This is a genomic window from Paenibacillus polymyxa M1 (assembly GCF_000237325.1).
In the GTDB taxonomy this organism is placed as follows: domain Bacteria; phylum Bacillota; class Bacilli; order Paenibacillales; family Paenibacillaceae; genus Paenibacillus; species Paenibacillus polymyxa_C.
Window position 1 is genome coordinate 5,317,844 of record NC_017542.1, and the last position, 115,343, is coordinate 5,433,186.

Here is a 115,343-nt window from a genome sequence, read left to right on the forward strand (position 1 = left end):
CATTTCCATCGTTGAATCTGTTGAGCCAGTATCTAATATAATGATTTCATCGACTTTGTTTACAACACTACTTAAACATCTATCTAATACTTTCTCTTCATTTTTGACGATCATGCACAAAGAAATAGTTTTGTTCATGGTAAAACTCCTTTTGTAGTAAGTGCCTTATACAACTTTTATCGGCTGTATCTTAAGTATTGATTAGCTTTAAAAAAAGAGTTTTTGCTAACAAAAAAAGGAATCCCATAATTGGGATTCCTTTTTAACACTAGGGAAAAAATTAACGAAGCAATTGCAGAACACCTTGAGGCTGTTGATTGGCTTGAGCCAACATAGCTTGAGCAGCTTGTGCAAGAATGTTGTTCTTCGTTTGGTTCATCATTTCTTTTGCCATATCTACGTCGCGAATACGGGATTCAGCTGCAGATAGGTTTTCAGAAGAAGTATTCAGGTTGTTGATTGTGTGCTCCAGACGGTTTTGGTTCGCACCCAGTTTAGCACGCTCACCAGAAACTGTTTCGATTGCAGCGTTAATTGTGGAGATAGCTGCGTCGGCCGCAGTTTGAGTAGAGATATCGATACCGCTTGTGGCAGATTGTGCAACACCCAAAGTACTGGCATCCATAGAACCAATAGACAAGCTAATGTTTTGACCTGTGTTAGCACCAATGTGGAATACTACACCGGAAGCAGTACCATCCAACAATTTCTTAGTATTGAACTCAGTAGTGCTGGAGATTCTTGTGATCTCTTTGGAGAGTTCATCAACTTCTTTTTGAAGAGCGCCGCGGTCTACAGTAGTGTTAGTATCGTTAGCGGATTGAACAGACAATTCGCGCATACGTTGAAGGATACTGTGAGTTTCGTTCAATGCACCCTCAGCTGTTTGGATCAAGGAGATACCATCTTGAGCATTTTTGGAAGCCATATCCAAACCACGGATTTGACCGCGCATTTTTTCGGAAATTGCCAAACCAGCAGCATCGTCACCAGCACGGTTGATACGCAGACCGGAAGACAGCTTCTCGATAGCTTTGTTAGTGTTGCCTGTGTTGACAGCCAATTGACGGTGAGTGTTCATTGCAGCGATATTGTGATTGATAATCATTTTAAATTTCCTCCCTGAAGGTAAATGTCCCACATCCATGTGGTTTATTGTTGTTACAGCTATCCGTTGAAGTCGGCCGCCCCTCCGCAATAGCTTGTACTATATATATCGACATTCTCGTCGAACTTTTAATAGCATTTTAGGATTTTTTTTATTTTCCGTTGTTTTTATTTATCATCTTGCGCAAAGCATCCAAATTTAGCTGCGAATAGGCAGCAGATTCACGGTTGGACTCTTGAATGGATAAATAGATTTCTTTGCGAAAGATGTCCATCTGTTTGGGTGCTGAAATCCCTATACGGACGGTATCTCCTTCTACTCCGAGCACTGTGACCTCAATGTGATCCTGAATGATAATAGACTCGCCTTTTTTACGCGAAAGCACCAGCATGATTATTCACCTTCCTTTGAACGGATGGTTTCGTCTTCCTTAATAGGTTGCAGTGAATGCTTGGTCAGATAAGAAGACTGGTACAAAACAACCTGCTTGGCTTGCCTATTATCGGGATTGAATACCAAGGGTGCCAATAGATTGATCGTTGAGTTTTCCACCTGCTCCTGTAATGTTAGTATGCTGCGAACGACTAAATTAGATTCAATCTTCAGTTCTTCTGCTTCGCTATCAGGGAGCTCAAACTCATATTCAGGGTAAAAAATAAAAGGATCCACTACAACAAAAGAGAGTTCTTTTTGCTGAAGGGACTGGAGATAGTAAAAGGGTGCCTCATCTTGATCGAGCAACACAAATTCAGTCGTCTCCTCAAATCCCGGAATTCCTTTTTCAAAACGATATATTTCTTTGTCATTAACTTCAATGTCACCCCAAATAGATGTGGATATAATCACTAATATTCCTCCAATATTTAATCAGATCTATACGTTTTATTAAAAAAAGGCTATAGACGGCTTGAATAACCTCTATAACCTTAACTTATTTTACATCATGACATCAATTTCAGGCGGAATATAGGCCACAGATGGATACTGCTGCATATAAATCTCCAGTTTCCCCCGAGTATACTCAATCTCTGGACGATTAACGGTCACATGCATTTCCGATACAGCAGGTGTATATGTAATATCAGGTGCATGCGTTTCAACATGAATATCGACATTATCCATAGATGCCGGACCCCTAAATTCAGAAAGCACATGTGTTTCTGTATCCTCTCCATAAACATTGGCTACAGTATTACCAGGAATGTGAATCGCCGCCATTTGGTTGCCTTGCTCCACTTTATGCGCAATAGCTTGTAAAAAAATCTGCGGCAATCCGGAATAAATTCGATTATTCATCTCAAGGTAATTGCCACCATTATAGGCAGAGAAGGCCGCACTTTGATCTATGGTCAGCTGTGGCTGGTACTGGTGAATTTCCAGTTGAGCTCGTCGTGTCTTTAATTCCATATCAGCCGAGGGCTGTCGAATCGAATACTGCCCAGGGTCTGCGTCAATATGCAGGATAGCCGGAGTTTGCCGGATCTGAAGCATCGGAATAATGGGCATCTCTCCCCCTCCTTAGACTACCTTAAGAAATCAACTAATGATGCGGATATGATCTTCGCTCCCGCTGACAAAGAAGCATTGTAAATATTCTCTTGAATCTTGGAATTCATTAAAAGCTCAGCATAATCCGCATCTTCCGTTTTAGATTGCAAGTCCGTTAAGTTTACTTCCAAATCACTCAAGCGGTTCTGCATCAGCTCAACACGATTAGATTTAGCACCCATTTCTGACTGAACTTTCAGCATTTTATCCATACGTGAATCAATATTAGCAAGTTGATCCCCACTTGTTTTAATATCACCGCTTGCCAGAGATGAAGAGAGCTGATTAAAAATAGTAAACAAATTGTCGGCATCCGCACTCGTTCCTACGACTTCATTGCCAGTAACATTAATGGGTAAAGCTACATTTTCCCCTACTATAAAATTAACATTGCCTGTATCCGTAGCAATGGATGCTGCTCCAGACGTATCATGCGTATTATCAGCGTTCAAAGGAAGGTCATAAGGTTTTTTGTCATAGGTTTGCCCATTAAATATATATTTACCGTTCAATTGGCTGTTTACAACATCAATCATTTGTTCCTTAAGCTGACCAATTTCTTTGTTAATGCTGTCCAACGCAGATTGTGGATTAGTCCCCGTAGAGGCCTGTACTGTAAGTTCACGTACTCTTTGCATAATTTGGCCAGCCTGATCCATGACCGTATCATTAAAGTCAAGCCAAGACACTGCACTATCCACATTCCGTTGGTATTGTTCATTTGAAGACAGTTCAGATCGGTACCTTAAGGAATACGTAATGCCCACAGGATCATCAGAGGGTTTGTTCAACTTACGTCCAGTCGACATCTGGTTCTGCGTATTATTCATACGCTCAGAATTTCGATTTAAATTAAGCAAAAGCTGTGAGCTTAGCATATTGTTAGTAACGCGCATAGTTATATCCCTCCGTAATTAAATATCCAGCTGTATATAAACATCAGATATTTAATCCCAATTCTTATCTTCCTACTACACCTGTGGAGTTAATTAATTTATCTAATAATTGATCGAATGTGGTCATAAACCGAGCAGCGGCACTATAGGCATGCTGAAACTTGATCATATTGGACATTTCTTCATCCAGTGAAACACCGCTCACAGATTGACGCATAGTTTCTACCTGAGATACAAGAGCTGTCGAGTTTTGTGTCTGTCTTGTAGCCTCTTGAGCCTCTATCCCCAACTGACCAACCATAGAACTGAAGAAGCTATCAATAGTAGCTGTATTCCCTGTAGAAACCGAAGTGAAATTGCTTAATTTCAAATTGGACATCAAGGATGCCAATGTATTATTACCCTTAACCAACTCCTCAGTAGGAGCAGTGCCTGTTACCCGAAGGGATGCTGCAATAGCGTTAGGATTATCTACTATAGCAGTGTTTAACGTGATATTGCCTGCTGTTATTGTCCCACCATTATTTGAAGTTACAAAAAAAGGTTTACCTGCAACCATATTACCGTTAGCATCTTTATCTTCTTGGGTATAACCCAGTTGATGCAAACCATTAAGACCTTTAACTGTAACTGTTAAATCCGATTGAAGTGTTCGGTTGGTCCCTGTGTAAGTCACTCCATTCAGTACAGTACCTTCTGGCAAAACTGAGCCTTTAGGTAGCGTTACAGTAATATTACCTGTCGCCAATGTGTTGGCGAGGTTATCCATTTGGGCTGTGTAATCAGCTACAAATCGATCCCTTGAGAAAATCATTCCATGCACTTCGCCACCTTGTAAATCATTAGAGGCAAAAGCTGCTTGTAAAAAAGCGCCGTTAATTCCAGTAGTCGGTTCAAATCCAGTTACTAATGCTTGACCACCCATATTAACATTGTAGCCTTGATCGGTATCAGTCACCGTTACATTAACGATTTTTGAGATTTTATCGACAATCAAATCACGTTGGTCACGTAGATCGTTAGCATTATCGCCCAAACCTTCAATTTTAGTAATCGATTGGTTCAAATCAGCTATGGAGTTTACATAACTTTGTAACTCACTAGACTTAGCCTCCACATTAGAGGTTAAATCCGCAGATAAATTACTCAACTGTTTACTCATATGATTCATTGCATCAGTCAAGGCAAGTGCATTTTCTTTAACAATAGTTCGTGCAGTCACACTTTCTGGGTCTTTACTTAAGTCAGACCAAGATTTATAAAAGTTATCTAGAACCTTCCGAATCCCTGTATCAGACGGCTCATTCATAATCTGTTGTAGCTTATCAAGCGTATTACTACGGATTGTCCAACTACCCAGTTCAGTATTTTCTCCGCGATACTGGCTATCCAAGAACTTTTCACGAATACGTTCAATAGCGTCAAATTCAACACCTGTTCCCAATTGGCCAGGTACATTAGAACGGTTAATACCGTAAGCCTCCATGGGGATGGAAGCCTTCATTTTGACCGTCTGCCGTGTGTAGCCTTCCGTGTTAGCGTTAGCTATGTTGTGTCCTGTTGTATTTAAAGCTGCTGTTTGTGTAAAAAGACTTCTTTTAGCTGTTTCTATGGAATGAAATGTGGATGGCACTCTATTTTCCTCCTCGGCTCAAGCCTTAGTGTCGAACAATCCAGGTCGTGCGTGTTGATTACTCTTCTGATCAGGATGCATATAAGTCATTTCCTGATTAGGACGTCCTACAAGTAGATCCAAAGAGTAATCAATAAACACCAACGATTGCTCGATGAGTTTTTGATTGATTTCATTAATTTCCTTTAATTCTGAAAGAGTGTGGGATAAGCGGCTCTGGACACTGAGGAGTTTGTTCTTATCTTCTGGATCAAAGACAAGGCGCGCCAGCTCGGTTATAGTCAAATTAAGCTGAGACTTAATACCACGTTCACGAAGAAGCTCATACGAAACCTCCATACGAGCTTCTTCCAACTGTTCTACTTGTTTAAGGAGTCTGGATTCCTGGTTCAAATGCTGTACCAGACTATCCATATCATTTTCCATGACAATCTTTTTTTTGCTTTTCGCCAGTTCTAATAAAATAAGATGCTTTTGATCTAGCTGTTCCAGCACACCAATCAAACGCTCTAAAGGCATATCCTTCACCTAGCTTTCGGAAGACTGCTTAAAGAAAGGTAACAGCTTCTCTGCAATTTTATCAGCATCTACACGATAGGTTCCAGAAGCTACTTGCTGCTTAAGCTCCTGAATTTTCTTAACGCGGTCTGCATCACTGCTGCGGTTCAGCATTTCCATTGCTTCTGGAGAAATGGAAACCTCGTCCTTGCGGCGGGATTTCTTTTGCTCCTCCTGGCGTCCTGTTTCAATATTTCGCTGATATGGATTAATAGCTCCGATGCGGTTGGTCTCGTTAATTTTCATAACTTCCACCTTCCTTAGTTATTTGATATGGTCAGAATGTATCAGACGACATAGCGTCGAACATGGTTCGTATTATGCCTTACTTCTTTATTTTGTGCATGGTTGCTAAAATAAAAAAACCGATAAGCTCTATAAAGATTATCGGCGGTATTTGAAACTTTTTGAATAGCTGAATGCGTATTTAATTCCCCTGTACTAGTTTCCGCGAAGTTTATCCATCGCGCTGTAGGTACCTGAGCCCATATTATTACTTTGATCCTGATTACTACTTTCGCGTATGGCCTGATTCAGGTCTTTAGTCAGACGTGTTCGACAAGAATCGCACATATGCCCATCACGAATCGGTATCCCGCATACCTCGCAAGGATACGTCATATTGGGCGCATTAGCAATGGAAATACGTCCCTCACGTATAAATGTCGTGATTTGTTTAACAGAGACACCTGTAGCTTCCGAAAGCTCATGCATATGAACACCTTTATTTTCACGTATATGTTTGACACAGTGCTCGTATTCAACCTCAATTTCTTTAATACAGTTCTGGCAAATCCCTCTGACATTCTTAACAAACAACTTTCCACAGCGAGGACAGTTATCCAAATTCATCCTCTGTAGCGCCCCTTTCCAAGTTCCGGTCTTTAATTACTATTATCCTTACATTAACTTATAGTGAAGAGCCTCGTCTAGCAAATATTCCAAATTTTTTTTTAGTTTTAACACAATTCTACATTTCGTTCGTTATCATAGTAAAAGTTATAAGAGAGGAAGATTAAACGGGTAAAATCTTTCCCATCTCTATGCACATTAATATGCAACAACATAAAGTGTAGAGGCAAATAAGCCCTTCTAATCCAGCCTATTACATGTGAGTATTTATCGTCAAACATCCCTCCTTACTTTAGATAAAAAAATAAAATAAGCGCCATTCCTGTTATTCTCGGGAATAGCGCTTCATTATCATTAAATAGCTATATATGAATATGGTTAAAATGTAGAAATAAAATGAGGGGAAAACCGGGCGAAACAATCCTCAGAAGAATTCATGTTCACCTGTGCCCCGATGCATCAAGAAAATGCTATAAATCCGGGGGATCGGCGTCCATACGAATGCTCCGCACATGGAGTGTGGGTATTCATAAATCTCATACACCTAACATCATTTCAACTTATAACCTATCTGAAATTAAGCAAGATGTACCATTGGAAATTTGCAGCCCAAAAAAACAAGCGATTTTACAAATAATTATTCAAAAAAGCATTGTTTTAATAGAGGCCTTCCCGTATACTATAGTCAAACGCTTGGTTTAATAAATACATTTTATAAAACAGTTTATAATGTTAATTATTTATTTGTATTTGTTTGTGGTACTTGCAGTTCTTGACCAACTTTTACCAAGTTATTGATTTTAACCAGTTCTTCAACAGTTACACCGTATTTTTCAGCAATAGAAGCCAGTGTGTCGCCTTCTTGAACATTTACAGTGATAGTTTTTACAGTTGTTGCTGATTTTGTAGTTGTTGTTTGGTTGTTGTTCTCTGTTGTTGATTGAGTAGGTGTTGTAGTTGTTGCATTTTCAGTAGTTTCAGTTCCAAAAACTTTTGCTTCAAATGCTTTTTGTGCTGCTTCTTGTTGTTGAATCTTCTCCAATTGTTCAGCTCTATCTTTGTTACGTTCCTGCCCGGATGCAGCTAGTGCATCACCAGATGCAAGTGGACTCAACAAAGATACTGCACCTAAACTAACTGCCAACATGCCAGAAACTGCTACTTTTTTCATTACGTTTTTCATGATTTTGTTCTCTCCTCTTTTTAACTTTAAATTTTAATTAACTGCTTTACTACTGAGCGAGACACTCCCAATGTCCGCTCTTTTGTCGTTAGCTGATCACTTATTACCAATCATGTTAGCTATCAACAGATAGAAATTGTACTCCTCTTTTCCAAAAAAATCAACCTCTAAATTGAAATATTCTGATTTCATCCCTCACTTCCTAACTTTTTGTTCGTCTCTATATTTTTATTATATACCTCTCTCTAGCTTGTTGTCAAATTCTGCTGATTGTACGGTTTAAAAGGCTTCTGCTCTATCATTTGATCCTTCTTTCAAAAGAATTATAACCTTTTTTTCATAGTTTCAGGCACAAAATTATGGAATATAATAGAAATTCAGACTCATGATCTCGCGAAGGTTAGGCAAAAGATAGCCAAATGTACTCCTTGTTCTAATGCCATTTCTCTCAAAACGCGTGCACATGCCTGCAATGTACTCCCCGTCGTATAAATATCATCTACAAGCAAAATTGTAACGGAATGCCTATGCTCCGTAGCACGTTGAGATCCGGCTTTTAAAATAAAGGAATTCACCAAATTCACCATATTGGGGATAACGGAAAATGCATTATTCATTGTATTCATGCGTTCATTTTTTGATTTAAAGCTTTGTTTGCCTGTATCTTGCGGGCGAACAAGCAATGGTAGAAAGGGGAGCTTATTTCGCTTTGCAATCTCTTCTGCCAAAATTTCAGCCTGATTAAAGCCTCGCTCCGTCAGCCTCTTTTCACTTACCGGGACACAGGTCACTATATCTACATCCCACAAAGATCGCTTGAAACGATTACAATCATGCCCTGCAAACTCATGTCTCATCGCCTGATAGGCTCGGTTCATGATCTCGCCCAGCAGGGGACCAAACTTTTCATTGCCACGATATTTGAACTGCCCAATCCATTCTCTCACCATCGGCGTATAGCTGGTCGCACTCCGATTGCATATATAGTAACGCGCTAATCGGTCAGGCCTGACGCAATCCGGACAAAACGTCGGGCGTCCACAATGTACACAACGAATGTTGTAAATCCAAGGAATTTGAATCGAACAATGAGTACAAAGCCCAGTAAATTCGGAAAAATGACCTGCGAACTTGCCACAAGCAACACATGTTTGCGACTGACGATGGAATAACCAATTCAAAAACAGACGGGTTCTTGGAATCATCCCCATACCAAAATGCACCTTTCCTGGTAGTTTACGTACCAACATTGTTTCAGGTTTCACATTTCCAAAAAAACTTTTTTTATTTAATGCATTTAGTGCTTCATCACTTTCAGATATCCTTTTTTCCGAGCCAGTGCATTCATGCGTTTAATCTGCTTAATCGCTCTCTTTTGACCGCTAGTCCATTGAGGGGATATAAAAATAACACTACCACATGGATCATCCTTAGATCTTCCCGCGCGACCAGCCATTTGGACAAGGGATGCTTCATCAAAAAGACTGCTGTCCGCGTCTAGTATATACACATCACTTCGTGGAACAGTCACACCCCGCTCCAAAATAGTGGTTGTGACCAGCACACGTATTTCAGTACCTCGAAACAAACGCACCTTAGCGGTTCGTTCTTCATCCTGCGATGAAGTGCCGGCAATAGGTATATCAGGCAATTGTCTAATCAGCAATTCCACAAGACCTTGAATATGTGAGATTCGTGTCACAAACAGAAAGACCTGCGCGCCTCGTTGAATGGATATGTATAGGTGCTGAATAAATGAAGCAGGAAGCTGGCCTTTTTGCAGCCAATGATGCACTGAAGCAGTCCCCAAACGAATGGGGACAGGTAGGGGATGACGATGAAAACGAACGGGAACCTTGGCATGTGGCAGTTGACCACGTGCAGCCTCTTTCTGCAAAGGACGCGGCGGCGTCGCAGACAAAAAAATAAATTTCCCTTCCTGCTTGCATACTGCTTGGGCAGCAAAGGCAAGCATTGGATCATTGTGATAAGGAAATGCATCAATCTCGTCGATTACAACCAAATCAAAGGCCTGGCGATAACGCAACAGCTGATGTGTTGTTGCCAGTGTCAGTTGTCCCCTTTGCCACCGTTCTGCACTCCCTCCATAAAGTGTCACCATACTAACTTGAGGAAAGGCAACTGCCAAGCGAGGTACCAACTCCAATACCACATCTCGGCGTGGTGTTGCTACAAGCGCTGTCCCTCCGCGCTCCAACACATGCTGTAAAAGCGGAAACATCATTTCCGTCTTGCCTGCGCCAGTCACGGCCCAGAGCAGAAAACGTTTGGCCGCAGAATCAGGTAATTGCCGGCCAGCAATCCCCCAAGCACGCTCGCCAGATTTGGACGATGACTGCTCGTTGAGGGCAAGAGTGCTGCCATGCGCAGCGGCAGCACCTAATTCCTGGCGCACACGCATGCTGCGCCGGAATAATTCGCGCGCTCGTTGCCATTGGCCTTCCGAGCGGGAGCATTTTCGCACCCTGCGGGGTGGTGCAGCCAAAAAGCGCAGCGCTACTTCGGCGGCAGCACGTTGTGCAGGACTCAGCCCCCAGCGGTCGAGATTCGCCGCCGGCGTTACCTCTGCCACGCGCGGCATGGCAGGTTTCGCTGTACCGCGAAGCAGCAGCGAGCACTCACGGCTGCGCCCAAGTGTGAGACATGTCTCGCAGTAGGCGCAGGCCTTACGGCCGCACGATGCGCAGCTTGTGCGGTGCACCTTTCCACTGCCACAACGGTTGCAGCGGAGTTCATGTCTACGCGCGGCAGACCAGCGCGCGCGTGGTGCTGGAGCCAGACCAGCAGCAAAGCTGAGTCGGCCTTGCAGATATGCAAGTTGCGCAGCTGAACGCCAAGTATGCTCCAAATCCGGGGCTGCCTCTGCTAGCAGTGCTTCAGCTTCAGGTACGAGCAACTGGCGTCCTGCCAACAAATGAGTCAGCTCGTTCGCTTGTCCTGTTAAACCTTCCATATCCAATCCATCTACTCCCGTAGCGAGCTTCCTGTTTTGAATAGAACGTACAGTTCCTATTGTTTCCCGTCCCTCATTCCCATGTTTAGTGCGAGAAATCCACCCTTGTTGACGGTCCCAAATGCATATATTTTCTACTCCTCCAGATAAGATTCGTTCTCCATTAGAAGACTCAAGAACCAGTTCATTCTTTAGCTGTGAAAGAATATAAGCCCACCATTGCCGATCCCCCCACCGCTCCATTTCTGCTAATCCCTTAAATCTTCCACAAAGGCTTACTCCCCAAGACAAGGGAAGCTCGTCTCCTAGTAACACCCACCTTTCGACAGCATTCTCCTGGTCCTTAACTTTGCGCAACCACCATGTCATATCTACTCGAATATCCACAGATAATCGGAGATTCCATTTCCCTTTATACCTGACTGCATATACTGCAATTTTCATGTTCAATCTCTCCTTTCATTCATTTTTCCTAGTGCTTATCACCCCAGAAAACAGCAAAAAAGCACACTTCCATGGCTGTTAGCCTGAAGTGTGCTTCACATCAAACAGATTTCAACGAAATCCCTACTGTCTTGCATATGCAACTGTCTATAAATATTTATATCTGATTTTAACCACGATGTCCACAGATCCCTGTCACTAAGGAACAAGTGGGGCGCCCGCCAACGGGTTTGCTGTTCTAAGATCAATAACAACCTGTTTTTCACCGCCTGACTTCGGCAAAACCGGGTTCCCCGGTGAAAAACGACATGAGATGACTGAAACATCCATATGACTATAGCGCACCAGCCGGGTCAGAATCGGTAGCGTATCGTCTATAGATTCATCATCCAGTACCGTTACATGTAGCGGCCTCCGGTGTAGCCAGGCAAGGATACTCAATGAACGCATCACCCATTCCACACGATCTCCATCATTGGATGTAATCACAATGTAGCGAGTCGCACGATGATCCAGCGATGTCGTGTGTGCATCTTCGCCATTGTGATAAGCCTGAACCGCCTGTCGTATATACATGAGATGCACGACTGCAGCTCCCACACCGTATATAAGCAATATCCAAACCAAGTGAGCCGTCACGAGGGTTCCACCTCCTCCTATAGCGACAATATATGCCGTATAACAGGAAGAGGTGTCACGGTTATGTACTGGACTTCCATACGAGCGGATATCTCGCTCTAAAAGAAAGGCGGTACAGCATTCATATCTAGGCAGCTGCATCGTCTAATGCATGAAAAGACTACACTTTACAGTGTAACCCATCCGTATTTGATGGAGTTAATAACTGCTTGTGTACGATCATCAACTTCCATTTTTTGCAAAATGCTACTTACATGGTTTTTGACTGTTTTCTCACTAATGAATAAATATTCACCAATCATCTTATTGCTCTTGCCTTCAGCCATCAGACGCAACACTTCTGCTTCGCGGCGGGTCAGTGGATTATTTTCACCTGCGACAAACTTCACGCCTGCTTCCTTAGTATGACCTTCCGCCATAGCCCCTGTTTCATTCAGGTAAGTCATCCGACGGAGCTGCTGAATAAGCTTACCCGTTACCTTCGGATGAATGAATGCATATCCTTCATGTACTGAACGAATAGCATTAATGAGGGATTCGGCCTCCATATCTTTTAACAGATAGCCATTGGCCCCCTTGCGCAACGTCTCGAATACATAGCTTTCATCATCATGAATGGATAAAATGATCACTTTGACGTCCGGAAACATCTCACGTAGTTTTTCAGTTGCCTCTACACCATTTTCAATTGGCATATTAATGTCCATCAGAACAATATCCGGTTTCTCTACGTTGCAGAATTCCAACACTTGAATGCCATCGCCACATTCTCCGATGACCTCAATGTCGTCCTCCATATTCAAAATACGTTTAAGTCCTTCACGGAACAACTGATGGTCGTCCGCTAAGAGAACTTTAATGGGTGCATTACTCATTTCCTGATTTTCCATGTTGTTACTCCTTTCCCTTTTCCACGTTGGTTGGGATATGAATCACTATCTTGGTGCCTTGATTCTCAGCTGATTCGATCTCCATTCTCCCCTCGAGCAGTTCAACCCTTTCCCGCATACCAATCAGACCAAAGTGCCCATGGTCCTTGCTTTTTTGCTGAAAAAGCTCTGGCTTAAAGCCCAGACCATTATCCTGCACAACAATTTTCACAAGCTGTGCCTGGTAGGTAATCTCAACAAGCACATAGGTAGGGTAAGCATGCTTGGCAGCGTTAGTCAAAGCTTCCTGGATCAGACGGTAAATGGCTGCTTCCATCGCGGAAGAGAGACGGTGTTCCTTGCCCCTTGTTTCAAAAAGCGCTCTAATCTTCGTTTTTTCTTCAAAATCCTGCACATATTTCCGGAGCGTCGGAATAAGCCCCAGGTCATCCAGAGCCATGGGACGCAAGTTGAAAATGACCTTTCGCATTTCCTCAAGACTGGAGCGAACTTGTTTCTTCAAGTCTACTATTTCGTCCTGAACCATCTTAAATTCCTGCTTGGCGATCATTCTTTCCACAATTTCCGTCCTAAGCACTAGATGCGCAAGGAGTTGCGCAGGTCCATCGTGAATTTCACGGGATATGCGCTTACGCTCCTCTTCCTGAGCCAAAATAATTTTCAGACCAATAAACTGCCGATTTTTGGCCGATTCAATGATCCGCGTCACTTGTCCCAATTCACCCGATAAATATTCCAGCACGACTCCCATCTGCGAACCGATAGTTTCGGCCCGCTCGACAGAAGCCTCGACACTTTTGGCCCGCTTTTGAAGATCATCTCTTCTGGCTTTGAGATACATTTCCTTCTCGCGAAAAATCATCACATCGAGTTGAAGCTGTGTTGCCTTCTCATAAGCCTGCTTGATATCCTCTTCCGAGTAGCGGACGAAATCACGACTGACCTCAGTCAACCGAATTCGGGACCGCCGATAGTTCATTTCCAGCTGGTCCACTTTTTCGATCGTTTCTGCCGTTTCCTTCAATACGCTCTGGAGCTCTTGATTTAACGTGACCAGCTCGGTCCGGGCCGTGTCCAATATTTCGAACATCTGATATTTGCTGTTCTCCATCACCTGGATGGCATTTTTAATGACTCGGTCTATGATATCGGCTTGAAAGTCCACAAATGTTCTACTCCAATCCTAGCATTTCAAGTATATATCATACCATATCATGACTGGAGGGTGATGGTCTTCGTTTCTTGTTCCCATTTTACAGTCATTCCTAACTGTTCAGACACAAGTCTTAATGGGACTAAAGTCCTTCCTCCTAGTACAATAGGTGCAACTTCAGAGCTCTTACGCTTTCCGTTTAGAATCAATTCTTTTTTTCCTACAGTCAAATCCATCAGCACACCACCGCGCATAATGGTGATCCGTTGATCGCCCGCATTCCATTTGGCTTGCCCGCCAAATGCGTCCAACACATACTTGATTGGAACATACGTCGACCCATTGCGATTCATCGGAGCTGCATCAATCGTTGTTGGCGTTCCATTTACCGTCATCGATTTTTGACCGATCGTCATCTGAGCTGTTCCCTTTTTAAGTCCTTCTGTGCCGACTGTTCCTGGTGTATTAAAAGAGATATTATCAAAAGCGACCTTACCTGTCTTAGCACGCTCATCCTGACCTTCGGCTACATTGACCACATAGAGACGTTTCAGCTTCGCCGGATACGAAATATTCAAACCGCTCATATCTGCGTTAATCGTTTTCCAGCCGTTCCAGTCGATCACTTTGGCAAGATCAATATATGCAGTTTTGCCTTGGGCATCTTCCAGCTCTGCACGCAGCCAGTTCAGACTCTTATCTCCTTTGACATCAATCGAGATGGATGTAGCTGCCTGTTCCAGCGTCTTGCCGGATGTGCCGTTTAATTGAGCGTAAGCATACATTTTACCACTGCCGTTCGTCATGTCGTAGCTTAGCTCCAGCACTTTGGAATTGGCATGGTCTCCATCCCCTTGTACAACTGCCGCTGTACCGGTAACACCTTCCGCATTTGAAGTAAAATCAACCGGATACGAAACATTTTCGAAGTTTTCCCAGTTATTTGTACTTGCCCCGCCAGCAGACAGGAAGACAACCGCACTGAAACCATCGTAGCGACCAATGGCATAGCCTGTTTTCACACCCGCATCCACTGTATTTACCGTAAGCTGATTGTCCTTAACGCTTCCCTTAAAGCCGATGAACTCCCATTTGAGCGCATCTGATGTAATGCTGACACTCTGTCCATCTTTCGTCTTGGCCGTTATCGGTACTGCGATTTTTGCTCCTGCAGTAAGCGAGCCTGTCCCACTTCCTGCGGTAAGTGATGAAATTTCATCTGCCCCAAGCACGGTGACCTTGGTTGTCGCACTGGCTGAACCACTGGATGCTGTTAAGGTAGCAGTTCCCGGTTTGGCCCCCTTCACAACACCGCCGCTCACGGACACAACAGCAGGGTTGCCGGACTTCCACGTCACTTGTACTTTCGAAGTATCAAATGGATTGTAGTAGTTGTCGTAGCCTTTGAAGGAGTAGCTTCCGGTCTGACCAATCAGCAGCGTTTTATTGCCCTTGATGGTAAAGCCTTTGAGCGTTCCTTTAGGAGCAGTGGTATATACTCCCACTCCATTTACGATGCTACGTTGCTCTGTACCATATTCTGTATTGAATGTAAGCCCCGCTGTCGTATCTCCCAAATCACGAGTTACCATAGTGGTAGAGCCGCCACCATCAAGGTTCATCCCCTTCCAGACACCGATATCTTTCATCAGTGTTTGCAGCTCGCTCAGGGATACACCAACGCTATTCCCATTCTTCTCAACGGCAATGACATATGCGTATCGTTTGTCACGGGAATATCCCAAAGCCGTACGCGCACGTGTCCCGCCAATACTTGTTGTACTTCGGGAGAACGAGGTCTTCTGTCCGTCATTTACTAATATGGTATGTCCACCGATCATCATCTGAAGGTTGGAAGGATCTACTTCACTCCCTGTCGATTTGACGCGAAGGTGATAGTTCGTTTCTACGGTCTGTCCCACAGTCAGATGCGCTTTGGCATATTCAGCTGCTTTACCGTGTGTACGTAAAATATAGCCATCCTGCGGAACAGTCATATTCAATGTAGCATTTTCGGAGACTTGCGTAACCACGCCATTTTGTACCAGTATTTCTGTAGGCGTTGTCGAACTGTTTTTAGGTCGCTCAATCGCTTTCCAAGCAGATGTATAAATATACATAGCATTGGAGTGACTGTAGCTGCTCCCACTCGTCTCTGGCGAGTACGAAGCCTTGTTCATCCCTGCCAAGGAGAAGGAAGACCCATCCCCAGCTTTTACTGTACCTTCGAAAGTAAATTGCTCAACCATCGGCGAGCCATCCTTCGTAACAGCAAAGGCATACATCCCTGTTAAATCAGAGGGTGTAGACATCAGCACGCCCTTGGATACCTGTCCACCGATCGGTGCTCCCTCACTAGAGGTATTAAAATAATCCCCGTTCACTCCAGCAACCGCACCGGTCTCTTTTGCCATACCGCCTGTGCTCTGACGGGTCGTAAACTGTCCGTTCTTCCCTGTCATAACATCCAGCTTTACGTACGGATTTTGCAGGTCTACTCGAATGATATCAGCCAGCGCTGTTCCTTTAGACCCTTTAAAGCGATATTTCAATAATGTTGCGCCCGAAGTAATAATCTCTTCACCCAATTTTACCGTTGAACCGGAGGCAGCACTCGCGATTGGAGCAGATATCCAATTGTTTAACGGGATTAGAACCCCAGTTCCAGCAACCGGACCGACCCATAATACTCCTGCCAGCGTTAATACAGCCCATCTTTTAGCGATTCCTTTGCCATCTACTTTCACTTTGCTGTGTTTTCTATTACTTAAAAACATTTGGATAATAGCTCCCATCTTCTTTGTATTCAAACGGATTAATCCGCACATGTACTCTACCAATAAACAAAAAAATCCTCTTATGTTAATAGACTTATTATAAAGGCAAAAGTTCCGAAATCCCGCCAACTAATTCATAAAATCCAAAACAGTGAATTGACGAATACAATATTGACGCACTATAATACAACATGAACTTATGAGTTCAATTTAAACCAGTAAGTTTAAACAGAAACTTATGACCCTATCGGAAGGATGGATAATCATGAATAAACAACGGGCCATCATCATACTCACCTTATCACTGAGCCTCGCCATCACCGGATGCTCTACCGGAAAAAAAGATGCAGCTTCAGGTTCATCCGCACAGCCGACCGTTGTGCGCACTACAGTCGTCAAAAACACACCACTCCATACCGCCTATGACTTGTCAGGTACCCTTCAGGCCTATGAGGAACGTACACTAGCCTTTCAAAACGGAGGTACCGTCGCTAGCGCAGAAATCACGACTGGAACTCTTGTCCAAAAAGGTACAACCATTGCCCGTCTCGATGACGCCGACTACAGGCTACAGGTTGCACAGGCTACAGCCTCGATCCAAGAAGCTCTAGCCGGTATAGATAACGCACAGGCTAACTTACAGGCAGCTACCTCTGCGATTCAATCTGCCGATGCTGGTATTGCGAATGCTCGTGCAAATGTTAGCAAGGTCAACAAGGGTGCGCGCGCTCAGGAAAAACAGCAAGCTCAAACCACTGTCGATAAGGCACAAAGCGCCTATAACAAGGCCAAGACGGATAGCGAGCGGACACAAAAGCTGTTTGAGGCGGGGGCAGCTACCGCGTCGGATAACGAGAACGCCCGCTTGAATACTACCACTGCTCTCCAAAATCTGGAGCAAGCGAAAGCTTCCTTATCTCTTTTGCTGGAAGGAGCCACAGCCGAAGAGCATCAATCTGTCCAAGCTTCCTTTCAGAATGCGATAGCAGGTAAAACTAAAGCTCTTGCAGCCAGCGAACAGGCTGAGGCTTCCCAAAAACAAGCGCGTGCCAACTACGAAAAAGCACTTGTTGCCAAAGACCAGGCAGAGCTGGCACTGTCACGCACCCGTTTAGCTTCTCCTGTGAACGGCGTAATCCTAGACAAAATCGTGAATACAGGTGATTTGGTCGCGTCGGGCCAAGCCGTCTATCGCATAGGCTCCATCGACCGTCTTAAAGTGCTCCTTCCCGTACCAGACAGTGAAATTAAGGATTGGAAAAAGGGACAACAGGTAAAGGTGGCGCTCTATGAAGAAACTCGTCAGGGTACGGTGTCCAACGTCTATCCTTCAACCAGCACCGATACAGGGAGGGTTAACGTAGAGATTGTCATTGCCAATCCACAGCGAGACTGGTTACCCGGCCAGGTCATCAAAGCTGCGCATCAGGTGACAGACAAGAATGGTATTCTTGTGCCTGCTGAAGCAGTCATCAATACGGGAAGCAAGCCTTTTATTTTCAAAGATGTTCAAGGAAAAGCGGTTAGAACCCCTGTGGAGCTTGGCAATCAGGTTGTAGATAATCAATTGCAAATTGTATCCGGGCTTCGTGAAGGAGAACGTATTGTCATTAAAGGGGCAGAATCCCTATTTGATGGAAATGCGATTCAGTCGGAGGAAGGCGGACGTCCATGATTGAGTACATCGTAAAAAAACGAAAAATTACGTTGCTGTTTTTTGTCATGCTGATTGTAGTTGGAACTTTTGGTTTTTTCCAGTTACCACAGCAGGAAATGCCCGATGTGACCATACAGAATGCTACGGTCACAACCGTCTATCCCGGCGCTTCACCACAAAAAGTAGAACAAACCGTAACTAAAGAGCTGGAGAAACGCATCAAGGAGGTTGAAGGTGTTAAAACGATTAATTCGACTTCTGGGAACGGATTCTCCTCTATTTTAATCGAATCCAAAAATGGAGTAGATCCTCAAACGGTTTGGGATAATATGCGTAAAAAAGTGCAGGATGCACAAGCTGATCTTCCTCAAGGCGCTGAAGTGCCTGTTATAAATGACAAGCTAACCAGCTCGTTTATCGGCTCTTATGCCCTGACCGCCGACTCATCTGCCCCACTGTATAAACTAAATGATTTGACCACCACCTGGAAAGATCAACTTAATACAATTTCCGGCGTATCCAGTGTCAAATTCAATGGTCTTCCCGATCAGGAAGTACGTATCCATATCGACAACCAAAAGCTTCAGCAATATCAATTGTCGTGGGGACAAGTGGCACAAGCGATCCAGTCTCAGATTGATCGGGTTCCTACTGGTAATATTGAATACAACGGACGAACCTATCAACTCGTTGTTCGTGAGACCGAAAAAGCTGACGAATTAAATCAGGTCATCTTGACACGTACAAAAGAAGGTAACCCTGTTTATTTAAGAGATATCGGCACAACTGAGCTGGCACATCCTGAGGCAGAATATTTCGCTTACGTAGAGGGTAAACCGGCCATTACACTAAGTATTGGGGCGGAAACAGGCACAGACATCCCTTCTATGAGCGCAAAGGTCAATAGCAAGCTCAAAGAGCTGGAGAAAACACTCCCTGCGGGTGTTCACTTACAGACTCTCTTTGCACAAAAGGATCAGGTAAGCCATATCTTTGACGACTTAAAGCGTGAAACGATTCTGGCCATTGCAGCGGTTATTCTTGTTTGTATGTTGGGCTTGAATTTACTCACCTCAGCTTTTGTCGCGCTGGCAATCCCTATTTCGGTTTCGATTGCCGTTATCTTTTTACCTATGTTCGGCATTACTCTAAATCAGATTTCCGTTGTCGGTCTGATCATTGTACTCGGCATACTCGTGGATGACGCTGTAGTGGTAAACGATAATATTGAGCGCAGACTTACGGAATTAGGAGAGCCACCCTCCGTTGCAGCTATAAAAGGTACCAAAGAGGTCATGCTATCTATTTTGATTGCAACATTGGCCACGATCTCTGCCTTTGCTCCATTGTTGTTTCTGCCCGGAAATGTAGGTGCCTTTATTAGACCCATTCCCACCATTGTTTCTCTGGCCATGTTAGCTTCTATGATCATGTCTCTCACGATCATCCCTATTTTTCGAGAGTGGTATGAGAAACGCAGACAGACTCTTCATCCTCAGAGGAAATCTAAACCAGTAGGCTTGCTCGGTCAGCAGATCCACTCTTTAAACAAGCTTTATTCACAAAAGCTGATGCCTAAAGTCATTCAGCGTCCCTTGCTGACGGCTATGGTTGGACTCATGCTTGGCACAGCCGCTTATGGATTAGTTCCCTTTACATCGGTTGAGCTTTTCCCTGAATCTGAAGATCCTCATGTTGCATTAAATGTAAAAATGCCTGTAGGCACTTCCATTGCGGAAACCGACCAGGTCGTTAAAGATCTTGCAGGCTGGATTAAAAAGCAACCCGAAACTTCCAATGTCGTTTACAGTGCCGGTGGGACCGCCCCCCAACTGTTTAGTGACATTAATAGTGCGGGTGGAACTATCAGTTATAACGAAACCGTAGGTCAGATTGCTGTTGTCGGAAAAGAGAACGTATTTGATCTCAATTCGACAGTTGATGCTTGGGAACAACATGTTAAGAAATCCTACCCTGGCGTTACGGTTACCATGTATGTTCCCCGTCTTGGGATTCCAGTAGGTAAACCCGTTTCTATTCGTATCTCAGGTCAGGATCTGAATGAACTGCAAACCCTTGCCCAAAAAGCAAAGGAGCAGATCGCGACAGTTGAGGGCACAACGGGCATCGTAGATGACATAGGAATTGAACGATATGCCCTCGAGCTTGAGGTTAACAAACAAGCCATGGATCAGTATCTAGTAAGCTACACAGATTTGACTCGTACCCTTCTTCTGTTAAAAGAAGGAGCTCAAGTCAGTCAATTTGATACGGGAAACAGTCTGGTAGATATCAAGATGTATTTGAATCACAGTAACGAGGAGCCAAGTAAGCTTTTCCAACAATTAAGTGTAGTGAATGCAGCTGGCAAGCAAATTCCATTAAACCAGCTTGTACAGATTAAACCGTCATTTGCTATTCAGCAAATCAAGCATTACAATATGGAGCGGACGATAACGGTCGAAGCGGACTTGAATGGAAGAACTGCAAGTGAAGCCATGGTAGATGTGGAAGGCAAACTGGCACAAATGAGGTTCCCTGAAGGCTATAAATGGGAGGTAGGCGGTGAAACATCCGATCAGTCCACCATATTCGGAGATTTAGGGAAGCTGGCGATTGTTGTAGTCTTACTCATTTTACTCTTGATCACGATGCAGTTTTATTCACTCTCCATTCCTATTATTATTATGACGACCGTGTACCTAGCAGCTGCCGGCGGGATTATTGGTATTTTTCTAACTGGTATGCCCATCGGTTTTATGAGTATCATGGGTATTATCGCACTTGCGGGTATTGTGGTACGGAACGGGATTGTCTTAATAGAATTTATCGAGGATGCAAGACATGAAGGAGTGGAGTTAAGGGAAGCCGTAATACAAGCCGCCGCTGCTCGCTTCAGACCGATTTTGTTGACTTCCCTGGCTGCCATTGTAGGTATGATTCCATTAGCACTATTAGGGAGCCTGCTCTTTAAGCCACTGGCGTTCACCGTCATTTTCGGTTTGTTATTTTCAACCTTGTTAACTTTGTTTGTGGTGCCGTCCTTGTATATGATCATGGCCAAGTACAAGATGCACCGGCAACTCAAAAAACAGCAGCACACAGTTATTACACGTGACCAACCTTTGTAATGTATGAAGTATCGAATTCCGCATGCTGTCGAGTTGGTTCCTGGAGGGAGTATGTATGGAAAGTAAAAAAAATGATATTTTACAGGCGGCCATTCGGCTGTTCTCCAGAAAAGGCTATTATTCAACATCTGTTGAAGAAATCGCTAAAGAAAGTGGAATGGCAAAAGCATCCTTCTATAAATATTTCCAAGGGAAAGAAGAATTGCCTTTGGAAATGTGTATCATTTTGGAAAACAATATTGAACAAGACATCCGAGCTCTCTACAGTAAACCTGACCTATCTAAACACGATAAGCTGCACGGTTTTATTGTACTCTACTTGAAAAATCTTGTTGAAAACAAAGTGTATCTCATGATGGATCTTCCTGAGCCTTCCATGCTTATTTTTCAAAATGAACAACTCAATGGTGTGTTTGAACAGCATGAATACAAATTATACAAATGGGTTCGCGACTGCCTGATTGATATTTTTGGACCAGGCATTGAAGATCATGCATGGGATATAACCTTTGTGCTGAAAAGTATTGTGTTTGAATATATTCGCTTCTTTGCCGATCGGATGAATGATGAAACGATTGAGCATCTAACACAGTTTATCATCTTCTTATCCAGTTCCTTGGCAACCAGCCTGAGCAGTGCTGATCCCGCTCCACATTTGTTTTGGAGCAAGAAAGGCTGGTTACCCGAGAGCGCTTTAAGTAATCCCTTTGACCAAGGTCGTCAAATTAACGGCCTTCTCCACTCCCTGGAAGACAGTATACTGCTGTCTTCGTGGAGCTCAGAGGAGAAACAGGAGTGTCAGCAAATTTACGCTCAATTAAAGGAAGAGGCTCTGAAATCGAACCCTCAGAAAGGTCTCTTAAAAGCTCTTTTTGCGTATTTGGAGCAATATAAGGAAGTACAGAAGGTATGTCATTTACTCAGAAATTTATTGGGTCTCGCACCGATATCCGAATAGTGGAGCGAAATTAAGTACACCGTGGCAAGTTCATAGTTAATAGCAAAGTATATCAAAAAAAGACTGTCTCATGCATAGCATGAACAGTCTTTTTAGGTTAATGCGTTATTCTGATGACCTACGAGGATTATAACCCCGCTTGCTCTCTCAGAATTTCCGCTTTATCTACACTCTCCCACGGTACATCCAGATCTGTGCGTCCAAAGTGGCCGTAGGCAGCTGTTTGCTTGTAGATTGGACGACGCAGATCCAACATGCGAATGATGCCTGCTGGGCGAAGATCGAAGTTATTTCGGATCAATTCAACGAGTTTTTCATCACTGACTTTCCCTGTGCCGTATGTATCGACGTTAATCGAAACAGGCGTAGCTACACCGATGGCATAAGCAAGCTGTATTTCAACCTTGTCAGCCAATCCAGCTGCCACAAGGTTTTTCGCTACATAACGAGCAGCATAAGCAGCAGAACGGTCTACTTTAGTTGGATCTTTACCTGAGAATGCTCCCCCGCCATGACGTGCATAACCACCATACGTATCTACAATAATTTTACGGCCTGTCAGACCTGCATCCCCTTGAGGACCACCGATAACAAAGCGCCCTGTCGGATTAATGTAGTACTTGGTTTGCTCGTCCAGCAATTCAGCAGGAACCACTGGCAAAATGACCTTCTCTTTGATATCTGCTTGAATTTGCCCCAAAGTAGTATCTTCTGCATGCTGCGTGGAAACCACAATGGCATCGATACGGACAGGTTTGCCGTTTTCATATTCTACCGTTACTTGAGTTTTACCATCTGGACGAAGGTAATTCAGTGTTCCATCCTTACGCACTTCAGACAAGCGTCGTGCAATACGGTGAGACATAGCGATAGGGAGAGGCATTAGCTCAGGTGTTTCGTTCGTAGCAAAACCGAACATTAATCCTTGGTCCCCAGCCCCAATGTTTTCTGTTTCCTTATCTACTTCAGCAGGATCACGGCTTTCAAGGGCAGCGTTAACCCCTTGAGCAATGTCTGGCGACTGTTCATTCAAAGAAGTCAATACAGCGCAAGTATTATAGTCGAAACCGTATTTTGCACGTGTATAACCAATTTCCTTAATCGTATTACGAACAATGGATGGAATATCCACGTATTCCGATTTGGAGCTGATTTCACCAATGACGAGAACAAGACCGGTAGCTACCGATACTTCACATGCTACCCGTGCATTAGGGTCATTAGCCAAAAAGGCGTCCAATACAGCATCGGATATCTGATCACAAATTTTATCCGGATGGCCTTCTGTTACAGACTCGGACGTGAACAAATGACGACCTTTTACAGACATGAATTTCAACCTCCCACAATTAAAATACATGAGGATTTTTAATAAATCCTAACATGGCATGGCATTATTCAGTTACCTTCAACCCAACAAATGACGGAAGATATCTTTTACACCTGATTAACAAAAAATGAACCTTTTCCGGTAGGAAAAGGTTGCGTACAAGCCTCAAATGCCATGATATCCTATTTAAAACAAGGTGTCAATTCATGTCATCCAAATAACAAAATTCGAAAATGAAGTGAGTTTACATGCGAACCATTTTGATCCACATGTAAATAGCTCCAGTTTAAACCTACTATTTGTTTAAAATCTGTACAAATAATTGCAATTTATAATGTACCAAATCCAGATAAGCTACGTTCAGCGGATTGTATCAATCGTTTAGTAATCTCTCCACCAACGGAGCCATTTTGTCTTGAAGTTAAATCGCGCCACGCTACATTTTGACTCCTCGTAAACTCTCCCAATTCTGCAGCAAATTCACTGTCAGCATTCGGATGTATATGTGCATATTGAGGATTATAAACAGGCAACCCAAACTCGGCAGCAATTTCATACTTCAAATCATCTAATCTGGCACGACTTTCAGGAATTAATCGTCTTTGACCTCTCGACGCCATTATATGCACCCTCCACTCAATGAATTAGTTTTCATGAAGTTAGTGTGCAGTGTTTAAAGTCAACTTAGCCAAGAACAATTTGCTATCCCAAGCAGGATTTAAGAAAAAGAGTACCTTAAAAAGAGATAGACCCCAGTTATTGAACAGTATAGCCGCCACGTACCATAACGACTAAGCCATACTTTTGGTCTTCTTTTACTTGAATACCTCTTCCTTCTCTAGGAAACGATAATAAATGATTTTTTTCGACAGCCTGGTTATGAACAATTTCAGTTCCAGAAGTAATATCAATAGCACCACTGGCATCCATGCTATACACAACAGCATTTCCATTACGTAAAATAAATTCTGCTCCAGCTTTAGCAATTAGTTTCTGACCAGGCTTTACATCAACAACCTTCAAAGCCTCTGTTTGCTCCACCGTTGAACTTTTAGTTGCATTAGAGGTTCCTGAAGACGTTGTTGTATTAGAAGTAGTGGTGTTTGTTGCTGGAGCAGTCGAGCTAGTTGTCTTACTACTAGTACTACTTGCACTTCCCCCACCTTTGATCGCTTGAGCAATTTTTTGATCAACATAGCTTTTGGTTACGACTGGATCATCAGCTGTTCCAGGTTGTCCAGAACTGGAGGCTCCATTGACTGAATTGTTCATCAAAGAGCCAGCCACAATTCCTCCTCCGAGTAAAACAGCAGCCAACGATACTTTATAGCGTGATTTCATGAAGACCTCCTACTGCAGGTTATAACAAGTATAAGTTAGGCTTAAATTATTGCGCACCTGCTCCAGAAGCAGCACCTTGTAATACCCAAGGTTTTTCATAAGCCATTTTCAATGTATCAATACTCGCAACGATATCTTCGGCCTGTTGCTCAGCAGTAGTCACTTTCAAATTAGCTTCGTAAACCTGAAGTTCTGTAGCCAATCCAACATCAAATTGCTTCTTAGCCATATCAGCCGCACTTCTTGCACTCACCAAACCAGCTTGAATCTGTGAGTACTGGCTCTCCAAGCCTTTAATAGTGTTATAGGCATTTCTTACTGCCTCTTCGAGTTGTCTCTTCGTTCCTTCTGTAGCAAGTTGAGCTTTCTCTACATTGAGCTGCTCAGCTTCATAAGGCGTATTTCCAGGAGAGCTAAAGTTGTAAAGCTTTAAGCTTAATTCAGCCAAATCTACCTTTTGCTCACTTAACCAAACGGCAGTACTACTAGTAAGTACTTGGCTTACTGTAGTCTCTACATTACTTTTAAATTCTGAATAAACAGGCTTATCTTTCAATTCATAACGTCGCTCTGGCTTATAACCGATTAGTTGGTTCAAAGCTAAAAAAGCACTATCCAAGTCCTTTTTTGCTTTGTCTAAAGCTGCTTGGTTTTGAGTTACCAGATTTGTTGCTTGGGTGACTTCGTAATCACTCGACATTTGGTTATCTCTCTTAATTTGTGCAACTTTAAGCTTGCGCTCTGCATCTTCAATATTCAAAGCAGCCAACTTAACAGCATTTTGCTTTTGAAGAAGCTTGTTATAAAGATCCTTCACATTATATTCAATACCTTCTTTGGTCATTCCCAGGTTCTTCTTGGCAGCCTCATAGTTAAGATTCGTTTGAGCATAACCTTTGAAAGCTTTATCAGAAGCCTCAACACCTGCCTCCAAAGGTACGTAGTCAATGTTCTTGCCTGTTTCTTGCATAATTCTCCTAGTCTGATCAATATTCGTTTCTACTGTTTTAATTGTGGTGCTATCAGCAATAGCCAGCTTAACTGCATCATCATAGGTCAAGGAGTCTTTATAGTAGGTATCATAAGTAACTTTGGTCACAGGAGCAGCGAGTGGCTTACTAGACAAGCTATAGGTGTCAGTAGCACTACCACTACCTTGATTCGAAATGGTCACTGTTCGTGTAGTCTGATCCCAATTTACTTTGGCGCCTAATGATTGGCTCACAAAACGTAAAGGAACGAGCACTTGACCCTTTTGAATTTGAGTTGCTGCATCAAGCTGTACCGGCTTACTGTTTTTATAAGCAAGTTTGGAGCCAATATTTAAAGTTAATGTATCGTCATTTTTAGATGCTGTTACTTTTTTAGCCTTGCTGTCCCACTCCACTTGCGCTCCCAAGCTTTCAAAAACACCACGAAGAGGCACCAAGGTTGTATTTTGACTGACTATCGGAGACTGTGTATATTGCTGAGTCACACCGTTAATAATAACCTTTATATCACCTGACTGAGCTCCTGCAAGATTAGCAAACGCAGAACTAAGAACCAATGTGGATAGTAATGCCACTCCAAAACGTTTCATAATTTCTCTCCTTTGTCAATAAGACTAATAAAAGAAAAGGGCTCCAAAAGGAACCCTCTTCTCATCTAATTCAGTTAACTCAAAAGAGTTGCTCTTAAATTAGTTGTTGTTTTCAACAGTTACTGTTTTAGCAGTTGCATCATAGTTGATGGATGCATCCAGCGCTCTGCTCACCCAGAAGATAGGCAGTACAGTACGGTTTTTGTTAGTTACAGCTTTAACGTCCATACGAATCACAGAACCGTTAACAGTCAACAGGTTAGTGTTCAGTTTGATTTGAGCAACGCGGTCACCTTTAATCAGGGTAACTGTGGAAGTTGCTTTGTCAAACAGGATGTTTTGTGGGGATACACCCAAAGCTTCAGCTGCATAACGTACTGGCAAGTAAGTGCGTCCGTTTTCAGCATAAGCAGCTACATCAGCAGTTTTAGTTTGGCCATTCACAGTATAAGAAGTGCTTCCCAGTGTGAAGACAGCTTTAGTACTAGTAGCACCTGGGGCTGGAGTACCGACAGTTGCGATAGCTACTTCATCAGCAGCTGTGTTGTTGTCTCTCCAGTTACGAGTAACATCACTGTTACCTTCGTAAGCTGTATAAGAAGCTGCTTCACCTTTCAGTTTAGCAACAATATCACCTTGTGCCACAGTACGGTCTACAACCAGCTTAGGAGCAGAGATTGTGATTGTACTTGGTGTTGCACTCTCGCTATCTACATAGAAGCTTAGACGACCTTTATTTGTATCGCCATAAGTGTCAGTAGATACGCTCTTAATTTTCACATCACCAGAAGTAACTTTAACTTCTGGAGTAGAAGCAAAACGTACGCCTGTTGGCAATTCCAAAATCACTTGACCATTACTATTTTTAGATTTAGTCAGAGCCTCACGTGCTGCTTCAGTAATTGTGATGTCACCGATTTGTTGATCACCCAAACCAATTGTCAAGGTAGGTTTTGTCGCAGCAGCCAAAGTTACTGCTTTTTTAACTGTTGCAACTTTAACATTACCAGTCAAACCTTGGCTACCAGCAACTTCTACATTCAAATCACCGGAGAAACCAGGTTGAGTAGCAACTTCAACATTTTTCAATGTCAATGTGCCTGGATCAGAAGAATTTTGACTTCCGTTGTTATTGAATTTCAATTTCAATGTACGTTTGTCGGAATCGCTATAACTAATGTCTACATTGCTCAGACCATTAGTATACTCACGGGAACCAACAAATTCGTTTGAACCAGTTTTGCCTTCAAAAGCAGACTGCCAACGAGCACCTTCAGGAAGACGAAGAGTTACTGTACGATCTCCAACAAAGGAGCCTGCAACTGTTTCTTTAATAGAAATATCACCGATTTTTTGTTCATCGTGTCCAGCGATAATATCAGTAGGTTTAGCAACAGACACTCCACCACCGATTTCGCCATAAGTACCTACTACCAAAGTACTTACATCAGTAGTTGTATTTCCAGTAACATTAACTACTACATCGCCAGTTTTTGCGCTATTCTCATCGTCAACTTCAAAGTTCAACGGAAGATCAAAAGAGCTTTGTTGTGTTGTCTTTTTCTTCAAAGAGATTGTGAGAGTATCATTGTTATTATCATAACCAGTTACTGAAACATCTCCAGCTTTCAGATCACCAAACAGAACAGCAGCATCGCCTTTACCTGACCATTTAAAACCGCTTGGCAGTTTCAGCTTAATGTTGTTGTTGGTATCCAAAGCACCTGCTGTTTGCTCTTTAACTTTTAGTCTAAATTTGAAGCTATCTGTTTTAGACTCAGTATCAACAGCTGACAGACCTACTTGACCAGAAGAAACTACATTACCAACAGTTACTTCACTACTAGTCAAACCACTGTTCGCTGCAGCGTCAAAAGCAACTTTTATAGGACCATTACTTGGGCCAGTAGCATCAATAACGTTGAAGTTAAAGTAAACGTCAAGATCATCAGCACTGTTAGAACCAGTGAAAACTACTTTAAAAGTATTGTCAGACGACCCCACTTTTTCCACATTATACTCAACAGGTGTATGTCCTGCTTTACCATCACCATTATCATTTTGTTCAACATAAACTGTTGTACCATAAGTGTCAGCAGTTACATCACTTACAGATTCATTTTTGAGTGATTTCCCAACTGTATCTTTCAAATTTACATTTTTGAAAGATTTCGAAAATTTAAAACCTTTAGGCAAAGAAACAGTCAGGCTACCTCCAGAGTTAAGAGAAGCTTTATCAATACCTACATGTACTCTGCCCAATTGAATACCATTTTGAGCGCCACCGCTGATACTAGGAGTATTCAGAACTTGGTAGCTAGAAGCTGCATGGATTGCAGTTGGTGCAGTCAATGCTGCGATTGGAGCTGCTACACCAGCAACCAATGTTGCTGTTGCCAGCACGTTGATCATTTTTTTGTTAAACTTTGTCATAACCTTTTTTTCTCCTCCTTGAATATAAACAGAAATATTATTTTTGTCTTTTTGTCGGATCTTGTCACTCATCAGTCGTTACACCTCCTTTCCGAGCTTTATGAGAACCCTTATAAAATGATATCTGTGACAATATCACAGAAGCTTGGAATCTAGTTGAAAGAAAGCGTCCATTTATGACGTACTCCAGTATTATACAATGTGATAACAATGCAGTAAAGATTTTTTTTAGCGAATTTTGTCTTTACGCTTTTGTACCCCTTTGTTTCATACTCACCCAATTAGACGTAGCATGGGTCCAAAAAGTTGCGTCTGTTTCAAAAAAAAAATTTTTTTTTTTGATTATGTATTCCGCTTTCCACAGTCATAATTATACTATTGAACCTGTTCCTCCGTCATCCTACAACTTTTACCTTCTCAACCTTAAATGTACAAGGGTATTTTCTGTACATTAATTAGGTCTTTAATGGAGTATATTCGTAACGAATAATCCATAGAATACATAAAGTACATAAAGACTATAGATTCCTTAGAAATCTAATACTCTAATACACTTTAAATAGTAGAAATGACGGAGAACAGCAATATAATGTAAATATAACGAAACAAATTATTTTACTACATTAATCTTCGCGCCATCTGAAAGCAAACTTACGCCCTTAACGACGACATTTTGTCCCTCAGCGAGCCCCTTGGTGACCTCAACCTGTTTGGCACTTTCCTGGCCTGTCTGCACTTCTACCCTCTTAGCAACAGTACCTTCCACTACATATGCATACTTCTTCCCTGCCTGCTCTGTAACGGCATCCTGCGATACTAAAATGTTTTTAGGAGCCTCTGTCTTCATATATACAGTTACAACCATCCCTGATTTTAATTCGCCAGAACCATTAGGAACCGAAATCTCGACAGGATATGCCTTGAGGTCATTATCCATTACCGGATTGACGGCCGACACTCTGGCTTCAATGCGCTTGTCTAATGAGTCCACACCTACAGTTACAGATGAACCCACCTGCATCTTCAGAAGCTCTGATTCAGAAACGTTGACTTTAGCAATGATAGGATTGGTATTTGCAATTGTAACAACTGCAGATTGCGCACTAACCATCTGTCCTTGGACTCCTGTTACTACCGATATCGTGCCGGAAATCGGAGCTTTGACTACAGCATCCACCAATTGGCTACGTGCTGTGTCTAAACTCGCTTTGGCTTGATTTACAGAAGCACGTGCTACGTCTATGCCCGTTTTTTGTTGTGCAAGACGCAATGATTTCTGGGCATTATTATATGTGGTTTGCGCACTTTCCTTAGATGTTTGTGCATTGTGCAGTGCAACCTGTGCATTCTCCACAGCAGTTTGAGCCTTTCTATACGCTATTTGGGACTGTTCTAACTCGGATTGAGATAGAGCGCCCGCACTAAACAACTGTTGGTTGCGATTAAGCGTATTTTGAGCATCACGCACGGAATTCTGAGCATCGATCAGACTGGTCTGAGCTTGTGTAATGGAGTTATCTTGCTGTACAAGCGCACTTTTGGCTTGATCCACACTGGACTCGGCCTGTTGCACAGATTGTGCTGCGCCTGACTCAGCCTGTTTTAAGTTGGCCAAGGCAACCTGGTACGATTCCTGAGATTGCTTAATCGAGTCCTGAATATCCTTTTGGTCTATAGTAAACAATGTGTCGCCTTTGTTTACTTTTTGCCCCACTGTAAGATTGATACTTTGAATTTTTCCGCTAATTTTCGGAGATACTTGAGCCGTCTCTTTCGGAGCAAAGCTTCCAATAATACCTGTTGAGTCGTTAATACTGCCTTTAGCCGCTTTTGCCACTTGGACTGGGATCGCCTTCTGCACTGAAGCTGGCGCAGCGGGGGCCTCCCCCCCACCACAGCCGGCTAATGCAACTGATAAAAGCAAAGTTGTGGCAATCAGAGCACTTTTTTTATTCATTATGTTTCTCCACCTCACCTTATATATGAACACTTTTTTGCAGTTTCGCTTCTTTTTTCAGTTGTCTCTTTTCTTGTCTTTTCAGTTTGCGATTTTTACGTTTTTGAATGATATTGTCCAAAATAACATAAACAACCGGAATAAGAATCAGCGTGACCAAAGCTGCGAAGGATAACCCGAATACAACAACAACCGCCATAGGAGCTTGCGTCTCATTACCGTCACCTTTAGCAAATGCCATAGGGATCAAAGCAAGCACGGTAGCCAACGTTGTCATCAAAATCGGACGCAACCGCTCAGATGCGCCATGAATAATAGCTTCATCTCGATCTTCGCCTTCTTTTCGAAGCTGAATAATGAAATCAATCATGACAATTGCATTATTTACAACCAAGCCAACGAGCATGATGTAACCGGTAAAAGCCGAAACACTGAGGCTCGCTCCCGTTACCACTAGGCCGATAAGTACACCAATTAACGTAGGCGGAATCGAAAACATAATAACAAACGGTGTGAGCAGAGATTCAAACTGTCCTGCCATAACCATATAAATCAGAACTACAGATAGCAGAATAGCTATCCCTAAGTTTATAAAAGACTCCATCATTTGTTCAGATTGCCCGCCACCCGTATCTGCACTATAGCCTTCTGGGAAGTGAGTACTCTTCAAAAGAGCATCTATTTTCTGTTTGACGGTTAGAATGTCCCCTGATCCATCAATGTCAGCAGAAATCTGTACTTGACGTGTCTGATCTTCACGGGTGACACTATCCGGTACAGCGCGTTTATCAATACTTGCTACCGAAGATAAAGGCACATCAATCCCTTGTGAAGTGGTAATACGTAATGCTTTCAAATAGGACCAGTCATGTCGATCCTGCTCAGGCAGAGATATTTTCACATCGATTTGATCATCACCTGTGCGATAGCTTGTTGCAACAGATCCATTAAAGGAAGTATTTACAGCAGATAAAATTTGGGTTGCTGATAAGCCATATTGACTAGCAAGTTCTCGATTAACGGTAATCTCATATTCTTCGCGAACCGCATTCAAAGAACTTTTTACATTGACCGTTCCCGGTATGCTCTTTACGCCGGCAACGAGATTGTCGGAAAGTTCCCTCAAGACGTCCATATCATCGCCTTTTAGGTTAATATTAACCGCCGCTCCAGTCGAAAGGCCTGTTGCAGACTCCAGTGTAATCTCTGCATCCGGAATACTATCGAATTTCTTGCGAAGGCCTTCAACTACAGCGTCTGTTGGCTGATGCCCATCCTTCAGCGCAACACTTAGTTGTGCCGAATTGGATGGAGTTGCCCCTGAATAACCAGAAAGACCACCAGCACCAACAGTCACTGTCATTTTGTCCAGATCAGGAACTTTCAGAATTTCTTTTTCTATACCTTGAACAACTCTTTCAGTCTCCTCTAAAACTGTTCCGTTAGGAAGTTTCAGTTTCACTGAGAATTCCCCAGTGTCGGATTCAGGAATAAATTCAGCCTTAACCATAGAAATCAGAGACCCAGCTGCCACAAACATTAATACAGTAATGATTAAAACAGATTTTCTATGATTAATTCCCCACTTCAGTACACGGCGATAGCCACCCTTAAATTTCTCAAATCCGATATTAAACCACACAATAGGGTTAATACCTTTATAGGTACCTGAAGAATATATGGATTCATCTGGTACAGTAGGCATCCAACGCGAGCCTAGCATTGGCACAATCATAAGGGATACCAGCAAGGCTGCTATATGGGAGAAAATAACAGTTAATGCCAACGGTTTAAACATAACTCCTGCAATTCCGTCAACAAAAACAACCGGTAAAAATACTACAATCTGTGCAAGTGCAGATGCCATAACCGCATTGCCCACTTGCTTGGAGCCATCAATTGCCCCTTGTAGCATACTTTTCCCTTCATGTCGCTGCCTAAAAATATTTTCAATGATAACAACGGCAAAGTCGACAAATGATCCTAACCCTAGAAGCAAACCGCTCAATGAAATAACATTAATGGTTTGTCCAGTGAAATACATCATCATAAACGTTGCTACGAAGGAAATTGGAATAACGATCGCAGCAATAATAGTAGAACGTATACTGTTCAAAAATAATAGCAACACAATAGCTGCGATAATAAGCCCCAATATAGCATGTTCTATTAGTGAGTGTACGGAGTCTCTAATAGGCTTGGAAGCATCAGTTACCATCTCCAATTGTGTTCCAGGAGGCAGGTCCTTCCGTATCGAATCCAAACTTTCCTTCACAGAATTAGCGATTGAAAGAGTATTTCCACCAGTAGCCTTAGTAACAGAAATATTAATACTTGGCTTCCCATTATAGGTAGAAATAGTGGTGACTTCTTCTACGGAGTCTTCAACTGTCGCGATATCCTTCAATTTCACGCTTCCCTTACCTACAGGGATTGGCGTTTCGCCCATTTCTGAAACAGCTTTATATTCACCTTGAACGCGAAGTTGAATTTGTGTATTACCACGATATACAGAACCCGCAGAGCCAGCAACATTATTAGCCGATAGGGCCTGGCGAATTTGATCCAGCGTAATGCCATAGCTTTGAAGCTTGGCCTGATCTACAGTGATCTTTACGAGTCGTTCTTGACCACCTGACATGTTGGCTGCAGCTACTCCCGCAATCCTTTCAAGCCGCGGCTCGATAATATCTTCAGCAATAGGCTTCAGCTTGTTAATATCCTGGTCTCCTGTAAAAGCGAGGGTAATAACTGGCGTTGCATTGAGGTCCACTTTTAGAACACGCGGCGAATTTGCCGTGTCTGGAAGAGATCCTCTAACGGTATCAACTTTATCCCTCATGTCGAGGGTTGCTTGGTTCATATCTACTCCCCAGTTAAATTGAATCATGACCATAGATGATCCTTCTGAAGACTCGGACGTGATTGTATCCACGTTCTCAATAGAAGCCAAACTCTTTTCAATAGGTTTAGTAACCAATTCCTCAACCTCAGTAGGCGTTGCATTTGGAATACTGGTCACCACTGCAGCGTAAGGCAGCTTCATATCTGGCATATACTCGACAGGAAGCCTTAACGCAAAAATACCGCCCCCGATTAACAAAGCAACAATTAACATAAATACTGTTACAGGACGGCGTATTGAAAACTGAGACATCTCATCACTCCCCACTCACTTCTCTATGTAATATTTAAGCACACACATCCTCTACTACGATGAAATAGGCGTAAAGTTTCAGATAAATGCGCAAAAAAACATATAGAAAAATAATAAACACATTTTGAGATAATATCTTAAAAAAAAAGCAATTAATAACAGTCATTAAAGGCAAATCTAAAACGAAAAAAACCATAGTGCTTATCCAAAGTTTTCATCTCTTTGATATTATGGCATAAGCCCTTAATTCCAGTCAAATAGCTGATTTATAAAAAACATCCCTCTCATGTATATGAAAGGGAATTTCCATTTCTCATGGAGGGATGTTTAATAATTTCAGGTTGTTGAAGGATTAAATTTTAGGAAGCAGTTTTTTATCAGCCATAACTTTAGCTACAATAATTGCTGCATCTCCGCGCAAGGTCAAGGATGTAGGGTTAAACATATATCCTTTTTTTAGATCACTTGCGTCTACAGGAGACCCTGTGATAAAGCCTTTCTTAGCAATAGCCAATACAGATGCTTGTGCGTAGTAGTCAATCTTGTCCGCATCTTTAAAGGTCTTGGACAGATTTTTCATGATCTTGTCATGATCTGTTTCCAGCTTCAAATTCAATGCCTTGGCGATAATGACCGCTGCATCTTGACGTGTGATTACATCTTCCGGCATAAAGATTCTTGGTTGCGAACCTTTTACAATACCAGCACGTGCAGCTGTTTCAATATAACGATAATCGTAGAGCGCATCTGCGGATATCGTATTTGGAATAGACACGTCGTCGAAATGCTTCGCTCCGCTGAAATTAAGCGGGATTTGCAGACCTTTGACAATCATCGACGTGAATTCGCCTCTTTTAATGTAGCTGTCAGGTCCAAAGCTATTAATTGGATCCATCGGGTTCATAACACCCTTAGCCAAGATAGCTTCGATATAATCTCTAGCGTATTTGTGCTTAATGACATCACTATACGTTTCCCCAACCTTGGCGACTACATAGTAGCCGAAACGGTCAAACGGTACTTTAATGGTATGTTTCTTCGGATCCACCACACCACCAATGTTCTGCCAATCCTTCAAATCAGAATCAAAATAGAACACTGTCATTTGTTTCCCTGCATCCTGAGCAATACTGCTATCATACGTCAGCGTCAATGTAGCACGCTTGGAAGGTACTAGCTCGTTAGACGGGTCACGCCAGTAAAAGTTTTTGATCTTGCTGCTATCATTTTGTGATTTGTTAGCCAATTGATAAGGATCGGCACCATACGTTACCGGATCGTAAGCATCTGTTTTGATATCATCTGCTGTACCTGGGTCAATCCAGAATACTGGACTGGACTTGGTAAAGCGACTTGGGAAATCTCTGTTGAAGTATTTACTTCCATCTGCAATCAAGCTCCGCATGTCGGACAATGCTTTTTCAGTTTCAAATTCATGACGGTCTACCACACCATCTTCGCTATTCGCGATCGCAAAGTACAAAGTATGGCCAGAGAAAACCTGGTTTTTGAATTGCTGTGGTTGATCGTAATCCCGACGAATCAGGCTCGTTCCCTTCGCGAACGCAAGTGTAAGATTACCATCGAACACTTTGTGCGATGTTTTCATCGCTTCCATGTACTGCTCGCCAGGAATATTAGTAGGCACATATTTAACAGTAATGGTCTGTTTTAATTTTTCCTTGCCTACTGTAACCACTACATCAATTTTATTATCTTTGTTGGCTTTTAGACCTGTAACGATGGCTTTGTAGGTTGATGGGTAATCAACAGTACCATCATAATCAGAATCAAAACCTTCTTGAACTGCTTTTTCCTTACCTACCATAACACTATCTGCATTACCTACGTTCACAACAACTTGCACAAAGTTTTGATTCACGATTCTTTTTTCAGGAAGCGGACGCAAGATATCAAAAGATGTGGATTGACCGGATACTTGCAGTCGGAAAGTAGCAAACGGTCCGCTCTTGCCGCTGTTGTACAAGGTAATGTTATAAGCTACTGGCGTTCCATCTTGCGAAATAGTTTGGTTTTTCAATACAAAACTGAAATACTTTTTGTCCGGATGGTAGTATACTAGCAGGTCTTTTAAATCTTTGCTTGTAAACTTATCCGTAGTAGCACCAGAGTTGTATGCAGTTTTGGCATCTTCCGCTGAGAAGAACTCGTTATTCAGCGTCCAGTTTACCTCACTGTCGTCCGAACCTTTAATTTCTAAAATGTATTGATCTTTATTGGCAATATCACTTAACGAACCACTCACCTGATCCGCTTTACCCAAATCAGCAATACTAAAAGTACCAAAGATATTGATATTTTTCAGCGATGTATTGTAGTTAGTATCATCTACTTTAGTGAAGTTTGCATCTTTTGATTTCGGTGCAATTTCGCTATATTTCGGCGTATTGCTCAGACCGCTAACGGGTGTAAAAGGAATAATTCCTTGTGTGTTTGGAACAGGAATTACTGGAATATTCGTTTGTGTAAAGTTTACTTTCACCGTATTGCTGTACTCGATGCCTGGCTTGAACACAAACTTGATTTCATTATTTCCGTTTGCCAGTGCATTGGCAGCCGCATCATAGGAGGAAGCAGCCAGCTTAAAGTTCGCTCCTGAGCCATCAAGATCAACTAATACGTTGTTCACATACAAGAATACATTTCGGTTACTGCCAGTGTAGTGAATATCAGCTGCATTACTCACATCCAGCAATTTACCTTTAAAATAACCCAATTGATCCAGTTTGTACGTATTTAAGTTTGCATTCGATGTATTCAACGGAATTTGTTGACCATCATAAATCGTATCGTATTTCATGAATGGCCCCTGCAATAAGTTTACAGTTGCCTTAATCAATTTGCTTGAGTCATTCAGGTAGAAATTCAGGACGTTTTGTCCTTCTTTAGGCAAAGTATCTACATAAGCGACAACTTTCTTCACTTGTGTTGACTTACCATTGATTGTTCGAATCACATCTTGGGCTGGACCCACGGGATTAACGGATACACCAGAAAGCTCGTTAATTGAACCAGGTGTACCATTAACAATGATAAATTCCATACCTACAGGTACAGATGGGGCATCAGTAGTCTTGTTCTTCATAGAACTTCCTGTTAATTTCATGGCTTCATCTAGGGCAGCCGCTTGATCAGACCCGCTACCCTTGATTCTATTCAACAACTGATTATTAAAATCAGGGAGAAAGTTCACGTCATCAATATAAGGCTGAGTGCTGCTGCGCAATGTAAATTGAACCGCAGATGCATTGGAACTCGTTCCATTTGCAAAACCTACACTCAGAGATGCACGAATCAAGTGGTCGGTTACGATGCCATCAGGTACAGTTACCTGGAACGGATATAATTTGTAACCAGTAGATGTAACAACATTTGCTGTATCAATCGTAGCATCAATTCCATTGGTATCACCAATTGCGCTACCGTTATTACTTACATCCGTAAATCTAGCATTAATTTTACTTACTACTGGATCAGTTGCTCCGGAAGGAACCAGAACATTACCTTTCAAAACCACACCGCTCGTAGACGATACAGTAAAGTCAGGCGAAGTCGTCAGATCAGCAGACACATTTCCGTCCTTGTTCAAAGTCAGATCAGAAAATTCAGGTTTACCCGTATAAATCGTGATTTCACGCGTAACCGTAAGAGCCTGAGTTCCGTTACCCACTTTAATCGTCACTATATTTTTACCCGGGCTGAGTACAACACTTCCTGTTAGCTTATAGCTGGTATAGGAGTTAACAGTATACGTATTGCTACTTTTTGTAGAAGTAAGCGTTACACTGTCAGCATTAGGCGCCGTACCTTGAATGACTACTTTCACATCATCCGTACCGCTATTTCGTGCGTCTGTCAGTACCGCCGTTTGATTCTCAACTAACTGCTGGGTTTCACCATTCAGTGTGGCAGACAGATCATACAGCTTGGGTCCATCCTGATACTCAATGTAAATGGAGTCCTTCATTTCAGCCGAATTTTGACTACTTTGGAATGTAATTCGGTTCAAACCAGGAAACAGTTTAATGTCTGAAATTTGAATCGTAGAGCCATTGACCGTAATTCCGCCCTTTTGACTCTCATTTTTATTAACTACGTTAAGGTTTGTTCCATTTTTAGAGAGTTGGAATACACTATACGATATAGTACTTCCATTCACTCCGTTAATCGTACCGTTAACTGTAACACGGTCGGTATTTACCATTCTGGCCGAATCCGCATCATATTTTTCATTTGGAAAAATGAAATAAGTTCCTGTCGCAGCATGAGCCGTACCTACCAGGGCCGCCGGCACCAAGCCAATGATGAGACCAACCGTCAGCAACATGGATAGCAATCGTTTCAAATCATTGTCCTCCTTTGATTCTGTCGCACCTTGGGGTACGTAATCATTCATTACTTTTTTTATCGGTAGCAAACATACAAAAAATTAGTAAATTCTCAAAAAAGGAGGGAGTTTTTTTACAGCAAACATCAAAAAAGCCTTCAAACCTGCGGTATACCGCTAAGCTTGAAGGCTTACATTTAAATTAAAATTATAATTTCGATCGCGTCTGGGAATCTGGTTTAGCCAACAACCGAATTAGTGTGTTAAGAACAGGACGTTTGGTTTTGCCAACGAGACCAATAACTTCTGCTCCGATCTGTAGGAAGAACATCATGATACATATCACGACAAAGGTGACCCAGTTTGCTTCATTAAGCGCAGCCGACGATTGGATAACGGCTAATATACCGAAAAATACAGCAATACCGTAGATAATCAACACCGTCTGTCTGTGACTGAAGCCTAGTTCGCGCAAGCAGTGATGCAAATGGCCTTTATCCGGTGAGAATATCGGTTTTTTCTGCAACTTGCGACGAATAATAGCAAAAAATGTATCTGACAAAGGCACACCGATAATAATCAATGGCGTAATAAATGATACGATAGCAATTTGCTTGAAACCAAGCATTGAAAGCATAGCTAGAGAGAAACCTAAAAATAAGGACCCTGTATCACCCATAAATATTTTTGCAGGATGAAAGTTAAAAAATAAAAATCCGATAATACTACCTAACAGCACAAGGCAAAGCATCGCCACCATGTAATTGCCCATTAGTAGTGACATCACAGCGATCGTTCCAATCGCAATTCCTGAGACACCTGCAGCTAGTCCATCCAGACCGTCAATCAAATTGATAGCATTGGTCACACCTACGATCCAAAATATCGTAAGCGGAATGGAAATCCAGCTTTCTAAAGAAGAGTATGCATCCTGAAAAGGTACATTTACAAAATCCACACGAATATCAAAAGCAAACACGACCATACATGCCACGGCAATTTGAGCCAAAAATTTCAATTTTGCATTAAGATCAAAACGATCATCGAGAGCACCAATCAATGTAATCAGCGTACCGCCAATCAGAAAGGCTGCAATAAAGTTAATATCCCGCGAGGACAGCATTCCGTCAGGCACAAAAGGTAACATCGCCAATAAGGACAACAGAAATGCCAAGAAAATCCCCAGACCGCCAAGACGCGGCATAATTCGGGTATGTACTTTTCGGGCATTCGGCACATCGACGGCTCCAACCTTCACAGCGAACTTCTTGACAAGCGGCGTAAGTAACAGCGCAAGTCCCAGTGCCATGATGAAACCAATAATATAGATCAATAACATTTGATCATTCGACCCCCAATTTTAAAGCAATGCCTTTTCAGATGTAACCGCATTGAATTATACTCTGATCAAAAATAAATACCAAGCCTCATATTCTGGCAAATTAGCGGGTTTTAAAGGCAGATTCAAGCTATTTATCACACTTTTGTGACGTTTTCTTTTTCACGCATCACTTTCACTGCGAATTTCGGCAACGCAAGCATTCTTCTGTAACGACTAGGCTCTTTTAGGAGTCTATATAACCACTCAGCTCGTAGCTTTTGAAACAGTTTAGGTGCGCGTTTTGTTTTTCCTGATATAACATCGAAACTACCGCCGACCCCCATCATCACCGGCACGCCCAGTTGTTCCTTATATTTACCAATCCAAGGTTCCTGCGTATCCGCTCCACGCGCTACAAACAACAAATCAGGATTCGCTTCACGAATAGCCCTAATCACCGCTTCATCCTCGTTAGGACCAAAAAAACCATCGCGCTTGCCACAAACCGTAATTCCAGGATAAAGCTCATGTACCCGCTGAGCGGTCGCTTGAATCACTTCAGGCGTTGATCCAAGTAAATAAACTTTCCAATGATAGTTTTCTCCAGCTGCGAGCAATTCATGTAACAAGTCAAAACCTGCCACCCTCTCGGGTACAGGATGTCCAACATAGTTTGCAGCCCAGACCACACCAGTTCCATCTGGAACAATCAACTCTGCCTGCTTCATCACATTCATATACACTGGATCTTCCAATGCAGCCATGACCATAATCGGATTGGCAGTGATCACTTGATGGGGGCGGCGAGACTTCACCGCCTGAATTAATACATTTAATGTATCTTTCATATTAAGCCTTGATACCTGAACACCGAAAATCGGGACGGTAGGCACACTCGTAACCTTATCAACTGTCACTGTATCCATCATCCTTTGCGACACAAGTAATTAACGATATGCTGTGCTGGTAAGCGAGCCTCACTTTTTAACAAAGCAATTGCTGCCCCTTGGCTCTCGATCCATTGACTACGCTGATCCAGCAGCCGCATAGACTCGTTAGCCAGCTTTTGCGCATCCAGTGCATCTGTAGTACCAACAGGCTGGCTACCAACACGGCTGAGGAAATGATCAATTTTGGGATCGTAGGATATACCCAACGGGGGCACTTGATGGGACGCTGCATAGATTAAGCTGTGCAGCCTCATCCCGATCATCAAACTGCATCTGCTGACCTCCAAAAGCATCTGTTGAGGATCGGTAACTTGGTCACACATACTGACAAGGCTTCCCGTCCCACTAATATCCCCCAACAAATCCATTACCATCCTTGAAGCCTGTTCATCGTCAGGTAAATGGAATGGTAAGAAACGCAAGTGAACACGGCGTTCCGCAGCTAATCTTTTTAAGCCGTCTGCAATAGCCGTTAAATCGCGTTGTTCCTTATCCCAGTAGCGTACAGAAATGCCGACGACTGGGAGTTCATCCTCATCAGTCTCAGTTGCAGCATCATGCAGCTCGGAACCGGAGGGCAAAGGAAGCCCCATTACAGGATCAGGAACAACCTCGACAACCGGACGTTTCAGTTTCATGGTACTCAGCAAAGCAGCAGATTGCTCATCTCTGACGGAAACATATTCACAGCGTTGAAATACAGATCGGATCATAGGATAAAATATTTTCCGTTGTACTGGGCCCATGCCCTGAGCGTATACAAACGTTGGCTTTCCAGCCCATTGAGCCAGTTTCAGAATCGCCAGATAATACGGAATGCTTTTAGGGCTTGTAGCATCCTGGAGCAGACTCCCGCCGCCACTAATGAGCCCGTCACTGTTTTTAATCGCTCTCCGCACTTCTCCCAGGCTCATACGCGGAACAGCTTCTACTCCGTACATTTTCTGTGTCCAAGCAGGGTCAGAAGATAGAACAACAGGCTTGATCGTAATCCCCGCCTGACGGCTTTCCTCTTCTAAAGCAGTCAATATCGACTTGAGCACCGCTTCATCCCCACTATTGTGAAACCCGTAATAACCCGAGATTATTATCGTTTTAGCTGTGGTGACCATTTCTTCCAACATCCTTCCAGCACTTGCCACACGACAATTGCGATGATTCCCAGCACCAATCCAAATCCCAATCCCAACAGCCCACGACTAAACGAGAGTGCTGCTGGAGAGTGAATGTGAGCAAAGGTATCGACCATCGAGGCTTGACCAATAGCAGCTATGATCAGCAAATAGATTGCTTTGCGATATTTCAAAGCCAGGAATGCCCCTGCAATAAACAGTGGGTGAGCCATTAAGAATTCCTTATTGCGCGGACGTACACCAAACGCATTCTCCAGGAAGTTACGGAAAACCAGCTCGGTGTTCGACACCGTACCTGCGTTTCCAGTACGAGTCAAATAGTAGTAGCCAGCCGCTGCGATAACAGCCAGTGCGATAACCCATAATACAGTAATCGGCGTACGTAGCAGTTTGGTGATTTCCTCCCGTATAGAAACGCCACGATAAAAGAAAATATAAATCGCCGCCAAGAAGATCGGCAGAATGTGAAGCAAGCTTACACCTCTAAATTGGTTTAACACCAGGCTGTAGGCAATGCTGTTCAACAGCGCAATAACAAAAGGCACTGCAGCCAGCGACAAGATCGCTGTCTGTACGTACAGTATAAGCGTGCGAGTCAATCGTTGACCTACAGAAAGTTCAGGCCCCTGTTCACGTTTAATTCTGATCGTACGCACTGCAATGATCATCGCAACCGTAGGTCCGCTAATCGCTGCAAGCAGCGCCAAACCTTGTTCCATCAAGCTGGAGTTCAAAACATAAAGCCCAGCAGAACCAACCAAACCGAGTGCAAATGCCAGCAAAGTCAATGCCGGAACGAAATAGGACACCATAATGGAGAAGAAGGCTAGTGCACCCAGTACGACGATCATTTTGAGATAGCGCTGAATGGAGGAATCGACCACTTGGAACGGTTCAGCTTGTCCCAGTTCAAACCCTTTTTTCTCCATTCGTTGTACAGCGTTGCCCGGTTTGTCTAAGCTGTGGATCAGGTTATCAACCGAGTCTTTCACCTTGGCCTCAGCAACACTGCGGCTAGGCGCGGTATTCAGATACAACATGCGAATATTCCGATCCTTGGTGGCGAGTGCAAAACGATCGGCCAACGTTTCCACATCGAGTGTTGAATCTTTATCACTTAGTGAGTATAGACGCACAACATTATAGTGGATATCGTAAGCGAGCTTATTGAAGCCTGCCTGCGGTTTCTTTAAGTTTTCGATAGCAGCTAGGCCGATATCGTATTTGTTCAGCAATTTAGCAAATGCCGCTAAGCTATGCTCTTTCTCGTTATCAGTAAAGCCTTTGACTGAATCCCCTTCAAACAAAATGCGCTTTACACCATTTTGCTGAAAGGAAGCCAGCATCTCTTCCGTCAACTCCTGGTTATAGGGAAGGCTGTCACTCATGCGTGGAACAATAAAAAAACCTTTACTCCGGAGCTGCTTCATAGCAATCGGGTCAGGCTGCATAGGCTTGAGATACGCATCCTCTGGGGATGTTTCCACAACAAGCCCTTCCTGTCCCTGATAACTCCACGGCTTTACGTTGATGCCCAGACTTGTAAACGTACGTAAAATTAACGGCTTTAGTGCTTCAGCATTTTCTTTGTCAGCGAAAACAACGTACGTATAATTCTCATTTGCAGGTGAAAGACGTTTTTCCAGATCCGCAACATTCTGAGTCGTATAAGTTACAATGCGGCCCGCTTTACGGAAATCATCCAACGTACTTTCATACATCGCCATGCTGTTCACACCAGCCTGTTGTAAGCGGTCAAGCTGCTCATTCAGATAGTCCTGCGGATGAGCCTGATACGAAGCCGCCTCCGTCAAATCCCGATAATCGAATACAATCTCTACTTTTTTACTCGAGGATTCTGTCTTTACACGATCGGCGATAACTGGAATGGAAGCCAGCAAGCCAACCGCAACCAGAATCCACAACCATTTTCGAGAAGCTGTATTCCAATACTGCCATTTCTGATACACCAAAGAACCTCCTTAATATTCGGGATTTTGCAAAATTCAATGCTGCCCACCTTGCCATTCTACTCTTGAGTAGGCCACTCATTGAATTTTGCAAAATCCTCCGTTGCCGGAATAAGCCTATTTTTCCAAAGCCTCTTCCAGGTTATTCTGCAATACAGAGAAATGACCTCCACGGCGTACTGCCCTTTGCCGTGAGAGGTCACCGATTACTTATTCCATATCTAATTACCTTAACCTATTCTATTATAAAGGGAATTTTCTCAAGCGTCTACGCGGGCCATAACAGCATCGACCAGCTGACCGATTCTTTGCTCCGCGTCTGACAGCGAGGAACCACGTACTGCAAAGTATACTTTGATTTTAGGCTCTGTGCCCGAAGGACGCAGGCAGAACCAAGAACCGTCCTCCAATAAAAACTTGAGTACGTTTTCCTGCGGAAGCCCGTCCAAGCCTTGCGAGTAGTCCAGTACTTTGTCTACCTTTACACCTGCAATCTCTTGAGGTGCGTTGCTGCGCCAATCCGTCATTTTGCTCTGGATTTGCTCCACTCCATCCTTACCCTTGAGTGTACGAGACTCCAGCTTCTCAAGGAAGTAGCCAAACTGCTGGTACAGCTCTTGTAAAACATCATAGAGCGTCTTGCCTTGCGTGCTGTAATAAGCAGCAGCTTCGGCGATCAGCATGGCCGCCAAGACAGCATCCTTGTCACGTGCGTAATTTCCTGCCAGATAGCCGTAGCTCTCTTCATAGCCAAACAGGTAGGTATACTCGCCAGTTTGCTCAAACTGGTTCATTTTCTCGCCAATATACTTGAAGCCGGTTAGCGTGTTAAACACTGTTGCTCCAAAATGTTCGGCAATGACTGCACCCATTTCGCTAGTTACGATAGTTTTGATAACTGCACCATTATTCGGAAGCTTGCCAGTTTCTTTCAGTTGATTCAGCAAGTAGTAAACCATAATTGCGCCGGACTGATTACCGGACAATACCACATATTCGCCATCACGGTTTTTCACAACTGCCCCCATACGGTCAGCATCAGGGTCTGTTCCGATCAATAGATCTGCACCAATTTTCTCACCCAGCGCAATGGCCAGCTTGAACGCATCACGTTCTTCCGGATTAGGCGACTTAACGGTCGAAAATTCTGCATCTGGCTGCTCTTGCTCAGGCACAATATGCACCTGTTCAAAACCGATTTTCTCCAGTACACGACGAACAGGTATATTTCCAGTGCCATGAAGAGGTGTAAACACAACTTTAAAGTTCTTGCCCGGTCCAGCTGCAATCAGTTCTCGGTTCACACTCACACCGGCTACCGTATCCACAAACGCTTCATCTTCCTCTTCTCCAAGCCAAATCAACAATCCCTGTGCCTCTGCTTCTTCACGTGTCAGACTTTTGATGTCAGCAAAAGAAGGAACCTCACGAATATAGCCAATCACCTTTTCAGCCTGATCTGGAACAAGCTGACCACCTTCATTATTGTATACCTTGTAACCATTATACTCGGGAGGATTGTGACTCGCCGTGACAACAATTCCTCCACTGGCTCCCAAATGACGTACACTAAACGAAAGCTGTGGCGTTGGACGCAAGGAAGGGAACAACTTAGCTACGATACCATTGCCCGCCAGCACCAAAGCTGCATCCAAAGCAAACTCTGGCGAAAAATGACGCGAATCATGTGCAATGACAACCGAAGGTTTTCCTTCTTTGCCAGCATGCTGCTCTAAAATATAGCGAGCGAGCCCTTGAGTCGCACGTCCGATCACATAACGATTCATCCGGTTACTGCCTGCCCCAATCACTCCACGTAGACCGCCTGTACCGAATTCCAGTTCTTTGTAAAAGCGATCCTCTAGTTCCTGGTCGTTGCCTTGCAATGCGCGCAACTCCTGTTTGGTTTCTTCATCAATATAAGGGTCTTGCAGCCAGCTCTCAATGCCTTCTAATGCTTTTTTACTCAACTGCGTCATACGGAATTTCCCCTCTCCATTTTTGGGTTGTCAAAACAGGATCTCTATGTACACATGCACTCGGTTCAGACGTCGTGCTTATGTCGGCAGCGCTTGTCTATTGGGGTGGGTCTGATAAGGCAAACATAATCTCGCCTTCAGCTACTACTGTGTCGCCCACTTTCGCCGTAGCTTTCCCTTTACCAAAAGCACCTTTAGAACGAGTGATTTCCACTTCAAGTGTCAGCGTATCCCCAGGGACTACCTGTCCACGGAAACGGAAACCGTCCAACCCTGCCAAAAAGCCGATTTTGCCGCGATTGCTCTCTAGGTGCAGTAATGCGACTGCTCCGACTTGAGCCAACGCTTCAGTGATCAACACACCAGGCATAACGGGATAACCCGGAAAATGTCCAATGAAATGGGGCTCAGTCATCGTTACATTTTTAATGCCTACTGCTCTTTTACCTTCCTCCAGTTCAATAATACGGTCCACCAACAAAAATGGCGGTCGATGCGGAATAATCTCCTGAATTTGATTAACATCCAATTGCAATTTGTCCATTTACCTTAATAACTCCTCTCGCTTGCAGATTTGACTCTGTTCAGCCAGAGTTACTGCAAGCATAATATTACCCCGCTAACGCTGTATAAAAACAGCTCATCACGGCAACAATGTTAGATATCCTTCACCTACTGCAGAAGTGAAGGTTGAGATAAGGGGCTTTTTCCGCCGGTTACGCAACCAGAGGCGAGAAGAAGCCCTTTTGCTCGTGCTTGGTTTTACCCCGTAGTGTTATAAACTCCCCATCATTATACATTCATCAGATGCAAAAAGAAAATTATGCGGAAGTACCATATTTGTTGCTCCTATTATGGGGGTGAAGCGAAGTTTCCTTTGAGCCAAGGGGGACAGGCTGCGCGATTTATTTGATCTTCCGATCGCTGTTGCCCCTTAATTTTCTCATTCTACAAAAGCCTGTAAGGTTAAAATTTAGGGGCAAAGGCGAACGCTACCGCTTCTCCAGATTCAAATAAACCTCTCCGCCTAGTTACTTTTGCTCAAAAAGAAGACTCGCTTCAATAATACTCGCTTGTCGCGAAGAGCAAACAAAACTAACGAAGGCCTCTGAACGGCCTCAATTGGTTGCAATCCATACTCGCTACACTGGAGGGTTCTGCGGTGAAAACATAATAAAACCCTGCGCCACTGGCACAGGGTTTGTTTTTTTATTTACTACCCACAAAATAGCGGGTTGATTTACCTTTACAAAAGTGGACAATGGCGGGTAGCAGCGGAACGAAGGATTTGAATCTGGAGAAGCGTAAGTGTTCGCCTTTGCAACGGGATTTTTACATCTAAATAACTTAATAATATGAAAATTCCGTTGCAACAGCGATCGTAAGATCAAATCATTCGCGGAGCGACCTTCTCCCACCATAATCACTTTTTAAAAAATAAATCAAGGCGCAAATATAAGATCAATGACATGCTGCCAGGTTTTCCATTCAAATACGCCTGCCAGCCCTTGCTTACCTACAATTACATATCCTGCAATTAAGCCGCCTAACAGCGAGAACAGGAGCAGCAACGGAACTACGAAATAACGAGCAGTACGCCAGCGGGATTTAGTCTTTTCAGGCACCGGACGGGAATCAGATTGTTCTTCCTTCATCACCAAATCCTTAAGCCCTCAAATTATTGGCCAGGTTCATCATCGTATCGCTAGAGGTTAATGCCCGTGCCGCCATTTGATACATCCGCTGGACTTGCATCATATCCGTCATTTCGCCCGCTAAATCCACATTAGACTCCTCAAGATAACCGGAACGCACAGATACGTCCGTTGGAACAGCACCTGCCACCCCTGCTGCCCCGAATACATCGGCTTCTGTCACACCATTTGCTAACACAAACAGGTTATCATCCCGCTGTTGCAATCCTTCTGGACGCTGTACATCCATTAGCTTAATTCGCTGACCAACTGTCGGAGCGCCAGTTCCATTAGCACGAATCAGCAATTCGCCATCGGAGTTAATAGCTACTTTGGAACCCGCTGGCGCAGTCACAGGAATATCGTTATTATCCAGCACAGAATAACCTTCCGCAGTGGTCAACATCATCGTCTCATTATCATTCGGATCAGGAATAAAATGGAAGCTGCCGTCACGCGTCCAAGCTTTTTGCCCATTTCCCTGGATTTCAAACAAGGCATTCCCCTGGATCGCCAGATCCGTAGGAAGTCCTGTCTCCTTGAGTGGGCCTTGCTCCATATTTTTCATAATTGCGGTCGTTTTGACTCCGTAGCCCAAATTATAGCCGAGCGGCATCGCCCGTCCATTTTGGAGATACGTTGAAGGCTGTTGCTGCACATTAGCCAATACATCTTCAAAGGAACCTTGTTTACTCTTATAACCAACCGTATTGACATTGGCGATATTATCGGCAATTAAATCCAAACGCTGCTGCACACTGGCCATAGACACCATTGCGCCAATCATGGAGTTGTTCATCACTTACCCCCTGTTATACACGGCCTACTTCGTTAACGGCCTTGTCCAAGCTTTTATCATAAAATTGAATAACCTTCTGATTCGCTTCATACGCTCTTAACGCAGCCATCATGTCCACCATCGACTGAGCAGCATCTACATTAGATACTTCCAGATAGCCCTGGCGAACAGATACAGTATCATTAGCGGTCATCATTCTAGCCGTAGCACCATCCGTATCATTCAGGCGGAAATTACCGTTGCCCTCACGAACGAGCTGGTACGGCCGATCAATAACACTAATTCCAAGCGTCGTTCCGAGCAACTGGTTGGATTGGCTGTCCACCAATTGACCCCGTTCATTTACTTTAAGCGCTGAGACAGACCCCGTCAATTGAATTGGGTTTCCATTCGTATCCAACACTGCTGAACCAGTCGACGAAAGCAATGCTCCCGTTCCATTTACTTGGAAATGCCCATCACGTGTATAGCGGACATTACCATTATTGTCCCGTACCGTAAAAAACGCTTCTGGACGATAGGTGACTTCACCGTTAGCATTGATGAATTTTCCAGCCTGATCAAAAGCCATAGGTCGACCAGTAGCCGGGTCGTTCACATTAATATTGGACTGTAACGCAAAATCCGTAGTTTGTCCACTATCCTTCAACGCTCCCTGAATGTAAGGAGAGAGGCTTTCCTCAGCAAAAACGCCAGTATTGAGCTTGCCGACCGTACGGTCCGGGTTATCAGGGTTTCCCCCCGTCATGGAAATAAGCATTTCGGGGAATGAGCGTTGAACGCTATTCTCCTGTTTATATCCCGTGGTATTCATATTAGCAATATTTTGCGTCACAGTGTCATGACGTCGTTGTTGTGTCATCATTCCGGCGGCCGCAGTATATAAACCTCTCAACATGTATCGTGCACCCCAATCCTATACTCTGCTCATCAATTATATGCTCGCATGGAGGCACTAAAGCCAAAATGCTAGGCAACCTGCCTGACCGCACACGAGTCTCTTATAGTCACTATCGGCAGATTAGAACTTTTTCTTAACCACATGATCCAAATTATCCAGCATAATTCCTGTACCTTTAACGACACAATGCATCGGATCTTCAGCAACCAGCACTGGAACACGCAATTCTTCAGCAAGCAGCTCGTCCAAACCGCTAAGCAACGCACCACCGCCAGTCAAAATGACACCACGGTCAATAATATCGGCTGATAGCTCCGGTGGGGTCTGCTCCAGTACAAACTTAGCTGCAGCTACAATCGCTGACACGGGATCTCTCAGCGCATCCTGCACTTCTTCCGCGGAAATACTTAACGTCTTGGGCAATCCGGATACCATATCCCGTCCACGGATGTCCATCTCAGCACGTCGTCCGCTCGGATGCACGGTTCCGATAGCAATCTTGATATCCTCAGCCGTACGTTCCCCGATGAGAAGCTTGTACTTCGTTTTTACATATTTCATGATGGCTGTATCAAATTTGTCCCCTGCCATTTTAATAGAAGAAGCTGTTACAACATCTCCCATAGAGAGGACTGCAACGTCTGTTGTTCCGCCACCGATATCTACGACCATGTTGCCGCTAGGCTCAAAGATATCCATTCCTGCCCCGATGGCAGCCGCCTTTGGCTCTTCCTCCAAAAATACTTCTTTCGCCCCGCTACGCTCCGCCGCTTCACGAATCGCTTTTTGCTCCACTGAGGTAATGTTCGTCGGCGCACAAATCAAAATACGAGGGTGACTGTACCAGCTTTTTCCCCCTACCCGATTAATAAAATATTTCAACATCGCTTCTGTTACTTCAAAATCGGCGATGACACCATCACGCAATGGACGGATGGCTATGATATTACCAGGAGTACGTCCTACCATACGGCGCGCTTCTTCTCCGACAGCCAGAACTCTTTTTGTATCGCTTTCTATCGCAACAACGGAAGGTTCGTCAAGAACAACCCCCTTACCTTTGACGTGGATAAGCACGTTGGCCGTACCGAGGTCGATACCGATATCATTACTGAACATATTAAAAAGGCCCCCAAAGTGATATTTTAAAAAGCTAAGATTCGACAAGAAGCGGCAAATATATGTATAAACCTACGGTTACATGTCATTTTTCGTCTTGTACCATCTTTTAACATATCATACTTCAGGGGGTTGATTCAATGGCTTTGCCAGCCAATTCACTATATATTTTTAGGACTTGCCGGAAACAAGAATTCCCCTTCTTTTCCCACTCGTTTTTTTGTACTTAATTTTCGTCGCTTCCCCCCCCCGCAGATGGCGGATGGATTTATGGTATTCGAGAATGTGCTTCACCTGATCGGCAAGATCCGGGTTAATTTCAGGCAGCCGTTCGGTCAGATCTTTATGCACCGTGCTCTTGGAGACACCAAATTCCTTGGCAATCGTACGGACCGTATTCCTTGTTTCCACGATACAGCGACCGATTTTGATGGTCCGTTCCTTGATGTAATCGTGCACGCTCCCGCCTCCCTACTGTGGATAGTTTGGTACATTATATGAGGAGCGTGCCTATATATTCGCGGTTTGGTGGGAAGACATGCTTCGGAAGGCCTATTTATTTGGCAAAAGCAGCTTATGTTTACCTCATGCGCTAAAACTACACAAGAAAAAAGCAGGGAATTTGAATTCCCCGCTTTGCATGCAAAGCTATGATCCATTTATTTTTTAGGAAGCAGACCTGCTGGATTCACCGGCTTGTCATCCTGGTACACTTCAAAATGCAGATGTGTTTTCAAATCCTTTTCAAGCTCGTTGCGACCTGCTGAAGCAATCACATCATTTTGTTTCACTTGATCGCCTTCTTTTACTTTCAGATCGCTCAAGCTTTGGTACACTGTTTTGAGATTATTATCATGCGTGATTTCTACGACGTTACCTACCAGCGGATGTTGTTCCACACGAGATACTTTTCCACTCAGAGCGGCTCTCACTTCAAACGCCTGATCGTCGGACCGAGAAAGGTCAATCCCCGTATTAGCGGTAAATGTTTTATCGTACTCTACCATAGCTGCCGCTTGCTCATCAGCTGTCGCGTTTTCGTCAAAGAAAGGCTTTACGACCTGCACTGCGCTAGCATCTGCCACCGGCCATGCGATATTTTCTGACTGAGCAACAACCTCCACACTTTCTGGTTGTTGTTCGTTAACATCGGTACTCACTGCGCTTGTGCTTTGTAACGATGGACTAGCTGGGTCAGGTTTGAAAGACTTCTGGCTAGCATCCTGATAGACCCACACTAAGGTTAGTATAATGGCTGCTGCGGCAATGTAGGCTGCCGGGTATGCCCACCTTTTGGACAACAGCTTTTTCCACGAAGACGGCCGTGAAGCTCTTCCACCCTGAAAGGTTTTGGGTGTATCTTCATGATTTTGGTTCTGGTTTTTATTTTGTTCACTCATTTGCTCATCACCTCAGTAACCAGTGTTACCGGGCGCAACTCTTTTATACTTCAAAGTTACGAAAAATTTACTAACTTAGAATACGAGAGGCATTCGCAAAAGAAATGCCAGTATAATAGTGAAGAAGAATCTGAGTGGCGGTATGACCTTCCTTGGCCATTCCATTGGCTCCCCACTGGCTCATACCGACGCCATGGCCATACCCGTAGGTTGTTATTGCAATCCGGTCCCCTTCGGTCTTCCACGTAAATTCAGCCGATCGCAGCCCTAGTTTGTTACGAATCTCCGGCCCCGTAAAGACCAAGCCTCCCACCTCAATCTTCTTGATGCGATGCCCTTCTGTCTTGGAGAGTATACGAATCTCTGGCATACTCCCACCTCCAGTAGAAGCAGTGACCGCAGCACGACTCAATCCCAATCTATCGAACACGCTCTGACGGCTCAGTGTGACGGTTTCTGTAAAACGGGGGGCCAGCTGCTTGTCCCATGGACTAGACACACTTCGTAAATAGGGCACGGCCTTCGCCCATACATCCTCTGAATTTTCAGTATAGCCGTTGCTGGTAGAAAAAAAAGAAGCTGTAATGGGTTTACCCTCATATACCATGATTGTATCCTTAGTCTCGCGCACAGCCTGGCGAATTTTTGCCAGATCTGCGGATTTACCAGAACGCTCCCATTCTCTAGTAAGTTTAGCTTTGGAGATGTAAGCCTGGTGTTTAACGGTATCTGTCACATCTGCGCCCGCCGGGGCGCCGCTGGTGTCATCAGCCAACAAACGCCGGGTAATGAACGTACGCGCGGCGATAGCCTGTGCTTTCAATGCCTCTTCCTCAAAGCTGGGCGGCATTTCAGCTGCTACTACGCCGACAATGTATTGCTCCAAAGGTAATGTCTCCGTCCGGCCAGTAGACGTGACGTACACCCGCACGTCCGGCTCTGCCACGACCGGAACGCTACGCGCTGGAGCAGCGGGTACGGCCGGTATCGGTGGGACACCCGGCAGGCGCGTGACGGGTGCCTCGCTCTTTGCCGTCGTATTAGACTGCGCGGGTGCGGCTGTGCGGCTCCCAGTCGGCAAAGGCTGCGCCGCCTGGCGAGGCCATGCCATGAGTGCGGGCACAGCCATGGCAAGCACCAGCACCCCTGCCATGGCGGCAAATGGCAGCCATGGGCGGCGGCTGCCCCAACGCGGAGCTCGCCCGGCTGCAGGTCGCAGATGCGGCTGCGGTCCCCGCCGCCTGCTTGCGTCGTATGTGTTACCGGGCGATGTTCCAGCCTCAGGAAGCATCGTACCGACAGTGTGAGTAGTGGAAGTCAACGCTGTGGTACGCCGATTGGTCTTGGCGATAGTCGGAAATGCACCTGTTGATTCTGCATGCTGCTGCATAAGTTTATTTTTCTGCAACGAAGTTGCTATAGAGCCAGAGCTTTCCTCCGCAAGTGAGGCCTGGCGATGTTCCTGAGGATGATGAATTGGTATACGGATGCGAACCTGTGAATCTTTCATAGGCTGAAACCTCCATCAAAGGGCTAAGTGTCCGGCTGAAAGTACAGATATACTCCAGCAGATATTTTCAATCATATGAGGTCGTCCACTTTGATAGAACCGTTTTAAGAGAACTGAAAGAATGAAAAAGACAAGCAGCAAAAACACAAAAAAACCAAGCCCTTTCGGACTTGGTTCTAATTGTTCAAGTTTATACCTATGCCAATAAGTTAAAGGTTAGGCGAGGGAAGGCTGAATCTTCTTGAACAGATTCCCCGGCGTTTCTTCTGCCACAACACGCTCTGTGCTAGCCGAATGATCCAGTTTGGATTCATCTACAGTCACTCTGTAAATATCCGCTCCCAATCCAGTCAGTTTCTCAGCCAAATGAACGTAACCACGATCGATGTGATGAACGCCAGATACCTCCGTTGTACCTTCTGCAATAAGTCCAGTCAGAATTAACGCCGCACCTGCACGCAAATCTGTCGAGGTTACTTTCGCACCCGTCAGCTTAGCATTGCCAGTTACAATCGCCGAACGACCTTCGACTTTAATTTCTGCATTCATGAGATGAAACTCATCCACATGCATGAAACGATTTTCAAACACAGTTTCCGTAATGATGCTCGTTCCTTCAGCGGCAAGTTGAAGTGCCATCATCTGAGACTGCATATCGGTTGGAAACCCAGGATAAGGCAGCGTTTTAACATCAACGGCCTTTAGCGGCTTATCCGCAATGACACGAATACCATTTTCATCGGGTTGAATCGTTACACCCATTTCTTCCATCTTGGATATAACCGGTCCCAAATGATCGGATATTGCGCCTTCTACATATACGTTCCCGCCTGTGATCGCAGCAGCAACCATATAAGTACCTGCTTCTACCCGGTCGGGAATGACCGTATGTTTTACACCATGCAGCTTCTCGACGCCTTCTATACGAATTACGCCTGTGCCTGCACCGCGTACTTTGGCTCCCATGCCATTCAGGAAGTTGGCGAGATCAACGATCTCAGGTTCCTTAGCAGCATTCTCAATGGTAGTTACGCCCTCAGCAAGAGTAGCGGCCATCATAATATTCTCGGTTGCTCCTACGCTGGCCACATCCAAATAAACTTTAGCTCCGCGCAGACGACCGTTACTTTTAGCTTCAATAAAGCCCTGGCCCAAGCTTATCTCGGCGCCCAACGCTTCGAACCCCTTCAAATGCTGATCAATAGGTCTTGTTCCAATTGCGCATCCGCCTGGAAGCGAGATTCTTGTACGTCCCAAACGTGTAAGCAATGGCCCCATAACCAAAAATGATGCGCGCATTTTCCTAACCCACTCGTAAGGGGCTTCACAGGAAATTATCTTCCGCGCGTCAACACGAATGACCTCGTCTTGGTATGTAACGCCTGCTCCTAAGGACTCCAGCACTTTGTTAATGGTCATCACATCGTCTAGAGGAGGTGCATCCATAATAACACTTTCTCCTTCTTCTCCTAACAGAGAAGCGGCGATGATCGGCAGAACTGAGTTTTTGGCTCCGCTGACTTTGACACTCCCGGTCAATCTGTTGCCACCGCGGACGATAAATTTGCTCATCTATGGTTCCCTCCGCGCGTCATTTCCCTTTTCCATTCTGGAAAAAAGAACATATTCCGCTATTTTCATGCCTTGCTTTTTCATTACATAAAAAAACAAGATTTTATTAATACCCTAACTGCCATCATACCACTGATTAAAACAAGTATACAAGCGTTTTTTACACTTGACGACCACCTGCGTTCTAACGGATTCAGGCTGTTATACATGTACGGTGCTTTTGTTTACCATTGTTAACAATATGGCATGATGTTATTCGACAATTCCTGCACATACAGAGTCATAAAGTCATATAACCCGCTTACTTCATGTTAAAACAAATTCTACAGCATCTGGCTCCAAGAGATGTAGCTCAATAAGAAACCAGAAACCAACTGTCCCAAAATAATAGCAAGAAACAAGTGCAGCAATCTGCCCTGCGGTCCTTTGGGTTGCCGAATTAGTAAATCCAGCTTTAAGCTTTGCAAAGCCCACCAAGCTAACGCTATACAGATGAGCGATACGATCATAGAGATCAGCGCGGTCATACTCGCCGATTGACTTAACTGTTCAGCCAACTGCTGCTTCCCGTTCATTCGTAATTCCTCCCATCTGCGTCACAGACTTCTTTATAATACTCGGCAAGCGCCTAATATGCTAGTGCTATTTCTGTTTCCAGTACATTTATTTCGACAAAATGTGAATAATCACTTCTGTTTCGCGAATTTAAAAGGTACTAAATACCTAGCTATCAACCTAGAAATAGGACTATACTTTTGGAAAAGACAGCTAAAAAAGGGCTCGATCACAGTGATCGAAGGAAGCAAAGGCGTCACTTTACCTTCTGCAGGCATTCTTGGGCAGAAGTTATGAAGTGGTCTCTTTGTCATTCCATCCGTATACTATGCCGAACCCTTTTTAAATTCCACTCAAAATCCAATATTAATTCTTATTGGTTCTGATACTTGTGGCATTCAATCGGTTAAGCGCCCGTTGCAGAGCGACTTCTGCCCGATGATGGTCTATCTGTTCCTGCTTGCTCTGGAGCCGCAGTTCTGCCCGCTCCCTTGCCGCACGGGCACGTTCCACATCAATATCTTCGGAACGTTCCGCACTCTCAGCCAAAATGACCACTTTGTCTTTGCGGACCTCAATAAAGCCCCCATTGACCGCAATCACTTCGGTTTGACCACCGATTTTAATGCGAACCGGTGCAATCTTCAAGGGAGTGACCAAGGGAAGGTGTCCTGGTAAAATCCCAAGATCGCCTTCCGAGCCGCGAACACTGATGCTGTTTACCTGTTCTGCATAGACCAGGCGCTCCGGCGTCACAATCTCTAGTAAATAGGTGCTCACTTGAATCCCTCCTGGAAGCTGTCCACAGACAGCTCACTTCGTAAGGCTCGGCTATTCTCTGCCTGTATGTTTACAACGTTTTAGCTTTTTCAACTGCTTCTTCAATGGCTCCTACAAAAAGGAAGGCCGCTTCTGGAAGGTTGTCATGCTTGCCTTCCAAAATTTCTTTGAAGCTACGCACCGTTTCTTTAACCGGTACATATTTACCCGGGAAGCCGTTAAATGCCTCAGCAACGTGGAAAGGTTGTGAAAGGAAACGCTGGATTTTACGGGCACGTGCTACCAGCATTTTATCTTCTTCACTCAACTCGTCCATACCCAGAATCGCAATAATATCCTGAAGCTCATTGTAGCGGGCCAAAATTTGTTTTACCCCTTGCGCTACATTGTAATGCTCTTCACCCACAACGTCTGGAGACAAAATACGGGAGCTCGATGCGAGTGGATCAACCGCCGGGTAAATACCCATTTCGGAAATTTTACGTTCCAGATTCGTTGTAGCATCCAAGTGAGCGAACGTTGTAGCAGGAGCCGGGTCAGTATAGTCATCCGCAGGCACGTAGATCGCCTGAATGGAAGTAACGGAACCTTTTTTAGTAGAAGTGATCCGTTCTTGCAATTGACCCATCTCAGTTGCCAGCGTAGGCTGGTAACCTACTGCAGAAGGCATACGTCCCAACAGGGCAGAAACCTCAGAGCCTGCTTGGGTAAAGCGGAAAATGTTATCAATAAAGAGCAACACATCACGGCCTTCTTGGTCACGGAAATATTCCGCCATCGTTAGACCTGTGAGGGCAACACGCAAACGTGCACCTGGGGGCTCGTTCATTTGTCCGAACACCATCGCTGTTTTGTTGATAACGCCGGAATCTCTCATTTCATGGTACAAGTCATTTCCTTCACGTGTGCGTTCACCAACACCCGCAAATACAGAAATACCACCATGCTCCTGAGCGATATTGTTAATCAGTTCTTGAATGGTTACGGTTTTACCTACACCAGCACCACCAAACAATCCGACTTTACCGCCCTTGGCATAAGGAGCCAGCAAGTCGATAACTTTAATACCAGTTTCGAGCATCTCTGCTTGAGTTGTCAGTTCTTCGAAAGAAGGCGCTTGACGGTGAATCGGATTTCTAGCCGCTTCACTCATATCAGCACCATTGTCAATTGGCGTTCCAAGCACGTTAAATACACGTCCAAGAGTAGCTTCGCCGACAGGTACAGAGATAGGCGCTCCCAGATCTATTGCTTCAGCTCCACGAACCAAACCATCTGTGGAAGACATGGCAATACAACGCACACGGTTGTCACCTAGATGTTTTGAAGCTTCGAGCGTCAGATCAATTTTGACTCCGCTCTCCAGCACAGTCCCAATATGAATAGCATTCAGAATTTCCGGAAGCTGTCCACGTTCAAACTCAACGTCGACAACCGGACCCATGATGCTCACTACGCGTCCTTTGTTCATCTTTTGGTTTCCCTCCTACAAGCTTGCACAGCCGCAAATCTGAACCATTCTGATTTGTTTTGCGCCCGCAGTTTATCATAATAGTGTAGACCCTGTTATCAAATAGTCGCAAGCCAGTCGTATTAAGACTGAGCGTTAGCCCCTGCGACAATTTCCGTAATTTCCTGGGTAATAGCCGCTTGACGAGCACGGTTATAGGTCAAGGAAAGCTCTCCAATCAACTTGGTAGCATTCTTCGTAGCAGCTCCCATCGCCGTCATTTTCGCTCCCAGTTCACTTGCTTTACCATCCAGTAAAGCGCCGTAAATGAGCGTTTCCGCATAACGGGGCAGCAATACTTCCAGCACTCCCTCTGGTGAAGGTTCATACTCATAATTAATTGAGGATGAAGCTGTAGCTGAATCCGGTGTTGCCATCGGCAACAACCGATCAACTGTTGGAATTTGAGTCAATGCGTTAACAAAGCGGTTATAGCATAGATAAAGCTCATCAAATTCTTTAAGTTCAAAGCCTTGTACGGCTTTGCTAGCAATCGTTTTGATATCTGAAAATGCAGGTGTATCTGATAGATCTGTTACCGATTCTGCAATAGGGAATTCACGACGTCTGAAATAATCCCGTCCTTTTCGCCCAATGATGAAAATCACGAATTCATCCTGTGAACGGTGACGTTCAGCAATCGTCTGCGTAACCTGTCGCAGAATATTAGCGTTATAACCACCAGCCAGACCACGATCAGATGTAATGATGAGATAAGCCGTCTTTTTAACCGGACGACTCTCCAGCATTGGATGCTTGATGTTATTCGCTCCAGAGGCAATACTACTCACAACTTCTTTGAGCTTTTCCGAGTAAGGTCGAGCCGACTCTGCTTTCTCTTGAGCTCTTCTCAGTTTGGAGGCAGCGACCATTTCCATCGCTTTCGTAATCTGCTTCGAACTCTGCACACTTTTAATCTGACGTTTAATGTCGCGCATACCTTTTGCCATGATTTCACCACCTTCAAGCTTTGGCCAAACCAAAGCTAACTTCATAAGATTAAAATCCAGCCGCACATATGTTAAAGGGCCTGTTATTGAGAGTAAAACATGCCAAGGAAGCCACAACCCAGAGGGTACGCTTCCTTAGGACATCTTTCATCATAAACAGGCAAATTCCAATATAATTAAACCGACGTGGCGAATGATTTTTTGAATTTCTCGATAGCTGCCTTCAAAGCTGCTTCATTATCAGCAACCAAGTCTTTCGTGTCGCGGATAGATTGAAGCACATCCTGATGATCGGACTCCATGAAAGACAGGAAGTCTTTTTCAAAACGTTTTACATCCGATACAGGGATATCATCGAGGAAGCCTTTTACAGCAGTATACAAGCTCACTACTTGTTGCTCTACAGCAAGCGGTTGGTTAACACCTTGTTTCAAAATTTCCATCATACGTGCACCGCGATCGAGACGGGCCTTAGTGGATTTATCCAAATCGGACCCGAATTGGGAGAACGCTTGAAGCTCGCGATATTGAGCAAGATCCAGACGCAGGGAACCTGCAACCTTTTTCATCGCTTTAATCTGAGCGGAGCCACCTACACGAGATACGGAAATACCTACGTTGATCGCCGGACGTTGCCCTGCATAGAACAAGTCAGCTTCCAGGAAGATCTGTCCATCCGTGATGGAGATAACGTTAGTTGGAATATATGCAGAAACGTCGGAAGCCTGTGTCTCGATGAATGGCAATGCGGTAAGTGATCCGCCACCCAACTCATCATTCAGCTTCGCTGCACGTTCCAGCAAGCGAGAGTGCAGGTAGAAAACGTCACCCGGATATGCTTCACGACCCGGTGGACGGCGCAGCAACAGGGAAAGTTCCCGGTAAGCAGACGCTTGTTTAGTCAAGTCATCATAAACAACGAGGACGTGCTCGCCTTTGTACATAAAGTACTCACCCATGGCACAGCCAGAGTAAGGAGCAATGTACAGCAATGGTGATGGTTCGGAAGCAGATGCCGTAACGACAATCGTGTATTCCAGCGCACCATGACGACGCAATGTTTCAACAACTTGAGCAACCGTGGATTGTTTTTGACCAATAGCAACATAAATACATTTCATGCCGTTGCCTTTTTGGTTCAAAATAGCATCGATTGCGATAGAAGTTTTACCTGTTTGACGGTCACCGATAATCAACTCACGTTGACCACGACCAATCGGTACCATCGCATCAATAGCTTTAATTCCTGTCTGCATAGGCTCATGTACCGATTTACGGGCCATAACGCCTGGAGCCTGACTTTCAACCGGACGGAATTCTGTTGTAGCAATCGGTCCTTTACCGTCTACTGGTTGCCCCAGCGGGTTAACTACACGCCCGATCATTGCTTCGCCTACAGGGACTTGCATGATCTGGCCTGTACGTTTTACTTGACCACCTTCACGAATGTCGGAGAATTGACCCAAAATAACAACACCGACATTGCTTTCTTCCACGTTGAGCGCCAAGCCCAATACGCCAGTGTCGAATTCGACCAATTCACCGGCCATAACTTTTTCCAGTCCGTAGACGCGGGCAATACCGTCGCCGACTTCAACAACAGTGCCGACTTCAACGACCTCGATATCATTTTTATATTGTTCAATCTGACTTTTAATCAATGAACTGATTTCCTCAGGTTTGATACTCAAGTGTGTTCACCCCTATCTTCTATACTCGTCTGTTAAAGGATTTCTCGAGACGATCCAGCTTGCCGGCCAGACTGCCGTCGTACAGTGTATCGCCGATAACCACTTTCAATCCGCCCAGCAGACTCGGGTCCACTATATTTTCCACACGGATTGTTTTATGTTCACGGGTTCCGAATTCCTCGGCTACCGCTGTTTTTTCCTGCTCACTTAAAGCATAAGTCGAATACACCTTAGCATGGGCAATTCCCAGCTTGTATTCCTGAATATCGAGATATCCGGCCAAGAGAGATTCGAACAAATCTGCTCTACTGCGCTGAATCAGCAGCTTAATCGTGTTAATCAGCGACGCAGACAACTTGCCTTCAAAATTGCTAGCCAGAACCTGAAGCTTGACTGCTTCCGTAATGTTAGGAGAATTAATGAATTTACGGATTTCAGCATCCCCCGATACAGCTTCTACAAAAGCACGTAGCTCCTGTTCGGTTTCCATAATGGTTTGCTCCTGCTCTGCTACTTCATACAAAGCTTTCGCATACCGTTTGGCAACTACCGTATCTCGGCTCATGCTTTGCCTCCTACCTCTTTAAGGTATTGGTCGACAAGCTCTCCCTGGACTTGGTCTTCCTTGATTTCCTTTTGAATCAGTTTGGAAGCAATTTGTACCGAAGCTTTACCCACTTCGCTGCGTAGTTCGGCAACTGCCTTATTACGCTCGCTTGTGATTTCACGAACAGCTTCGTCTTTCAGGCGGACAGCTTCGTCTTTAGCCTGAATAATAATTTGTTCCGCTTGCTTGTTACCTGTTTGTTTTGACTGTTCTATAATATCGTAGGCTTCCTTACGCGCCTGTTGGAGAGCCTGCTTTTGCTCCTCAACATAAGCAACAGCCTGTTCACGCGTTTGTGCCGCCTCATTCATTTGCTGTAACACGAGTTGACGCCGCTTTTCCATAACGGAAAAGAGAGGGCCAAATGCATAGCGCGTCAGTAACCAGTACAAGATCAAAAATGCAATGATAGTGAAAACGATACTTGTCCAATTTAAACTCAATTGAAGTCACTCCTTTCCGGTGAACGTCGGTTCTGGATCTTTCATGTTCCAACGAACAAAGAAGGCGCGGATGGCTGTGCCTTCCCCGCCAAACCTTGCTTAGTTCAATTCATTAAGCCTTAGCGTAAAAAATAAATGCCAGAACGACACCGATAATAGGTAGGGCTTCGACCAGACCTACACCGATAAACATAATAGTTTGTAAGGTGGACTTCGCCTCTGGCTGACGAGCGATACCTTCAACTGTTTTACTTACGATCAGACCGTTACCAATACCTGCGCCAAGCGCACCCAAACCTACTGCGATAGCTGCTGCTATTAATGCCCAAGCTCCCATTTTAAAAATCCTCCTTAGAGATGTGTATTTGTATTGTACATGTATTTGCAGTTAAGCGCGAAGCGTACTCCTGAACTTAACTAAAAACCTGAAACATAATTCACCTAATGTTCTTCTTCATGTGTGTCAATTGCCTGTGATATATATACGAACGTCAAAATGGTGAAGACGAACGCCTGAATGCTACCGACAAAAATACTGAATCCCTGCCAAACTACGAGCCCCAATACGGAAGCAACCATACCTCCCACACCAAGTGCTGTCATTTTCAGCAGAACACTAATCAAAACTTCGCCAGCAAAAATATTACCGAATAGACGCATACCGTGTGTCAATAGTTTTGAAAACTGTTCAATCAAGTTAATTGGCAAAAAGAACGGAAATGGCTGAACGTAATGCTTGAAGTAAGCTTTGGTATTACGGAAGATTCCCAGGAAATGAACCAGGACAAAGATCATCAATGCCAGTCCAATGGACACCCCTGCATCTGCGGTAGGTGATTTCCACCAGCTGATACCTACATGGGCAGCTTCGCCCGGGTGAGACGCCTGTGCTTGTTCCAGTGCTTCTTTGACTGGAATGATTTCATGTCCAAATACTTGGGCACTTTGCACATTATCGAATTCAGTCACAATTCCGAACGGTAAACCCAGCATATTGCCCACGAAAATGAACATGATCAGCGTCATCCCCAAGGAGAGGAAGGGCTTCCCTTTTTTCAAATCCATTGTGCTGGAAATCAGTCCTTGAACGAATTCTACGACCCATTCCATAAAATTTTGCAGTTTGCTCGGATTGTCCACAGACAAATTGCGTGTTGCAGCAAATGCTAGTCCAAATACAATCGCGCAAGTCACAAAAAGCATAATAATGACGGACAAGTCAATGTTAAACCCGCCCAATTCGATAATCGGTGATTCATGCAACATGTTTTCTCACCCCTTTCTCAGTTGAGCCATTATTTTTCCTGTAGCGTGAATATGATGCCTATAATTAAAAGAAGAAATTGTCCAGTTACCAGGCTTGCCATTACAGCGATCTCATGGAAATAGGCTGGGAACTCCATAGCCAGCACCACTGCCAAAATAGAGGTCGCCAATCGAACGCCAAAGCCAATCCCCACCTTTTTCTTCTTTCCTTCACCGGCAGCCGCACTCGCAACCTGTCGAATCTTGTAGGCCATATATAGCACATTTAGACAGCTTACTCCCGTTCCCAGAATGATTCCGTGAGCAATGTCACGATGTTGGGGCATGAAGGCGGAGACCAGGAAACACAGAGCCATAATCATAAGCGCTACGATCCATAACATCTTTTGCATTCGGGTCATCTCATTCATTTGTCCCTCAGTACCTTTCCGATCACAAGGGCAATACTCAATGCGCCTACAACCAAGCCTGCGAGAACGCTTACGCCAGTCCAGATTCCAGATCCACCAAGTTTGGCATCAAGCCATTTCCCGGCATAGAAACCACCCAGTGTGCATATCGTCAAATCAATGCCGATCGCGCTCACCAGTCCTATAGCCTTAAAGGCATTTCCGGTGTTGTTTCGGTTGTTGTTTTGCTTGGAAGGTTTGACCACTTTTCTCATGTCACCCCTGCAATTCCAGTCCATTTTACTTAAATATAAGATGCTTTGTCAATTGAGATATTTTAGCGCCCTAAAGTATAAAAATCAGTCGACAAAGCATCTAAAAATGCTGTATCCCTTGGTAACCGTACAGTTTAACTGTATGCTTACCTTGTAAAGATTAATGATTACGAACGAACGCCTTTTGTGAACATTGTGTGAAATTCTTCAGGACGTTCTGTTTGAATACCATAATGGTGCAAAATCGCATTGACAATTCTTACAGATGCCTGTCCATCACCGTAAGGATTCGCAGCCTGACTCATAGACTCATACAACGCGGAATCTGTCAAAAGAGCCTTGGTCCGGTTGTACACGTTCTCTTCACTTGTACCCACCAGTTCCAAGGTACCCGCTTCAATCCCTTCCGGTCTTTCGGTCGTATCACGCAGCACCAGCACAGGTACTCCGAACGAAGGCGCTTCTTCCTGAAGACCACCGGAATCCGTAAGAATCAGATGCGTGTGCGGATAAAAATTGTGCAGATCCACTACATCCAGCGGATCAATCAGCTTAATACGCGGATGGTTGCCCAAAATTTCAAATGCAGGTTCCTTCACAGCCGGGCTCGGATGAACCGGGTAAACAATAGCAATATCCTCAAACTCGTCTGCGATCCGCTTAACCGCGTTAAAAATCTGACGGTGCGGTTCCCCTTGGGACTCCCGACGATGTGCTGTCATGAGAATTAGGCGTTTGCCCTGAGCCCAGTCCAGTACAGGGTGCTCGTAGTCCTGGCGAACTGTATACTGAAACACATCCGTAACTGTATTGCCTGTTACATATATTCGCGATTCAGGCTTATTTTCCTTCCGCAAATTTCCAGCTGACAAAGAAGTAGGCGAGAAATGCAGATCGGACAGCACACCTGTGAGCTGACGATTCATTTCCTCAGGATATGGAGAAAGCTTGTTCCATGTCCGCAAACCTGCTTCCACATGTCCTACTTCAATTTGTTGCATAAAGGCTGCATAGCTAGCCAGGAAAGTCGTCAGCGTATCGCCGTGAACCAACACAATATCAGGCTTCGCCTCACGCAATACGGGCTCCAGACCTTGAAGTACACGTATGGAGATTTCATTGAGTGTCTGGCGATCCTTCATTACATCCAAATCATAGTCAGGGTGAATATTAAAAACTTCCAGAACCTGATCAAGCATCTGGCGATGTTGAGCTGTAACGCATACCACGGACTCGATATGCTCCGGATGGCGCTGAAGCTCTAAAATGAGAGGAGCCATCTTAATCGCTTCCGGACGCACACCGAAAATTGTCATCACTTTGATTTTAGACATTTTCTGTTGAACCCCTTTTCATAATAAACATCTGCTTCCCAGATCATTCCGTTCTTCAGATAGATGATCTGTATTAGCGTCCATAGATTGTGCCAAACCGCTAAAAGCAGTCTACTTGGTTCCGTACAAGCGGTCTCCTGCATCTCCAAGACCCGGAATGATGTAACCATGATCATCCAAACGCTCGTCCAGTGCAGCGACATAAATGTCTACATCAGGATGTGCATCCTGCACAGCTTTCACTCCTTCAGGAGCGGCAATCAGATTCATCATTTTAATTTGAGTACAGCCTCTCTTTTTCAACACATCAATCGCTGCGATCGCCGACCCGCCTGTTGCAAGCATTGGATCAATTACGATCAATTCACGTTCAGTTACATCCGTAGGCAGCTTCGTATAATATTCTACAGGTTGTAATGTCTCAGGATCACGGAACAACCCCACATGTCCTACTTTTGCTGCCGGCAAAAGCTTTACGACACCATCCAGCATACCCAGGCCTGCACGTAGAATCGGAATAAGCCCCAGCATACGACCAGAAATCACTTTACCTTCGGTTTCTGCAACTGGAGTCTGCACTGTAATGCTCTCCAGCGGGATATCCCTTGTAATTTCATAAGCCATCAAAGTTGCTACTTCATCAACCAATTCACGGAAATCTTTCGTGTTGGTCCGCACATCGCGAATAAATGTAAGTTTGTGTTGGATCAAAGGGTGATCGCAAACCACCAGTTTTGCCATAATATATTCCCTCCGGTATTATCGTCACGTTCTTCCGCACCAGCATATCGAACATCCTGATTCGAAAGGATCTATGTAACCTATTTGTACAAACCAAATAAGCACAGATGCAATGCGTGCCTGTAAATCCTGTTTATTATAACATTCCCTTGGTTGATTTAACACCTGCCACCGCAACCTTTTGTCAAGGGAAAGATATGACAAGTAAAATGCTTGGCAAGGCCTATTTACGTGTGACTTTTGTCATATGAAATCATATCAAAAAGGCTTTGACGGCCCTTGACCGTCAAAGCCTACCAGCTCTAATCTTCCTGCCTGAGATATAGCCTCTGCCACCCCATGCTATTTCTTTATCTATACTTCAGATTGTCCCACGCTCCCTGAAATTGCTGAAGCATTTCGTCCTTCGTAATAACCCCTGCAATATAGGCTTGCATACTACTGCTTAAATCCTGATTCAGTCCCTTCGGAAAGCGCTGGAAGTTCCAGCTCCATATCTTGCCTTCCTTCACGTGCCGAGATATTTCCGCACCCAAATCACCTGTGGTCTCGTCACTGGACGTGATACTTTTGAAGGCAGGAACGAACTTAAACTCCTTGGTGATATAATGTTTGCCTGTTTCTGATGTAACCAGCCAATTGAGAAATTCCTTTGCCTCCTGCTTCACAGGAGAATTTTTATTGACCACCCAGTTTGAGGCCACTCCCACAGCCAGTTTATCTCCAGTAGAGGAATCATTGTCTATGGGGCTTGGAAGAATACCCAAATTCAAGTTAGGATTAATTCCATCTATTTGCGGCTGCGTCCAGTTCCCCTGGTGCATCATAGCAGCCTTGCCTGTCGAAAACAGTGTCACTTGTGTGTTGTAGTCCGTTGTGAGCGGATTGGGGTTTCCATATTTTAAAGTCAGGTCAAGCAACTTCACCCACTGATCGAACACGGGATTACCAGGGATGCGAGCAGTTCCTTTGTTTAAATCCGCAACGTAACTCTCCGGGTTCGACTGTCTGGCAAAGGGGATATTGATAAAGTGATTTCCCAGAACCCACCACTCTGCATAGCCGTTAGCAAAAGGGATAATCCCTGCTGCTTTCAGTCGCTTGGCTGCTTCCTCCAATTCATCTAACGTCTGAGGTAGTTTGGTTATACCCGCTTTTTTGAACAAATCCTTGTTGTAGACAAAACCGAATCCCTCCAGGTTCATAGGCTGTCCATAAATCTTACCGTTAACCGTCATCGGCTTACGGGCGAAATCGTCCAAGTCCTTCACCCATGGCTGATCCGACAAATCCTCCAGGTACTCAAACCACGTATCGCGATCTTGATAACCCTCATTTGTGAAAATGTCCGGCTGATCGCCTGATGCGAACTTAGCCTTCAACGAAGCACCGTAATCTGTACCCCCACCGACAGATTGGATATCCAGCTTGATGCCAGGGTGCGTTTTTTCATATTCGGCCTTCAGCTTGTTCAACGGTTCCGAAATCTCCACTTTGAATTGATAAATGTGTATCGTTTTGGTCCCACTCTGTTGAGCCTTCGTATTACCACAACCTGCAAGCATACATGTAAGCAGCAACATCAGGGAGATGACAAGCAGCACTGTCTTTTTCATCCGATATCCCTCCCATCAGCCTTTAACCGCTCCGGCCGCAATGCCGGAAACGATGTATTTTTGCATCACCAGAAAAAACACAACGATTGGCGTGATTCCAAGTACCAGTGCGGGCAACGCCAAGTCCCATTGCTTGGTATATTGACCAAACAGCATATAGGTCGCAATAGGAATCGTACGCAGCTCAGGATCATTCAAAATGAGCGAAGGCAGCAAGTAATCATTCCAGATCCATAACGTATTCAAAATAAGTACGGTCACGAACATAGGGAGCAGCAGTGGACAAACGATGCGAAAAAACACCCCGTAACGAGAGGACCCGTCCACTCTCGCCGCCTGCTCAACCTCAATAGGTACCGTTTTAATAAAGCCATGAAACAGAAAAACTGATAAAGGCGCTCCAAAACCCAGATAGCACAAAATTAGTCCTGGTATGCTGTTGTTCAGACTCAATACGTTGGACACTTCCATAAGCGGCAACATAATCGATTGAAAAGGCACGACCATCGCAGCCACAAGCAGTCCGAACAGGAACCGATTAAAAAGAGTGTCATGCCGAACCATTTGGTAGGCGGCCATCGAGCTGATCAACAGCAAAAGCGCATTGCTGACGATGGTGACGATCAGTGAATTCCCGAGTGCTGTGGGAAAGTTTATTTTATTCCAGGCGTTAGCATAGTTTTCAAAACGGAAGGTTGTCGGCCACGAAGCGGAATGGGCCAAAATGTCTCCAAAAGATTTAACGGAGTTCACGAGCAAAAAATAGAACGGAACTAGAAAGATCAACCCAACCACAATAAGCAATATTTCGGCTACCCATGTGCTTAAACGATAGTTCGATGTTTTTTCCATTACATTTCGACCTCCTTTTTCTTCGTGAGACGCACCTGAATGCTGGTAATGATCGCAACGACCACAAAGAAAATCATAGCCTTGGCAGTTCCCAATCCAAGTCGATTATTTGTAAACGCTTCATTATATATGTCCAATGCTACAGACTCAGTCGCCTTGAATGGCCCACCCTTTGTTAAAGCCAAATTCAACTCAAATACTTTAAAGGACCAGGATATCGCTAGGAACAAGCAGACGGTCACTGCTGGCATAATAAGCGGCACCACGATATGACGCAAAATCTGTCTTCGACTCGCACCGTCAATTTGGGCCGATTCAATAAGGGCGTGCGGAACATTATTTAGAGAGGATATGTAAATAACCATGAGATAACCTGCGTATTGCCAAACAAACACAATGACAGTTCCCCAAAAAGCAGTAGGCCCATCACCCAACCACGGTAGTTTGAAAAAAGATAGTCCTGTCGCCTCTCCCACCGCCGAAAAACCGCGTACAAATATAAATTGCCAGATGAAGCCGAGCAGTAAGCCGCCGATCATATTAGGCATAAAAAATACAGTTCGCAGTGCATTGCGGGTACGCAACGGCTTTGTAAGCGCATAGGCCAGGAAAAAGCCCACCAGGTTCGTTAGAATGACACCACATACGGTAAAACGGACCGTAAACCAAAATGCATTACGGAAATCCGGATCATCTTTAAAAATATGAACGTAATTCCCTAGCCCGAGCCATCGGACATGTTCAGATACGCCATCCCAGTTCGTCATGGAATAATACAGCCCCAGCAGGAACGGAATGACCATAATTAAGACGAAAAACAACGCCATCGGTCCCACAAATACGAGCTGCTGCAATAATTGCGCGGATTTTCTTTGGCTCATTGCAATCACTCCTTTGTCGTAGATCATGAAGGAAAACGCGCATAATCCTTACGTAATCGCTTATTACCCAAAAACGTAAGTTTCGAGTCGTCTGAAATTAAAAAAAGGCTTTCTCCCCACCACTAACGGAAGAGAAAAAGCCTTGTAACATAAAGAATATAGATGACGATGAATTAGTATTGCGTTCCTGGATAAATCGGGAACTTGTCTGTCAACTCGCCAACCGCTTGGCTTGCTTTGGACAATACAGTATCATCTTTTGGATTTTTAAGAGTATCAGCAATGATTTTACCGATTTTAACCATAGCCTCTTCATCCATACCACGAGAAGTTGCAGCAGGTGTACCAATACGGATCCCGCTAGTAACAAACGGACTCGTTGGGTCAAAAGGAATGGCGTTTTTGTTGACCGTGATACCCACGGAATCCAATACATGCTCCGCTTCTTTACCTGTGATATTCAAATTGCGTGTGTCCAACAGCATCAGGTGATTATCCGTACCCCCGGATACAATATTAATCCCCTCTGCCAGCAGTGTTTCAGCCAGCACCTGCGCATTGCGGACTACGTTTTGCGCATAGGTTTTGAATGATGGCTGGAGCGCTTCACCCAAAGCAACTGCTTTGGATGCGATCACGTGCATCAATGGTCCACCTTGAGTACCAGGGAAGATAGCTTTATCAATCGCTTGCGCCCACGCTTTGCGAGTCAGAATTAGACCCCCACGCGGACCACGTAGCGTTTTGTGTGTCGTTGTTGTCACAAATTGGGCATGAGGAACTGGACTAGGGTGAATCCCTGCTGCCACGAGACCTGCGATATGTGCCATATCCACCATGAATAAAGCACCTACATCATTAGCAATGGAAGCAAAAGCTTCAAAATCAATAGTACGCGGATATGCACTTGCACCAGCTACGATCAAACGAGGGCGGTGCTTGAAGGCCGCTTTGCGCACTTCATCGTAGTCGATACGGAAGTTGTCTTCACGTACACCGTAAGCAGCAAAGTTATACAACAAACCGGAGGCATTAACCGGGCTTCCGTGTGTTAAGTGGCCGCCATGCGCCAGATTCATACCCAGCACAGTATCTCCAGGTTGAAGAGCTGCCAGATATACCGCCATGTTAGCTTGTGCTCCAGAGTGAGGCTGCACGTTCGCATGCTCGGCGCCGAATAATTCTTTCGCGCGGTCACGTGCAATATCTTCGACGATATCTACATGCTCACAGCCACCATAGTAGCGTTTGTTCGGATAACCTTCAGCATATTTATTGGTAAGCACGGAGCCCATGGCTTCCATTACTGCTTCACTGACGATATTCTCGGATGCGATCAGCTCGATATTGTGGCGTTGCCGTTTTAGTTCAAGCCCCATTGCTTCCATCACTGCCGGGTCACTTTTACGCAGATGTTCCATCATGATTGATTACTCCCTCTCCATGGTCAAATTGTTGGGTATACAAGCAAATGCCTGTTCCTCTGTTGGGTACCTCATCATTAATGCAAAAAAGATCAGTACTAACATGCCGACACGACAAATGCTAATCGCAGTTTCCGCCGGCTTCTTGTTCCAGACTGTACACTGCCCGTTGTCCGCCAATAAGTGGAGGACGAGTGAACGTAGCTGTCACACGTGCTTCACCAATCCAGCGAAGGCTTGGGCGAAACGGAACGGCAATTGGGCGCAGATGCATGCCAATCAGCGTTTCGCCGATGTCTATCCCGGCATGAGCCTGCACGTTCGCCGCCAGACATGCATCATCCATAGAGCGATAGGCAACGGTAGCCATAGAGCCCCCTGCTGTACGAACAGGAACAGCCGCAACCTCCATCAGTCCTAATCGCTCCAGTAGAGAACGCTCAACGACCAGTGCTCGGTTCAAGTGCTCACAGCATTGAAACGCCACGTCAAAGCCATACTCTCTGCGAACGGATTCTACTCCAGACAGCACTTGCTGAGCCACATCGAGCGCTCCTGCTGTGCCGATCCGACTTCCAGCCACTTCACTCGTGCTTGCGCCAATAACCAGCAGGCGACCAGCTTTGAGACTGGCCGCTTCTGCAATTTCCCGCACGACAGAAGCGGTCTGTGCTTCGAGTGAAATCTCATGATCCAATTGTTCTACCATTGGAACCTCCTTTGGTTGAACAGCCTCTCAGAGACTAGGCACGGTTTCATGCCCCAAGTTCAACACACTCTCTCCTGATCACAATCTGACTATATTATAGCCGATGTTTCAGATTCCGAGCAGAAAAAATGGAAGAACAAGAAGGCAGCAGAAGATCTGCTGTAGCTTGTATACGAAAAAAGAGCAGTCCACACCTATGTGGAATTGCTCTTTTGCCCAGGCGACCGGCCGTATATCCGATGCTCCATCGTGGTTGATCCCACTTTTGTCGCCAGTTACACCGGATTCTCATTTTTCCACCTTATCTTAACGGATTAACCGTCGAAAATCAACAGATTCCGTACAAAATAGAGGAACGGTACCGATTTTATTCGGAAGAACCTTTTAGCTTGTCCAACAACTTATGCAAAGCCGTACGGATTTCTGCCGCTGTGACATCGTAGTCCTCACGCGAACCACCAAATGGATCTGAGATATCGAAGCCCGGAATCCGTTGGTGTAATTCAATCATTCGTTCACGCTCCTGCGTCGATAGCTCTTGTCCGAGTGAAGCCATCAACTGCTGTGAAGCATACAAGCCATCTAACTCCTGTACGTCATTCAGCACTGCGTCCCGGTCCTCCACATATTCCTTCAGCGTAAATACTTTGCCTGCCGTTTGGGGGAACCGCTGTACGACATGCTGTTTATGTCCTTGTGTCAAGGTTAAGATCAGATGTGCCCACTCGGCAAGCCCGTCGCTTAAAGGAGTTGAAGTGATCTGATCGGATATATCGTGATCACGCAGAACCGCCTCTGCATGTCGGGATATCGGCGTGCCGTCCATCGCAGCTACTCCAGCGGAACGCACGTCCAGTTCCAGACCATGCTCAGCAGCCAGCTTACGCAGCATTCCCTCAGCCATTGGACTGCGACAGGTGTTCCCTGTGCATACAAATAAAATATTCTTCAACGTCTTCACCCCCCGTATGTTGAAAATATATAAACAGAGGATTACTCAAATCCTGTATTTATTTTACACTGTCTACGTTAAAATCAAAACATAAACATAAAGCCGAATGCCAGCAAAATAGCACCGCCCACTGCTTCTCCATAATCCCCAAGATTACGGCTGACCTTGCGCCCCAGTAACAGCCCCAGCATCGCCATCGCTCCCCCGCAAAAACCAAAGGCCAGAACAGTCAGCACCAGGTCACTCTGGAACATTCCCAGTGACACTCCCACAGAAAATGAGTCAATGCTCACCCCAAGCGCAAACAGCAAAAGACCCAAAGGCGACCGATGATCCAAAACGTGTACGCCGTCCCCCTTGAAGGAATTATATACCATATGCCCGCCCAAAAGGATGAGTAATCCCCCTGCGAAGTAGGTCGTCACATGGCCTAATAAAGAACTCATATAATGGCCTGTGAACATTCCCAGCAATGGCATCAGGATGTGAAAAAAACCAATCACAGTGCTGATGCGCAGCACGTCTCGCAGGCGTATCCCCTTCATACCGATCCCTACGCCCAGCGATAGCGCATCCATCCCTAGCGCTACCGCCATGATCAGAATCGTTACAACCTGCCCAGCATCGGCAGAGGCTGCCAGCATACTCCATCCCTCCATTATCCGTCTGTTCTTGTACACGTTATGCGGACAAGGGGCAAATCAGTACAAGCAGGCACTGAAAATACCCAAAACAGAGACAAGGAGAGAGGAGAAATTAAAATAAGAGACTCAATTGTTTACAGAAGCTACAGACGGATGATTCGATGACCTGCCGCTTTAAGCAGTCGATTCATGACGGCGTCTCCCAATCCTTTCGGCGGACAGGCTTCCGCCAAAATGTAGGTGACGCCGTCCTCATCGCAGCGGCGCAGTACGCTGTATAGGCGCTGCGCCGCCTCATGAAGCGCGTCCAGCTTGCCCAGCGTGTAGACTCGTTCTCCGGCGTAGCCGGCGGCATGGTCGTCGAACGCGAGCACCGCCGTGCGCTCCCCGCGCGCGGTAGCCTCCGCCAACGCGGCGCGAATCCAGCCCGTCACTTCAACAGAAGACGGGCCTTGTACCACGCTCAAGCGCCCTCGTGGCGCGTAGTGCGTATACTTCATGCCCGGCGAGCGTGGCGCCAGGCTATCGGCGTCCTGCCCGGGTGTGTGAGCCAGCGCCGGGTCCAGTACGACAGAGCGGGCAACCGTAGCGAGCTGTTCAGCAGTCACACCGCCTGGGCGCAAAATGGTGACGGTTCCCTCGTCACCGACTTGTACTACTGTGGACTCCAGTCCCACCCCCGTGGGGCCTCCGTCCAAAATGCCGCCGATGCGGCCCTTCAGGTCCTCCAGCACATGCTGTGCTAGAGTCGGGCTGGGTCTTCCCGAGCGATTGGCGCTTGGTGCAGCCAGCGGGCAACCAGCTTCTGCGATTAAGCGTAGCGCTATCGGATGATCCGGCATGCGCACACCGACCGTGTCCAGTCCTGCTGTCACACGCGATGAAAGTGCCTGCGACACTACTGGCAATACGAGAGTCAGCGGTCCTGGCCAAAATGTATTCATCAGCGCTCGGGCTGTATCGTTTATTTCCGCTACCATGCCTTTTAATTGAGCAGCATCGGAAATATGTACAATGAGCGGATTATCGGACGGACGCCCTTTAGCAGCGAATACCGCCTCTACCGCTTTAGTGCTGCGCGCATCAGCCCCCAGTCCGTACACGGTTTCCGTAGGAAAGGCTACCGTCTCTCCAGCCTGGAGAAGTACGGCGGCCTCCCGTATGCCCTTTTCCGCAGTGATTAGAGCCTGTCCAGCTGAAAGCTCGTCAGGATCATCCCCGTCTGTGTTGTTCACAGAACCAACGGAAGCCGCTTTTTCCACCTCAAAAGACAAGGTAGCAGGTATAGTCGTGTCCTCATCAGAAACCAGACATCTTACATCCCACCAGTGTGTATGCGAAGGCTGTAATGCCTGCTCCTGCTCTGCTATCTCTTTTTTCACAAAACCTGCGTGCAAGTCATGCATTTGATTCACCTTATCGCTCATATCAGATCATCCCATATCTTATTGTCATACAGGCCATTTCATTGCCCTGATCCCCAAAAACCCACTTTGACAAATCAGATCAATTTGGCTCTGCTATCTGTATATCTATCGTAAGTTCCATTATAACATATGGGGAAACTTACACTCGTTGTTCTCTTTTCCATAGCTCTGACGAGACGTTTAGGCAAACAAACCACTCACCCAGCTCCACAGACCCGTAAGGGCATCCCACAGGAAAAAACGTACTTCCGGCTCTTTGTCAGCAGCATTCATTCGATTGTCTTCTTGACTCGTTTTTGCCGATACAGTTTGTGCTGTTGCTTCACCACTGCCTGCATCAATAAAGCACAACGGCGGGAACAGCACACACCACCAATTTTGTCCTTTTCCTTGCCCCAGTGTAACCCGAAGTGCCTCATAATTCCCTGCCGGGTAGACAAGACCACCGTACATTTTCGTCGGAAAAGGTACACTTGCCAGTTCCACCTGATGATCATACGCTATACCGCGTCGAGCTAGTTCCGAACCTACCAAGCGATCAATTTCAGGCAAATGTGCATCAATCAACACTCTGGCTTGATTTAGGCTTTGTGGATTGTCCAGCTCACCCACCCACGCATTCATCTGCTGCACAATGGCATCCCGTATTTCGCGCTTAACCAACTGATCCTCTGGACGATCCGAATTAGCCAAAATGCGCAGTCGGATGGAATCGTGCGGAATTACCTTCAACCCTGTGGTGGCCACTCCAGACGCTAAAGTCTCTCTTGCTCCCGTGGTCATCGCAGCATCCGTTTTTTGACCTTCCCAAGACATCATTAATATCGATATACAAAAGAGTATCATTGCAGTTTGCTTCATCCAACTTCTCATTTTCGTCCCCCCAAACCCAAACTCTATCATGTCTATCAGTCTGTCCGGTTTGGGAGAGTCTAAACCTATGAATCTCGTAAAAAATTCAGGCTATTGCAAGCTTGATCGTCACCTAGGAATATAAAAAAGCCCAGATTTCACAATCTGGACTCTTTCGTCGCACTGTTTCAACTCGCACAAATAACCATCAATATTTAGTCACAATCCGCCTGTACTAGGCTTTTTTCGCCTTCGTCAAGCTTACTCTGGAAGGCTGTGGCAGGTCATCCTCTAACTCCTGGCCATGCACCTTAATACTCATAACCAAGCCAATACTAGCCATGTTAATAAGCAACGAGGTACCGCCATAGCTTATGAATGGAAGCGTAATCCCCGTAAGTGGCATAATGCCCAGAAACGCACCAATGTTCTCAAAAATCTGATACAGCAACATGGACACAATCCCGACAATTATATACGGGCCAGCCCGATCCCGACATTCCAGCGAAATCAGGATCATTCGGTGAATCAAAATAAAATATAGCAATAGCAGAATGGATGAGCCTACAAACCCAAACTCCTCTGCTACAACTACAAAAATAGAATCCGCATACGTATAGGGAACACGCCCGGACTGTACCGAGGTTCCTTGCAAAAAGCCCTTGCCCATCATCCCGCCAGAAGCTATGGCCAGTTTGGCATTTTTCGTATGATAAGATGCCTTCGCGGTTGCTTCTTCCGGTACCAGCCAAGGGTCCAAACGCTCTACCCAGTGACTACGGCCAATACCTTTCATAAAGGAATCAATCTCATCGTGAAACGAGATATACGCTTTGATCCCTCCACCAACGGCGACTGCAAATACGATAAATCCGATTAGCGCATGGGATGCCTTCACATTACCAATCCATAGCATACCAATGACGATGACAATGTAACCGAGCGCATTACCCAAGTCATTTTGTGCCATGACCATGGCAAACGGGACAAAGCTCACCAGAGCAACTGGAAGAACATCTTGAATAAAATACAGCTTGCTCTTGCGCTTTTTAATCAGCATATACGCCAAAAAAATGATAAGAACCAGCTTGAATACCTCGGCAGGCTGAAGATTTAAGCCACCAATTTTCAAAAAGCCTTGAGAGTTATTAACCGTCCCGCCAAAAAAGCCGAGAATCAACAGGAATATCCCGCCTCCATATACATACAAGGCTTTTTTAATGAATATCCGAAAATCGACTATCGCTAAACCCAAGATCGCTACAAAGCCCAATATATAATACCCGATCATCTTCTGGTAGTCGTTGCCGTGCTCTGCCAAGTTCGTAGGACCCCTACCAGCACTGTATACCGTTATGATACTAATCGCCATGAGCAAAACCAGAATAAAAATAACCGGACCATCAATTTTTTTCAATTTCTGAAGCATGATTTCCCCCTGAGCCGTTTCTCGGTCATACTCCTCTTATTCTAAAGGAAAGACTCGCAAAAAGAAAATGCAGCACTACTCCGAGACGCCTAGGACATGTCGCTCGATCCCCGCAAGGTCAGGAATGATTAGAATGTTCTTCCAATGACCTGCCTGTTCCAGCAGGCCAGCCACGTCTCTGGCCTGTCCCATCCCCAGCTCAAACCCGATTAGCCGGGGTGGGGCCTGAAGGAGCCCCAGTTGCTCCAGCATTGCCCGATACGGGCCAAGCCCGTCAGGACCTCCATCCAGTGCCATCCGCGGCTCATGGTCGCGCACCTCCGGCTGCAAGCCAGCGATGTCAGCAGCCGGGATATATGGCGGGTTGGACACGAGGATGTCTACCGCCGTTCCCGCAAACGGCGCCAGCAGATCGCCCTCGCGGAATTCTATGACTGCGCCGTTCGCAGCGGCGTTCTGGGCCGCTATTTCGAGCGCAGCGGCTGAGATATCCCCTGCCGCCACGTGCCAGCGTGGCCGCTCAGCCGCCAGTGTCACGGCAATCGCGCCGCTGCCCGTACCGATGTCGAGCGCGTGCGGAGCACCGCTCGGCCACAGCCGGTCGCCGTGCTGGAGTATCGCCTCGACGAGCAGTTCCGTCTCGGGGCGCGGAATCAGCACCGACGGTGAAACCGCGAACGGGCGGCCGTAAAATTCCTGCTGTCCGATAATATACTGCGCCGGTTCACCCGCAGCTTTGCGGGCGATGATCCGTTCCCATGTGTCCTTGACGGAGGAAGGGAACGGATCGCCCAGAGCGGCGTAAAACCTCGTACCTTCCAGCCCAAGCACATGTTCCAGCAGCAAGCGGGCATTATGCTGCGGCTCCAACACGCCGCAACTTCCTAAAAAAGAAGAAGCCTCAACTAAGGCTTCTCTGACACTCATGTTCCGTTCCGGCGGCATCCGATACACACAATCGCGTTCGTTCCCCAAAACTTAAACCTCTTGTTCCATCAAATCAGCCTGCTCTGCAATCGTGAGTGCTGATACGATTTCTTCGATCTCTCCGTTCATCACCTGGTCCAGCTTGTGCATGGTTAAACCAATGCGATGATCCGTTACACGGCTTTGCGGGAAGTTGTAAGTACGTATACGCTCACTGCGGTCTCCAGTACCTACTTTGCTCTTACGCTCGCCTGCATATTTGGCTTCCTCTTCCTGACGCATCATATCCGAAATACGGGCACGCAAAACTTGCAGCGCCTTCTCCTTGTTGGAGTTTTGGGACTTGCCGTCCTGGCAGGTTGCCACAATACCTGTTGGCATATGCGTTACACGCACCGCCGACTTGGTTGTATTAACGGACTGACCGCCCGCACCGCTGGAGCAGAAAGTATCCACGCGGATATCCTTGTCTAAAATTTCGATATCCACTTCCTCTGCCTCAGGCATCACAGACACCGTGGAGGTAGACGTATGAATACGTCCGCCAGATTCAGTTGTCGGAATCCGCTGTACACGGTGCGCGCCACTTTCGAATTTCATTTTGCTGTATGCACCGCGTCCGTTAATCATGAAAATAACCTCTTTAAAGCCTCCAAGGTCATTCATGTTCGCATCCATCAACTCTACACGCCAGCCTTGGGTATCTGCATAACGGGTGTACATCCGGTACAAGTCCGCTGCAAACAGCGCGGCCTCGTCCCCACCCGCAGCACCACGAATTTCGATAATAACGTTCTTATCATCGTTCGGGTCCTTCGGCAGCAGCAAAATACGAATTTTCTCGTCCAGCTCCCGCTTACGGGCACTCAGCTCTTCAATCTCCATTTTGACCATTTCACGCATCTCGTCGTCCAGCTTTTCTGCCTGCATGGCTTTAGCAGCGTCCAGCTCCTCAACGACAGTTTTATATTCGGTATATGCTTCATAAGCAGGCTGTAAATCAGACTGTTCTTTGGAATAATCTCTAAGTTTTTTGCTATCGTTCGCCACATCCGGATCGCAGAGCAGTTCGCTCAGTTTATCGTAGCGGTCCGCCAATGATTGCAATCGGTCCAACAAGCGATTCACCTCTTCAGTTAAATTAATATGAAACCAGCTTTAAATTCACTGGCTACAGCTCTTTATTATAACAACTATTCGATTAATTAGCTACATAAAATACTTGCTAATTTAGGATTTTGCAAAAATCCGCAAATCAATTGAAGTCGAATAAACGAAATCCCGCTAAAGAGTTGAATAACAAACTCTCAACTAATAAAAGAAATGCGAATCAAATATAAAAAGCCGCCGCCCGGGACAGGCAGCGACTACGTAATTGGTACATGCAGGCAACACATATATCATTACTTAATATGTTTGTATATAAACTCTGTTTGTTATAGGCCGAGATGCATACTAAACATTAAAACGGAAATGCATTACGTCTCCGTCCTGCACCACATATTCCTTGCCTTCCAAACGAAGCTGACCACGTTCCTTGGCCCCGTTCATAGATCCAGCAGCGACCAAATCATCATAGGATACAACCTCAGCGCGAATAAATCCGCGTTCAAAATCCGAGTGGATTACGCCCGCAGCGCCAGGTGCTTTTGTTCCTTTGTGAATAGTCCATGCGCGTACTTCCTGCACACCTGCTGTGAAATACGTATACAGTCCCAACAAGCGGTAAGCTGCTTTGATCAGACGGTTCAGACCGGATTCAGCCAGCCCCAGCTCCTCAAGGAACATTGCCTTGTCTTCGCCTTCCAGCTCAGCAATTTCAGCCTCTACTTTGGCGCTGATCGGTACCACTTCAGCATTTTCCGCCACTGCAAATTCACGTACCTTTTGCACATATGGATTGCTATCAGCTTCCGTTACACCATCTTCGCTGACATTAGCCGCGTACAATACAGGCTTCATTGTAAGCAAATGAAGGTCGCGTATAATCAACTTTTCATCTTCTGACAATTCTACGCTACGTGCAGGTTTGTCAGCATACAGCGATTCCTTGATCCGTTCCAGTACTTCAACCTCTTGGGCATACTGCTTGTTGCCGCCCTTCATGTTTTTGCGGGAACGTTCAATGCGCTTGTCTACACTTTCGATATCCGCCAGAATCAATTCCAGATTAATCGTCTGAATATCGCTGATCGGATCAATTTTGCCGTCCACATGGGTAATATTCTCATCTTCAAAGCAGCGTACCACATGAACAATGGCATCTACTTCACGAATATGAGCCAAAAACTTGTTGCCCAAACCCTCGCCTTTGCTGGCACCTCGTACAAGTCCTGCAATATCAACAAATTCAAAAGCCGTTGGTACCGTTTTGTTCGGTACTACCAGTTCAGTCAGCTTATCCAGCCGCTCGTCCGGTACTTCAACGACCCCTACATTAGGGTCAATTGTACAAAATGGATAGTTTGCGGATTCCGCCCCCGCCTGCGTTATTGCGTTAAACAGTGTTGATTTGCCCACGTTCGGCAGACCCACGATCCCCGCTTTTAAAGCCATAATCAGAACAACTCCCGTTTATATAAAATATGCGTTATACCATCTGTTAGTTTACCAACCCACATTATATAGGAGAACCTATACATGCGGCAAGCATATGACTGTGAATTTAGGGTTTTGCTGCATCCCTATTTAGATTTCTTTATTTAGATTTCCTTGCTCATCTGGATATCCGTAACCCGATAACCAGACTTGCGATATACATGTAAAGCCCGCTCATTATGCCCAAATACATGCAGACCGATGCGAACCGCACCCAGCCTCCGAGCTTCTTGTTCCAACGCCTGCATCGTCAACGTACCCAGGCCTTGCCCCTGATATGAATCGTAAACGAGAATATCCAGCAAAAAAGCTTCTTTGCCTTGCGCACTTTCTGTAATGTTGAACCAGATATATCCCGCTTCCTTCGCACCCTGACCCGTACTATTTGAGTACTCAAGCATATACAGGTGAGCATGAGGTGTACCCAGTCTTTGCGGCAAGTATGTTGCGAAACTTTCCTTTGCCCGTTCCGGTGCTTCTTCCACCGTCCACGTGCCTGCCTGGATTTTTTCCTCCGCATAATCTGCGAGCGAGCGCTGCTCAAAGCGTTCATATTGCTCGGCGTTCATCGGAACCAACTTGATGAATCCACTCATCCGTTCACCTTCCTTCTTAGTCTGGTCGTATCTTTAAGACCTTCAATCTCTGCTACTCCGATGCCAAACATGACTGTGCGCAATTCCAGCTCTACTTGCTCCAATCGCGCTTCCAACGCCTCGCTGGAGGTAACCGCCGAGCCAAGCAAAGAGCGACCGAAGCCTGCCATGTCGGCGCCCAAAGCAAGTGCCTTCGCAGCATCGACACCATTTTTTAGTCCACCGCTGCCAATCAGAGTGCCATTAGGCTGGGCTGCTCTAACCTCCACGATACAATCAGCGGTCGAATTGCCCCAATCCGCAAATGCCTCTGCCGCTGCACGGCGTACAGGATCAGGATTACGAAATTTCTCCACCTGGCTCCAACTTGTCCCGCCCGCACCAGCCACATCAATAAAAGCGGCGCCTGCATCGTACAATCTCGATGCCGTCTCACCATCTATGCCCCAGCCTACTTCCTTCACGCCTACTGGCACCGAAAGACGATGACACAACTCTTCGATGCGCTCAAGTAGCCCGCTGAAATCCAAATTCCCTTCAGGTTGGAATATCTCCTGCAATCCGTTCAAATGCAGCACCAACATATCCGCTCCGGCAATTTCCACTGCACGTTGGCAATCATCCACGCCAAATCCGTAGTTCAGCTGCACTGCACCCAGATTAGCAAGGATCGGGATGCTGGGTGCCAGACGGCGAACCGCAAAAGTTGAGGCCAATTCTTCTTTTTCCACCGCAGCTCGTACCGAGCCGACACCCAGCGCCCAGCCACGTCTCTCTGCTGTCTCTGCTAATCGCTCATTAATCGCTCCTGTCTCGGCGCTGCCGCCTGTCATCGAACTGATGAGCAGCGGTGTCCGTACAGTACGTCCCATAAATTTGGTATCCAGACGCACCTCGTCAAAGTGTAGCTCCGGCAATGCGCAATGCTTAAAGCTATATCGCTCCAGCCCACTGGTGATACCATGTCCGGCCACATCTTCTTGCAGACAAAGGCGGACATGCTCAATCTTCCGTTCACCTGTCTGTGCGGCAGGTAACAAAGAGCCGGATCTGTTCGAGCCGTCAGGTGATCCTTTTTTATTTTCTGTATTACTCATCTATGTTCCACCTCATCCAAAGTCACTCTGTTTACTCCATCAGGTTCGTGAAGCACAAATAAGACCGTTCCCGAACACGGTAACCGATCTATTTATCGTCTCATATATCAAATATCTAAGCCCTTAAAGCACTATTTTAAGATATTTTCATTGTATCATGGATGGAAAAATATATACATGACTGTGAACATTTTTTCTTGCCTATGGGATGAAAAGCAGCACCTGCTTAAGATGCAGCTTTTCTACAAAATGCCCCTGCGAAAGCGGGACCCCAATCATAGCAGGATAAAGGTCATCACAACCTCCTTTAGCTCTTCATCGAATCAGGTATAGGTGTAATATTTTCTTGTGGCTCCTTCGTCCGCCCATGTCCAAATTTGAAAACGAGAATACCGCCAATAATGACGATTACACCGATCAACTTATTGAAGGTAAACGGAATCTTTTCTAATCCCAGCCATCCTAACGAATCCCACAACAGAGCGGTACCTAATTGTGCCGTCAATACGATGGAAATCGCATAGGTTGGGCCCAGTCGCTTCATTCCTTGCACCAGACAGAACACAACGCCAACACCAATCATGCCACTGAACCAATACCATAGCTGCATATGATGTAAAGCAAATGTATTTTTCCCTTCAAAAATAAGACTCCCGAGCAAGGAAGCCAAGAAGCCCGTTCCCAGTACCAATGTCGTTGTGGCCCATGAACCTGTCCGCTCATTCACCTTATTGTTGAATATCGTTTGCAGACTGACCAAAGCACCTGCGATAACTGCCAATATGAGCCCTAATAACATGTTTACCTCTCCCTTGATAGTCCCTTTATTGTGCTGCTCTACTGCAAAGCACTATGATTACAACGATTCATAAATATTATGGCCTGCCAGTTCACTCAAACCTTTTCTGTCCTTAATGACAATATAGCCTTTTGCCCGTTCAACCAATCCCTCTTCAATCATTTTGCGAATGACACGATTAAGGTGTCTGTAACTGGTTCCGATCAAATTCGCCACATCCACCAGACTGGATGCCCGTAGTTCCTCATGAAAGGCAGAATTGGATTCGTCAAAAGAAACCGATAGCAGGTAGCTCGCCAGCCTGACTTCCACCGGATACATAAGGTTGAAACTGGAGAAATCAGAGTCCAGACAAAACTTTCGTGTGACAATATCCAATAGAAATTGCAGCAAAGGAGCATAATCTCTGCCGTACTTATTCATCCATTGGTGATGGACACCAATCACATAGATCGGCGACACTGCCTCTACTGTATTGATGACGTGACTATTACGAATATATTCAACATCTCCTATGACCTCGATCGGGGTTTTGAAGCAAAGGATCAGAGTCTTCCCTTCTGTAGAGCTGGTAAAAATTTTGACCTTGCCCTGCACCAGAATATACAGATGTTCAATGGCGTCTCCCTGCAAACAGAGTTTTTCCCCTTGCTCCAAACGATACAGCGACAAATAGGGATGTAGTGGCTCGTAGAGTATGGATTCCAACTGATGCAGATGCAAAAAATACTTTAGCTGCTCTTGATCCTGTATTTCCCTCATTCCTCAGCTCACCTTCAATTCTACGTTCTAAGCTTTTTCTATAATAATGTTTTATTTTAGAGCTTTAGAATAATGACACCCGCAATCATCATACCAATACCTATAAATTGTGGCAGCTTCATCTTTTGCTTCACGATGCCAAACCATCCCTTGATGTCTACCAGAAATGTTAAGCATAACTGAGCAATCAACAGCGCCGAGATCGTGAACGTGACCCCAATATGTTGAATGGCGGTGACTTCACTAAATATAATGATAGCCGCAAAAGCACCACCCCAAAGATACATCGGCTTTACCTGTTTCATTTCAGACACACGGCCATCCTTTGTAAACATCCAAACTAATGCTGCCAAAATAAAACCTATTAGCTGAGTAACGGCAGCCGCCTGCCATGTCCCGATATCCTGACTAATCCGTGTATTCGCTACCCCCTGTAGCGTAATACAAGCGCCTCCCAGAAAAGCAAACAAGATTCCTCTCATAAATCGTTATTCTCCCCATGTAAATGACTTTTGTATCTATTTAAGTATAGGTCAGCCTGCCTATAAAGGACATATGTCCTCAATTAATTAATAAAACGTTCTCCATTTCATTCTGTTCAGCATTCCGCTTCAATCCTGTGGACTTGCGGTAATAATTAGACAGTATCTATTTCATAATCTGCATGTTCGGACACGATAAGATGAATGCAGCATTTAATTAAGGAGCTGATCGTCGTATGACTAAACAAAATCCGCTGCATTCTGTGCCGGAATATCAAAGAAAAACCGTGCACAAGGGCCGTGCTCTTAAAATCGCTATTCTACTGCTTATCCTCTGGCTGATTGCCGTCATGCTGTATCAGACCCATAAACCCTTGCCTCCGTTCGTCTCTTATGAAAGTCAGGAGTATTCAACAAACGAGGTAAACTTTTGGACGGATTTGACCTACCCTACTGGGGATGGAAGCACTGTACAACATGAAGGGCAAATTTTGAATCGTATGCTCGGCATCATTGATGAAGCCCAGCAATTTATCGTCATTGACCTGTTTCTGTTCAACGATTATAAGCACAAAGGCCAGCACTTCCCCGAAGTTAGCGCACAAATGACTAATCATCTTATCGCCAAAAAGAAAGCTTATCCTGAGATGCCTATCTTTTTCATTACAGATGAAGTCAATACCAACTATAATTCTGCTCCCAATCCTTTGTTGGAGAATATGAAGCAAGTAGGAATTCAGGTCGTACAGACCGATGTAGACCCGTTGCGGGACTCCACGCCTATCTATTCAGCGGTGTGGCGTACCTTTTTCCAGTGGTTCGGGCAGCATGGCACAGGCTGGATTCCCAATCTGATGGCCAGTGACGGACCTGACGTTACGGCTCGCTCTTATTTAAAGCTGTTAAACGTCAAGGCCAATCACCGAAAATTGGTTGCCAACGAGCAAACTGCTCTCATTTCTACAGGTAATGTTCACGATGCAAGTGCCTATCATTCCAATGTTGCCCTAGAAGTGAAGGGACCGATCATCGGAGATATTTTACAAACAGAGCAGGCGGTATTGGACTTCTCGGGCGGAGGGCAACTTCCTGTCTACACACCTCAAGCAGAGCCCCTAGTCCCATCAGGTAAGGACAGCTACCGGATCAAATATCTCACGGAAGGCAAAGTGTATGCCTCCGTTCTGAATGGCATTAAGCAGACGAAGCAAGGTGACAGCATTCATATGGGCATGTTTTATTTGGCTGATCGCAAAATATTGAATAGCCTGCTGGATGCCTCGGCACGCGGCGTAAACATCCAATTGCTGCTAGACCCCAATGAAAACGCGTTCGGGCAGGAAAAAATAGGCATCCCTAATCGTCCTGTTGCCCAAGAGTTGTCCGATAAATCGGATGGAAACATTCAAATTCGTTGGTATCATACTACCCATGAGCAATTCCATACGAAGCTGATTTATATTGCCAAGGCACAAGGAGAGCATTTGATTTGGGGTGGCTCTACCAATTTGACTCCCCGTAATTTGGATGATTTAAATCTGGAGAATGAACTGTGGGTGGCCGCTCCGGCGGACAGCAAGCTGACCCGACAGGTGGCGGCCTATTTTGATAAGCTGTGGAATAACCGGGGAGCTGAATACAGTCTGGATCTGGCGGCTTACGAGGATCATTCAACATTTTGGAAAGATATTGTATACCGTCTCCAGGATATTTTGGGCTTTACTACATTTTGACTATAGGATCTGCTACCTTATCCACAGCTCTTCATTTGTGCATTACAGCAGCGGTGAAAGCAGCCGAGCCAGCGATTCCATTAAACGTTTGAACAGACGTTTTTTCATGAATTCCTCGCGTACGATCAAACTGGCATTCTGCAAATCTCGCTCATAGTCGGTCACCATCTGCTGCACACTGTGTGTTTGAATCAACAGAGCGTTCACTTCAAAATTCAGATGGAAGCTGCGCATATCCATATTGGCTGTCCCAATAGTCGCAACTTCCCCGTCAATAATGAGAAGCTTGGAGTGAAGAAATCCTTTTTCATATTCATATACCTTGACTCCCACCTCCAGCAACGATTGGAAATACGAGTGGGATGCGAGAAAAGGCAGCCATTTATCCGGTTTCGCGGGAAATAGAATACGCACATCCAACCCGGATAGAGCAGCCATCCGTAAAGCAGTCAGGATATCTTCATCCGGGATAAAATAAGGAGTGGCAATCCAGACGGATTTTCGAGCGGATGTGATCATGGAGAAGAATAGATTTTTAAGCACTCTCCGCTCATTGTCTGGTCCGCTGGCAATAATCTGTACGCCGCCATCCGTGATCGGTTCAATATCGGGAGACAGATATTCGCTATCCAGTACCGATTCACCCGTCATATGAAGCCAATCCTGTAAAAATATAAGTTGCAACGTCCGCACAGCTTCGCCCTTCACAATCATATGCGTGTCACGCCAAAAGCCGTAGGCTTTGTTGCGGCTGAGATACTCATCTCCCACATTTAGGCCACCGATTAATCCAATATTACCGTCGATAACTACAATTTTACGGTGATTACGGTAGTTTACCCGACTGGAGAAGAACAAAATCCGAGCGCCTCCGTATGCAACAACCTCTACTCCTGCATCTTTCATTTCCTTCAAAAATGCCTTCGATAACTGAATACTACCGACTGCATCGTACATAAACCGAACCTTAACACCCGCTTTAGCCTTTTCAATCAAAATTTTCTGAATGCTGGTACCGATATCATCCGAGCGGAAAATGTAATATTCCATATGGATATGATGCTGCGCCTTGCGCAGTTCTTCGAGCAGCGTGGAGAAGGTTTCATCTCCATTATTCAGAATCTGGGTTTCTGTCGCAAAATAAATCGGGGAGCGGGCCAATCTCCGGGCCAGGCGCATTAACTGCTGCTGCTCATCTGTAAAGCAGGTCAGATCTCGTTTGACCCGCAAAGCATCCTTTTCGATACGCTCATACGCCTGTTGGTCACGCAATGCCTTTTTGTCATACTTACGGCGCTTGAATACATTTTGCCCAAATAAAAAATAAAGAGGAAGTCCAACGACTGGCAACAACGCCAGCAGCAAAATCCATGACATGGTGGTGGAAGGATTACGATTCTCCGTGAAAATAATCAGACTTATGGAAATAACCGTCAAGGTAGAGAAAATACTGATGACAGTTCCTTCATTTTTACCGATGTAATTAAACAAGCCAAAATAATAAATAATAAACACCATAGCCGCGATCAATACGGCCAGTAAGCTTCGCCTCATAACTAACCTCACTTCCAATGGACTGCATTTGAACAGGTATTCCTCATTATATTGTACATGAGCCCCTTATTTCTTCCCACTTTTTTATTTAAATGTTGAATAAAAAAATCCAGAGTACATAATGAAATGTCGATGGGTTGACACTTACTTTTTTTCATGTGAAAATAAACTAACGAACGTTAGGTAGGTGATGATAATGGGAATGGAAGAGATTCGAAAGGCCGCTCTTTTCCAATTTGCCGCCAATGGGTATGAGGGAGCATCCTTGAGCAGTATTGCCGCCGAGGTTGGAATCCGAAAACCGTCTATATATGCGCATTTTCAGGGTAAGGAGGATTTGTTTTTGCAGGTGGCAAGTTACGCGTTTCAAGAGCAGAATTTACGTATTTTTGAATACTTTACGGAACGCAAAGAACAGTCGCTGGAGCATACACTGCATAATTTCTTGTTCTGGATGGAACAGGAATATGAGGGCAACAACTCAGCCAAGTTTATGCTTCGTTTTTCCTTTTTTCCACCTGTATCTTTATATAACGAGGTACTGAATATTGTGAATCCTTTCCTGGAACAAATGGAGCGAAAATTAACTCGTCGCCTCCGAAATGTACGGGATCGGGAACCCTTTGGACATATGAAGCCAGCGGATGTGGCTTTAGCCTACATGACGCTGGTGGATGGAATCATGGTAGAGCTGCTGTACAGCGGAAGCACCAACTACCACCGAAGGCTAAACGCTGCATGGCCTATTTTTTGGCGTGGAATTACGTTAACTTCACCTCGTGAAAGGTGAAGTTAATGTAATTGTAAAATTATACTAAATTGAGGAGAAATTCATCATGAATCGCAGTTGGATTTACGTTTTTGTTGGAGGCCTGATTGAGGTCGTATGGGTATCAGGCTTGAAGCATGCAGATTCTGTACTCACCTGGGCTGTAACTGTGCTGGCTGTGGTGGCCAGCTTTTATTTAATCATGAAGGCTGCAAAGCGTCTGCCTGTAGGCACGGTGTATGCTGTATTTACCGGATTGGGCACAGGGGGAACCGTCGTAGGCGAAATGCTGCTTTTCGGGGAACCGTTTCAATGGTCAAAAACGCTGTTAATCGCCCTTTTGCTAGCAGGTGTGATCGGCTTGAAGTTAGTTACCGATCGTGACGCTCAGGAAGGGAGTAGTGCATAATGGCTTGGATTGCATTGGTTATCGCGGGATGCTCGGAAGTGCTTGGAGTCATCGGCATGAAGGGAGTTACGGTCGGTAAAGGGTGGAAGGCTTTAGCACTTATGATCTTATCCTTTATTCTTAGCTTCTCTCTGCTCAGCTACGCCATGAATAGTTTGCCTATGGGAACTTCCTATGCTGTATGGACAGGCATTGGGACCGTCGGCAGTACGATTACAGGCATGTTCTTGTATGGCGAGCAAAAAAGCGTACTGCGTGTTTTGTTCATCGCCATGATTCTTGCCGCAGCATTGGGCTTAAAGCTGATTTCTTAAGGAGTGATGCCTTGTGATTACCACCGTAACGCTTAACGCAGCAGTGGATAAAATCTACACGGTTGCAGGCTTTGGATTGAATGCCGTCCACCGCATTGAAGGCGGCCTGACGGTGCCAGGCGGCAAGGGCGTGAATGCCGCTCGTGTCATTCGCACACTAGGTCAGCCTGTACGAGCGACCGGATTTGTGGCCGGACACACCGGACGGCTGCTCATCGACGGCTTGAGCGCGGAAGGCGTAAACGCCGATTTCATCGAAACGGCACACGGGGAAACCCGTCTCGCCATAACCGTGCTCGACCCGGCTGCCCGCACGCAGACCGAGCTAATTGAGAGCGGCCCGACCGTGGGGCCGCTTGAACTAGCCGCGCTGCGGCGCAAAATCGCGACCCTTGCTGAGGATTCGGCTTGGGTCGTTCTCTCCGGCAGTCTGCCACCCGGCTGCCCGCCCGATCTGTATGCCGAGCTGTGCACGCTGGCGAAGTCGCGCGGCGCGCGGGTGGCGCTGGACGCGAGCGGCGAGGCGCTGCGCTTGGGACTGCGCGGAAAGCCCGACCTCGTGAAGCCTAACGAGGACGAGGCCGCCCGCTTCGCGGGAATCGACGCAGCGCGCCCAGATGCCGCTGAAGCGGCAGCATCGCAGCTGCTGGAAGCAGGAGCGCAGCTGGCCGTCATCTCGCTCGGCGCGCGCGGGGCGCTGGCGGTAACGCGCGATGCGCGCTACCGTGTGAGCCTGCCGGAGGCGGACATTGTCAGCGCACTCGGCAGCGGTGACGCCATGGTCGCCGGAATGGTTACCGGCGCGGCGGCGGGGCTGGATCTCCCTGCCATGCTGCGGCAGGGAGCGGCCTGCGGCACAGCGGCGGCTCTGCACGCCATGGCCGGCAAGATCGAGCTCCAGGACGTGGAGCGTCTGGAGCAGGGAATTACGGTGACGCTGGTGTAATTCAGCGTCACCTTTTTCATCCAACCATTCACCTAATTTAATGTCACGAATAACAGCTTTACTGAATGTTTTGTTCCAAATATGCGTTTCTCTGCTGACCTACAACAAAACCCTGTTTTCCAGTATATTTTTCATACAAATATGCGATTTCGAGGGGCCCAGCTTAACTAGAGAATCCTGAAACTCTGCAATTTCCTCTACAGACGAACTTTGTACCTTAATGAGATAATTAAATTCCCCACTGATGCGGAATAAATCGGTAACTTCCTTCGCCGCCTTACAAAAATCAATCAGCTCTTGGCAATGTTCTGTCTTTACCAGAATAAACGTTGTTGTCCCCCGATTCAGTTCCCGTAAATTAAATACAGCATTATATCCAGAAATAATCCCTCGTTCTTCAAGCTTGGTCATTCTTTCTTTAACGGACGGCTGTGACATTGAAATTTCTTTACTGATTTGGGAAATCGTTATTCGGGCATCATGCTGTAGCAATTTCATGATTTTGTGGTCTATATCGTCCATCTGATGCTGCATATCAAGCACCTCCTGATCGAATTTAAAAAGTAATGCTTTTCATCCAAATTAGCTTTTATTTAATAACTAATATCGTATAAAAATCTTATTTTAAATATATATGTAGCACATAATAATTCATATAATAAGGTTTACTTACATATAAGGAGGATCTGAAATGAGTGTGAAGGGACTAGCTCATGTGGCTATCCAAGCCCGCGATTATCAAGCAACCATTGTATTTTATACCGAAGTATTGGGATTTAAAAGAGGACATCACTGGAGTCTTCCGTCCTTTCGGATTCAAGAAGCTTCCATGCTGATCTCACCTGACCAAAGAACCTGTCTCGAAATCTTTGATAACGATGCCGTCATCCCTGCCCAAGGAAAAAAAGCTGCATCTGAGCATGATGTTGCTCACGGGGCTTTATTACACTTTGCGTTTTACGTGGACAATGTGGATGAAATATATCAAAAAGCCCTTGCCCACGGAGCAAAAACCTTTGTGGAACCCAATCAGCTTACACTTGGAGAACCACCTCTAGTTGTAACCAATGCATTAGTTCATAGCCCTAATGGTGAGGTTATCGAATTTATCGAGGATATTGATTTTGATATGTCTCTATTGAGCAATAAGTAGTCCAAGTAGCTATTGAAAAGATCCACTTCCCTGGAAAGTGGATCTTTTTTGTATTCCATTCCTCTGCGCCTTATTCCCTATGGAAAAATTAAACTATTCGTAAGTATATCCGATATATTGTTTATCGCTTGGTTAAAGGAGTAGATTATCATTTCAATTGATTTCAATGTGTACTGGTTTCATTTTAGCTCCGATCTGCTCATGCCGTTGTTTAGCTTGATCGGTCTGTTGTTCATCTATTTTGGATTCAAAACGATCCGTCGCCATCGTTATCGTAAACGCCACTGGGTCCGTACCAAAGGGCAAATCGTTGACGCGCATATCGAAGTAGATATCGATGTCGTTCCCTTTGACCGTGATGATCCGGTAGATACCAGCTACACCCGCCGATTAAAGGTACGCTTCTATACAGCTTCAGGTGAAGTCGTGGAATTCTGGAATCCTTATAGTACCAATCTCAGCCTTAACCGGGTTGGCAGCAAGACTAAGGTATTATACAATCCGGCTAACCCTCGGGACGCCCGAATTGCAGGCGGCGTAAATGGTGCAGGCTGCCTGGCCTTTATGTTGTTTTTGATTGGTGTCCCCTTTGCTTTGAGCGGGGTATTCGCTTTATTGAAGTTTTTCTTCTAACAAGGATCGGGTCACATACTGGTCATAAAATTTATCGCCATATAAATGGCCAGACCCAAAATAATCAGTGCCGATATTTTGTTGAGCACAGTACCAAACTTTCCTTCTGAATCCATACGTCCTACAAGGCGTCCCGCCGTTGCCAGACCCACAAACCATATCCACGATACTGACACAGCGGCCAGACCGAAGGCCCAACGTTCCACGCCGTTATATTGCAGGGAGCTGGTTCCAATTACACCAACCGTGTCAAGTATAGCATGTGGATTCAGTAGCGATACCGAGGCGGCAAAAATCATCTGGCGTTTTGGCAGCATCGGCTGACTTTCTCCCGAGGAAGCAGCCTTCGATCTCCAAAGAGTCCAAGCCATATACAGCAAGAACAAACAGCCCGCTGCATAAAGCACATTCGTGAGCCATAGAAATTGCTGCAAAACAAGGGATACACCCCCAACAGCAAGCGTGATCAGAATGGTGTCACAGACACCCGCTGTAATGACAGCAGGCAGTGCATTGCGAAACCGCGACTGGGACGCCCCCTGATTAAACACAAATACATTTTGTACCCCTAAAGGCAAAATCAATCCCAATGCCAATAAAACGGCATGTATAATAGCTTCCAGCATGTTATGTACTCCCCCAAATTCATTGCTTAATATTCTCTAAATGCTTCTAATCCTTCCGGAACTGCTCTAACACAAACTTGTAATCCTGAGGATTATTCATGTTGAACACGGCATTGTGCCATATATTCTCAGTCACTCCCGGCATATCCGCTATGGTTGCATACCGAACATTCAACGTTTCCAACCATTCGGTGAGACGAAGCCGTTTATTCCGCAAACGTTCCTCAGCAGATGGCAATACGCTCCGATGATACACTCCCAGCAAAGGATGCATACGTCCGGCCACAGAAGCAATTACCGCTTGCAGTGGTGATTCCGCTGCTCCTTTGGATGCCGCCCACTTCTCAGTTAAAACAAGCAAGGCTTGCAGCACTTCCAGCTGTACAAAAGGCATATCACAGGCCACGACTATTCCCCATTCCGTAGTAGATGCAGATAATCCTGCATGAATACCACTCAAGGGCCCCATACCCGGATAGATATCAGATACAGCTTCCATACTGTCCTGTTCATATCCTTGATCGTCACGGGTGACTACTATCACCCGTTGGGTCGCCTGCTGCAATGTAATATATGTCCGTTCAAGCATAGTAGCTCCTTCAATCTCTAGCAGAGCCTTATCCTGTCCCATTCGGCTGGAACGTCCTCCTGCAATGATAATACCAGTCACTTCCACTAAAAACTCCTCCTTTTTTCAAAAAACAATCACAAATATGCATATGGAATTTTGGACAAAATTGAAATTTACATAATTGTAATTTTATTGGTTTGTTAACCCTTTCAACACATGATACATTGGAATAAAGAACATTCCCACAGATCGACATCGGTGCGTAGTTCTCTATCGGGCTAAGAAAGGAATGGCTTGTCTTGCAAAAGAGAGAAATTCAAGAGACTCCCCTATATTCCCTAAAGCTATATAACTTTTTTCTATATGGAGCTATGGTCATCTTTTCCAGCTTCTTCCCGTTGTATTTGCAAGATATCGGTATGGACAAGCTGGAAATCGGGAGTCTGATGGCCATCGGACCTTTTGTATCTGTATTCGCGAACCCTTTTTGGGGATATACAAGCGACCGGAGCCGAAATCTCCGACGTATTCTACTATTTATGATTATAGGTACACTGTTACTGCTACAAGCTTTATTTCATGTTCACACGTATGTCATGATTTATGTGTCGATGATTGGCTTTTACTTTTTTCAAAGTCCGTTATTTGCCCAAAGCAATACCCTGATTCTCAGTTATATTGAGGGCACAGACCGGAAATTTGGTTCATTTCGCATATGGGGTTCCTTCGGTTGGGCTGTGACTGCGGCAGTTGCCGGCATCGTTGTTGACCACACAGGAGTATCCAGTATATCCACCATCTTTACGATACTTCTTCTGGCTGCATTGATCTGCACCTTGGCAATCCCACCACTAAAAAGCACTGTGGAGACGGCAACCATTCATTTACGTGGCTTTGGCAGTATTTTATTAAACGGATACTTTATTTCCTTCATTTTGTTAGGCATCCTTGTATCAATTCCTAATTCAATCAACGGCGCCTTTATGTCCTTGTACATCACCGAACTGGGTGGGTCCAAGCTGATGCTTGGTTTTGCCGTTTTTATGTCATCGGTATTTGAAATTATTGTCTTTTTAATGTTTGATCGCTTCTTGAAGAAAAAAATGACCGTGATGGTCGGCTGTTTGGCACTCGTCAGTTTGCTGTTTGCCTTACGTTGGGAACTCATGGCTCTGGCTACAGACCCGATTCAGATCGTGTTCATTCAAGCACTTCATTGCGTCACCTTCGGTGGATATTTCTATGTAGGCACCCAGTTGACCGTCCTGTTCACGCCTGCAGCATATCGATCATCCGGACAGGCCGTATATACCTTGACCTGGAGTGGTATATCCGGTATCGTAGCAGGTTTTGCGGGAGGTTGGCTATTCCAGAACTTCGGTGGTGAAATGATGTACCATGCAGGTGTCTTCTTCGCCCTGCTTGGCTCCGCGGGATTTGCTATCATGTGGTATATGCTGTACAAGAACGGTTACCAGCCAGGACATGGCGGCGAGCACAAACCAATAGATGAAGCACCACAACGACAATAGAGTGTCTTCACGTCAATGGTCATGTTCTGAAGAACGGGTATGCGTAAAATAAAGGAGTCTGCCGTTGGCAGACTCCTTTTTCACTTGGCCGCACGAAGCAACCATCCGTCCCACTTTTCCAACATCTTATTGCTTAGGCAATTGGAAAGAGCTTTTCAATGATACCACACGGTTAAATACAGGCTCACCCGGTTTGGAAAGCTTCGGATCTACACTGAAATAACCATGACGGAAAAATTGGAACTTGTCCTGCGATTGTGCTTCTTTCATATTCCGCTCCACATAGCCATGAGCAATTTCCAAAGAGTTCGGATTTAATTGATCAAGGAATGTTTTTTCCGATCCATCCTCTTCCAGCACCTCTGGTTCCTCTGCGTTAATCAATGGCTCATACAAACGGAATTCGGCCGGAACAGCCTGAGTAGCCTCTACCCAATGGATTGTCCCTTTCACTTTACGTCCCGTAAAGCCTGATCCGCTCTTGGTTTCTATATCATAGGTACAGTGAATCTCCGTTACATTACCTTCCGCATCCTTAATGACATCGTTGCATTTAATGAAGTAGGCGTGTTTGAGACGCACCTCATTACCAGGGAACAAGCGGAAGTATTTGCTCGGTGGATTCTCCATGAAGTCCTCACGCTCGATATAAATTTCACGAGAAAACGGAATTTGGCGTGTTCCAAGCTCCGGATTTTCTGTATTGTTCTCCGCCTCCAGCATTTCCACTTGTCCTTCAGGATAGTTCGTAATAACCACTTTCAGCGGATCTATAACTGCCATCGTACGGGGTGCCTTAAGCTTCAGATCCTCACGTGCAAAATGTTCCAGCACCTGCAAATCAATGACTCCGTAGGCTTTGGAAATGCCTGTTTCATATACAAAACTGCGAATGGCCTCTGGCGTATAGCCGCGACGACGCAAACCAGAAATGGTCGGCATCCGCGGATCATCCCAGCCATCTACGTGTTTTTCATCAACCAGAAGCTTGAGCTTACGTTTGCTGGTTACCGTTTGAGCTAGATTTAGCCGTCCAAATTCATATTGATGAGGTACGTTTTCCATCTCGCATTCAGCTACAACCCAATCGTACAGTGGGCGTTGATCTTCGAACTCCAGCGAACAAAGCGAATGCGTTACGCCCTCAATCGCATCTTCCAGCGGATGCGCATAGGAATACATCGGATAGATGCACCAGGTATCGCCTGTATTGTGATGGGCTGTGTGTGAAATGCGGTAAATAACCGGGTCACGCAAATTGATGTTTGGCGAAGCCATATCAATCTTGGCACGCAGCACCTTTTCACCATTCTGGTATTTGCCTGCACGCATCTCTTCAAACAGCTTCAAATTGTCTTCCACGCTGCGATCCCGATAGGGGCTGTTTTGTCCCGGTTCTGTCAGTGTTCCGCGTGTTTCACGAATTTGGTCCGCGCTTTGGTCATCTACGTAGGCTTTCCCCTTTTGAATCAGCAGGATAGCACGCTTGTACATCTCTTCAAAGTAATTGGAGGCAAAATGTTTTTCCTCCCATTCATAACCAAGCCACTTCACGTCCTCCTGAATGGAGTTCACGTATTCCGTGTCTTCCTTCGCCGGATTGGTGTCATCAAAACGCAGGTTCGTGCGTCCTCCGAATTCATCTCCCAACGAGAAATTGATCCAGATGGCTTTAGCATGTCCAATATGCAAATATCCGTTTGGTTCAGGTGGAAAGCGTGTAACAACTTCCTTTACCTTACCCGTACGTAAATCCTCTTCAATAACATTTTTAATAAAATTGGGGGGAGTAATCGGCTTCTCCACGCTAATCAACCTTTCTTCCGTATAATCTGTGTATAACCTGTTCCCTTAAATATACCCTTTCACACCGCATAACTCAATAAAATGAAAATCGGGATGCTCTCTTCAGCAAAAAAAGATGCAAGTTATGAAAAAGAGTTAACATTTTCGGCAAATAAATTCGTTATAGTGTATATATCTTTTATTTTACCGGAAAAGGAGACCCACCCGTGTTTAAGCTGTTGATCGTCATCCTGCTGTCTATGCTGCTGTCCTCTTCCGTTATGACTTCCGATCATCCTTCTTCAAGCATGGTGACCGAAACTGCATTATCTCATGCGCTGGCTAGCGCACCAGAAGACTCAACTGTCCGCCTATACGCCGTGAGCCCGTCCCAGGGACTCTTTCATTCAGCCGTACTGGAAATCGGCCAGCAGCGCCGCACATTCCAGTGGTCGGGCTCAGCGGATATTTCCACCGCACCACAGTTATTTTACAGAGATGTAAACGAAGATGGGGTCCGTGAAGCTGTTGTAATTCTCACACGTGCCTCGGGAACGGGTGTGGAATTGCAGGAGTTGCATATTGTTAACGTACAAACAATGGAGGAATATGCAGTTGAATCAGCAGCAAATGCTGTATCTCAGCGAGTACATAGCTCCGTGGAGCTACGTGACCACAACCGCCAGGTGCATATCGCTGTTATAATTGACGGTACTACACACACGATGGACCCCAAAGCGTCCGTATTTTATGATGATCCAGCCCAATTTACAAAGCATCTCGATTTTAGCTCTGTTGTAATGTATGACGCCGAACAGTTCCCACTGCATGCCACTGTATCTGGTAGCGTATCGCCAAGCGAATTTGTAGGGGATTTGGATCTGAAATATGTATATGAGCAGGGGCGGTTCCGGGTGGGACCTATAAAATTTGAAGCTTCCTCTCCCTTTTGACGACTCTCGCAGAATAAGGTAGCATGGGATTAAATGCTAGACTGGCTGGTTTAGCGATTTTCCGAGTGAAAGAGGGGATTAATCATGTTTACATATGCGTTGGACGAACGCACAGTCCTTCGGCCGCTCACCAAGGAGCATGTGCAGCCTCTGTTTGAGCTGATCGAAATGTCCCGTGACCGTCTGCGTCAATGGCTTCCATGGGTAGACTCCACCACGGAAATCAGCCATACAGAGCAGTTCGTGCAAGGCGCCTTGAAACAAGCCGCAGAGAACGGTAGCCTGACCGCTGGAATTTGGATAGACAACGAGCTCGCTGGCATCATCAGCTACCATGAGATCAATTGGGCCCACCGGTCGGTTAGCATCGGATACTGGCTTGGGCACGGTTACGAAGGACAGGGTCTCATGACCAGTGCCTGCCGCGTATTCGTCGAATATGCGTTGATGGAGTTGGACTTGCATCGGGTCGAAATCCGTTGTGCAACGACGAACCGCCGCAGCCGCGGTATTCCAGAACGCCTGGGCTTTGTGCTCGAAGGCATTGTACGCGAAGCAGAGTTGCTGCCAGATGGCTATATGAACCACGCAGTGTATGGTATGCTCCAGAATGAATGGAAGCAACTTCGATAACATAGTACTGCACAACAACGCCGCAGGCCTGATCAGGTCTGCGGCGTTGTTGGTTATGAGCTGGACATCACAACCGAATGTTGCTGCCTGTCTGGAGCCTCCGGTCTATTTTAAGAAATAGGCCATTAGAACATCATCCACGAATTGGCCTGCGATATAAAACTCGTCATGCAGGCGCCCTTCAATTGCAAAACCGCACTTTTCATAAAACATAAGGGCTTCCGTGTTACAGGAGAGTACACGCAAACTTAACTTGCGTATGCCCTCCGCAGCTGCAATCTCCTTCATGGAGTTCATGAGCGCCGTCCCAATACCTTTGCGATGATAGTCTGGACGTACAGCTATATTTATTTCGAGTACATGACAATTACTAGCCAACAGTGTTGGAGGACGAAATCCAATATACCCGCAGAGCACTTCCTGTTCGATGGCGACCAGTTGAGAGCCTGGAGGCGTGTTGCGCAGAAACTCTCCGCGCGACTTCCATGACAGCGAAGCAGGAGCCGTGCGTTCATTCCATACCAGTTCATCCAGCGCAATCAGATCAGGAGCATCCTTCATCTCCGAATGACGTATCGTCAAAGATTGACTTGTAAACAATTCCTTTCAATCCTTCCTGTGAAGGCTTTCCTGAAGCAATAACTGCAACCAGCTGTCACCTATTGTACCATAATAAAAGCTCATTATTGAACTTTTATCGGGACTTAAGGACTGGGAACATCCACCTAAGAAGGAGTAGTATCCAAATTATCCAAATCATGCCGAAAACGGTTCAACCAGCTATGCAGAATGAAAAACAGAATGGATAATACGGCTACGCCTAATGCCAGCCAAAGTGTGGGCGGTAACCCACCGCCATCATATAACTTCCCCATAATATAAGGTCCCATCACCCGTCCGGCTGCGCCAATGCCCCCTACAAGTCCAATGTAAAAAGGTGCACCCCGACCTCCATGATCAGACAGGAATGCTGGAACCGCAGGTGCGATCAGCATTTCTCCTAGAGTCGCCAGTACCATAGCGAATATCATCCCAGTATAGTTCTGTGTGCCCAGTATGACTATATAAGCTGCCAAATAAAATCCTCCAGCCCATGTCATTTGCGCCGAAGCGTGATGAGCGTACAGCCGTTTGATCCAGAAAATAATAGGTTGTGCGGCAAAAATAAGAACACCATTCAACGTCCATAGTAGCCCATACATCGTTTTAGGCAAGCCCTGCTCAATAATATAGGGAGAGACTCCCGTATTCCAGATCGAATTACCGAACCACAAAAAAAGTGAACCTAACCCCACAAAGAGATACAGCCTGGTATCACGAAACAGCAACCGAGCTGGTATTTCTTCTCTTTTCATCACAGACTTGCTGAGCTGAACTTCCCCCTCTTCCCGATCTACTCTGCTTAGATACGACCAGAAGAATCCGGCAAATACCGCAGAAGTCACTCCGTTCATGACAAAGCTGAGCTGATAGGAAAGGTCGGCCAGAACGCCGCTCAGTCCCGTTCCGAGTGCCACCCCAATATTGTTCGCGACATAAATGATATTAAACAGCTCTCCACGTCGGTCAGCAAAACGAAAACCTACAAAGGCCTGAATCGCAGGCACAGATACCACATTAAAAAAGCCGATAAAGCCCATCATGATGACAAAAGCTACCCAATGACCACTGGTAAATGGAAGCGAGAGAAGTCCCAACGCATTCATGGCCAGTGAGCCGACAATCAGTTTCTTGGCTCCAATACGATGATAAAGGGCTCCGCCCAGCACTTGACCAAATATTCCGCCTAAAGACTGCACTAAAATCGCAATCCCCGCATCTCCCATACTACGGTTTAGTTCGTCGAATACATACATGCTAACGAGCGGCCACATGAGGGAACTTCCTGCGGAATTAATCAGGCTGGCAATGAGAAATACTTTTACTTCTTTCGGATAAGACTCCAACCATTTCATATATTTTGCTTCTCCTTTTGCACCTGACGCCATTAAAGGCATATTCTCATTGGCGCTTCACATTCACCACCGTTGAGAAAAAAGTAGCCCCCTGCCCCATATCCGACAGCCGGTCAGAGGTTAACGCATTGGCACGCTGTCTGCGTCCTTTGCCTTTCCACCATAATCCTTGGCTAATCACCGTGCCGGGCAGCATCAGATCGGTAACCTTGGCTTTCAATTCATACATTCCCCTGTCATTCCAGACGGTAACCGGATCACCATCTGCGATGTCTCTTGCCTGAGCATCCTCCGGGTGAATTTGCAACAAAGGCTCCCGCTCCAATCGCTGATGCTTGGGCAAATTAGCAAATGTAGAATTCAAAAAATTATGGTTTGGCGGTGAAACAAACATCAATGGAAAACGGTCATCCGCTTGCGGCCGATGCTCTCCGTCATACCCTTCAATCAGCGGTACATAGGAGGGCAATGCGGGCAGACCTGCTTGTTTCATTTTTTCCGAATACAACTCAATCTTGCCTGAAGGCGTAGTTAGACGCTCCAAATAAGTAGCCTTTGGCGTCATATCAAGCTTTACAAAAGGCGACTTTTTTAAGGCATCCAAGGTTACACCATTGAGATAAGGGTTCGTTGGATTATCAAGCGCGCCTGCGATCATATCTTCTTCACTTTCTGTAAAGGCAGCTTCATCAAAGCCCATTGCCTGTCCGAGCAGGCTAAATAGCTCATAATTGCTTTTGCTTTCCCCAAGCGGATCAATGACAGGCTTCTGCATCTGGATATAGTGGTGCCAGTACGATTTGTATAAGTCTGTTCCTTCAAAAGAAGACGCAGCAGGCAGCACAATATCTGCATAGCAGGCCGTATCGGTAAGGAACAGGTCATGAACAACCGTAAACAGATCCTCTCGTTCAAATCCCTCCGTCACCCGTTCCGAATCGGGTGCTACAACTACCGGGTTACTACAATATACAAATAACGCCTTAATCGGTTGTTCCTTCTGTAGCAGCGCCTCTCCAATCCGGTTCATGTTGATCACCCGGGCATCCGGGTTCTGTCGCAGATCAGGACGCTCCAGATGGGCGCTGTTAATCTTGGCATAAGCACCATTGGAGCGCGACGCTCCCCCGCCGTGTTTCAACCATTGTCCAGTGAGTGCAGGCAAGCATGTAACTGCACGTACGTTCATACCGCCATTATCATGATGCTGAAGCCCATTTCCGATATTGATATAGGCCGCTCGCGCCTTCCCGTACATTTCCGCCAAACGGATAATATCCTCTTTCGGCACGCCGGTAATCTGCGAAACCCGCTCTGGTGTATAGGTCTTAACATGCTCGCGCAGTTCCTCGTGACCTACGGTATAGCGACGTAAAAATTCGTCGTCTGTCAGCCCCTGATCAAACAGCACATGCATAACCCCCAGCGCAAGCGCCGTATCCGTTCCCGGATATAAGGGAATGAACCAATCCGCCCATTGTGCCGTCCGGTTGCGATGGACATCAATAACGACCACCTTAGCACCTTTTTTACGTGCTTTCTCAGCCAATACGACCTGATGCATGTTGGTGCTGATGACGTTTCCGCCCCATACAATAATGAGCTCTGCATCCTCTGTGTCCTCCGGGCTTGTGCCGCCCTTAAATCCCATAACGGATGCCCAGCCTTCATTCCCAGCCACACTGCAAATCGTCTGATCCAGTTGGCTTGAACCCAGCGCATTGAAAAAGCGACGATCCATTCCATCCACACTCAATACACCCATATTGCCATAAAAGCTGTAGGGGAGAATGGATTCCGGTCCATCCGTACGTATCAGCTCCTTGAACCGACCTGTAATGGTATCGACCGCCTCCTCCCAGCTAATTCGTTCAAACTTCCCTTCCCCTTTGGCGCCTACACGCTTCAACGGATAAAGCACCCGATCCGGATCATATACTCGCTCGGTCATATTCCGGACTTTGTTGCATATAGCCCCTTTGGTAATGGGATGATCCGGATTACCAGTCACCTTGACTATCTTTCCATTTTCCTTGTGAAGCAGGAGCCCACACGTATCCGGGCAATCCAACGGGCATACGGCCGGAAAAATACCGTTCTGCTGCTCCGTCATCCGCTGTCCTCTGTGTAAGTTGTGTTGAAGTGTGGCCTCAAGAGGCGCGCTATTGCGATGATCCATGGTGTTAATGCTCCTTTCCGTTACCGTTTCCAAAAATTACACTGTTCTTATCATATCTACAGCTTTGGCCTATGGCAAGAGAAGGATTTTACCACACAGCATCTCTCCAAAATATATAAAAATCCGCCTGCTGTTTAGAGCAAAACGGATTTTAAAAATCATAATTATTTTTTTATCATCCTGTTTCATCATTACATACCCAGGGTAAAAGAGATCAAGGCATTATGGACGAGAGCACACTCATCCTCCATGCCAAATCATGGACCACTCCCAAAAAAATCCGCCATGACAGGTTTCGTTCCCCCGGGCCTGTCATGGCGGATTTGCTTTGTTCATTGCTTCATAAAGTAACGTGATTATGCATGATCACTCAACGGATTGGATGCAACGGAAGGAGTAATTTGAGATTCATTCACGGAATGTGTGTTGGTTTGAGTTTTTTTCAGATAGGCCAGCCAGTAGGCTCCAGCCACAAACAGACTGCCTCCTACCAAATTCCCCAACCAAACCGGAATGAAATTCATAACATACTCTGCCCACGAAAAATGACCTGCAAAAATAGCCGCCGGAATGAGAAACATATTGGCTACAACGTGCTGAAATCCGATAGCAACAAAGGCCATGGTCGGGAACCAAATTCCCATAATTTTGCCGCCGATGGAGTCTGTGCTATAAGCCATCCATACAGCCAGTGCTACGAGCCAGTTACATCCTATACCTGATATAAAAGACTGCAAAAAGCTTTCATGCAGCTTATGTCCTGCCATATCCACCACTTTATCCAGGTAAGGACCCGTTTCGGTCAAGCCCAGAACATGACCGAAGAAAAATGCAACAAATAATGCACCTGCAAAATTACTGAGCGTAATAATCGCCAAATTACGAAGCATGGCTCCTGTCTTAATTCGTCCTGCCCATCTCGCCAAAGGCACTGCCATCATATTACCGGTCAGCAATTCCCCACCAGCGATCAAAACTAACACCAGACCTACAGGGAACACCGCAGCTCCAATAAAGGTAGCAATGCTCCCCCATTCTTTAGGTGCACTTGCAATAACGCGTATATCCAGCAAAAACCCGAGTGCAATAAATGCACCTGCTAAAAATCCCAATACTACCGCCACAGTCCACGGGTTGTTCGCCTTGGCCACTCCTGTTTCCACCGTCTTTTCGGCAATTTGCCCCGGTTTATAGCTTGCCATCTGCCCCCGCTCCTTTAATATCTTTTAAACAAAATATTCTTCTTTTATATTTTATTTAAAATCAGTGATTTTGTTTGTGAAAAAAATCACTTTATAAAGTGTAAAAAAAACAGCCCTTGGATAAAGGACTGTTTTTCTATTTTATTACATCTACTGCGCTACTACGCGCTTTACATTTAATTGTATTCTTCCTTTTCAACAGCTCTCAAGAACCAAAGAACTCCGCCCAGACCGACGGCTGCAACAACTACAAGAAAAAGGATATAAAACAAATCCATTATAAAGTCTCCCCCTAATCCTTATGCTCTCTATATTGTACTATAAGGATTCATCCGTACGCTTCAGATTGTTGACAAACTTATGAACAATGTCACAGACAAATCGAATTATACAGTAACTGGGTTCCGTTCGGATATTGTAGGCAATGCTTGCAAACCTGCCGCGTTCAGGAAATTCCAAGGCTTGTTATAGTGCGGCTGGAAGAAGAAATCGACAAAAGCCAACTGGTCAATGGTCATATGATTTTGAATGGCTACAGACAGCGTGTTAATGGATTGCGTCAAATCGACCTTCGACATAATTTGTGCCCCAACAATTCTCCGTGTCTCCTGCTCATATACAACCTTCAGCAATACCTTTTCAGAGGTTGGCATAAACTCAGGACGGTAGCTATCTTCAATGGTTACAGCTTCTACAGTCATCCCCTCGTCGGTTGCTGCGGCTTCTGTCATTCCTGTTCCCGCAATATTATCTTCGTAAATTTTGATACCCGAGGTTCCTTGTGTTCCCATGTAGGCAATGGTCGGCTGTACCAGATTGCGTGCCACCAGCGTCCCCATTCGAACCGCATTCGTCGCCAATGGGATATACGCTGTTTTGCCAGTCGGATTATAACGAATTGCACAACTGTCGCCTGCTGCAAACACATCCGGGCAGCTACTTTGCATATAATTGTCCACAATGATCGCACCGTTAGGCAACATATCTACCTGACCTTTGAGCAGATCCGTTTGAGGTCGGAAACCGATACAGAGTATAACAAGCTCTGTTTCATACTCTCCTTTAGAGGTCACGACCTTACTTACTTTACCGTTAGTCCCCTCAAAACGACTTACTGTCTCGCCAAGTACCAGCTTAATGCCATGTTCTCTCAGGGAATTCTCAATCCGGTCTGTAAACTCATGGTCTAAATACTTATTCAATATACGATCAGCACTGTCGATCAGCGTTACGTTCTTACCGTTCATTTGAAAAGCTTCTACCAGTTCAACACCAATGTATCCAGCTCCGACGACTGTAATGTTCTGTACGTGCTGGGCTTTCTCAATGATTTCATTCGAATGATTATAGTTTTTGCAGAGCAAAATATGATCAAGTTCAATGCCTTCCAGCTTCGGAATAATTGGCCACGATCCAGTAGTCACAATCAATTTATCAAATGTGTCCGTAAATTCCTCACCTGTTTGGAGATTACGTGCATGCAGCGTTTTGCCGGCTGTATCCACACTCGTTACCTCATGAAGCATCTTGGTCACTACACCCATATCAGCCAGTTGATCTGGGGACGAATAAAACAATCCGTGCGGATCTTTGACGACACCACCTACGTACAGTGCAATACCACAAGATAAAAATGAAATATTGTCATTACGCTCATAAACCGTAATTTCGGCATCTGGATAACATTTAGCTGTGTTGACTATGGCTGCTGTACCTGCGTGTGTACATCCGATAACTGCTACTTTCATGTTGAATTCCTCCTTGGTGTGTGGGCATAAAATGTATAATAATTGTGAATACTTTCACTTAGGCAACTCGTTACTTCTTGTGATTTATTTCACTTCATGCGCTTATTATAGTGTGATATTTTTCACATTACAATAGCTTTTTATGATATTCACAGTTTGTCCACATTTAAAAAGGTAAGGATGTCTGAGATCAGCCGTTTGCTGAAATCTTTTTTTGCTCCATTCAGTTTTCCCTGTCTGCCCCCTGATTATGCCCTTGGAACAGACTTTCCACACGATGCGTCAATTCTTAGGTAAATGCTCATTTAGAGAATAAAAAAAGGTCTGTTTCCCCTGAGACAGGCAGAAATCAGACCTTGTTTATACATATGCTTTGGAATTACACGAAGCTATTATAACAACTGCTCAATGGCAGCTTTCATCGCTTCCGGTGACTCCTTAGGCTCAAAACGCCCCACAGGCACACCTTCACGATTCACAATGAATTTCGTAAAATTCCACTGAATTGTACCATCTTCCTGTTCTCCAGGCTGCTGCTTCTTCAAATATTCAAACAGAGCTGCTGTATCCGGTCCGTTCACATCCACTTTGGCGAATACCGGGAAATTAACCCCGTAATTCAATTGGCAAAATTCAGCCGCTTCCTCGCTGCTGCCCGGCTCCTGACCGCCAAATTGGTTGCAAGGGAAGCCTAAAACAACGAGCCCTCGATCCTTATATTCGTCATAAAGCTTCTGCAAATCCCCATATTGCGGGGTAAGTCCGCACTTACTGGCGGTATTCACAATAACCAGCACTTTACCTGTGTAAGTTTCCAGAGAAACCTCCTGATTGGCTGGTGTTACAGCATTATATGAATAGACAGACATACAGCATCCTCCTTCATGTCGCTTGGTTTAGGTTCTTAACCTATTTTACCCAAAACGTGACGGACATGCCAATATCCACAGACCCTTTACCGTTGATGCTGCCACTTGATGACCCTCTAACCTCTTGCTGCTACTTGTGGTCTAGCATCACGCCGCTCGGCAACAGAACCCACCGTTTGCTTCTCTTCTACATTCATTCCCTTTACTGCTTGGCTTACCGCAGGCTGACCAGCCAAAGCATACGGAAGACAGAGTGGTACCCCTGTACGAGGATCAGTAACAATATCCGCCTCGATCCCGAACACCTCACGCAGCACATCGGGGGTCATAACCTCAGTCGGGGCTCCTACCGCCTTCGCTTTCCCTTTTTTGATCGCAATCATATGCTGAGCATACCGGGCTGCATGGTTCAAGTCATGCACGACCATAACAATGGTGCGTTCTGCCGAAGTATTCAGATACTCTAACAGATGCAGCACTTCCAGTTGATGCGCCATATCCAAAAATGTAGTCGGCTCATCCAAAAACAATATATCCGTATCTTGCGCAAGCGCCATAGCAATCCAGGCACGCTGACGCTGACCACCAGAAAGCTGATCAATCGGACGATCGTGAAATTCGCTCATTCCCGTTACTTGGATGGCCCACTCTACCATTTTGCGATCTTCCGCTTTCATGGAACCAAAACCTTTTTGATAGGGGAAACGTCCGTAAGATACCAGTTCCGTCACGGTCAACCCTTCCGGCGCAGTCGGATTCTGCGGCAAAATAGCCAACTGCTTCGCTACCTCCCGGGTGGATTGCTTATGAATGGATTTACCATCCAGCAGAACGCTACCGCCTTTAGGATTCATGATGCGAGCCATCGTTTTCAGAATGGTTGACTTACCGGAGCCATTTGCCCCCACCAATGCTGTGATTTTTCCCTGCGGTATTTCTACGTTCAGATCTTCTACGATTAATCGATCCTCATAAGCAATATCCAGATTTGCCGTTTTCAGACGAAACATTTGGAATCATCCCTTTCCCTAATCCAATATATATAGTCACGGGCTTAACGCACGACATTCATCAAAACTTCATTCTATCTTTATATAATAAAGATATTGATAATCATTATCAAGTGTTAACTGGCATATTCCTTCTAATTTACAATGCGTAACGTTCAATATTTCCTCAAAAGTCAAAAAAAATCACAGCCCTAAAGCTGTGATCTTTTAATTCTGGCCATTCGCATTAAGCCTGTACAGAGGACAGTCCAAATGCTTCAGCCATGAGGCGTATTGATTTCATTTTGGCATCAAAGTCGTGAATGATGCTCGCAACCATGATCTCCTGTGCATTATAGTTCTTGCATAATTGCTCAAGCTGACGCTTCACCTGTTCGGGTGAACCGACCACCATACGCTTGCGATTCTCACGAATGCGCATCCGATCATATGGCGTATACGGATACGCAAGCGCCTTTTCGACAGAAGGTGTCCCTGCGGAACGCGTGCCCTGCTCTAAAAGCACCAGGGACAAGTCCATGCTGGATGCCAAACGATTGGCCTCCTCCTCGGTATCCGCGCAGATCGCAAATACGGCAACAAGCGAACGCGGTTGCTCACTATGCTGGGAAGGCTGGAAGCTTTCCTGATATCCCTTCATAGCACCTGTGCCGCCTTCACCATTAATAAACTGCGCGAACGCAAAGCCTACGCCACGCTCGGCGGCCAGACCTGCGCTATCGCCGCTGGAGCCAAGCAGCCACATTTCCGGCACGGTCTCTACGAGCGGCATCGCCTGTAGCGAACCGAAGCGATGCTGGTTGCCTGTGCTATCGTGCAAATAGGCTAGCAGATCATCCAGCTGCTCGGGGTACAGATCAACGCCGCCCCGCATTTTCCCCTCCTGCAAAGCTCTGGTAGCAATCGGCATTCCTCCAGGCGCTCGCCCCAGACCCAGATCAATGCGTCCCGGATACAATCCCTCCAGTACCCGGAAGTTTTCCGCTACTTTATAAGCGCTGTAATGAGGCAGCATCACACCACCCGACCCCACTCGAATGGTAGAGGTACGGGCAGCCAGGTGTGAAATCAATACCTCCGGGCTGGAGCCTGCAAGGTTAGAGGCTGCATGATGCTCGGATACCCAGAAGCGATGATAACCCAGGCGTTCCGCCTCTATAGCAAGCTCAGCAGTCTTTTGTAATGCCTGTGCATGCGTCATGCCTTCCGATACCGGAGATTGGTCAAGAATGCTGAGTTTTATCATAAAAAGTCTGACCTTTCTATTTTGGAATACGAATAGGCATTAATTATAGCACGTAAAGCCACAGTTAACCAAGAGGGGCAAAATAGCAGATTTACCGCACATATTTAGCCATGTTTACTTTTTATAGAGACTTGCTTTTTACTTTACTTTATCTGCTTCATAAAGATGTGAACGCTTTTGAAAGAAACTAAACAGATGGGTCACGATTACTTTCAAGACGGCATAACCTGGAACAGCCAGTACAATTCCTACCACACCAAACAAATTGCCTGCTGTCAAAATAACAAAGATAATCGTGATCGGATGTACTCGAAGAGATTTACCCATAATTTGTGGTGAAATAAATTTACCCTCAATAAGCTGGACGACTGTCCATACGATAACCATTTTGAGCAGCATGATCGGTGAGGTAACTATAGCTACGATTAACGCGGGTGTAATGGCAATTACAGGACCTAAGTAGGGAACCACGCTCGTAAAGGACGCAATGACCGCAAGTGTCAAAGAGTAGTCCAATCCAATAATCAGATAACCAATATACAGCAGCACTCCAATACAGAAGCTGACAATAATCTGTCCACGAATATACGAGCTGACCTGATGATTCATTTCGGTCATGATACGATCTGTCTCTTTACGAAACATAGGTGGAAGCATTTTTAGAATCCACTGCGGCAGCTTGTGTCCATCTTTCAGCAAATAGAACAGAATGAACGGAACCGTAGCGATCGCAAGCACAGTTTCCGTAATCACACCCAAAAAGCTTCCCACACCCGTCCATGCATTATTGATAAAGCCAGATAACTTTTCAGAAGCTTTGGAGGCCAGTTCAGATGGATCTATTTGAATGGTGTTCTGGAATTGGTTGACAAAGTTACTGCCAATCAGTCGCTCAAACTGTTGTTTGACTTGCTCGGTATAGGCAGGGACATTTTGGATAAGGCCCTGTATCTGATCACGGATCACAGGTACCACCGATGTAATCACAATAGCGATAATCCCTATAATGAGCAAAAACAGGACAACAATGGAGTATACCCGCTTTACCTTATTTCGCTCCAGTACATCTACCAGCGGATTGAGCAGATAGTACAATACACCGGACAAAATGACCGGGAGAATGATCGTTTTCAGCAACACGATGACAGGCGTAAATATGTATGAAATTTTGGTAAGCACTAAGATATTCAAACCGATCAGCAGCAATACCAACAGGAATAACACAAACTTGTTGTTCAGGAAAAACTTCTTAAACCGGTCTTTCCATGCCGGAGTTATTTCCACATGACATTCCCCTTCTCTTTAGACAGATGAGTATACGTTCTTCATAATTACGATATATTTTTGCAACAAAATATACAAGGTTATACCCAAATAAACACAAAAGCAAACAAAGTTGTACGTTATTGTACGAACTTCGCTTGCTTTGAAGGGTTATGGAGTATCATTTGTCGTGGTGGCAGCCTCCACCGTCGTAGTCACCGGTTTGTTTTCTTGTTCAAAAAGATTCTGTATGAATCGCTTGAGCTTCCGCTCGTCCACACCCAACACCTGCGCACCTTTGATGGTTTCCCCGCGCACCAGTTCGTTTGGCGGGATTTGCTGCTTCGCTACTGTTTTAGCATCGATATTAAAACCCAATGAAGCCAACTGCAGCATTTCCGTTGTACTCAGATTCGTTTCAATATAAGGAGATATGCTATTTAAAATACTTGGCAGTTTAATGAGCGACGAGGTCGATTGTATTTTACTGCCCAGTTCGGTAATGAATTTGCGCTGTCGCTCCGTACGTGTAAAATCGGAAGTCGCATCATGACGGAAACGTACATATTGCAAGGCTGTTTTGCCGTCCATGTGCTGCATTCCCTTTTTCAAGTCAATATCAAACTGGTGTTTGTCTGCCTTGGACGTATAATGCATATCTTTTTCGACATCCAGGTCAATACCACCTACAGAATCAACCAACGCAATGAAACCATTAAAATCAGTATATACATAATATTGAATTGGTATCCCCAGGAGGTCGCTCACAGTCTGTCTGGTCAAATCAGGCCCACCGTAGGAAAAGGCTGCATTCAATCGACTTTGCCCATGACCCGGGATCTTGACGTACGTATCACGAAGAATCGACATCAGGGTAGCCTTTTTCGTAACCGGATCAACAGAAGCAACCATAACCGAGTCAGAGCGCCCTGAATCTTCTCCACGAGAATCGCCGCCAAGCAGCAGAATATTCACTCTCTCTGTTCCATCCCATTCCGGTGGGAGTGATACCTCTACAGGTTGTACATTGGTTGATGTTTGGGTTTGCGGTTTAAATTTCGAGTCCTGGCCGGAAGCAACCGAAATTTGATTCGTAAAATGATATATAGAATAAGCATAATATCCGCCCACTAAAAGGACTGTAGCAGTCACAGAAATACCTAGCCATTTTAAAAATTTTCGCATATTTTCGGGTAACCTCGCTTTTATTCATCATCGTTCGGCTTTTAAAAGCATACCCTTCCGGCAAGTTATCTGTCAATTCGAGGCGTTTGTTCTAGGGGCGTTATTCGTATCGGTTACACCTTATCTTCAGGCTCTTTTTCTGTTGATTTTACAGCATGGAGGTCGTCTGCATACCACGGATTCAAATGGACAAGCACCTCATAAACCCGTGGCTCCCGCTTCATGACGGCCCTCTTGATCAGCCGGATAATATCGTGTCCCTGCTGAATCGTCAAAGAGGCATCCACTGAAGCTCGGATATCTACAATAATATAATGACCGTGCTCACGGGCACGGATACGGTCAATACGCTGAACCTCGGCTACACTCAGTGCGGCTGCTGCGTAGCTTTCGATTTCCTCGGTTGCAATAGCCTTCTCCATGAGCACATCTATAGATTCGCGGCCCATTTCCCATGCCAATTTCAGAACCAGCAACGCCACTACAAACCCCGCAATGGGGTCGCCGTAAGATAAAATCGGAATATCCCAGTGTTCCCCGATCAGTCCTAATCCGATGCCCAATACAGCCGCTCCAGAGGCATATACATCAGCGAGGTGATCTTTTGCCGTCGCAATGAGGCCCTGACTATTGGCCGCTCTGCCAATACGAATTGTGTAGAGATACAGCCACTGTTTCCAGAGCAAGGAAATAATGGCTGCCACTAAGGCTAGTATATGCTCCTGTGGCATCGGTTCGAACAGCGCAGCAATGGAATGATAGCCGATAAATATACCTGCCCCGAACAATATGACCGCCACCACACTAGCACCAATGACTTCTGCCTTGCCGTGACCATAAGGATGATCCTCATCCGGAGGCTGGCTGGATATTCTCATCGCTCCCAGTGCGGTTGCAGAAGCAATCACGTCCCCGGCGTTATGCACACCATCGGCCACCAGCACCTTACTGTTGAACATGAGTCCTGCGATGATTTTGATGCCGGTTAAGAGGATGTTGCTAATCAGGCTGATCCATGCTGAGACCATGGCACGCTTGCCCATATCCTGTTCCTGCATGATGTATAACCCCTCCAAATTATCTTTTAAAAAATGTCCTACCCGCTATTCGGTTATCTCAAGGCATCTTTCGCTGCTCTTTATCTTATGATGCTGTTCTTGCAGCGGCATAGTTGAAGATTATAATAGCCCCGGAAGATGAGCCTCCCCGGGGCTATTATGATAACCATAGTGGAGCATTCTATGAGAATACCCCTATTTTATCTACCTGGACCGTCCGCGTCGGCCTCCTTGACCTTGACCCCCACGCGGACCGCCTTTGGCTTGTCCACCGCGTCCACCTTGGCCTCCACGTGCGGAACCGCCGCTGCTGCGGTCATATCCGCCACGTCCGCTGCTTTGTCCTGCCGAGCGGCCTTGACCTCCGCGTTCAGAACCACTGCTGCCGCGATCATATCCGCCGCGTCCGCTGCTTTGCCCCGCCGAGCGGCCTTGACCTCCGCGTGTGGAACCGCCGTTGCTGCGATCGCGATCATATCCGCCGCGTTCACTACTGCTACGGTTGGAGCGACGCTCGCCGTTTGCGCCGTCACGACGACCGGACTGTTCGCGGCCGCTACGGCGTCCACCGCCAGCATCGTTGCCACCAAAGGAACGGCGGTCGTTTCTGCCTGAGCGGTCGTTTCTACCCTGCCGCTCAGCCGTATCGGGAGCAGGTCTACGCTGCCCGCCGCCCTCACTGCTGGTGAATGTGACACCAGCAACTCTTTGGATGTTCCGAAGCTCCGGAACATCCCTCGGCGTGGCGAGCGTCACCGCAACGCCTTTGCCTCCGGCACGGCCGGTACGCCCGATGCGATGGATGTAGCTTTCGGCATCCTGTGGCATGTCATAGTTGAAGACATGCGTGACGCCTTCTACATCCAAGCCGCGTGCGGCTACATCTGTCGCTACGAGCAATTGAAGTTTCGCCTCACGGAACGCCTTCATCACTTGCTCCCGCTTGTTCTGGGACAAGTCCCCGTGCAGCTCACCGCTCTCGAACCCCATCTCCTGGAGCTCCTCATTCAGTTTAGAAGCCCGACGCTTAGTACGGCAGAAAATAACAGCCAAATACGGACGATCCGTATTCAGCATATCTACCAATGCCTGTTGCTTACCACGGTCTGTTGTTTGTACAACGACCTGACGGATTTGGCTCACTGGAACGGAAGAAGCCGATTTCACTTTGACATCAACGGGTTCGTTCATATAGACACGAGCCAGCTTACGAATACCAGCTGGCATCGTAGCGGAAAACAGCATTGTTTGTCTCCGGTAAGGAACCTCCTGCAGAATCGTCTCCACGTCGTTCAAGAAGCCCATGTGTAACATTTGGTCAGCCTCATCCAGGACCAGCATTTTAATGCCGCCTAGATCGAGCGTGCCACGTCTCAGGTGATCCAGCAGTCGCCCAGGTGTACCAATAATCAGTTGTGCGCCGCCTTTTAGTTTACGAAGCTGACGCTCCACGTCCTGTCCTCCGTAAACAGCTAGTAGAGATAAACTTGGCTCCGCAGCAGCCAAGCATTTAGCTTCCTCTGTAATCTGGAGTGCCAATTCACGCGTAGGTGCAATCACAAGCGCCTGCGGGTGCCGCTTGTCCAAATTCAGCTTTTGTAAAATCGGCAGTAAAAACGCAAGCGTCTTCCCTGTCCCCGTATGTGCCTCGGCAATCACATCCTGACCTTCCATCAACAGTGGAATGGACTCCTGCTGTACAGGTGTTGGCGCTGAGATGCCCTGCTCTTTCAAGGCTTCTACCCAATGTTGCTCCACGCCTAATGCTGTAAAATTCTTCAAGTTGTATTCACTTCCCTTATCTGTATTCAATATGTGTCACGTAAAATAGGTTCATGTGCCATATGACATCTATCGTTCCATAGTTCAGAATTCCCATTTTTGTATCGGTTCTCATTCTCCCCTTTTCAGGAAGGGAGCATATCCGTTATCGTTGAATCTGTTCATGTAACTCAACATACGGCCGCAAGGCGGCTCAGGCCGTTCCATATATGACTTTCCTAGTATACGCGAAGTTGAACTGGTTTCCAAACGATTTTAACGAATAACGCAAAAGGTGAATTCAATCACCATGTCATATATTATGGTAGGAGAATTGGTAATTCATGAATAAAGGATGGATGCTTGTGGTTAACAATCTACATTATAATTTCATAATGACAGGTTCCTTATCGGAGAAGCACACTTTGTTTGCCGAAGAGTGCTTTACTAACCTGTTCGATTGTTTTGAAACATTCCTGAACATATCAGGAATCCGCAATACCCGTGTGTCTGTCTATCAATCCAAGAAAGCCAAACACGCTAAGATCCGCTGGGACAAGCAGGAGTTGCTCCGCATTGTAACCGATAATGAATTGACTCCATTGATGCTGGTTATCGAGGCTCCCAGTATCAAATCGTCCTATAACAAAGGGACAACGCCGGAAGTCTACATTCTTTTGTCCAATGACCCTATGGGTCAATCTCCCAACAATTGCGGGATGCTTGTTTCGATCCGTCAGGACATTTATGAACGTATCGACCAAACAATCGTCGAAGACGTTATGATGCAGCTGAGCCAGTGGATAAAGGCAACCAAACTGTTACACAGCTCGCGCAACTTTTATGCTGGTAGTAAAGCACGTGCCATTATGGATATTCTTCCATTTATGCTCGAAAAGGATACTCCGGATATGAAGTATGTTTTTCAATCGTGGACTCCGTATCCTTTACCACACACTTAAACAATCCGTCATCCCATTAACCCTAGGAGGCTGCAATTTATGCAAATTCAAGTTCAAAAGGCTGAAAAAAAAGAAAACGAATATCTCATTCATTATCAAGCGGGAGGAGCTCTGCCGTTCGTTCCGCATGATGTTGTTCTGATCCATGGCAAACAGTATTTTATAGGTACGATTTTGAAGGTAGAGTCGGAACAGGTCCTTATCCGTATCAATCCAGAATATGAAGACCAACTGACAGGGTCCATCGGACTGGAACTGGCTTTCTCTCCAACCGTTTCTATTCAAGGTGCAGACAGCATTGTAGAAAAGCTCGGCTATTTTCCACCTTTTCACTATGACCGAATCACGGCTGCCAATATGACGAAAGACCAGATTACACTGACAATTGAGCTATCCCCCGCTAGCGTGCTAGTTCCTAAATCACCGGATCTGGAACCTTCGGCTGATGCACCAGTGATCCCTGAGGCTCCAGCCAAAGATATTCCACGCTATGCAGTGACTTTTACATTTCTGGAAACCAAAGAGCATGTATTAACCCCTGTAGAAACAGAAAATATCATCTTGCAGCTCGATTTCCGCTATGAAGAAGCAGACATGGTCGTTGACATCGATGCCTTGTCAGGGCTGTCAGGCAGCTTTCTGTGCAGAGGCATCCGTGCAGAGATTACGGAACTTCATGAATAAACATGAAGCCCGTGAGCTGTTGCGCTGTCATTCTTTTATTCATGATGATCTGGAGCATCCCAAAATGCGAAGCGGGTTTCTAGGGATGCTTCGTCCCTTCCAGGGAGAACTGATCGAGGATAATTTTCATGAGCTCATGACTATCATTGAAGTTCTGGCAGATGAGTTGGAGAAACCGTCCGTAGAACGGGAGCTTATATCCGCTCTGTGGGGGATTTGCCAATATACACGGGCATGGGCGTTGCATCCTGATGGTATGCTGCAGCGAAATCACCTGCTGACCGTAGAGCAGATTAGTACGCTTGACGATTGGATTGATACAATCTCCTATGCGGTTATGGTGCTGCTAGAGGGTGGCGGAACGGAAGAAGCTTTATCGAACTACAGACAACGAGAGTAGGTAATACACAATGTCAAAAAGTAATCTGGCTAAGAAATGAGGGGGGTATATGTCCATACAAACTGATGATGACGGAAAGACGTTCTTATCTATTTTCCCTACACTATCGTATGAAGATCGATTAGTCTCATTACGCGAATTAACAGCTATACCCCAGCCCATGGGGGACACCATCGCATTCCTTTTGCAGCTTGTGCAGCAATCATCTGAGGATGATCTGCTTCGTATAGAAGCGCTGAAGGTCATCGGGCTATATGCGGATCAGAGCCAGCAGCCGATGATCATGCGAGGAATTCGCGAGCTGCTGTCCAAGCCTGATGAAGATGATGATGTACGAAACGCAGCTTTACAAACTTTGGCATGGATGCCTTGTTCAGAAGCAGAGCTACATATAGCTTTGGACTTAATCCGCAGTGATACATATATCTTAGTCAAGGGGGCCGCTTTTGCACTGCTCCGCGCACATAAAGCCCACCCTTTCGCACAACATGCGCTGAAGCAATTATTGCAACATGAGGAATTCGGTGCATCTGCCCAGCGTGAGCTGTCCACATAATCGACAACCAAAGGAGAATCACTCTACTTATGCGTGTAAGAATATTTATATTCATATTGATTATCGGAATTATTTGTGTGCCTGCCTATTTCATTATGAGCAGCTTTGGATTATTCCAAAATGAGAAGGTGCTTGTACATTACAAGCTGGCCCTTGAGGTAAAGGGTAA

General features: G+C 45.5%; 105 protein-coding genes and 1 riboswitch (2 of these 106 running past the window's edge). Of the genes, 18 read left to right on the plus strand and 87 right to left on the minus strand.

Features of this window, described 5'->3' with window-relative positions:
• The 17 genes from PPM_RS23890 to PPM_RS23970 form a co-directional block, all read right to left on the minus strand.
• Positions 1-138: the 5' end (the start) of a glycosyltransferase gene (locus PPM_RS23890; protein ID WP_013373384.1), read on the minus strand. Its footprint begins 1,752 nt before the window's first position; 138 of the gene's 1,890 nt are visible here — the first part of the coding sequence; it begins with the start codon at positions 136-138; its stop codon lies off the left edge, out of view.
• Positions 139-280: 142 nt separating this feature from the next.
• Entirely contained in the window at positions 281-1,108 is an 828-nt protein-coding gene (hag, locus tag PPM_RS23895; RefSeq protein ID WP_013373385.1) for a flagellin Hag, read from the minus strand.
• A 151-nt stretch (positions 1,109-1,259) separates the two neighbouring features.
• On the minus strand, positions 1,260-1,499 hold the full coding sequence (gene csrA / locus PPM_RS23900; RefSeq protein WP_013373386.1) for a carbon storage regulator CsrA: 240 nt from the start codon (positions 1,497-1,499) through the stop codon (positions 1,260-1,262).
• Positions 1,500-1,501: 2 nt separating this feature from the next.
• Positions 1,502-1,954 (minus strand): flagellar assembly protein FliW, encoded by a 453-nt coding sequence (fliW, locus tag PPM_RS23905; protein WP_013373387.1) that lies wholly within the window; start codon positions 1,952-1,954, stop codon positions 1,502-1,504.
• 90 nt (positions 1,955-2,044) lie between these two features.
• Positions 2,045-2,614 carry a DUF6470 family protein gene (locus PPM_RS23910; protein ID WP_013373388.1) on the minus strand — a complete coding sequence of 190 codons (570 nt, stop codon included), beginning with the start codon at positions 2,612-2,614 and terminating at the stop codon, positions 2,045-2,047.
• Between the two features lie 17 nt (positions 2,615-2,631).
• Positions 2,632-3,552 carry a flagellar hook-associated protein FlgL gene (flgL, locus tag PPM_RS23915; RefSeq protein WP_013373389.1) on the minus strand — a complete coding sequence of 307 codons (921 nt, stop codon included), beginning with the start codon at positions 3,550-3,552 and terminating at the stop codon, positions 2,632-2,634.
• Positions 3,553-3,616: 64 nt separating this feature from the next.
• Positions 3,617-5,185 (minus strand): flagellar hook-associated protein FlgK, encoded by a 1,569-nt coding sequence (gene flgK / locus PPM_RS23920; RefSeq protein ID WP_013373390.1) that lies wholly within the window; start codon positions 5,183-5,185, stop codon positions 3,617-3,619.
• Between the two features lie 18 nt (positions 5,186-5,203).
• The gene (locus PPM_RS23925) at positions 5,204-5,704 is read right to left on the minus strand and encodes a flagellar protein FlgN (protein WP_013373391.1); all 501 of its coding nucleotides are present in this window, start codon (positions 5,702-5,704) and stop codon (positions 5,204-5,206) included.
• A gap of 9 nt (positions 5,705-5,713) precedes the next feature.
• Complete coding sequence (gene flgM / locus PPM_RS23930; RefSeq protein ID WP_013373392.1) at positions 5,714-5,989, minus strand: flagellar biosynthesis anti-sigma factor FlgM; 276 nt, start codon at positions 5,987-5,989, stop codon at positions 5,714-5,716.
• Positions 5,990-6,184: 195 nt separating this feature from the next.
• Positions 6,185-6,595, minus strand: a complete 411-nt coding sequence (locus tag PPM_RS23935; RefSeq protein WP_016324805.1) for a TIGR03826 family flagellar region protein — start codon at positions 6,593-6,595, stop codon at positions 6,185-6,187.
• A gap of 736 nt (positions 6,596-7,331) precedes the next feature.
• Positions 7,332-7,778 carry a LysM peptidoglycan-binding domain-containing protein gene (locus PPM_RS23940; RefSeq protein WP_013373396.1) on the minus strand — a complete coding sequence of 149 codons (447 nt, stop codon included), beginning with the start codon at positions 7,776-7,778 and terminating at the stop codon, positions 7,332-7,334.
• Between the two features lie 383 nt (positions 7,779-8,161).
• Entirely contained in the window at positions 8,162-8,989 is an 828-nt protein-coding gene (locus PPM_RS23945) for a ComF family protein (RefSeq protein WP_016324806.1), read from the minus strand.
• An 86-nt stretch (positions 8,990-9,075) separates the two neighbouring features.
• A complete protein-coding gene (locus PPM_RS23950) occupies positions 9,076-11,196 on the minus strand; it encodes a DEAD/DEAH box helicase (RefSeq protein ID WP_013373399.1) in 2,121 nt (706 codons plus the stop codon).
• Positions 11,197-11,394: 198 nt separating this feature from the next.
• Positions 11,395-11,835, minus strand: coding sequence for a hypothetical protein (locus tag PPM_RS23955; protein WP_013373400.1), 441 nt, complete (start codon positions 11,833-11,835; stop codon positions 11,395-11,397).
• A 167-nt stretch (positions 11,836-12,002) separates the two neighbouring features.
• A complete protein-coding gene (locus PPM_RS23960; RefSeq protein ID WP_013373401.1) occupies positions 12,003-12,725 on the minus strand; it encodes a response regulator in 723 nt (240 codons plus the stop codon).
• A 4-nt stretch (positions 12,726-12,729) separates the two neighbouring features.
• Entirely contained in the window at positions 12,730-13,890 is a 1,161-nt protein-coding gene (locus tag PPM_RS23965; protein ID WP_013373402.1) for a sensor histidine kinase, read from the minus strand.
• 47 nt (positions 13,891-13,937) lie between these two features.
• Complete coding sequence (locus PPM_RS23970) at positions 13,938-16,655, minus strand: stalk domain-containing protein (protein ID WP_013373403.1); 2,718 nt, start codon at positions 16,653-16,655, stop codon at positions 13,938-13,940.
• 265 nt (positions 16,656-16,920) lie between these two features.
• On the opposite strand from PPM_RS23970, the gene PPM_RS23975 reads away from it, so the two are divergent.
• From PPM_RS23975 to PPM_RS23985, 3 genes are read left to right on the plus strand one after another with little or no spacing between them, the layout of a single operon-like run.
• Positions 16,921-18,330: an efflux RND transporter periplasmic adaptor subunit gene (locus PPM_RS23975; protein WP_013373404.1), complete on the plus strand. Its 1,410-nt coding sequence runs from the start codon at positions 16,921-16,923 to the stop codon at positions 18,328-18,330.
• On the plus strand, positions 18,327-21,443 hold the full coding sequence (locus PPM_RS23980; RefSeq protein WP_013373405.1) for an efflux RND transporter permease subunit: 3,117 nt from the start codon (positions 18,327-18,329) through the stop codon (positions 21,441-21,443). Before PPM_RS23975 ends, PPM_RS23980 begins: the two co-directional genes overlap by 4 nt.
• 55 nt (positions 21,444-21,498) lie before the next feature.
• On the plus strand, positions 21,499-22,401 hold the full coding sequence (locus PPM_RS23985; RefSeq protein ID WP_013373406.1) for a TetR/AcrR family transcriptional regulator: 903 nt from the start codon (positions 21,499-21,501) through the stop codon (positions 22,399-22,401).
• A 127-nt stretch (positions 22,402-22,528) separates the two neighbouring features.
• On the opposite strand, the gene metK is transcribed toward PPM_RS23985, so the two are convergent.
• The 53 genes from metK to PPM_RS24250 all read right to left on the minus strand — a co-directional run bounded on the left by metK (position 22,529) and on the right by PPM_RS24250 (position 83,485).
• Positions 22,529-23,731 carry a methionine adenosyltransferase gene (gene metK, locus PPM_RS23990; protein ID WP_016324807.1) on the minus strand — a complete coding sequence of 401 codons (1,203 nt, stop codon included), beginning with the start codon at positions 23,729-23,731 and terminating at the stop codon, positions 22,529-22,531.
• Between the two features lie 329 nt (positions 23,732-24,060).
• Positions 24,061-24,351, minus strand: coding sequence for an alpha/beta-type small acid-soluble spore protein (locus PPM_RS23995; protein WP_043921431.1), 291 nt, complete (start codon positions 24,349-24,351; stop codon positions 24,061-24,063).
• A gap of 136 nt (positions 24,352-24,487) precedes the next feature.
• A complete protein-coding gene (locus PPM_RS24000) occupies positions 24,488-25,072 on the minus strand; it encodes a hypothetical protein (protein WP_016324809.1) in 585 nt (194 codons plus the stop codon).
• Between the two features lie 46 nt (positions 25,073-25,118).
• A complete protein-coding gene (locus PPM_RS24005; RefSeq protein ID WP_016324810.1) occupies positions 25,119-26,654 on the minus strand; it encodes a stalk domain-containing protein in 1,536 nt (511 codons plus the stop codon).
• Between the two features lie 99 nt (positions 26,655-26,753).
• Positions 26,754-29,159 carry a copper amine oxidase N-terminal domain-containing protein gene (locus tag PPM_RS24010; RefSeq protein ID WP_013373411.1) on the minus strand — a complete coding sequence of 802 codons (2,406 nt, stop codon included), beginning with the start codon at positions 29,157-29,159 and terminating at the stop codon, positions 26,754-26,756.
• Positions 29,160-29,697: 538 nt separating this feature from the next.
• Entirely contained in the window at positions 29,698-31,044 is a 1,347-nt protein-coding gene (locus tag PPM_RS24015) for an efflux RND transporter periplasmic adaptor subunit (protein WP_016324811.1), read from the minus strand.
• Positions 31,045-31,063: 19 nt separating this feature from the next.
• Positions 31,064-34,201, minus strand: coding sequence for an efflux RND transporter permease subunit (locus tag PPM_RS24020; protein ID WP_016324812.1), 3,138 nt, complete (start codon positions 34,199-34,201; stop codon positions 31,064-31,066).
• Positions 34,202-34,553: 352 nt separating this feature from the next.
• Positions 34,554-38,567, minus strand: coding sequence for an S-layer homology domain-containing protein (locus PPM_RS24025; RefSeq protein ID WP_016324813.1), 4,014 nt, complete (start codon positions 38,565-38,567; stop codon positions 34,554-34,556).
• Between the two features lie 190 nt (positions 38,568-38,757).
• Positions 38,758-39,888, minus strand: a complete 1,131-nt coding sequence (locus PPM_RS24030) for a glycosyltransferase family 4 protein (protein WP_013373415.1) — start codon at positions 39,886-39,888, stop codon at positions 38,758-38,760.
• 137 nt (positions 39,889-40,025) lie between these two features.
• Complete coding sequence (locus PPM_RS24035) at positions 40,026-40,787, minus strand: WecB/TagA/CpsF family glycosyltransferase (protein ID WP_016324814.1); 762 nt, start codon at positions 40,785-40,787, stop codon at positions 40,026-40,028.
• Positions 40,788-40,795: 8 nt separating this feature from the next.
• Entirely contained in the window at positions 40,796-41,932 is a 1,137-nt protein-coding gene (gene csaB, locus PPM_RS24040) for a polysaccharide pyruvyl transferase CsaB (protein WP_016324815.1), read from the minus strand.
• Positions 41,908-43,923 (minus strand): DUF5693 family protein, encoded by a 2,016-nt coding sequence (locus PPM_RS24045; RefSeq protein ID WP_016324816.1) that lies wholly within the window; start codon positions 43,921-43,923, stop codon positions 41,908-41,910. The genes csaB and PPM_RS24045 overlap by 25 nt, the downstream gene beginning before the upstream one ends.
• Positions 43,924-44,183: 260 nt before the next feature.
• On the minus strand, positions 44,184-45,902 hold the full coding sequence (locus PPM_RS24050; RefSeq protein WP_016324818.1) for a phospho-sugar mutase: 1,719 nt from the start codon (positions 45,900-45,902) through the stop codon (positions 44,184-44,186).
• A gap of 97 nt (positions 45,903-45,999) precedes the next feature.
• Positions 46,000-46,446, minus strand: coding sequence for a 3-hydroxyacyl-ACP dehydratase FabZ (gene fabZ / locus PPM_RS24055; protein WP_013373420.1), 447 nt, complete (start codon positions 46,444-46,446; stop codon positions 46,000-46,002).
• Positions 46,447-47,344: 898 nt separating this feature from the next.
• Positions 47,345-47,557, minus strand: a complete 213-nt coding sequence (locus PPM_RS24060; RefSeq protein ID WP_007432733.1) for a DNA-directed RNA polymerase subunit beta — start codon at positions 47,555-47,557, stop codon at positions 47,345-47,347.
• A 10-nt stretch (positions 47,558-47,567) separates the two neighbouring features.
• Positions 47,568-48,395 carry a flagellar hook-basal body protein gene (locus PPM_RS24065; protein WP_016324819.1) on the minus strand — a complete coding sequence of 276 codons (828 nt, stop codon included), beginning with the start codon at positions 48,393-48,395 and terminating at the stop codon, positions 47,568-47,570.
• A 13-nt stretch (positions 48,396-48,408) separates the two neighbouring features.
• Positions 48,409-49,293, minus strand: coding sequence for a flagellar hook-basal body protein (locus PPM_RS24070; RefSeq protein WP_013373422.1), 885 nt, complete (start codon positions 49,291-49,293; stop codon positions 48,409-48,411).
• Between the two features lie 123 nt (positions 49,294-49,416).
• Entirely contained in the window at positions 49,417-50,415 is a 999-nt protein-coding gene (locus PPM_RS24075) for a rod shape-determining protein (protein WP_016324820.1), read from the minus strand.
• A 171-nt stretch (positions 50,416-50,586) separates the two neighbouring features.
• Complete coding sequence (gene spoIIID / locus PPM_RS24080; RefSeq protein WP_013373425.1) at positions 50,587-50,874, minus strand: sporulation transcriptional regulator SpoIIID; 288 nt, start codon at positions 50,872-50,874, stop codon at positions 50,587-50,589.
• A gap of 200 nt (positions 50,875-51,074) precedes the next feature.
• Positions 51,075-51,815, minus strand: coding sequence for a M23 family metallopeptidase (locus tag PPM_RS24085; protein WP_016324821.1), 741 nt, complete (start codon positions 51,813-51,815; stop codon positions 51,075-51,077).
• Positions 51,816-51,885: 70 nt separating this feature from the next.
• Positions 51,886-53,325: a stage II sporulation protein D gene (spoIID, locus tag PPM_RS24090; protein WP_016324822.1), complete on the minus strand. Its 1,440-nt coding sequence runs from the start codon at positions 53,323-53,325 to the stop codon at positions 51,886-51,888.
• A 216-nt stretch (positions 53,326-53,541) separates the two neighbouring features.
• Positions 53,542-54,897, minus strand: a complete 1,356-nt coding sequence (gene murA, locus PPM_RS24095; RefSeq protein WP_016324823.1) for a UDP-N-acetylglucosamine 1-carboxyvinyltransferase — start codon at positions 54,895-54,897, stop codon at positions 53,542-53,544.
• 323 nt (positions 54,898-55,220) lie between these two features.
• Positions 55,221-55,472: a DUF1146 family protein gene (locus PPM_RS24100; RefSeq protein ID WP_013373430.1), complete on the minus strand. Its 252-nt coding sequence runs from the start codon at positions 55,470-55,472 to the stop codon at positions 55,221-55,223.
• Between the two features lie 346 nt (positions 55,473-55,818).
• Positions 55,819-56,232 (minus strand): F0F1 ATP synthase subunit epsilon, encoded by a 414-nt coding sequence (locus tag PPM_RS24105; RefSeq protein WP_013373431.1) that lies wholly within the window; start codon positions 56,230-56,232, stop codon positions 55,819-55,821.
• A gap of 70 nt (positions 56,233-56,302) precedes the next feature.
• Positions 56,303-57,703 carry a F0F1 ATP synthase subunit beta gene (gene atpD / locus PPM_RS24110; RefSeq protein ID WP_013373432.1) on the minus strand — a complete coding sequence of 467 codons (1,401 nt, stop codon included), beginning with the start codon at positions 57,701-57,703 and terminating at the stop codon, positions 56,303-56,305.
• A gap of 122 nt (positions 57,704-57,825) precedes the next feature.
• Entirely contained in the window at positions 57,826-58,692 is an 867-nt protein-coding gene (gene atpG / locus PPM_RS24115; RefSeq protein ID WP_013373433.1) for an ATP synthase F1 subunit gamma, read from the minus strand.
• A 176-nt stretch (positions 58,693-58,868) separates the two neighbouring features.
• Positions 58,869-60,383, minus strand: coding sequence for a F0F1 ATP synthase subunit alpha (atpA, locus tag PPM_RS24120; RefSeq protein ID WP_013373434.1), 1,515 nt, complete (start codon positions 60,381-60,383; stop codon positions 58,869-58,871).
• 19 nt (positions 60,384-60,402) lie between these two features.
• Entirely contained in the window at positions 60,403-60,948 is a 546-nt protein-coding gene (locus PPM_RS24125; protein WP_013373435.1) for a F0F1 ATP synthase subunit delta, read from the minus strand.
• A complete protein-coding gene (atpF, locus tag PPM_RS24130; RefSeq protein ID WP_013373436.1) occupies positions 60,945-61,433 on the minus strand; it encodes a F0F1 ATP synthase subunit B in 489 nt (162 codons plus the stop codon). Before atpF ends, PPM_RS24125 begins: the two co-directional genes overlap by 4 nt.
• Before the next feature lie 112 nt (positions 61,434-61,545).
• Complete coding sequence (gene atpE, locus PPM_RS24135; RefSeq protein WP_013373437.1) at positions 61,546-61,770, minus strand: F0F1 ATP synthase subunit C; 225 nt, start codon at positions 61,768-61,770, stop codon at positions 61,546-61,548.
• 104 nt (positions 61,771-61,874) lie between these two features.
• On the minus strand, positions 61,875-62,699 hold the full coding sequence (gene atpB, locus PPM_RS24140; RefSeq protein WP_013373438.1) for a F0F1 ATP synthase subunit A: 825 nt from the start codon (positions 62,697-62,699) through the stop codon (positions 61,875-61,877).
• A 29-nt stretch (positions 62,700-62,728) separates the two neighbouring features.
• Complete coding sequence (locus PPM_RS24145) at positions 62,729-63,109, minus strand: ATP synthase subunit I (protein ID WP_013373439.1); 381 nt, start codon at positions 63,107-63,109, stop codon at positions 62,729-62,731.
• A complete protein-coding gene (locus tag PPM_RS24150; RefSeq protein ID WP_013373440.1) occupies positions 63,106-63,363 on the minus strand; it encodes an AtpZ/AtpI family protein in 258 nt (85 codons plus the stop codon). Before PPM_RS24150 ends, PPM_RS24145 begins: the two co-directional genes overlap by 4 nt.
• A 167-nt stretch (positions 63,364-63,530) precedes the next feature.
• Entirely contained in the window at positions 63,531-64,697 is a 1,167-nt protein-coding gene (gene wecB, locus PPM_RS24155; protein ID WP_013373441.1) for a non-hydrolyzing UDP-N-acetylglucosamine 2-epimerase, read from the minus strand.
• Between the two features lie 111 nt (positions 64,698-64,808).
• The gene (gene upp / locus PPM_RS24160; protein WP_013312332.1) at positions 64,809-65,438 is read right to left on the minus strand and encodes a uracil phosphoribosyltransferase; all 630 of its coding nucleotides are present in this window, start codon (positions 65,436-65,438) and stop codon (positions 64,809-64,811) included.
• Positions 65,439-65,788: 350 nt separating this feature from the next.
• On the minus strand, positions 65,789-67,054 hold the full coding sequence (locus PPM_RS24165; protein ID WP_013373442.1) for an ABC transporter substrate-binding protein: 1,266 nt from the start codon (positions 67,052-67,054) through the stop codon (positions 65,789-65,791).
• Between the two features lie 15 nt (positions 67,055-67,069).
• A complete protein-coding gene (locus PPM_RS24170) occupies positions 67,070-67,906 on the minus strand; it encodes a carbohydrate ABC transporter permease (RefSeq protein WP_013373443.1) in 837 nt (278 codons plus the stop codon).
• A complete protein-coding gene (locus tag PPM_RS24175) occupies positions 67,906-68,787 on the minus strand; it encodes a carbohydrate ABC transporter permease (RefSeq protein ID WP_013373444.1) in 882 nt (293 codons plus the stop codon). Before PPM_RS24175 ends, PPM_RS24170 begins: the two co-directional genes overlap by 1 nt.
• A 173-nt stretch (positions 68,788-68,960) precedes the next feature.
• Positions 68,961-70,211 carry a serine hydroxymethyltransferase gene (gene glyA, locus PPM_RS24180; RefSeq protein WP_016324828.1) on the minus strand — a complete coding sequence of 417 codons (1,251 nt, stop codon included), beginning with the start codon at positions 70,209-70,211 and terminating at the stop codon, positions 68,961-68,963.
• A gap of 121 nt (positions 70,212-70,332) precedes the next feature.
• Positions 70,333-70,920 carry a TIGR01440 family protein gene (locus PPM_RS24185; RefSeq protein WP_013373446.1) on the minus strand — a complete coding sequence of 196 codons (588 nt, stop codon included), beginning with the start codon at positions 70,918-70,920 and terminating at the stop codon, positions 70,333-70,335.
• Positions 70,921-71,127: 207 nt separating this feature from the next.
• Positions 71,128-71,209: riboswitch (ZMP/ZTP riboswitch) on the minus strand.
• A 78-nt stretch (positions 71,210-71,287) separates the two neighbouring features.
• Positions 71,288-71,872, minus strand: a complete 585-nt coding sequence (locus PPM_RS24190; RefSeq protein ID WP_013373448.1) for a low molecular weight protein arginine phosphatase — start codon at positions 71,870-71,872, stop codon at positions 71,288-71,290.
• An 83-nt stretch (positions 71,873-71,955) separates the two neighbouring features.
• Complete coding sequence (locus tag PPM_RS24195) at positions 71,956-72,516, minus strand: manganese efflux pump MntP family protein (protein WP_013373449.1); 561 nt, start codon at positions 72,514-72,516, stop codon at positions 71,956-71,958.
• A 143-nt stretch (positions 72,517-72,659) separates the two neighbouring features.
• Positions 72,660-73,943 (minus strand): L-threonylcarbamoyladenylate synthase, encoded by a 1,284-nt coding sequence (locus PPM_RS24200; protein ID WP_013373450.1) that lies wholly within the window; start codon positions 73,941-73,943, stop codon positions 72,660-72,662.
• A 180-nt stretch (positions 73,944-74,123) separates the two neighbouring features.
• Positions 74,124-74,816, minus strand: a complete 693-nt coding sequence (spoIIR, locus tag PPM_RS24205; protein ID WP_013373451.1) for a stage II sporulation protein R — start codon at positions 74,814-74,816, stop codon at positions 74,124-74,126.
• A 214-nt stretch (positions 74,817-75,030) separates the two neighbouring features.
• A complete protein-coding gene (locus tag PPM_RS24210) occupies positions 75,031-76,224 on the minus strand; it encodes an FtsW/RodA/SpoVE family cell cycle protein (protein WP_013373452.1) in 1,194 nt (397 codons plus the stop codon).
• 75 nt (positions 76,225-76,299) lie between these two features.
• Entirely contained in the window at positions 76,300-77,199 is a 900-nt protein-coding gene (gene prmC / locus PPM_RS24215; protein ID WP_013373453.1) for a peptide chain release factor N(5)-glutamine methyltransferase, read from the minus strand.
• A 3-nt stretch (positions 77,200-77,202) separates the two neighbouring features.
• Entirely contained in the window at positions 77,203-78,270 is a 1,068-nt protein-coding gene (gene prfA, locus PPM_RS24220) for a peptide chain release factor 1 (RefSeq protein ID WP_013373454.1), read from the minus strand.
• A 336-nt stretch (positions 78,271-78,606) separates the two neighbouring features.
• Entirely contained in the window at positions 78,607-79,707 is a 1,101-nt protein-coding gene (gene ychF, locus PPM_RS24225; protein WP_013373455.1) for a redox-regulated ATPase YchF, read from the minus strand.
• Positions 79,708-79,853: 146 nt separating this feature from the next.
• The gene (locus tag PPM_RS24230) at positions 79,854-80,345 is read right to left on the minus strand and encodes a GNAT family N-acetyltransferase (protein WP_013373456.1); all 492 of its coding nucleotides are present in this window, start codon (positions 80,343-80,345) and stop codon (positions 79,854-79,856) included.
• Positions 80,342-81,442: a type 2 isopentenyl-diphosphate Delta-isomerase gene (gene fni, locus PPM_RS24235; RefSeq protein WP_013373457.1), complete on the minus strand. Its 1,101-nt coding sequence runs from the start codon at positions 81,440-81,442 to the stop codon at positions 80,342-80,344. The genes PPM_RS24230 and fni overlap by 4 nt, the downstream gene beginning before the upstream one ends.
• 307 nt (positions 81,443-81,749) lie before the next feature.
• Positions 81,750-82,241, minus strand: a complete 492-nt coding sequence (locus tag PPM_RS24240) for a DMT family transporter (RefSeq protein WP_013373458.1) — start codon at positions 82,239-82,241, stop codon at positions 81,750-81,752.
• Positions 82,242-82,298: 57 nt separating this feature from the next.
• Positions 82,299-83,003, minus strand: a complete 705-nt coding sequence (locus tag PPM_RS24245; RefSeq protein ID WP_013373459.1) for a Crp/Fnr family transcriptional regulator — start codon at positions 83,001-83,003, stop codon at positions 82,299-82,301.
• Positions 83,004-83,059: 56 nt separating this feature from the next.
• Entirely contained in the window at positions 83,060-83,485 is a 426-nt protein-coding gene (locus PPM_RS24250) for a DMT family transporter (RefSeq protein ID WP_013373460.1), read from the minus strand.
• A gap of 236 nt (positions 83,486-83,721) precedes the next feature.
• Between PPM_RS24250 and PPM_RS24255 the strand changes: the two genes are divergently transcribed.
• The gene (locus tag PPM_RS24255; RefSeq protein ID WP_013373461.1) at positions 83,722-85,218 is read left to right on the plus strand and encodes a phospholipase D family protein; all 1,497 of its coding nucleotides are present in this window, start codon (positions 83,722-83,724) and stop codon (positions 85,216-85,218) included.
• Positions 85,219-85,260: 42 nt separating this feature from the next.
• Here the strand turns inward: PPM_RS24255 and cls are convergent, their stop codons facing one another.
• Positions 85,261-86,772: a cardiolipin synthase gene (gene cls, locus PPM_RS24260; RefSeq protein ID WP_013373462.1), complete on the minus strand. Its 1,512-nt coding sequence runs from the start codon at positions 86,770-86,772 to the stop codon at positions 85,261-85,263.
• 196 nt (positions 86,773-86,968) lie between these two features.
• Between cls and PPM_RS24265 the strand changes: the two genes are divergently transcribed.
• The 4 genes from PPM_RS24265 to PPM_RS24280 are packed head-to-tail and all read left to right on the plus strand — an operon-like array spanning position 86,969 to position 89,210.
• A complete protein-coding gene (locus PPM_RS24265; RefSeq protein ID WP_013373463.1) occupies positions 86,969-87,562 on the plus strand; it encodes a TetR/AcrR family transcriptional regulator in 594 nt (197 codons plus the stop codon).
• A gap of 46 nt (positions 87,563-87,608) precedes the next feature.
• Positions 87,609-87,950, plus strand: a complete 342-nt coding sequence (locus tag PPM_RS24270) for a DMT family transporter (protein WP_013373464.1) — start codon at positions 87,609-87,611, stop codon at positions 87,948-87,950.
• Positions 87,950-88,264: a DMT family transporter gene (locus tag PPM_RS24275; protein ID WP_013373465.1), complete on the plus strand. Its 315-nt coding sequence runs from the start codon at positions 87,950-87,952 to the stop codon at positions 88,262-88,264. The genes PPM_RS24270 and PPM_RS24275 overlap by 1 nt, the downstream gene beginning before the upstream one ends.
• A gap of 13 nt (positions 88,265-88,277) precedes the next feature.
• Complete coding sequence (locus PPM_RS24280) at positions 88,278-89,210, plus strand: 1-phosphofructokinase family hexose kinase (RefSeq protein WP_013373466.1); 933 nt, start codon at positions 88,278-88,280, stop codon at positions 89,208-89,210.
• A gap of 99 nt (positions 89,211-89,309) precedes the next feature.
• On the opposite strand, the gene PPM_RS24285 is transcribed toward PPM_RS24280, so the two are convergent.
• On the minus strand, positions 89,310-89,744 hold the full coding sequence (locus PPM_RS24285; protein ID WP_013373467.1) for an Lrp/AsnC family transcriptional regulator: 435 nt from the start codon (positions 89,742-89,744) through the stop codon (positions 89,310-89,312).
• A 157-nt stretch (positions 89,745-89,901) separates the two neighbouring features.
• Between PPM_RS24285 and PPM_RS24290 the strand changes: the two genes are divergently transcribed.
• A complete protein-coding gene (locus tag PPM_RS24290) occupies positions 89,902-90,363 on the plus strand; it encodes a VOC family protein (protein ID WP_013373468.1) in 462 nt (153 codons plus the stop codon).
• A gap of 168 nt (positions 90,364-90,531) precedes the next feature.
• Positions 90,532-90,996, plus strand: a complete 465-nt coding sequence (locus PPM_RS24295) for a DUF3592 domain-containing protein (RefSeq protein WP_013373469.1) — start codon at positions 90,532-90,534, stop codon at positions 90,994-90,996.
• Between the two features lie 11 nt (positions 90,997-91,007).
• Here the strand turns inward: PPM_RS24295 and PPM_RS24300 are convergent, their stop codons facing one another.
• Together PPM_RS24300 and mobA are read right to left on the minus strand one after the other, a co-directional pair.
• Complete coding sequence (locus PPM_RS24300; protein ID WP_013373470.1) at positions 91,008-91,622, minus strand: LysE/ArgO family amino acid transporter; 615 nt, start codon at positions 91,620-91,622, stop codon at positions 91,008-91,010.
• A 46-nt stretch (positions 91,623-91,668) separates the two neighbouring features.
• Positions 91,669-92,298: a molybdenum cofactor guanylyltransferase gene (gene mobA, locus PPM_RS24305; protein WP_013373471.1), complete on the minus strand. Its 630-nt coding sequence runs from the start codon at positions 92,296-92,298 to the stop codon at positions 91,669-91,671.
• A 194-nt stretch (positions 92,299-92,492) separates the two neighbouring features.
• Between mobA and PPM_RS24310 the strand changes: the two genes are divergently transcribed.
• Positions 92,493-93,725 (plus strand): MFS transporter, encoded by a 1,233-nt coding sequence (locus PPM_RS24310; protein WP_013373472.1) that lies wholly within the window; start codon positions 92,493-92,495, stop codon positions 93,723-93,725.
• 126 nt (positions 93,726-93,851) lie between these two features.
• Here PPM_RS24310 and PPM_RS24315 read toward each other — a convergent pair whose 3' ends face one another.
• Entirely contained in the window at positions 93,852-95,531 is a 1,680-nt protein-coding gene (locus PPM_RS24315; protein ID WP_013373473.1) for a glutamine--tRNA ligase/YqeY domain fusion protein, read from the minus strand.
• 206 nt (positions 95,532-95,737) lie between these two features.
• Here PPM_RS24315 and PPM_RS24320 point away from each other — a divergent pair, with 206 nt between their 5' ends.
• On the plus strand, positions 95,738-96,463 hold the full coding sequence (locus tag PPM_RS24320; protein WP_013373474.1) for a hypothetical protein: 726 nt from the start codon (positions 95,738-95,740) through the stop codon (positions 96,461-96,463).
• 84 nt (positions 96,464-96,547) lie between these two features.
• Complete coding sequence (locus PPM_RS24325) at positions 96,548-97,096, plus strand: GNAT family N-acetyltransferase (protein ID WP_013373475.1); 549 nt, start codon at positions 96,548-96,550, stop codon at positions 97,094-97,096.
• Between the two features lie 105 nt (positions 97,097-97,201).
• Here PPM_RS24325 and PPM_RS24330 read toward each other — a convergent pair whose 3' ends face one another.
• From PPM_RS24330 to PPM_RS24385, 12 genes are all read right to left on the minus strand, one after another.
• Complete coding sequence (locus tag PPM_RS24330) at positions 97,202-97,696, minus strand: GNAT family N-acetyltransferase (protein WP_013373476.1); 495 nt, start codon at positions 97,694-97,696, stop codon at positions 97,202-97,204.
• Positions 97,697-97,821: 125 nt separating this feature from the next.
• Entirely contained in the window at positions 97,822-99,051 is a 1,230-nt protein-coding gene (locus PPM_RS24335; RefSeq protein WP_016324831.1) for an MFS transporter, read from the minus strand.
• A gap of 46 nt (positions 99,052-99,097) precedes the next feature.
• The gene (locus PPM_RS24340; RefSeq protein WP_016324832.1) at positions 99,098-101,230 is read right to left on the minus strand and encodes a molybdopterin-containing oxidoreductase family protein; all 2,133 of its coding nucleotides are present in this window, start codon (positions 101,228-101,230) and stop codon (positions 99,098-99,100) included.
• 356 nt (positions 101,231-101,586) lie between these two features.
• Entirely contained in the window at positions 101,587-102,432 is an 846-nt protein-coding gene (locus PPM_RS24345; RefSeq protein WP_013373481.1) for a formate/nitrite transporter family protein, read from the minus strand.
• Positions 102,433-102,818: 386 nt separating this feature from the next.
• Positions 102,819-104,180: an FAD-dependent oxidoreductase gene (locus PPM_RS24350; RefSeq protein WP_013373482.1), complete on the minus strand. Its 1,362-nt coding sequence runs from the start codon at positions 104,178-104,180 to the stop codon at positions 102,819-102,821.
• 392 nt (positions 104,181-104,572) lie between these two features.
• Complete coding sequence (locus PPM_RS24355; protein WP_013373483.1) at positions 104,573-105,049, minus strand: glutathione peroxidase; 477 nt, start codon at positions 105,047-105,049, stop codon at positions 104,573-104,575.
• 116 nt (positions 105,050-105,165) lie between these two features.
• The gene (locus PPM_RS24360) at positions 105,166-106,059 is read right to left on the minus strand and encodes an ABC transporter ATP-binding protein (RefSeq protein WP_013373484.1); all 894 of its coding nucleotides are present in this window, start codon (positions 106,057-106,059) and stop codon (positions 105,166-105,168) included.
• Positions 106,060-106,285: 226 nt separating this feature from the next.
• A complete protein-coding gene (locus PPM_RS24365; RefSeq protein ID WP_016324835.1) occupies positions 106,286-107,305 on the minus strand; it encodes an LLM class flavin-dependent oxidoreductase in 1,020 nt (339 codons plus the stop codon).
• Positions 107,306-107,443: 138 nt separating this feature from the next.
• Positions 107,444-108,589, minus strand: a complete 1,146-nt coding sequence (locus PPM_RS24370) for an AI-2E family transporter (protein WP_013373486.1) — start codon at positions 108,587-108,589, stop codon at positions 107,444-107,446.
• 150 nt (positions 108,590-108,739) lie between these two features.
• A complete protein-coding gene (locus PPM_RS24375) occupies positions 108,740-109,753 on the minus strand; it encodes an LCP family protein (protein WP_013373487.1) in 1,014 nt (337 codons plus the stop codon).
• 113 nt (positions 109,754-109,866) lie between these two features.
• Complete coding sequence (locus PPM_RS24380) at positions 109,867-110,811, minus strand: cation diffusion facilitator family transporter (RefSeq protein ID WP_013373488.1); 945 nt, start codon at positions 110,809-110,811, stop codon at positions 109,867-109,869.
• A gap of 204 nt (positions 110,812-111,015) precedes the next feature.
• Entirely contained in the window at positions 111,016-112,593 is a 1,578-nt protein-coding gene (locus PPM_RS24385) for a DEAD/DEAH box helicase (RefSeq protein ID WP_013373489.1), read from the minus strand.
• 323 nt (positions 112,594-112,916) lie between these two features.
• On the opposite strand from PPM_RS24385, the gene PPM_RS24390 reads away from it, so the two are divergent.
• The 5 genes in view from PPM_RS24390 to PPM_RS24410 are tightly spaced (at most 49 nt apart) and all read left to right on the plus strand, a layout consistent with a single transcriptional unit that may run on beyond the window.
• Positions 112,917-113,534 carry a hypothetical protein gene (locus PPM_RS24390; protein ID WP_013373490.1) on the plus strand — a complete coding sequence of 206 codons (618 nt, stop codon included), beginning with the start codon at positions 112,917-112,919 and terminating at the stop codon, positions 113,532-113,534.
• A gap of 39 nt (positions 113,535-113,573) precedes the next feature.
• Positions 113,574-114,218 carry an immunity 50 family protein gene (locus PPM_RS24395; RefSeq protein WP_013373491.1) on the plus strand — a complete coding sequence of 215 codons (645 nt, stop codon included), beginning with the start codon at positions 113,574-113,576 and terminating at the stop codon, positions 114,216-114,218.
• Positions 114,211-114,618 (plus strand): hypothetical protein, encoded by a 408-nt coding sequence (locus PPM_RS24400; RefSeq protein WP_013373492.1) that lies wholly within the window; start codon positions 114,211-114,213, stop codon positions 114,616-114,618. Before PPM_RS24395 ends, PPM_RS24400 begins: the two co-directional genes overlap by 8 nt.
• A gap of 49 nt (positions 114,619-114,667) precedes the next feature.
• Positions 114,668-115,174, plus strand: coding sequence for a HEAT repeat domain-containing protein (locus PPM_RS24405; protein WP_013373493.1), 507 nt, complete (start codon positions 114,668-114,670; stop codon positions 115,172-115,174).
• A 29-nt stretch (positions 115,175-115,203) separates the two neighbouring features.
• Positions 115,204-115,343, plus strand: the 5' end (the start) of a protein-coding gene (locus PPM_RS24410) for a hypothetical protein (protein ID WP_013373494.1). It continues 490 nt past the right edge of the window; 140 of the gene's 630 nt are visible here — the first part of the coding sequence; it begins with the start codon at positions 115,204-115,206; its stop codon lies beyond the right edge, outside the window.

Excerpts from the sequence above, each read along its gene's own strand:
- hag (WP_013373385.1), bottom strand. The coding sequence starts at position 1,108 with ATGATTATCAATCACAATATCGCTGCAATGAACACTCACCGTCAATTG.
- csrA (WP_013373386.1), bottom strand. The coding sequence starts at position 1,499 with ATGCTGGTGCTTTCGCGTAAAAAAGGCGAGTCTATTATCATTCAGGAT.
- PPM_RS23910 (WP_013373388.1), bottom strand. The coding sequence starts at position 2,614 with ATGCCCATTATTCCGATGCTTCAGATCCGGCAAACTCCGGCTATCCTG.
- flgL (WP_013373389.1), bottom strand. The coding sequence starts at position 3,552 with ATGCGCGTTACTAACAATATGCTAAGCTCACAGCTTTTGCTTAATTTA.
- PPM_RS23925 (WP_013373391.1), bottom strand. The coding sequence starts at position 5,704 with ATGCCTTTAGAGCGTTTGATTGGTGTGCTGGAACAGCTAGATCAAAAG.
- flgM (WP_013373392.1), bottom strand. The coding sequence starts at position 5,989 with ATGAAAATTAACGAGACCAACCGCATCGGAGCTATTAATCCATATCAG.
- PPM_RS23935 (WP_016324805.1), bottom strand. The coding sequence starts at position 6,595 with ATGAATTTGGATAACTGTCCTCGCTGTGGAAAGTTGTTTGTTAAGAAT.
- PPM_RS23940 (WP_013373396.1), bottom strand. The coding sequence starts at position 7,778 with ATGAAAAACGTAATGAAAAAAGTAGCAGTTTCTGGCATGTTGGCAGTT.
- PPM_RS23945 (WP_016324806.1), bottom strand. The coding sequence starts at position 8,989 with ATGGGGATGATTCCAAGAACCCGTCTGTTTTTGAATTGGTTATTCCAT.
- PPM_RS23950 (WP_013373399.1), bottom strand. The coding sequence starts at position 11,196 with ATGAAAATTGCAGTATATGCAGTCAGGTATAAAGGGAAATGGAATCTC.
- PPM_RS23960 (WP_013373401.1), bottom strand. The coding sequence starts at position 12,725 with ATGGAAAATCAGGAAATGAGTAATGCACCCATTAAAGTTCTCTTAGCG.
- PPM_RS23970 (WP_013373403.1), bottom strand. The coding sequence starts at position 16,655 with ATGTTTTTAAGTAATAGAAAACACAGCAAAGTGAAAGTAGATGGCAAA.
- PPM_RS23975 (WP_013373404.1), top strand. The coding sequence starts at position 16,921 with ATGAATAAACAACGGGCCATCATCATACTCACCTTATCACTGAGCCTC.
- PPM_RS23980 (WP_013373405.1), top strand. The coding sequence starts at position 18,327 with ATGATTGAGTACATCGTAAAAAAACGAAAAATTACGTTGCTGTTTTTT.
- PPM_RS23985 (WP_013373406.1), top strand. The coding sequence starts at position 21,499 with ATGGAAAGTAAAAAAAATGATATTTTACAGGCGGCCATTCGGCTGTTC.
- metK (WP_016324807.1), bottom strand. The coding sequence starts at position 23,731 with ATGTCTGTAAAAGGTCGTCATTTGTTCACGTCCGAGTCTGTAACAGAA.
- PPM_RS23995 (WP_043921431.1), bottom strand. The coding sequence starts at position 24,351 with ATGGCGTCGAGAGGTCAAAGACGATTAATTCCTGAAAGTCGTGCCAGA.
- PPM_RS24000 (WP_016324809.1), bottom strand. The coding sequence starts at position 25,072 with ATGAAATCACGCTATAAAGTATCGTTGGCTGCTGTTTTACTCGGAGGA.
- PPM_RS24005 (WP_016324810.1), bottom strand. The coding sequence starts at position 26,654 with ATGAAACGTTTTGGAGTGGCATTACTATCCACATTGGTTCTTAGTTCT.
- PPM_RS24010 (WP_013373411.1), bottom strand. The coding sequence starts at position 29,159 with ATGAGTGACAAGATCCGACAAAAAGACAAAAATAATATTTCTGTTTAT.
- PPM_RS24015 (WP_016324811.1), bottom strand. The coding sequence starts at position 31,044 with ATGAATAAAAAAAGTGCTCTGATTGCCACAACTTTGCTTTTATCAGTT.
- PPM_RS24020 (WP_016324812.1), bottom strand. The coding sequence starts at position 34,201 with ATGTCTCAGTTTTCAATACGCCGTCCTGTAACAGTATTTATGTTAATT.
- PPM_RS24030 (WP_013373415.1), bottom strand. The coding sequence starts at position 39,888 with ATGTTATTGATCTATATTATTGGTTTCATCATGGCACTGGGACTTGCG.
- csaB (WP_016324815.1), bottom strand. The coding sequence starts at position 41,932 with ATGGTCACCACAGCTAAAACGATAATAATCTCGGGTTATTACGGGTTT.
- PPM_RS24050 (WP_016324818.1), bottom strand. The coding sequence starts at position 45,902 with ATGACGCAGTTGAGTAAAAAAGCATTAGAAGGCATTGAGAGCTGGCTG.
- fabZ (WP_013373420.1), bottom strand. The coding sequence starts at position 46,446 with ATGGACAAATTGCAATTGGATGTTAATCAAATTCAGGAGATTATTCCG.
- PPM_RS24060 (WP_007432733.1), bottom strand. The coding sequence starts at position 47,557 with ATGAAGGAAGAACAATCTGATTCCCGTCCGGTGCCTGAAAAGACTAAA.
- PPM_RS24065 (WP_016324819.1), bottom strand. The coding sequence starts at position 48,395 with ATGAACAACTCCATGATTGGCGCAATGGTGTCTATGGCCAGTGTGCAG.
- PPM_RS24070 (WP_013373422.1), bottom strand. The coding sequence starts at position 49,293 with ATGTTGAGAGGTTTATATACTGCGGCCGCCGGAATGATGACACAACAA.
- PPM_RS24075 (WP_016324820.1), bottom strand. The coding sequence starts at position 50,415 with ATGTTCAGTAATGATATCGGTATCGACCTCGGTACGGCCAACGTGCTT.
- PPM_RS24085 (WP_016324821.1), bottom strand. The coding sequence starts at position 51,815 with ATGAGTGAACAAAATAAAAACCAGAACCAAAATCATGAAGATACACCC.
- spoIID (WP_016324822.1), bottom strand. The coding sequence starts at position 53,325 with ATGAAAGATTCACAGGTTCGCATCCGTATACCAATTCATCATCCTCAG.
- murA (WP_016324823.1), bottom strand. The coding sequence starts at position 54,897 with ATGAGCAAATTTATCGTCCGCGGTGGCAACAGATTGACCGGGAGTGTC.
- PPM_RS24100 (WP_013373430.1), bottom strand. The coding sequence starts at position 55,472 with ATGAACGGGAAGCAGCAGTTGGCTGAACAGTTAAGTCAATCGGCGAGT.
- atpD (WP_013373432.1), bottom strand. The coding sequence starts at position 57,703 with ATGAACAAAGGACGCGTAGTGAGCATCATGGGTCCGGTTGTCGACGTT.
- atpG (WP_013373433.1), bottom strand. The coding sequence starts at position 58,692 with ATGGCAAAAGGTATGCGCGACATTAAACGTCAGATTAAAAGTGTGCAG.
- PPM_RS24125 (WP_013373435.1), bottom strand. The coding sequence starts at position 60,948 with ATGAGCCGAGATACGGTAGTTGCCAAACGGTATGCGAAAGCTTTGTAT.
- atpE (WP_013373437.1), bottom strand. The coding sequence starts at position 61,770 with ATGGGAGCTTGGGCATTAATAGCAGCAGCTATCGCAGTAGGTTTGGGT.
- atpB (WP_013373438.1), bottom strand. The coding sequence starts at position 62,699 with ATGTTGCATGAATCACCGATTATCGAATTGGGCGGGTTTAACATTGAC.
- PPM_RS24145 (WP_013373439.1), bottom strand. The coding sequence starts at position 63,109 with ATGAATGAGATGACCCGAATGCAAAAGATGTTATGGATCGTAGCGCTT.
- PPM_RS24150 (WP_013373440.1), bottom strand. The coding sequence starts at position 63,363 with ATGAGAAAAGTGGTCAAACCTTCCAAGCAAAACAACAACCGAAACAAC.
- wecB (WP_013373441.1), bottom strand. The coding sequence starts at position 64,697 with ATGTCTAAAATCAAAGTGATGACAATTTTCGGTGTGCGTCCGGAAGCG.
- upp (WP_013312332.1), bottom strand. The coding sequence starts at position 65,438 with ATGGCAAAACTGGTGGTTTGCGATCACCCTTTGATCCAACACAAACTT.
- PPM_RS24165 (WP_013373442.1), bottom strand. The coding sequence starts at position 67,054 with ATGAAAAAGACAGTGCTGCTTGTCATCTCCCTGATGTTGCTGCTTACA.
- PPM_RS24170 (WP_013373443.1), bottom strand. The coding sequence starts at position 67,906 with ATGGAAAAAACATCGAACTATCGTTTAAGCACATGGGTAGCCGAAATA.
- PPM_RS24175 (WP_013373444.1), bottom strand. The coding sequence starts at position 68,787 with ATGAGCCAAAGAAAATCCGCGCAATTATTGCAGCAGCTCGTATTTGTG.
- glyA (WP_016324828.1), bottom strand. The coding sequence starts at position 70,211 with ATGATGGAACATCTGCGTAAAAGTGACCCGGCAGTGATGGAAGCAATG.
- PPM_RS24185 (WP_013373446.1), bottom strand. The coding sequence starts at position 70,920 with ATGGTAGAACAATTGGATCATGAGATTTCACTCGAAGCACAGACCGCT.
- PPM_RS24195 (WP_013373449.1), bottom strand. The coding sequence starts at position 72,516 with ATGCTGGCAGCCTCTGCCGATGCTGGGCAGGTTGTAACGATTCTGATC.
- PPM_RS24200 (WP_013373450.1), bottom strand. The coding sequence starts at position 73,943 with ATGAGCGATAAGGTGAATCAAATGCATGACTTGCACGCAGGTTTTGTG.
- spoIIR (WP_013373451.1), bottom strand. The coding sequence starts at position 74,816 with ATGAGAAGTTGGATGAAGCAAACTGCAATGATACTCTTTTGTATATCG.
- PPM_RS24210 (WP_013373452.1), bottom strand. The coding sequence starts at position 76,224 with ATGCTTCAGAAATTGAAAAAAATTGATGGTCCGGTTATTTTTATTCTG.
- ychF (WP_013373455.1), bottom strand. The coding sequence starts at position 79,707 with ATGGCTTTAAAAGCGGGGATCGTGGGTCTGCCGAACGTGGGCAAATCA.
- PPM_RS24230 (WP_013373456.1), bottom strand. The coding sequence starts at position 80,345 with ATGAGTGGATTCATCAAGTTGGTTCCGATGAACGCCGAGCAATATGAA.
- fni (WP_013373457.1), bottom strand. The coding sequence starts at position 81,442 with ATGAGTAATACAGAAAATAAAAAAGGATCACCTGACGGCTCGAACAGA.
- PPM_RS24240 (WP_013373458.1), bottom strand. The coding sequence starts at position 82,241 with ATGTTATTAGGGCTCATATTGGCAGTTATCGCAGGTGCTTTGGTCAGT.
- PPM_RS24245 (WP_013373459.1), bottom strand. The coding sequence starts at position 83,003 with ATGAGGGAAATACAGGATCAAGAGCAGCTAAAGTATTTTTTGCATCTG.
- PPM_RS24250 (WP_013373460.1), bottom strand. The coding sequence starts at position 83,485 with ATGAGAGGAATCTTGTTTGCTTTTCTGGGAGGCGCTTGTATTACGCTA.
- PPM_RS24255 (WP_013373461.1), top strand. The coding sequence starts at position 83,722 with ATGACTAAACAAAATCCGCTGCATTCTGTGCCGGAATATCAAAGAAAA.
- cls (WP_013373462.1), bottom strand. The coding sequence starts at position 86,772 with ATGAGGCGAAGCTTACTGGCCGTATTGATCGCGGCTATGGTGTTTATT.
- PPM_RS24265 (WP_013373463.1), top strand. The coding sequence starts at position 86,969 with ATGGGAATGGAAGAGATTCGAAAGGCCGCTCTTTTCCAATTTGCCGCC.
- PPM_RS24270 (WP_013373464.1), top strand. The coding sequence starts at position 87,609 with ATGAATCGCAGTTGGATTTACGTTTTTGTTGGAGGCCTGATTGAGGTC.
- PPM_RS24275 (WP_013373465.1), top strand. The coding sequence starts at position 87,950 with ATGGCTTGGATTGCATTGGTTATCGCGGGATGCTCGGAAGTGCTTGGA.
- PPM_RS24285 (WP_013373467.1), bottom strand. The coding sequence starts at position 89,744 with ATGCAGCATCAGATGGACGATATAGACCACAAAATCATGAAATTGCTA.
- PPM_RS24290 (WP_013373468.1), top strand. The coding sequence starts at position 89,902 with ATGAGTGTGAAGGGACTAGCTCATGTGGCTATCCAAGCCCGCGATTAT.
- PPM_RS24300 (WP_013373470.1), bottom strand. The coding sequence starts at position 91,622 with ATGCTGGAAGCTATTATACATGCCGTTTTATTGGCATTGGGATTGATT.
- PPM_RS24325 (WP_013373475.1), top strand. The coding sequence starts at position 96,548 with ATGTTTACATATGCGTTGGACGAACGCACAGTCCTTCGGCCGCTCACC.
- PPM_RS24335 (WP_016324831.1), bottom strand. The coding sequence starts at position 99,051 with ATGAAATGGTTGGAGTCTTATCCGAAAGAAGTAAAAGTATTTCTCATT.
- PPM_RS24340 (WP_016324832.1), bottom strand. The coding sequence starts at position 101,230 with ATGGATCATCGCAATAGCGCGCCTCTTGAGGCCACACTTCAACACAAC.
- PPM_RS24345 (WP_013373481.1), bottom strand. The coding sequence starts at position 102,432 with ATGGCAAGCTATAAACCGGGGCAAATTGCCGAAAAGACGGTGGAAACA.
- PPM_RS24350 (WP_013373482.1), bottom strand. The coding sequence starts at position 104,180 with ATGAAAGTAGCAGTTATCGGATGTACACACGCAGGTACAGCAGCCATA.
- PPM_RS24355 (WP_013373483.1), bottom strand. The coding sequence starts at position 105,049 with ATGTCTGTCTATTCATATAATGCTGTAACACCAGCCAATCAGGAGGTT.
- PPM_RS24360 (WP_013373484.1), bottom strand. The coding sequence starts at position 106,059 with ATGTTTCGTCTGAAAACGGCAAATCTGGATATTGCTTATGAGGATCGA.
- PPM_RS24365 (WP_016324835.1), bottom strand. The coding sequence starts at position 107,305 with ATGATAAAACTCAGCATTCTTGACCAATCTCCGGTATCGGAAGGCATG.
- PPM_RS24375 (WP_013373487.1), bottom strand. The coding sequence starts at position 109,753 with ATGCGAAAATTTTTAAAATGGCTAGGTATTTCTGTGACTGCTACAGTC.
- PPM_RS24380 (WP_013373488.1), bottom strand. The coding sequence starts at position 110,811 with ATGCAGGAACAGGATATGGGCAAGCGTGCCATGGTCTCAGCATGGATC.
- PPM_RS24390 (WP_013373490.1), top strand. The coding sequence starts at position 112,917 with ATGAATAAAGGATGGATGCTTGTGGTTAACAATCTACATTATAATTTC.
- PPM_RS24395 (WP_013373491.1), top strand. The coding sequence starts at position 113,574 with ATGCAAATTCAAGTTCAAAAGGCTGAAAAAAAAGAAAACGAATATCTC.
- PPM_RS24400 (WP_013373492.1), top strand. The coding sequence starts at position 114,211 with ATGAATAAACATGAAGCCCGTGAGCTGTTGCGCTGTCATTCTTTTATT.
- PPM_RS24405 (WP_013373493.1), top strand. The coding sequence starts at position 114,668 with ATGTCCATACAAACTGATGATGACGGAAAGACGTTCTTATCTATTTTC.